This is a genomic window from Rhodococcus sp. NCIMB 12038 (assembly GCF_002165735.1).
In the GTDB taxonomy this organism is placed as follows: domain Bacteria; phylum Actinomycetota; class Actinomycetes; order Mycobacteriales; family Mycobacteriaceae; genus Rhodococcus_F.
In genome coordinates this window covers 57,672-173,014 of sequence record NZ_NHML01000002.1, presented here as the reverse complement: position 1 = coordinate 173,014, position 115,343 = coordinate 57,672, and the positions used below count along the sequence as shown (strand labels likewise).

The window sequence follows — 115,343 nt, the reverse complement described above, 5'->3', positions numbered from 1 at the left end:
GCTTCCACTCCTTGTCTGCCATCACAGGACCCACGACGGGGACGCGCGCCCTTCGGGCCTGCGACTCGATCTCCGGTTGCCGAGCTTCGGCTACAGCCTGCTGATGTGCGACCTCATCGTCGATACGTTGCTGCTGTTCGAGCGTGCGCACCTGGTTTCGGACGTCGTCGGCGACACCGAAGTCACGGAGCCGCTCGATAAGGGGGACAACGAACTCTGGATCGTGCTTGCCTCCCAGGGTGCCGAATTTCAGTGTCTCGCCGCCTCGGGTCGTGATGCGGAGATCACGCTTCTGCATCCCGGTCAGCGTGCACTCGCCGATATCATCGGCGCTGACCTCGACTTTGAACACCTTCTCCGGCTTGTCCGACACGAAATTAAAGGCGGCTACTCGGGCATTGGTCACCATGACGCCCTCCAATAGGGGGCGCATCGAGGTTGCTTTCGCGAGACCCCAGATCACCTCACCGTCTTTCAGGAGTGGCTCGAGCTTTCCGCGCCATTTCGTTTCGAGCTTCTCTGACACACTGGGCGCTGCGATGTTCATGTTCGCGCCTCCCTTCACCCGACGAATGGTGAAGCCGCGCCAGTCGCCGTGTTCACACGACTGCACGACCGGATACGGTCACCAGCGTTACACATAGCGCCGGATACTCGCCGCTAAAGGTCGCCGATCGCCGGCGGCGTGTCTCCGAGAGGCGCTGGCGCCGGTCCCGGGGATTCGCCGAGATGCGGGGCCGCGCGCGGCCCGAAGGGGGAATGTACGCACCCCACTGGCCGCGCGCGGCGGTGGCGGCCCTCGTCGGCCGAAGGGGTGCGGCCAGAGGGTCTGGCTGCCGCGGTCCAGCCGTCAAGTCCCGCAGGCAACGTGAGCAGCGAATACCCCGACGGGCACTGAATATGCAGCCTTGCCCTTCCCGGTCCGACAGGCAAACCCGCGGACGCCCCGACGGGCACCGTTGATGTCCCATGCCGGTCATCCCCCTCGAACTATCTGGGTGAGCGCCTTCCGGCCTTCCACAACACCCCAGGGTCGCCGAGGTACAGCGCGTCGAGGGTTCACGCGCGATACGCGCCCGCCCGACATGGTTGGGGAGGTGCGTGGCGGCCTGATTCTCTATGCGATCTGGGTTGAATCTGCCATCACTCGGCCTGCTCCCTACGGGCCCACTCGATTGGGCAGCTGTACCGATCCGCCTCCGGCGGTCGATACACAGCGCAGGAGGAGTGCGCTTGCATTCAACTGAGCCCGTGTCCGACCAAGGAGTCTGTCATGTTAGACCTGGGATTTTTCTCGGCTTTCCCTGAGTTCACTAATGCCCTCGTCGCACTGTCAATGTGGTGGGACTCGCTTCCGTTCAACTAGCCCCGGAGGTGATGACGGTGGTTCCGATCCCCCCGTACGGGTTGGGTGGCAGCTGGATGGTGTGGACACCCTGGTTGGTGCCCATCGTTCTCTGGTGGAACTCCTGGCACTGACCCAGTATCTATCGCCCGCCGCCGGCGACGCGCTGTCCTGAGCTTTCTCCCTGCGTAGCTCCCAGGTCACGGGCACAATCGGACGTATGCGGCTGATCGCGCCCATGCTGGCCACGGCTGGCGCCCTCCCGGACAACACGGATCGCCCGTGGAGTTTCGAGATGAAGTACGACGGGTGCCGAATGCTGGCCTCGGTGGGCGGCGGCCGCGAGCCGGTGCTGTGGACCCGCAACCTCAACGTGGTGACACCCTCGTATCCCGAGGTCGCCGAGGCATTGACAGCAGCGTTCGGCGGCCGCGGCCGCATCGTTCTCGACGGCGAGGTTGTCGTACTCGATCACGGAAAGCCCTCGTTCGGACTGCTTCAGCGCAGGATGGGGGTTGCGCATGTAGCGAAGCCGTTGCAGCGTCGAATTCCTGTGACATTCTTACCCTTTGACGTCCTGGCACTCGACGATGTGGACCTCATGGGCGCGTCGTATCTGGATCGGCGGGCCGAGCTGGCCGAGCTGGATTCGATCATCCAGGACGTCGGGGGCCTGCCCATCACAGTCCCGCCGTTCTGGGAGAATCAGAGCGGCAAGATAATGGTGAATGCCGCGAAAAGCGCTGGTATGGAAGGGGTTTTGGCGAAACGGTCGACGTCGATCTACCTTCCCGGACAACGGAGCAGAGCATGGGTCAAGTATGCCCTGCGAACGACGTCGAGCCTGTTGGTGATCGGGTTCGTGGGCTCAAGCCGGTCGGTCGCCACGCTGATCCTCGGAGCGTACGACGCCGAGAATCGATTAGTCCAGGTCGGTTCCGTTTCTTCCGGACTCACGGTGCCGATGCGCCGACAGCTCCGGGAGGACTTCCGGCCGCTGGAACGCCCTAGCAGCCCTCTCACGGACCCGTCAGCGGCCGCGGAGACCTTCCCTGGGGTTCAGTGGCTGACTCCTCGGCTGGTCGTGGACGTCGCCTACAGGGCCCACACGCCGGGTGGGCTCCGGCACACTTCATTGAAAGGCCGGCGCTTCGACGTCGATTTTCAATCGATTACTTGGGATTTGACGCAGTAGCTGCTGCACCGGCGCACACTGCCGGCACCTAATGGGAGTCGATCAGCGAGCCTCCGACAGGTAATTGCCCGTTCACGGCAGGCTGATCACTGAGCCGCCGGCCGGTGAGCACTGTTCGTGCCTGGAGGGATGGTTGACTCCTAGAGTTAGATCGTGCCCCGGCCGGTCGGTGAGGTCGCCTATAGCGCTGATGGGGTGTCGTGCCACCGAGCACTGATCCATTAGGTTGCCGCCGGGTGCCTCTGGGCTCAAACAGGTTTCAGCCAGAAAGAGGTTATCAAAGGAGGCGATCGATGATCTTCCTCGGCGATGATTGGGCCGAACAACATCACGATGTCCATTTGATGGACGAGGCCGGGCGGCGGCTGGCATCTCGGCGGCTGCCGGAAGGGCTGGCCGGCATCCGACAGCTGCACGAACTGGTAGCCGAGCACGCCGAAGAGCCCGGTCAGGTGGTGGTCGGCATCGAAACCGACCGCGGCCTGTGGGTGCAGGCGCTGACCGCAGCGGGGTACGAGTTGTACGCGGTCAACCCGCTCGCGGTCGCGCGCTACCGCGATCGCCACCACGTCTCCGGTGCGAAATCCGATGCCGGTGACGCCAAACTGCTCGCGGACCTGGTGCGCACCGATCGGCATAATCACCGACCGATCGCCGGAGACAGCCCGGACGTGGAGGCGATCAAGGTCCTCGCCCGCGGACACCAGAATCTGATCTGGGCTCGCACTCGGCAGACCAATGCGCTGCGCTCGGCGCTGCGTGAGTACTACCCGGCCGCGCTGGAGGTGTTCGACGACCTGCACGACCGCGACACGCTGGCGGTCCTCGGTCGCGCGCCGACTCCTGCTGAGGCCGCGCACCTGACCCTGCCGGCGATCCGATCCGTGCTCAAAAGGGCTGGTCGGCAACGTAATATCGACACCCGTGCCCGCGAAATCCAGGCCGGGCTGAGGGTCGAGCACCTGACCGCGCCGGCGCCGGTCGTCGCCGCGTTCGCCGCCACCACCCGTGCGGCGGTCGGCCTCATCGTCGAGTTGAACAGGCAGATCACCGAGCTCGAGACCACTCTCGCCGACCATTTTGAGTCACACCCGGACGCCGACATCTACCGCTCCCTGCCAGGACTTGGTGTCATCCTCGGCGCCCGGGTGCTCGGTGAGTTCGGGGACGACCCCGACCGTTACACCACCGCCAAGTCTCGCAGAAACTACGCCGGCACCTCGCCTCTGACGGTCGCGTCCGGCAAGAAACGCGCGGTGCTCGCCCGCCACGTCCGCAACCGGCGCCTCTACGACGCCATCGACCAATGGGCGTTCTGCGCGCTCTCGTCCAGCCCCGGTGCCCGCGCGTTCTACGACCAGCGGCGCGACGCCGGCGACCTGCACCACCAGGCACTACGCGCCCTCGGCAACCGCCTCGTCGGCATCCTCCACGGCTGCCTCCGCCACCACACCCACTACGACGAACACATCGCCTGGGACCACCGACGCACCGCCCAAGCTGCTTGACCACTTACGCCCCTGGGATGTCTAACTCGACCGACCACGCCAGGGAGCATCGCGAGGGTCCGCCGCAGGGCATGGACTCGGAGCGCACGTTCCGCTGCGATCTGTTCCGCGTCTCCCTACGTACATCCGCCGTCGCCAGCGCCGCTCCTCGAGTTCCTGACCCAGGCACGCACGCAGGGGGACTCCTGTTCGGACCAGTCCGGTCCTGTTCGTGAGTCATCCAGGACGTGTCGCGGACGGGGTGAACCGTCCGGGGTGGAACCCCGCCGCGAGTATGTCCTCTATCCCAATTGACCAGCCTGTTCGGTGTTCACCACGCCGAGGAGCCGTCCAGCGTCGAGGGTGCGGAGGACGGTGGTCCATCCGACCCCGCACCGCTTCGGACGCGGACCACCGCGGCCTTTCCTGGTCGGATGGGTGTTCTCACTGTCCGCTGGCATGTCTTGTGATCAGATCCGGTCGAGTCCGGACACGCCCGTCGACACGCTCGCAGACGTTCTGACCGAGGGTGGCGAGTTTCGCTTGCTCGGGAGGTCCGAATCGGTCACTGTTCACGTCGGGCTGGGAAACTCCCAGTTCAGAACAGGAGGACTAGAGTGTCTCGTCAGTGGTACAAGGCAATCATCCAGCTTGCGGAACGGTTCGACAGTCTCACCGAGGCCGACCTCGCCAACCGCATCGCCCAGCTGGAGGGATTCCATCCCGAGATCGGGTGGGGTGACCAGAACGCGACCGCGATCACGATCACCTTCAAAGAGGACTCCGTCGTGGGAGTGAACGATATCGCACAGAAGCTGATCAACCAGCGTGCGAACCCGAACCGGGTCGACATCGTGAAGGTCTCCGTGTTGACCACCATCGATTCCGAGGTGACTCGACCGACCGACTGACGACATCGCGGATTTCAAGTCCGGTTCTGACCAATATCGGCTGCAGCCGTGGGCTCTCGCCTGGGACCGATCACACCGCCGGATCGCAGCGTCGACGGCAGACCCGTCCCGCCGGGGTCGGCGGGGATAGACGACCGCGGTCAGGAATCCGCGGCCATCGAGTATCCGGTGCCGTCGGTCTTGGCCCGGTACATCGCCAGATCCGCCCGGTGGATCAGGGTCGCACGGTCCTCGTCCGGGACAGACAGAGCGATCCCGACACTGGCGGTGAACCGCAGATCCTCGGCATGCCCGACGTCTATGTCGGCGGCGGCGCCAGTGATCCGGGCGGCGATACCGGTCGCCTCCTCGGCACCGTGGATGGCCGGACAGACGATCAGGAATTCGTCGCCGCCGATCCGGGCGACGGTATCGCCGGGGCGGACCACCGCAGCCAGCAGTTCACCGACCCGCACCAGGGTCTGGTCGCCGCGGCGGTGGCCGAGGGTGTCGTTGACGTGCTTGAACCCGTCCAGGTCGATCAGCAGCACCGCCACAGTCCGGGCGGAGGCGTCGGTCAGGGCGTCGTCGAGTCGGGTGAATGCCAGGGTGCGGTTCGGCAGCCCAGTCAACCCGTCATGCAGGCTGGTGTGCCGCAACTGGTTCTCGGCGTCGATGCGGCGGATCGCGGCCGACAACACTGCGGTCACCGACCGCAGGAACATCACCTCCCGCTCCGGGTAGTCCCGCGGCCGGGAACTGTGGGCGGTGAGCACACCCCACACCGTGTCGGTGCCGATCGGCACGCAGATCCCGCTCCGCAAACCGCGGCGCGCCATCGAGTCGGTGGCGAACCGGGTCTCGGTGACCCTGTCCGGGCAGGTCACCACCGTGTTCACCGCCGCCGTGTATCCGGGCTGCGACCCGGCCCCTTCCGCGAACACCGCGGGCTCCGGCGGCGTCCCCCTGTAGGCCACCACCTGCAGGTCCCCGTCTGGGTCGGGCCGAGCCACCGACGCGCACTGCACCCCCATCAGCGCCGCCGCGGCCGCGGTCGCCGCCGCCAGGACCTCGTCGAGCCCGGCGGCGACGGCGAGCCGGCTCAACTCGGCCAGCGCACGCTGCTCGCGGGCCCGGTACGCGGCCGCCTCCAAGGCGGTGTGCAACCGCTGCTCTTGTTCCTGCGCCGTCCGCAGATCGTGGGCGATGCACGCGATCACCCCGGGACGGTCCCCAAGCGGCTCGACGACGAACGTCGACAACGACACCGGGATCGGTTCCCCCGTCACGAAGTGCCGGAACTCCGACCGGCCGCTCCACTGCCCCACCCCGGCCAGAGCCGCCTCCACCTCCGGTGCCTGCACCAACCCGACATCGGTGAAGAACTCCGCGGTGGTGCGCCCGGCCATGTCCCGCTCGTCGGTCAGCCCGATCAGGGCCATCCCCGCCGGATTCAGGTACAACATCCGCCCCGACGCGAAATCCGACAGCGACACCAGACCCGGGGCACGGTCGATCACCGCCAGCAGCACCGCCGAGTCGGTCAGGATTCCCACCGGCTTTCACCTCTCGATCCGCCAGCGGCATCCCGTCGACCCCGCTGCCTTCAGCGAAGCACATCCGGTCGGTTTTCGGTGGGCGCTCAACGGCGGGCAGGACGTGTTCGTGATTGCCGTCCGTGGTCTGTGTGGATGTGTCCGGGAAGGACTCCCACATCGCCGCTGCGACCGGCGCACCGGCCGGTGCTCTGCGGGAACCCGGGGTCACTCCGGTGGAGGACCTGCGGGCGAAAGAGGCTCCACAGCAATTATCTGACTGGTTCAGTCACGCGGCCTTGCTGGCCGTGCCTTCGTGGTCAATCTCTATGGGAGCGGCCCACCCAGTGTGGAGGCGGCCACGTCCAGTTCCTCCGGCGCAGCTGCTGGCCGTAGGTGAGGGCAGCTGCCGCGGCCTGACCGGCGGTCATCGAGAAGATCCGATCGCCACCGGCAGGCAAGGATTCTACGGCGTTTCCCATGTTCAGGACCGTGCGGACGCCGAGCCCGTCCATCATCAGTATTCCTGGGTGCAGCTCGCAGACCAGCCGCTCGGGACCGGACCCGATCGTGATGTGCGTTGCCTCCACCTTCATCTTTGCGCACTTCGCGTGACGTGACGGCCAGCGCGCCGGGGGCCAGACCTTGTACCGAGGGTCTACAAGTCGATCGAGGCGGGCGCGGGCGGCCTGGTTCATGAGCTTGTCGTACAGAAGTGATGCCTCGTCGACGACGTGATCGGGGATCCGGAACCTGAGGCCCGATCCCGAGCGTATCGGCTCGACCCGTCCGCCAAACGTATTCACCGAGGAGGCCCCGTGGCCGTAGATGACGAGGATGCCGGGGTACAGCTCGCAGACAAGCCGCCGATGGCGCTGGCTCTTGTGGTTGGTGATGTGAGTGGCCTCGACTTCGATCATCTGACCGACCGCCTAATGTCTCAGTTCTCGACGGGAATGTGATTGGAGTTCGCCCGCTTGAACTCCGCCCACTCGAAGTGGTGTGGGCCAAATATTCTGACATCCAGCCATCCGACGGGTGAGAACATGCGGGTTCTTATCGGTGCTCCAGACCTGATCGAGCCGCGACATAAGTGGCTAGATCATCGACAACGTGCTCGGCATCACGAGCCGATTCCATCAGGGAGTCCGCCCACCAGAACAGTTGCACAGCTGTGCACACCCTCGCTCCCGCCCTGATCTCACGGATCAACTCTTCGGCGCCGGTGCCCGGGTCGAGTTCGTCTAGACCATGGTCGAACTGGATGATCTCGTCGTCCGAGAGGCCGAACTCGCTGGCGATCCACTGTTGGAGTACTGCCACTACTTTGCGCACTCGTGTCGAGGCGTAGTCACCGTCGGATGCCTGCACTTCAGCGCACACTCCCCCAGTGAGGAGTGCGCGTTCCTCCAAGTGGCGTAGGTGTCGATTCGAGTGCTCGTCGAGACGGGCAGGTGTGACATGGGAGGTCCGGTTTACGAGACTCAAGTCCGCATCCTTCTTCTGCTGTTTGATGTCGGGAACGCGGTGAGTCACCAGCTTTGCTCCCGTGCGCTGGCGTTCATGCGCCCTTTGAATTCCTGATCGGCAGAATCCTAGGACCTAGAACCGACGTGTGCCGAGGTTCGTTAACAACGGTGCGTGTGATTCCCGGTGACGTACCTACCCTTTGCGTTCTTTACCGAAGCGGCGGATAACTCGTGCGAGCGCCTGACCTGGGCCGGGCTGGCGGAGCTGGATCGAGACTCCGACCGTGGGTGGCCTGCCGATCACTGTCCCACCGATCCGGGAGAACCAGAGCGGAAGGAAACGGTGCGTACAGGCCACTCTGCCACGCCCACGGCGCGAACCGCTGCGGTGGGATGTCCTGTTGCCGGCCACATCTTCGCAGTGATCGGCACCGGCGCCGTCGAGCGTGTCGTCGCCCGCCACGGACTTCGGTGGAGCTGACGCGTCGTGTTCCCGGCGTGCCTTTGTCGCGTTTGCCGAGGCAACGGTTAGCTTGAGTCGCATCATGACCGCATACAGTTTCGGCAATCGCTGGGTCGGCGTCGTGGGGCTTGGTACCCCACCGCCTCCGGAGCCGTTGCACAAGATGGCGCTGCGCCTTCGCGCGAAGCTGCTGTCCCGCACGGTGTCCCTCGATACGACCGTCGCAGTTCCTGTCGACACGTTTTTGCAGTCGCTGGCCCGACTGCGGGTGCGGATGACAGTCTCCGGTCAGGATGCGCGGTCGCAGGAATGTCTCGATTTGGAACGCAAGTTCCGCGCCGGACGTACTCCGCTACTGCGGCCGTGGCTGAAAAGCGCACTCCTTGAGGTACACGCACCGCCGCCATCGCTACCGCCGTCGGCGAGTGCATCCGCCCCTGGTGGGGCGATGTCGGTCTCGACGGAACGCATCCTCCCCACAGGGTGGGGACAGTCCTATCCGCAGGCACCGCTGTCCCCGTGGGTGCCGCCGGTGCCGCCGCGGCTTCTGCAGGATCTGCAGAAGATGGACCTCGTCATGGACGAGAACGCGTTGCTGTGGGTGCGGTGGGCGTGCCTGCACAGCAGCTACCTCTACGAATCGGTATCCGACAGCCCGATCAGCCCTGCGGTGCTGGATCTGCTGGCCACTCTCGGGCGGGGCTGGATGCGCCTGGCGATGCTCGACCGGGTCCGTGCCCAGCGCGGTGACCTGACCACGAATGCTGAGGTCAGCGGAGTCCTGGCTTCCGACCACCACGCCCGCGCCCTCCTCGCCGCCTGGATCGGCGACACCCAGGCGGCGTTCTACGGCAAGGGCGAAGCAGCCCAACTCGCGACCGGTCGGCGAACCTCCGCGCCCGAGGCTGTTGCGATGCAGATCCTCGGGGCCCTCTCGCTGGTCACCGCATCCCAGGCACCGGCAGATGCCCTCCTCGAGCGGGTGTCGTTTTCCCCGCGCTCGGAGCCGGACTGGGTGACGCTGCTGAGTTCGGCGCTGAAACGCGAACCGGAGATCGTGCGCTCCTTCTCGGGTCCGGACCACGACCGCACCTTCACTGTGACGGTGACGGCCAACGGGCTCTCGGTGTCGGCCAACGGCAGATCCGTCAAGGCTGCCCGCAAGGCCGCGTCCCGCTCGTACGTTCTGCAGCACCTGCCCCACGCGGCGTCAGGCGCGGCGTCCGGTCGTGCACAGACGCATCCGGCGCCGCGCCCGTACCGAGGCAACTTCCCGCAGCACGTGCGTGCAGTGCGATGGGCGCAACAGGCTTTCGAGGTCGCCGATGCCGCGTGGATGAGCCAGGCGCTGACCCATCGATCCTGGATCCTGGAAAACCGCGCGGTGGTAACCGACGCGAACCAGCGTGACTACGGGGCACTGGCCACCGAAGGCTCCGAAGTCCTGACCACCCTGGTACGTCATCACTATGCGCTGCAGACTCTAGGTGCCTCGTCCCGGCTCGCGACGACCGTGGCCACCTACGCGGCGGTGTCGCGCGAGGTGGTGCTCGCCCTGTTCGACGCGATGCCGGTGGAAGCCGGGGTGCTCCGGTCGAAGGGCATGCAAGCGCTGAGTCTCGACGTCAAAGAAGATGTCACACAGGCCATCGCGGCGGTGGCGTGGCGCGCCAACGGTGACCTGCTCATGGAGCGTCAACCGCTGACGGTGGCGAACTGGATCCGCGGTTTCGAGCCGCCCGTCGATTCGTCGACACAGCTGCAGGAATACTGTGCCCGGCTGAAGGTCGGCTACGACGTCGACTACGAGCGACGCGGACCCGACCACCAATCTCAGATGCGCGCGACGATCACCTTTGATGTGGAAGGCGGTCCGCGCTGCCGCGGCCCGTGGAGTGCCGGAAAGCGCCCCGCGAAACAGTCCGCGGCAGCGGCAGCCCTGGGCTGGGTGTTCGGCCACGACGAGGCCGGTGCGCCGCCGACCGGGGATCGCCTGGTGCTGTTGCGCGCCCTGTTTCTCGCCGAGCTTCGCACCGTCGACCCCATACGGCGGGTCCATGCCGGCACCGACATCGTGGCGGGCACGCTCGGTGTCGACCTCCTCGCCGCCGCCGACTACGGCGGGTATCTGCGTTGGGCTCGTACGCGAGCACCGTTGGTCCCAGGCTCGGGGACCGCGGTCGCCGCCCGCCTCGAAGCGTTCTACGAGGTGGTGTTGACCCAGCATCGCCGGGCGGCGGTGCGCCAGTGGAGTGTCCAGAACACACCGTTCCACGGCGCGGAGGCAGTGCCGCCGAGGCCCGACGAGCACGTTCGTGCCTGGCGCGCCGGACCGGCCGCCGGCAGGCTGGCGCTGCTCGAAGATCTGCTGACCGCGCTGCGCCGCACCGACCCGGTCATGGCCACCCTCGAGTACGTACAGCGGCAGGCGCAGACCGTCGCGGCCGCCGCGGGGGTCCCGCTCGACACCGAACACAGCAGCAGTGAGGACATCGGGCGGTCCGTGATCCTGCACCTTCCCGGCGCGCAGTGGTCGGACGCGTTCGAACCGGTCGTCGAGATCGTCGACAGCATCGTCGGAGGCGCGATCTGGGTCAGGGAGGACGAGGTCATCTCGGTCACGATCCCGACCGCACCGACTGTCGCCGAACCGATCTCGTGTGCCGGCCTCGACGCGGTGCAGCGAGTGTGGAACGACCCGTGGCTCGATCGGGTGCGTGATGCACTCGCCGACGTCCTGCTACTTGTCGAATACCTTCCCGAATCTGACGACGAACCCTCGTCCGCTCAGCTCAAGGAACTGGCCCGCGCCGAATACGTCCTCATGCTGTGTCTGCGTAGCAACGGCGATGCAGGCTGCGACACGGAAACACTAGTCGGCGAGCCGAAACTCCGCTGAGACAACGGGATAGCCATTGGTGCGGTTGACGTCGAGCACCCTCTAGGTGCGTCGTCGCCTTCGACCCTGGCGCCGCGCACCGGCGTCCGACGAATCGCGTCCAGACCGCCGGCGAGGGCGGCGCGGCGAGGATCTGTCACAGAGGAAAGCCGCCGGCACCTTCCCCGGTGTCAGCGGCTCCTCATCCCCTCCGGAGAACGCTGCGCACTGCAGGTCTTGCCCCGGTCAGGGGTGACAGTGACGCCATATCGCCTCTCGGCAAGTGGTCGCTCGCAGCGACTTTTCTGATGTGGTACCCGGGTATGCGCGCCACCGTCAGCTTCTTCAACATGATCGGACGTGGCGATATTCCGAGTCTCAACCGTGGAATGTGCTGGCCAGAGTAGCCGCCAGTCGGCGTTGGTAATCCGAAGATCCGTCTCGGATGGCTGGGTGTCCGCATGTGGTGCCAGCGAGTAACGGGGGTCGCACTGTCATCGATACTTCAGACAGGTCGGGAGGACCTGGAGTAGACGAGCATGACCAGAACACATGCCACCGCAGTAGTCGGAATCATGACGTTGATCATGTTTCTAGCCGCCGGGACAGCCGGTGCATCACCGCCGAGCCCGAGTGCTCCGCGGGTCGAACCTGAATGGTTGCAACCAATCGTGACCTTGTTGTGGGGATTCTGGTATCAGCTCCAAAATGGCATTCCGCTTCACTAGGAGAGGGCATGAACTGTAGCTATGGCCCTTGAACACAGCGTTGAAATCGGTATCAGATTGCTTATTGGATTGATCGGTGGTGAAGCATGATTGGGAACTTGCCTGATTTGCCGTACGTGATGTGGCTGGCACCGGGCATGGAACTGTGGCACAACTTCGTTGACTGGTTCAACAGGTTCTAAGGAGAACATCATGATCGGCATGTGGTTTGACCTACCGCTTTGGCCGGGGCTGGATGCGGATTTCTTCTTTCCCGGCTCTTGGTGGAATCCCTTCGTTCGCTGGTGGAATCAGTTCTAGGGACACAATGACGTGGACCGAGTTCATGCATCACGGATTCTGGTGACCCGGGTTCCGAGTGGGCACCACCTTGGCACCACCTGGAGTCCGCCTCCGGACCAAGGAGTTCGTCATGCTCAGCTTGTCTAACCGTCCCCTGGCAATGGGAGCGTTCGAGATGATGCCGGCAACTTCCTGAAGGGCGGGCGCTGGCTACTGACCGATCGCGGAATGGAGCTGAGGAAGATCCGCTGCGACGATGACAGAGAGCGGTTTTTCGTCGGGATTGCCGCTGTGAGTGAGGATCAACGCGGCAACTGTTAAGCTGTCGCCTCCGGATCGACCCAGCCGCTCTATGGCGTCGGGCACTGTGATGTCGCGCGGTAGATGCACGGCCCTGTCCTGCTGCTCCGCAAAGGCCAGGACCTTCTCCACCGGTTCGGACTCGGCCAGCTCTAGTTCCGTAAGCTGGTTGGCCAACCAACGTGCGATGCAGTTCGTCGTCAGCAGACCTTGGTACGTCTGATTCTGATAGATCGGAAACTGCGAGTAATCGCAGGTTCGGATTGCGCGGAGAACCTCACTGATCGGCGACGCGGGTTCGAACAGGAGGACCTCCCTCTTCGGCAAGGCGCTGTACGCCGATCGTGGGGCGACAAGTGCGGTGCGGATACTCGCGATCTCTTCAACGATGTCATCTCGGGGGTCGGCGATGGGATCCTCGTCCTCGTTGTATCGGCCGTGCGCGATCGCATTACGAAGAGCCGCGAAGACGCTCAGACGATGGCGGAGCTGGTGTGTGAGCCGAAACCGCCTGTCATAGTCGTCCAGAAGACGTTCGAACGGTACGTGATTCCCAGCTTTGAGCTTCAGTCGAAAGTGATCCTCGATGTCGTTAAAAGCCGCGAGGAATCGCGTCGCATTGCGTGCTTCGCCCATCTCTGTACCCCTTGTCCGGCTACAACAGGTGTAGCTTTCGCAAAGGCTCCCGCCAGGCATATGGCAAGTCCTAGTTCGGGCCACGTCCACGTTGGCTGGCCAGCGCCCACTAAGTCTCACGCTAGGCGAGAACGAGTCTCGGGGGATAGTGATCTGCGAGGTTTCCCCTACACCCACCTGCTGACAGGAAGAACCCTTGAGTACAGCTGAAAGGACCTTCCCGCCGAAGCGAAGGGCCTTTCACCGTCACTCCCTATTCGTAGGTTTGCCCTGTGCGTTTAGGCAATTCTTCGCCGCGGAGAACACTGATGATCGTTCTCGCCAACTCGACCCATGTCTGCGGTTCGGACAAGGTGTCTTCTTGGTCCTCACTTCCCGGCGCACCGCCGGGAATGTGCGCCCAACCGTCGACTTCAACGTCGGGCCATGTGTACGCCAGCAGTAGGTCGCCCCCGTTACGCCATGACGCCCAACCCCAGACGGGCGCGCTCGATGCGGGAGACAGATTGCTTTCGTGCTCAGAGATGTCCTGTAACCACGTTGCCGACAGCCCACCATCCCAGGTGAACGTGATGTCTTCCGCTTGGGGACTGTCACCGGCATCGACCATGAATGTGAATTTGATTTCACCCGGTTCAATGTGTTCAGGGAGGCCGATGGTGGCAGACAGTTCGTCGCCTGCTCTGGCAATCGCATCCTCAAGCGTCACTGTGCGCCCACTGGTGGCTCGTTTGGACATATTGCCCTCCGACATCTCGTTTTCCGTTTGTGGTCGTTTACCGATCTGTCCCGCCGTCACAGACTTCCCCGACGCTTGGCCATCAATCAACGTGCCGAGGAACGGCGTGTGGTCCGTCCCCTGCCACTTCGCAACCGTCCGCAGGCTCCTCACCGAACTGAACATCGACCTGCAACGTTGGCGGTAGCGCCGTCAGGCCGCCGTGATACTGCGGCCTGCCCACGGATTAACAGCGGGCGGCAATCGCACCGGTCCTCGTGTGCCCAGAAGATGTCGGCACGAAACGATCCCGATGACCGGTGGATTTGCCCTTGATCACGACCGATCCGACCGCCCCCGTCATCGAACCCACGACGCTTGGTCCCGAGCGGTCAGAACTCGATGATGGTGTCCATGTAGTTCTGTGAATCGGTGTGGAAGTAGAAAGATCCCTGCGGCTGTTGGGTTTTTGCAACAATCCATCCCCGTTGCGTTGATCCGTGGCGAATGGACTCAAGCTGGGGCTGATCTTCGGCCAGACAGTCGAAGGTTGTCACGTTTGAAGGCGACGTCGACTGCGTACCGTCCGGAAGGATTTCGGTCAGTTCCAGCGATCCTGCCGTCATGTAACTGGTGCCTGGATCAAGATCGACGGTGAACTCCACCGCTTGGTAGTGGGTTCCACCGGATCCACAACTTAGGTCGGTTTGCACTGATTGAAGAGTGACAGTCCCCCGCGTGCTGCCGAGGCTGATACCGGTACTGTCGCCTGGCTTCAGGGTGCGGGGTTCCTCGGGGACAGCGGCTGCGCTGTTCATTGAAGGCGCGACCTCGGCACTCTGGGTTGGTCCCGAATCATCACCGGACGAACAGGCCCCCAGGGTCACAGCGCTCATCAACACGGCGGCAACGCAGAAGGTCCTTCGCATTCGAGAACTATATGACAGTCGTGACTGCTCCATTACAGATGACATACCTCGTGTTCCATGCCTGCGAGGATCAATGAAGCGCGTCTGCCGCGGTCCGACGCCCGATGTGGATTTCTTCAAGGATGGAGTCTATTCTTCGCTGCCTGTGGGAGCGAACCCGTAGTAGTTGACCCCGTTCCAGTCTGTGTCGACGACCATCATCACCGCCCTTTCCGCATCTTCGCAGTGATCGGCACTGGCGACGGCGATCGCGCCGCCGCCCGCTACGGACTTCGGCGGGTCACGTCGTGCCGGAAAGGGGATCGCGCCGGCGACACTCCGTAAGAGCTGCGGCGACACGCCCGACCGTTTGCGATCTTGTTAGGCTCAGCGATGCCCGCTGGGGCATCGCTGCAGGTCAGGACCGCCTAGGTCCTCACGCTCGTACCGGAATCGGGTCTACCGTGCGTAGGCATGACGAACTTTCGCGTCTCACGCGGCAACGCCCTGGTCGGGTCCATCTCGTTCACGGGCGTGATCGGCCGGATGACCGTGAGCAACGAAGGCACTGTGCTCCTCGCCTGCCGGGGAACGTTCGTCCTCGGGTTCATGGCCTGGCTGGCGCACGCAGCCCGGGGCAAGCCGTGAGACGGGTACCGGTTGGCGCCGAGTGTTGATGCACCAAATAGTCAGTCTCGAGGGGGACGTATGCGTTTGAAAGACAAGCATCCAGAACTGTTCCGCCAGCTACATCCGACTCGCAATACCGGGGTCGATCTCGACTCCACCACGAACTCGTCCCACGAGATGCTGTGGTGGCGCTGCCCCGCCGGTCACGAGTGGCGGGAAACCCCGCTGCAACGGCGATCGCCCGCTGCGTGGAAGAACGGGGACCCGAACGCTTGCCTGTACTGCGTCGCCCCCGGCTGTCTTGTTTACAGTTGCGGCCATCGGCGGTTCCAGCCCTCCGAATCCACCTTCCGGGTGCTCCCCGACCCGTGCCGCAGGTGCGAGGTCACTGAACACGCCCGCCTGATCCTCGACAGGCACGAGGAGTCGGCGGCCGCCGCGGTCCGCCTCCTCGATACCAGTCCCCTCTATGCCCTGTTCTGCGCCACAGCCGCCGACACGGTCGAGTGGTGGGATCGGATTTTCCCGCTGGTGGAGGCGTACTTCGCGCGGATGGTCAGCGTGTACGTCGCCCTCGCGGCGGTCGAGCATCGACCCACGCTGAGCTGCCCGACCTCGGGCCTGCTGGGGGCGTGCATGCTGCGGATCCTCGACGCGCTACCACCCGACTGCCGGCAGGAGATGCACAGGGCTGTCCCGGACGATGCCGGCCACTTCCGGTCCACGTATCTTCCCGGCTGGCACGACAGCGAGATCGGGTGGGCGCTGAAGAAGCTCGGCTTCGACATCCGAGATACATCCCTGGACACCGATATCGAGCGGCTTCTGCAGTTCTGTGACCAACAGCGCTTCACTGCGACCGGTGAGTTGCCTTCGGTCCGCCTGGCAGGCCGGCAGTATCCTCCGTTCGCCCATCTGCCCCGGGACCGTGAGAGTGGGGCGTCGTCCGAGCTGCGCGGGTTCCGATCGATGCAGCCCACCCCGCGCATCACCGCGGTCCGGGTCCGGCTCGGCGACTCCGCACCCGCCGACCCCGGCGATCCACTGGGCCGCACACACGTCGGGTACGCACCAGATTTGACGCCGCAGGAGTTGTGGGAGCGCGGGCGCGGGGTGTGGAAGCTGCGGGCCGATCACGTCGCTGCCTCGACGATCGTGCTCGTCGTGTACGACAGGACCGTGGTGCTGGTCGCCTCGGTCGCTGGGCTGACCGTGCATCGCGGCGGTCTGGCGATTCTCGGCGAACCCGTTCCCGATCACTCTCTTCTCGGTAAGCCTGACCCGCTGCATACGCCGAATCCCTTGGCCCATAGCGTCATCCGGAGCGACATCGAACTGGACGGGAGAGAGTCGGAGCGCCGCATCCGGTCGTCGTGGTGTGGACCCGCGCCGATGCCGTTGCCTCGGACGGCGTCCTAGCGTCGATCTCGTTCAGTCGGTGGCTGGACGGGATCGGCCCGGCCCACACCGTGCGCATCATGGCCCGGCGTCTCGTGGTTTACAGCTCGGGATCGTTGTAGAACTGGCTGCGCGAGTAGAAGAGCCGGTATGTGGTGGCGTAACCGTCACGATCGAGGCTGGTCGGCTGGAGCCACTGGTCGGCTATCGCTGGCCAGCCATCGGCGCCGTGCCGGGTGTCGCAGAAGTCCGACACGATCGCGGCGAGCGTCTCGGCGACCTCGGTGTATCGTCGCGGGTCCGAGACCCACCGCTGGAAAATCTCGGCAAGCTGGTCGCGGTGGGGTGCGGAGACCCTGCGGTTCGGTCCGGCCGCCCGGTGCTCCTCGCTGTCGGGGGCGGCGGTAGTGAGGTTGAGGCCATTGCCGAAGTAGATGACGTCGAGCAGCACCGCCGATTCCCACGACCCCGATCGGCCAGCTGTCATGGTCGCTGCGCCGTAGTCGACGGACTCGACTGATGGGTCGAGCCAACCGTGCTCCCGGGCACGGTGGTGGACGACGTCGAGTGCCGCCGCCAGCGTGGTGATCGCCCGGCGCCCGGACGCGGCCAGGAGTTCGGTGATCCGCTCGACATCATCGGAGATGGCCGGTAGGACCGGGCGGAGGGGGCCGCGGGTGGCCAGGAGTGTCTCGTAGTCACACGTCGGCGAGCCCCACCTGGAGCTGTAGACCGTGTTCCCGCCGGCATCGGCCGTAGTGAACCAGCCCTGATTCTCGCGGTCGACGACCCGACCCGGGAGCGACGTGGGCGCGTGAGCGGTCATGACGTGTCTCCCTATCGCTACGGCGTCCGATTGTCGTAGCGTATCCGCACGCTACGACACGCCCGATGTTCCGCAGGACTCACTGTCCTCGGCTGATTGGCGTCAGCGTGCACAGATATCTGAGACTGCGAAATTGCCGTTCAACTCCCAGCGCTAAGGCGCTCCCTGTTTCAACCCATCGAAATGCCATGATCGCGAATGATGCCAGCCAAGCCCGATGGGTGCCCCTGGCCGATAGCCCGGAATTTCCACTCTGTGCCCTGCCGGTAGATCTCACCAAGCACGAGCGCAGTCTCGGTCGAAACATCGTGTTCCAGCTCGTAGCGGACGAGTTCGAAGCCTGTGGCTCGGTCGATAACTCGTATGCACACATCCTCGACTTGACCGAACGACTGGCCGTGCGCGTCCGCGTTGTCAATCGACAGTAGAAAGACAATCGCGTCAATGCTCACCGGGACAGATGCAAGATCGACATTAATTATCTCGTTGTCATTAATTTCGCTCTCACTGCCGTCGGTGAGATCTTCGCCGCAGTATTCGATCGCACCATCGGGAGACTTGCGGTTGCTGTAGTACATCAGGTGATACTCCGACGGCGCCTTCCGATCTGTACCCACAGCGAGTGCCATCGCATCTATGCAGACGTCCTCGTCGGTGTTGTGCGTAGTCCAGCTAAACCCGACAGTGACAGCAACCAGAGCTGAGGTCTCCGCACTCGGTGAGACCTTCTCGCGCTCGTGCGGACTCGCGCTGTGCACGCAGGTGACCTCGAACTTCACGCCGGAAACTGCGCGCAATGCATCCGAGATCAAACTCGCAGTGCGCGGTTCGGCGAGACGGCTGGCGAGGGCAGCTGCATCGTGTGCGAGCACGATGCGATTGCCGTCGACGCGGCATACGGTCGCGCCAGAAAGCATCACCTCGACGGTCTTGCTGTGCTCGCGGACCGTCGCAAGAATTTCCGACCATACCGCCTCCACCTCGTGGGCCGCCTGCTCGTACCAATGACGGGCACCATCGAGATCCGGCGGATCCATCCGGTCGGCGAGCAGGTTCCCGAGGTGGACCATCGCGCCGGTGTCGCCGCTGGCAGCAGCCTGCTCATACCAGCGGCGGGCATCGTCGAAATCCGGCGGATCCATCTTTTCAAGCAGATCGCCGAGCGCGACCATGGCAGCGGTGCCCCCGCGCAGGGCGGCGGGAAGGGCCAGAGCAAGTGCGGTGGCGGTGTGATATCGGTCCGCGGGGTCTTTGGCCATCCCGCGAGCGATGACCCCGTCGAGGACCGCGGGCAGGGACGGCACCAGCTCAGTGGGCCTCGGTGGTGGTTCGGTGAGGTGCGCGGCGATCTGCTGGACGATTCTGTCGCCTTCGAACACACGTCGGCCAGTAAGGCATTCGAACAGCACACACGTCAGGGCGTAGATGTCGACCTCAGGGCCGGCTTTCCCGTCGTAGCGCTCCGGTGCCATATAGGCATGCGTTCCAATCGCCCCGGTCCCGATCGTCAACCCGTCCTGCCCATCGGTATGGGCGATCCCAAAATCGATCAGATACACATGTCCGTCCGGCTGGACGAAGATGTTCGACGGTTTAATGTCCCGGTGCACCAGACGCGCCCGGTGTGCGGCATCGAGAGCCGCTGCGGCTTGGCCGATCACCTGCGCTGTCCGGGTGAGCGGTAAGGGCCCGTCCCGGCGAATCAAGGTGTCGAGGTCCTGCCCAACGAGCAGGGGCATGACGAGGTACAACCGGCCGTCGATGGTGCCATAATCGTGGGCATACACGACATTCTGGTGCTGCAGCTTGGTCACGGCACGGGCCTCCCGAAGGAATCGAGCCCGGTATTCCGGATCTGCGGCCAGTTCGGTGGCAAGTACCTTGACCGCTACCTGCCGGTCAAGGGCGGTGTCGTACGCCCGCCACACCTGCCCCATTCCGCCCTGCCCGATTTTGTCCTGCAGCTCGTACTGACCGAACTTCTCAACCACCTCACCACCCCCACCCACACCACAGACGAGACCAGAAGAAGCGTCACGATAAGCCGGGATCGTCCAGTTCCTGCGCACTGACTGGACGATTCGTGTGGGTTGTCGCGCAGAAAGGTGCCCTGATGCAAAGATCGGTGCCCGATTCCTGTCCAGCGCGTTCGCCTGGTAAAGCTGTTCGTAGCACGGTGGGCAGGGGTCGTATCGTCGCTTGACGACGGGGGTTGCGGGTCGGGTGGATCATCGAGATTGTTTGTGGCCGAGGTCGTCGCGCCGCCCGACTGTTCGGTGCCGAACTCGTCGACGTGTGCCGGTGCCGGACGCGAAATGCTGCTCGGGTGACGAGGACCCACCGTCAGTTCGTCATCCGGGTGCGGCCCCAGTGTGCCGGTTTTGGCGGGTGACGGATGCGCGGTGTTCCGCTCGTCTGCCTGTGCGGATTGGTCCGCTTGACTCCCGAGCTCGTAGGCAGCCCGTTGGATGATGATCGCAGTTGTGTTGTCGTTGCCGCCGGCAGCGTTGGCGGCAGCGATCAGCGCACGGCACGCGTCACGGGGGTGTGGGTGTTCGTTGAGGATGGTTTGTACGGTGGCGTCGTCCAGCAGCGTCGTCAGTCCGTCGGTGCATAACAGCAGCCGATCGGGGTCGTTGAACGAGAATGTCGCAACGTCGGGGCGGGGGCGATCGCGCATTCCGACGTAGCGGGTGAGGCGGCGCAGTCCGGAATGGCTGGCGGCTTGTTCGGGAGTGAGCTCACCGGATTCGATCAGTGCTTGGGCGAGGTTATGATCGTCGGTCAGTTGCTGTAGCTGTCCGTGGCGCATCCGGTAGGCGCGGCTGTCTCCGAGGTGACCCACCATCACCTCACGTGTTCCGATGATCGCGACAACGGCGGTGGTGCCCATGCCCGCTTGCCGCAGGGATCGTTCACTCCCCTTACGGATTTCGGTGGACAAGTCGGCGAGGGCTGCCTTGAGTTGGTTCTCCGTCGTCGTGGTGAATTCCACGGGCGGTGCGCCGGGGAAAACGTACCGACGCGTGTACTCGGGCAGCATGTCGACGACGGTCTGAGCTGCGACTTCACCGGCAGCCGCCCCACCCATGCCGTCGGCGACGAGGAACAACCCACGGTCGGCATCGGCATGGAACCGGTCCTCGTTCTGGTGGCGGATCCGGCCGATGTCACTCAGCCCAGCCCACAGCAGCGGGATCATCCCGTCACCACGCTTCCCGCAGGGCGTGAGCGAACTGCTCCGCAGTACACACCTCGTTCTCCGGTAGGTCCACGAGTGCGTTGTCGATAGCTTCGGCAAGCGGGGCAGGTATGTGCGGGTTACGTTCACGGATCGGGACAGGATCGTCCTGTAACACCGCGAGAACCGGTTCCTTGCCTGCCGGGAAATCCCGTGGGGGCATTTCGGTGAGCATCCAGTACAGAGATGCCGCAGTAGACCAGACATCGACGGCCGGCTGAGCATACTTGAAGTCCGTAAGCTGAGCTCGCGACATAAACGCGACCGTGCCCCCATAGTCACCTGTGAAGGTGTGCCCACTCAACCCTGCCAGGTCGAAGGCCTTGGCAAGGCCGAAGTCCGCCAAGCGGGCCGTCATCCCGCCAGAGTCGCTTCTCGTCAGCAGGATGTTTGCGGGTTTGATGTCGCGGTGCACAAGCCCACGTGAGTCAGGCTGTCCGGGTACCACCAGCGGGGCGGTATGGGCGTAATCGAGTCCCGCCAAGACTTGCAGAGTGAACGCAACTGCGTCCTCGACCGAAAGAGGGTGTCCGCGCTCCCGCACCAGATCCGCCACGCTGCCGCCATCGCAATAGTCACAGGTAAAGAAGAACTGTCCGCCGGATTCGCCAGCCTCACGGAAGGCCACGATGTTGGGGTGACGGAGCGAAGCCACGCTGGACATCTCTCGAAGGAACTGAGCCCGCGCATGTGGGGAGGCGGCGACCTGTGCCAGCAGAACTTTGACGGCAGTGAGTTCACCGGTCTGCTTGTGCCTAGCCAGGAAGACGATTCCCTGTCCGCCTCGACCGAGTTCTTGCACGAGGTCGTATCCGCGGATCGCGGCCAGTTCGGCTGCTCCATCGTCAGCCTTGCGGAGGAGATCGGCAACGCATGCACCCAGATCGGACTGGCATGATTCGCACACCAGTTTGCCGTCGCGATGGGCGGTCTCGCCGAGGACAGTGCTCCCACAGCGGGAGCAGCGGATCATCTCGAGTTTCTCATTGCCTAGTCCGAGTTCATTTGCTAGGTCGACCCGTAGAACGGTCGGCCCCATCTTGATCTGATCACCGTGACGTAGTGCGCGTTCGGGGAACGCCGTGGCTGCGCCTTCCTCCGGAGTTTGCCCATCTTTTCGGCGGCCGATCTCTTCACCGTTGACATGGGTGCCGTTGAGGCTGCCGAAATCGCGTACGCGAATGTCCGGGGGATTGATGTCGAGCAGGCAGTGGTGTCGCGACACCCAGTCGGCGTCGGGAGCGCCAGAGGGTATGCGGACTTGGCAATCATGGGAGCGCCCGACAAGGCATGTTGACCGCTCGGAGAAGACGTACTCTTGCTGATCGGCCGGTCCCTCGACGAGAGACAATGTCACCCGCACAGACATTAGACAACCCCCGAAATCTTTCCATTACCGACGGTTTCGGACGACATGGTCATGGTGGTTAGCAACGAGCTGACAGTGAGTTGGAAGCTCGCTTGCCCAGAACCTTCTCGACGGTGTAGCGATCTATCTGGTCCAGCGTGAGGCACGATTCAGGATGGGTCAGGCGAGCTATGCCCTCAACGGAAACAGCCGGCACCTCCAGCGCAACCCCTCGGGCTTCCTCGATATCCAAATTCTCGTAGGCCCATGAGTTCGCCTCATCCTCGCGCCAGTAGTCCTCGGTCAGGAACCAGTTGGCTAGAAATATCATGCGGTTCGGAACCAGCGACCACATCTTGTGACGGTCGATCGCAGCACGCGCACCTGGCCTGGTCACAGCAAGCCATTCCGAGCCGCCGCGAGTGACAGGGGTCACTCGCCAGTACTCCCAGCCGTCGTTTGCCATCAGGTTCTCCTTACGCTCGAATATCTACTACGCGAAACCGCTGAAGTCCGGGCACCACTCACGAAGTCTTCGCGGTGGGGAGATATTCCGACTGAGTCTCTTGGGAACCGCGTTTAGCCCATTCCATGACGTCTTCTGCGAGCCAACGATTGTGGTACTGCGAGTACACGCAATCACTCTCGGCCATAAGCTGCTCGGCCAGTGCCGCTGCTGCAGGTTGCCAGGGCAGACCTTCGGGGAACTCGATACTTCGTCCGAACACCTCCGTGGTCAGACTGATGGCGCGGCCCTTGAACTTGCGATGTCCAGCTTTCTCGAAGTACACGTCGTCCGCGTACTTCTGTTCCAGTGTGGAAAGAGAATGCCCTGTCTGGGCTTCCAACGTGCTTCGGTCGACGTACACGGTGATGAGGTAGCCGTCGAAGTCGGCGTCGTCGGGGATGGTCCACATGTACGCCCCTTCGACGGCTCCCACGTTGACGGTGAACAACCGTGCCCCTCGACCGGTGGAGGGCAGACAGCTGATGGACCAGCCCCTGCGGACAGTGGCCTTCGGATGAGCGATCGCGGCGTCGACGTAACTGCGCGCGATACCGGTGACAACGTCTAGGTCGTGCTGCTCCCCCAGCTTCAGATAGTTCTCTTGGGTCGCCGACGGAAACACACGAGCCACGGAGTGTTCACCTTTCGTGTCGTTGTGAGCCGATTTCGCACACTGCGAATCGGGGAATTCTAGCGAAATAGTCAGCGCTCGCATGTAATTCACGTGAATGACAGAGTGCGGTCTCATGCGAGAGCGCTGGCGGAATCAGTACCGTCACAGACCCTGCCGTGACGGCTACCAGTTTCGGTCGATCCGGTCACGGCTTCGGAGTGTTGACGGATAGTCGTTGGCGCTCGGCGGCGATGATGTCTCGTGCGAGATCGGCTTCGGATACGTCGAAGGCTTCGGGCGCGCTCTCGGCGGTGTCGCTGACGCGGGCGAACTCATCGAACAGCTCACGCTTGCGCTCGAGGATCGTGGTGATTCGCTGGTCGACACCCTCCTCGGACAGGAGCCGATGAACCTGAACGGACTCGAGTTGCCCCATACGGCGTGCTCGCGCGATGGCCTGCCATTCGGTGGTCGGTTTGAGTTGCGGCTCGCAGATCACCACGACCGACGCCGCCTGAATATTCAGGCCGACACCTCCGGCGACGATCTGAGACACCAGAACCGCGCCGTGACCTGCGGCAGAGAATTGATCGACCATCGTCTGGCGGGCGGCCGCCGGGACGGAGCCTGTCAAGGGCCCGAAGACCTGACCGGGCAGCGCACGGACCACTTCGTCGAGGACATCCCGGAAGTGGGAAAAGACGATCACCCGGCGACCGTTGTCCTCGGCTTCCTCGACGATCTCGACCAACCGCTGGATTTTCGCCGATCGCTGGCCGTGGAGCATGGCGACCTGACGCATCTTCATGAAGTTGCCGCTGGAGACGGCATCCCGGTAGGCGGCTGCGTCGTCGGTGGACATGGGGAGCCATTCCTCGACCTCGACAAGGTCCGGCAATTCGGTGAGGACGTCCTCGGTATTGCGGCGGAGATAGGCGGGCGCGACCTGCCTTCGGAACCGTCCGGCTGACAGTTCGTTGGCATCGATGACGAGGTCGGGCCGAAGATAGCCGACAAGGTTGCGGAACTCGTCGATGCGATTCTCCAGCGGTGTGCCGGTCAGCAGGATCGCGCGGTCCGCCGAGTCGAGCAGTCGGGTCGCGCGCTGGGTACGCAGCGCGTCGGGATTCTTGATGTAGTGAGCCTCATCCACCACGATGCAGCTCAGCTCCGAGACCGCCTCGGTGTGCTGCTCGAACCACGCCAGCGACTCGAAGGTGGTCACAGCGACGCCGCCATTTCGAATCCAGCTGCGCACAGCTGCGTCGCGGGCGGGGCCGTGGGCGCGGTGGGGGCGCAACTGGGACTTGGAGGACACCTCACGGACCCAGTTGGTCACCACCGCTGCGGGGCAGATCACCACCGTGTGGTGGGAACCTTTCGACCGGAGGTGTGCGAGGACCGCGATCGCCTCGACGGTCTTTCCGAGCCCCATCTCGTCCCCGATGATCACTTTGCGCTGGACGAGCGCGAATCGTGCCGCGAAGCTCTGGTAGCCGCGCAGGGACGCGGAGAGGTGCTCGGTGTCGAGTTCGAGGGCACGCACCGCGTCGATGATGTCTTCGGGCAGGTCGCCGTGTGTCTTCTGCTCGTCTTCGGTGATGAAGCCGAGTTCGGCGAGCATGGCGAAGTAGTCGGCGGGCCGGGCGAGGAAGTCGTCCCACGGATCGGCCGATCCAGTGGCACTGGTGGTGCCAGAAAGAAGGCGAGCACGTCGGACCACGGTCGCGACATCGTCGTGGAGAGACGACACTGGTTCGCTTCCGGCGACGATCACAAGGAGATGGTGGACGTTTCGGTCGATCGCACGTGCGAGTGCGGAGAGTTCCTCGGTTCGGGCGAGGTCGGTGGTTGCCCCCTTGATTTTCCTCGTGGCGTCCCATGCCGCGAGGCTGCGAAGTAGTTGGGTAGTGGGCTCGGTTCGGTTCTTGATGTCGATCCGCGCCGGCATCTCGTCGTAGGTCGTCTGCCACAGGGTGTGGGCGGCTCCGCGGATCCGGGTCGCGGTCGTTGCCCCGATTCGCGGCAGGTGTTCGAGGCCGGCACCGAGGTCCAGCACCTCTTGGACTGTTCGGATCCCGGCCTCGGTCAGTGGACCGATGAGTAGTCGGTCGCGGGTGGCTTCCTTGAGTCGCTCGACCGGCATCTCGACGACCAGCGCGCGGGTTTCGGCGGCGCGGACCTCGTTGCCGGCGTTCACGGCCCTGGACCGGGAATTGGCCTCGTCCCCGAGTGCCCGCTCGATGGTCGCGACCGCGTCGGGCAGGTCGGCGACGGCGGCCGCCGCAACGACTTCGGGGCTGTTACCGAGGTCGTTGAGGTGCGGGGCGAGCCCGACCCACTCGGCCAGCGCCTCGGACGTCGCGATCTCGGACGGCGATGCCGACTGGCCGCTCAGCTGGGTCAAGAGTGCAGGGACGCCGGCACCGGAGGCCCATTCCCAGAACGCCACCAGGAAATCCGCCGCGGCCCGTCCTGCATCGCGCTTCTTGCTGCCGCGGAAGAATCGGCGGACGCCGAGGGAGGAGCGCACGTCGTGCGTGGCGGCGGCCGCGTCGGTGACGAGCCGCTTGAGGACCTGCTGATCGTCCTCGGTCAGCGGGATGAGATGTGTGCGTCGAGCCACATCGCCGAGGCGGGTGCCATCGGTCCTTCGCAGCGGAATCACGCGCCAGGCCGGGGTCCCGTCGCGGTGGATCTCGACGACGGAATGGCGCAGTGCGTCGACCGCGCAGTTGGCGGTTTGCTCGATCTTCGCGCGGTGATCGGTGATGGTGGTGGCCTGGGCTACCCAGCCGGCGACCTCGTCGCTGATCTCGCGTAGTTGTTGTTGGTCGTGTCGTTCCATGTGCCTGCTCGGTTCATACGGTTTGCTGGGAAGACACTAGCTGGCCCCGGGGCTCTGACTTGTCCGATCCCTCCGCTAGCGTTAACCGACTGTCGATCAGGAGGTTCCAAAGTGCGGCTCGAGGACTTGAAGTCGGGGCTACGCATCGAGGGGCTGATCCCCACCGAGGTAGTGACCGCCATCGCAGTGCAGTGGCACGGTGCCGACGCGCTCGAGCTCACCTTCAAGAACGCCGCGGGCGGGCTTGGTCAGCAGGTCGTGTTCCGCAAGGACCAGGACAACCTGAGCATCGCGCAGAGCGGCAGCCGCGCGTTCGACGCCACGGCCTCCGACTTCAAGCTCGTCGCCGAGGCTCAGCGGATCTCGCTCGCCGGACTGTTCGACCCGATGCTCGCCGTCGCGACCAGTGACGTGCAACCGCTGCCGCATCAGATCCGCGCGGTGTACGGCGAGCTTCTGCCTCGCACACCCCTCCGGTTCCTCCTCGCCGACGACCCAGGCGCCGGCAAGACGATCATGGCAGGTCTCTACATCAAGGAGCTGTTGCTCCGCGACGACGTCAAGCAGTGCCTGATCATCGCTCCCGGCGGACTGGTCGAGCAGTGGCAGGACGAGCTGTTCTTCAAGTTCGGGCTCCGGTTCGACCTTCTGACCAACCAGCTCATCGATGCCCAGGCGAACTTCAACGTCTTCGAGACCAACCCGCTGCTGATCGCGCGGATGGACCAGCTCTCCCGCAACGAGCAACTCCAGGCCCAGCTGAAGGAAACCGAGTGGGACCTGATCATCGTCGACGAGGCCCACCGGATGGGGGCGCACTACTTCGGCGGCGAGCTGCGCAAGACCAAACGATTCCTGCTCGGCGAGATGCTCGGCCAGATCACCCGCCACCTACTGCTGATGACCGCGACCCCGCACTCGGGCAAGGAGGAGGACTTCCAGCTCTTCCTGACCCTGCTCGACCGCGACCGGTTCGAAGGCAAGCAGAAGAAGAGCGCCGACGTCAGCGGCATCATGCGCCGCATGGTCAAAGAAGACCTCCTGACCTTCGAGGGCAAGAAGCTCTTCCCGGAGCGCATCGCCGAAACGGTCCCGTACGAGCTGACGGCGCTCGAATACGAGCTCTATGAAGATGTGACTCACTACGTCCGGGAGGGGATGAACCGTGCCGAGCGCGTCGGCGGCAAACGCAAGAACACCGTCGGCTTCGCGCTCACCGTCCTCCAAAGGCGCCTCGCGTCCAGCCCGGAAGCGATCTACAAGAGCCTCGTCCGACGTTCCGAGCGCTTGGAACGCAAGAAGGTCGAGATCCAGAACGGCACCTACCGCGACAGCGAACCGACCCTCGACGTCAGCACTCTCGACGAGGACGAGTACAACGCCGAAGAGCTCGAGCAGATGGAGGAAGAACTCCTCGACGCGGCGACCGCCGCCCAGACCGTCACCGAGCTCAACGCCGAACTCGTCGAACTCGGCGACCTGATCAAGACCGCACAACGGGTCCGTGAGGCCGGCACCGACCGCAAGTGGACCGAGCTCTCGAACATCCTCCAGGACAACGCGCTCGTCACCGACAACAACGGTTGGCCGCGGAAGTTCATCATCTTCACCGAGCACCGCGACACCCTCGACTACCTCCAGGGCAAGATCAGCTCCCTCCTCGGCAAGCCCGACGCCGTGCGCGCCATCCATGGCGGCGTGCGCCGCGCCGAGCGCCGCCAGATCACCGAGGAGTTCACCAAGAACCGCGACTGCCAGATCCTCCTCGCCACCGACGCCGCCGGAGAAGGCCTCAACCTTCAGGCCGCGCACCTGATGGTCAACTACGACCTGCCGTGGAACCCGAACCGCATCGAGCAGCGCTTCGGTCGCGTCCACCGCATCGGCCAGGAGGAGGTCTGCCGCCTCTGGAACCTCGTCGCCTCGAACACACGGGAGGGCGAGGTCTTCACCCGCCTGCTGGAGAAGCTCGACCAGATGCGGCAGACATACGGCGGCAAGGTCTTCGACGTCCTCGGTGAGGCATTCACCGACACGCCGCTGCGCAACCTGCTGCTGGAGGCCATCCAGTACGGTGAGCGCGAGGATGTGAGAGCAAAGATGCACGAGGTCATCGACGCCTCAGTCGGGGACGGGCTCAAGGATCTGCTCGACGAGCGGGCGCTGGCCTCCGAGCACCTCGCCGACGCCGACCTCCACAAACTGCGGGCCGCGATGGACGACGCACGTGCGCGCCGGCTGCAGCCGCACTACATCGAGCTCGCGTTCAAGGCCGCGTTCACCAAACTCGGCGGCCGCATCGTCAGGCGCGAAAAGGGACGCTACGAGATCGCGAACGTCCCGCAACACATCCGCTCAGCGGGCACCGGGCCGATCGCGACCAAGTACGACAGGGCCACCTTCGATCTCAGCCAGGTCCAGCCCGGGAACCTGGCTCGCGCCGACCTCCTGGCGCCGGGTCACCCTCTGCACGACGCGGTCATGGGTGAGGCGATCCGCAACTTCGGTGGTGTCCTCAACCAGGGCACGATCCTTGTCTCCTCGACCCTCGAGGAGCCTCATCTCCTTGTCGGTGTCGTCGAGGAGGTCGCCGACGCCACCGGCGGGTCGGTCGCACGTCGCTTCGGCTACGCCTACGTCGACCAGTTCGGCACCGTCTGCCCGGCCGGTCCTGCGCCGTATCTCGATTGCGTGGCCGCACCTGCCGGTCCAGCCGTTGACAATGCCCAGAGCCTGGCCTGGCTCGGCGACGCCGAGGACAAGGCCATGAGCTGGATCATCGCCAACCAGCTACCCGAATACCTCGCCGAGGTCCAGCCGCGACGGCGTGCCGAACTCGAGAAGGCCCGCGACCTGGTGACCAAGCGGCTCAGTTCCGAGAGCGAGCGCCTCCTGCTGGACGCTGCGGTGGCATCGGAGAAGGAGCAGAACGGCGAGAAACCCAAGGAATCCTCCGACAGCCTCAACCGCAAGGCCGTCGAGCTCGATGTCCGCCTCCGCAAGCGCCTCGCTCTGCTTGATCAGCAGCAGCTGATGTCGACCAAGCCGCCGCGCATCGTGACAGCTGCATTGGTGCTTCCGATCAGAATGCTGGAAGGCGATATCCCGGCCACATCGCCCATACACGCCAAGGAGACCAAGGAAGTCGAGCGCCGCGGTGTCGACCTCGTCATGGCCCACGAGCGCGAGCTGGGCCGTAAACCGGTAGAGCAGGCCTTCACCAACAAGGGCTTCGACATCCTCTCGACCGACGCCAACGGCGACACCTACCGAATCGAGGTCAAGGCCCGGATTGATGGCGCCGAGGACTTCTTCGTCACCCACAACGAAGTCATGACCGGCAAGAACGCCGTCCCGCGTTACCGTCTCGCGCTGGTCAAAGTTGATCCGCGAGGTGCGCAGTTCGACGAGGTCCGGTACCGGGACGACCCGTTCGCCACCACCGACCTCGGCGACTTCGAGGCGACTGGCATCCGCGGCGACTGGGCCAAGACCTGGGCGAAAGGTACGTCTCCGTTCTGATGCTAGGCAACGGAGGAGGTGTCTCAGCAGATGCACTCAGGACAGGCGATGGGGGTGTAAAGCAGACCCCGCCCCCGTATCACCTCGGCCCGGGTCACGCTCGGCGAATGCCCGGTCGAATTCTGATGACCCGCTGGGTTGTACACAGGTCCGGTACACCCTAGGTCTGGCGCCGCAGGATCTGTGGGAGTGTGGAAGTCGCGTGCCGATCACGTCGCTGCCTCGACGATCGTCCTCGTCGTATTCGACAGGACCGTTGTGCTGGTCGCCTCGATTGCCGGGCTGACCGTACACCACGGCGGTCTGGCGATCCTCGGTGAACCCGTCCCCGATCACCGGCCCGTCGGCAAGCCCGATCCGCTGCAGATACCGAACCCCAACGCTCATTGCGTCATCGATGGTGACGTCATCGTGGCGGAAGGGAGTCGGAGCACCGCACCCGTTTGTCACCGCGCGCGACCTGCCCGATTCCACAACCACGTACGTCCCAGGTCCGCGACGTCAGGTCGCCGGGTGGGCGGGTCTGCCGCTTCTGGCGAACCATAACCACTTCGTCGTACCCTATGTGATGAAGTGCGCGCCCTCTACATTGTGGAAGGCGTTCCCGATATGTTGCTCCACCGAAGGCAGCGCCCAGAGGGTTGGCACGGATACGGTATGCGTTCGGGTACCATGCGCTCTATGAGTCTGCCTGCACCCAGCTTCAATAGTCCAGCAGGAGAACGAACTACCCTGCGGGTGACACCTGTGTCGCAGAGTTCGGAGCAACTAAGTATAAAAGATCAGCTTCGAATGGCCCGGTACCTGGATCACAGCGAGACCCTTTTAGCCCCCGCGTTGACGGCTGTGTCCGGCCCTATTGCACTTCACTTGGATGTAGGTCTCCCGGCAACCAAATCGTTGCTCCAGCAGCCGAGTTTGGAAAGATACGTTTTTCCCCTCGCCGAAAGACTGAAGAATGTTGTTGGACAGCAGTTAACAAGTGTGTGGTGCACGAAACAGCACTCGGATCTTTCCACGGTCACGGTTGGGCCGGCGGCGCCGGCGCCGGCCCCTGCTTTCGGGCAGACAGCCACACTGCTGACGCGCAGGTCATACGCAAAACCACGATTCAAAGAGGAGATTCAGGACGCTGTTGCTGGGTTGAAACCCGTCCCAGACGGGCCAGTTGCTCTACACATCGCTTTTGTGACTGGGCTACCCCGCACCTGGGCAAACCTGTGGAAACCAACCATCGACGGCCTGGGCGAGTTGCTCGGTTACCGCAACCCGCAGGGTCAGGGGGATGTTAACGCCGAGCGGATTACTCAACTGGCTTTTCATCACCGATCAGAAGGGGGCGCGCTGGGCCATAGCGTCCAAATCACGGTCACAATCGGGCCAAGTCTCCCGAATTTCACATGAATTTGTAGAACGTTCCCGCACGACTTGCGCCCTTGGATGTACGGTCTCGAGCATATGCTGCAGAATCCGACGCCTCCTCCATGACGACGGAACACTGCGTTTTCAAGTCCACAATCGGCTACGACCCTTCGACGGACTTTTTACCACGTCTCGATCAGGCACTCGATCAGCAGAACGGCGAAGCAGGCAGTGCCGTATCGAGGAATCCTGGTGGGCCACGGGGATGACCGCTCGTTAAGCTCCATCGAGACCGTCCTCGGTCGCCTTCTCAGTGCGCATCCGCGAAGGCTTTGCATCAGTCGGCTGCCGGGTTGTCAGATCATAAGAGCGGCGGCTGGACCGACGTACCCGCGTACAGACTCGTGAGGGCCTCGTTGTAGCGAGCTTGGGCTTCGCCGTAGAGCTGCCGGAAGCGGTCAACCGACCCGACGGCGGATGCCCCTTCGGCGCTGAGAAGCGTACTTGCTGCTCGCATGAACTGGTCGAGGGATTCCTGGAGCTGGTCGGCGTGGTCGTTGATGTGGTCGGGGGCATCTTCGAACGAGGCCTTGTACACCTCGAGGGCACGTTTGATGTCGTTGAGCGAGGCCCCCGTTGTGGCACTCACGGTGCCGCTGCCGGCGATCTGGTCGCCTAGGGCGCCCATGTCGGTGATGGCGTTCTTGGCGACGCGGGCGGCCGGGTCGATCGTATCGGCGAAGGTTTGAGCGTCCTTGGCGTTGTCGACGTCTTGCTGGCGTTTCCGCTCTTCATCGCGCTGTTGTTGTTCGGCCATCGAGCGGGCATCGGCTTCGTCGCGCTGCCGCAACTCGTCGCTGACGGGTGAGCCGGCCGGAATACGTTCCCTCACCCCATCGTCCTCCGGTTTGGCGATGTCGAGTCGGACGGTGGAATCGGGTTCTGTGCTGTTACCTGCGATGGGTTCTTGACCAAGAACGACCCAGTTGGAGTCCATCAGCGGTGTTCGGTCCTCGATGACGTCGACGTCCTCGAAATTCTCAAGGCCCGCGTCCTTGAGTGCGTTGTGGGCGTCGTCGAGTCGGTATCCGGTCACGTCGGGAACGGTCACCGGATCGTCGCCGCAGCCTACGAGCAGCAGGAACAGTGCCGAGGCGGTCACCACCGCGGGGCCGAATCTACGCATGGCGTGGAGCTTATCGCGTCCCCAGGCCGCGGCGTCTGACCGCTTAGGTCAATTTCGTTTCATGACACAACAACTCGACGCACGGTTTGTCGGGATTTTCGAAGTGTGGCTGCCAGGGAAACTGGCGGTTGTCGGATAACGTGCGGATGGTGAGCGACGATGCTGAAGTGATGGATCGGATCACGGCCGGGGTTCGGGATCTTGATCCGCAGCCACGGCAACGACGCTGGGTGAGCTTGACGTTCTGCATCCTCGACGCCGTCTTTAGCATCGGTGCGCGGTACGACACCGTTGTCGTCCCTCTCGTGCGGCGGGTAGCCGCCGATTTCGATGTCGCTGAGCCTTCGGTGCCTCATGAGGTCGAGGACGGACCGGATCCTGTTCCGCTCGGAGAGTTCCTGAGCCGGTACCCAAACGAAGCGAACTTGGTGCAAGCCACCAATAAGCAGCGGACCTCGACCCGTGGCGGGATTCTGAAGGCGGAGGCTGTGCTGCGATACGCCCGCATCCTGAACGATCACGGTGTCCGGAGCTTGCAGGAGGCGCGGGAACTGTTGACCGACGCGGTCCATCTCGGCACGGTCGAGATGGAATTACGGCAGGTGCCCGGTGAAGGGACTGCCGGGGTGCGGCGCGGATACCTATGGATGCTCGTCGGCGACGAGGACACCGTTAAACCTAATCGCATGGTGGTGCGCTGGCTCTCTGCCCACGGTGTAGACGGCACCACCCCTGAACAAGCACGAACGCTGCTGAGCAAGGTCTCTAAGCGCATCAGTTCCGATCTGGGTAGACGGGTGACGGCCTGGGAGGTTGACCACGCCATCTGGCTGGCGGCGCGATCCTTGGGATAGCTACCAATACCGCAGACTGGCTGGATTCTGCTGTACTCGGTTACCGCACACTGCCAGCCCGGCGGGAACCTCAGAGGGGTATGCGCAACATAGGTGATCGTGAAACGACACAGGCGAGTGGCCAGATGCGCGTGCGGGTGAGCTTGAGCGGCTGCACGGTGGGCTTGTGGCGCATATCGAAATGCGATCTCGCCCCGCTCGGCGGCCAGAGCCACCGGGCCGGCGCCGGTGCTGCCGGTTCGACGCCCTTCCGGCGCGGCTCCGGTCGTGGTCATCGTTAAGCCGCGGAGACCGTCGACTCCGTCCCACGGCGACGAGGCCCTCTCGACCATTCATCACGGCGGAGGTCTGCGGACTCACGTCCGTAGACGTCCACCGTCACTCCACCTCCCGGATGTACGTCACGCCGAATGCCCTGACCTGGCGGAACTCCTGGCGCGTACTGCCGAAATCGAACCAGCCGCCTTCTTGCTTCTGGAAGATGTCGAGGCCGCGGCCGAGGTTGATTCGCCATCCGCTGTCCGTGCGGATCCAGCGATCGTGACCGCCAGGGTCCTTCCCCACCTCGACTTTGATGCCCTGCTGAGCCGCGCCTTGGACGATCTGATTGAGCATCTGCAACTGCTTAATCTGATAGCCCGGGTCGACCTCAAGCCCGGTGAACAGTTTGAAGGTCACCTCGTCAGCGGGGTCTTTGGCAGACGCAATCAGGGCGAGCAGCTCAACCAAATTGCGCCCCTGGTGGCTCATCCGGATGTAAGGATCGTGCAACTCGATCTCAGTCGCGCCTCGCAGGTACGGCATGAAGAGGGTGTCGAACGAGATGCCGCGCTGATTCTCAACGAAATCCCGGTGCCCCTGGAACAGCTCCTCCTTCACCGGGGCCGAGACAACAGGCGCTTCCGACCCGACCGCACCCGTAGTGGGGCCAACCAGATCGACTGGCTCCTGGTCGTCGCTCGCGGCGCCGGGGCGGCCGCGGTGATAATGCCTGGGGTACTCGTCCTCCTCCAATGTGGTGACAGCCGTCCACTCGCCACCGAGCGACTGGTACCCGAACTTCACCGCAGCCATGGTGTCGTCCAAGCGCAGGATCTGGTCCTTGACGCGCTTGCGGCCTTCGATCGCGAAGCGCAGGATCTCCTCGATCTCCTCAGCGGTGGCCTGCTCGTGCGGGTAGAGCAGCTTCATCAGGCCGGAGAAGGTCTTGTGGATGCCGTCGCGGTCGCGGGTGGAGATGTCCGAGCCGAGCGTGAAGTACCGCTGGTAACGGTCGGAGTAGTCGAGATTTCGCATCGACTTGAGGACTTCGGCGATGTAGTCGACGACGAAACCGTACCCGCTGGAGAACATTTCACCGCGGATTGTGTCGACCTCCCAGCCGGGAATGTAGAAGTGCAGCCGGTCGAGGTAGGCTGGGTCGTGGTAGCTCTCTGGGAGCTCGTCGAATAGGTCTGAGTGCTTGAGCATGTACGGCACGGTGTGTGAGGTGTTGCCGACGAATACCATCGATGCCTCAGCACTTTCCGGTCTGACACCGCGGGAGAACGATTTGTTCGCCATATAGTTCTTCATGATGTCGACCAGTGCCTTGTCGGTGCGCTTCTTCTTGCCCGCGAACTCGTCGAACGCGACGACGTCCCAGTAGCCGACGAGACCGATCTTGCCGTTGGCGTTGTTTACGAACAGTTTCGGTACGGTGATCTCGCCGCCGGAGATCAGCATGCCGTGGGGTGAGAACTCCGAGTAGATGTGCGATTTGCCGGTGCCCTTCGGACCGAGCTCGACGAGGTTGTAGTTGCGTTCCACGAATGGGACCAGCCGGGTCAACTGGAGCAGCTTGGCCCGTCGCCCGAACATCTCGGGGTTGAAGCCGATCGACTGGATCAGCAGGTCGATCCACTCATCGGTGGTGAAGGCTTGGCGCGCGTCGAGGTAGCCGTGATAGTCGAAGTTCGACATCTGGATCGGCTTCAGACTCCCGAGGATCCATGGCACGGTGCGCGGGTCGTCACTGTGGAAGTACTCGATGTCGCACAGGCACCACACTTCGCTGACCAGCAACTTCGGGTTGCTGGTTGCCGTCCCTGGATCAATCACCACACCTCTGATCCCAAGGTTGGCGAAGGAGGCCTCGTAGAGGTCGTCTTTCGCGTTCAGCGCCACGCTGACCCGGTCGATGACCCGGAAACGGCCCTTCTCGCGGATCTTCGACTTCACCAGCTCCGACTCATTGCGGTGAACGTAGTGTTCGGCGAGGATTCGGCGCACCTTCTCGATGCCCTCCTGGATCGTCGCCTCGTCGTCGGTCGCGGCGAACTGCCCGAGCAAGTACTCCAGCACGTAGGACGGCACGATGGCGTTGCCTTTGACGGCCTTGACGAGATCCTTGCGCACCACCGCTCCCGGGAAGCGCGCGTTGATCTTGCGGTCCAACATAGTCGGCTCAGCCACGGCATCCGCGGGGCCCTCGTCGGGTGTCTGCTCGATGAGGGCCGCCTCGGTCAGGTCGATGTGGTCGCTCATCAGAAATCCCATCCGTCGTCGCTGGCGAAGGCACGTTTGATCGTGTACGGCGCGCTCTTGTACTTCTTCCACTGGTCGGTACCCTCGATCGGCTCTGAGAGTCGGAACTCGACGCTGTGGTTGTTGGCGTCGTCCGCATCCTTACTGAGAAGCAGTGTCACGCTTTGGAATCGGTCGCGCCCCGCGTCGCTGCTCGAGTCGAAGGTCATCTCCTGCTCGTTGGAGATCAGCGTGTCGCCGAAGTAGAGGCCGGCACGAAGTCGCCGCGCGGGCTTGTGTGGCTCCACCTTGACCGATTGGTACAACTTGACCACGATCTGCCCGGTCGTGATCCGATCCGACTCGGGGTGGATGTCGACGTTCACCGGCTCCACCGTGTCGCTGCGGCTCTTGTTGATCTGGATCACCGGCACCACGATCTCCTGTAACGAGGCGCCGCCGTGCACGAACTGGTACCCGGCTCCGGGCTGCACGATTCGCTGGATCGAGTTCGGGATCTGCACTTCCAGGTCGCTCGACAGTCCCACTTGGTCGGGCTTGAATGTCGTGAACGCTGCGTCCTTCTTCAATCCTCGCCCCAGCACGTAGCGGCGCTTTGACTTCACGATCTGCTCGCCCTGCGGTTTCACCGTCAGGTTGAACTGCTCGGCCAGTTTGGACCGCTGATAGAGGAACCCGTGATCGGCGGTGACGATGATGTTCGTCGCGTTCGCGCTCGCAAGCTTCTTGATAATATCCATCAACTCCCGGACTGCGTCCGCTGCCGCCGTGAACGTCCGGTGCTCGGAGGCGGCTTTGTCGCCGGTCGCGTCAATCGTGTCGTGGTAGACGTACAGCACCTGATTCGACGAGTACAGGTCACGACGATCGGCTGGCTTCATCTCGATGAAGTCCGTCGCCTGGATCGCTGTGCCGCCGACTGCGCTGAGGATCTTGCTGCGGTTCATGGTGCCGTCGGACTTCTGGCCGTCGACCAGCACCGGATCGCCTCCTGACGAATGCGCCAGCGTGGTGTGCGGAAGCAGTGCCGCCATCCCGAGTTGTGTGTAGGACGGCAGCGCGCCGAGCATGACGTCGATGGAGGCAGAGAACTTGTTCTCACCGCGGATCTTGGTGCTGAGCTCGTCGGCGACCTCGTAGCGGAGTGCGTCGGAGACGATCACGACGGCCTTTTTGCGGCCTGTGAGGGTCGGGGCGACGTAGTGGTCGTAGAACGAAGTTTGCGAGGTTATGCCGACGGTGCCCCATTGCGTGACCGTATTGACCTGCTGCTGCCACGCCACTCCGAGCGGGGCGAGGAAACTGGTCACATAGGCCTTCTCGACCAGGTCTGCCAGTGCCTCGATCGGCTGCTTGAACTCCGCCGTCAGATACGCCTGGGTGAACTGTCGATAGCGCTGGTCGATGCGGAACCACTCATCGCGATACCGCGTCAGCCCCTCGTCGAAGCTGCTGATGTGAAGTGCGGTGTTCCTGATCGCCGGAAGCAGCTCGGCCGCGGCGCTCAGCCCCTCATACAGGGTCGCGTAGTCGTCGAACCAGAAGCTGTCGCGACGCCTGGCGCTGATTGCATCGGCGATGTCGCGATACGGCATCGTCTGCGCACTGATCCCTTCGACCAGACGCCGTATCACCTCTCGCTCACCGGCGTCGAAGACGTCGGTCTCCTTGAGCGTTTCCCACGCGATCTCGTCGACGTGATCCGAGTAGTCGAGGTTGCCCTCGACGGTGCGGGCCAGCGATTTCATCGCCGCGCTGCTGCGTTTGGAGTCGCGGAAGCCGCGGAAGTCGAGCGCCAGGTTCCGTGCCTTGTTCGACTCAGTGACGTCGAACCCGTCGACGGCGCGCTGGAAGATCCACAGCACAAACCCCGCCACCGTCGGCGCCTGCGACGTGAAGCCGTAGATGCCGGAGGCGCCGGCCCAGTAGAAGTCTGCGAGGCCGTGGGAGGCGAGCGAATCGAATCCGGTGGTTTCGCCGCCTGCGTGCTGCATCAGCAGTGCGCGGGTGAGTTCAGAGAAGCTGTGCTCCTTCTGGTTCAGAAGCACAGCGCACATCTGTGCCTGTATAACCGTCAGGTCGTCGCCGATCAGCGGTAGCGCTTTGAGCCTTGTCACCAGCTTCGGGTCGTCGAAGAACGACGGATACCGGGCGATCAACTCTTCGGAGCCTGGCGCGCTCAGCCCAAGGTCGGCCCGCATAAGTTCGCGACGGTCGGCGGTGAACACCGGGCCGTAGGCCAGCTCTATGTCGAGCAGCCAGTTTCCGACGCCCTCGGGCACACTGCCGGATCGGTAGATTAAGAACTTCGCCGCCCGTTCTTCGCGCAACACCCGATGTTTGATCGCGAACTCGTTGTTGGCGACGTGCAGTACCGTCACGTCGGCCGGTACCTGCCCGTCGATCTCGGTCGCGTAACCGGCGTCGGGGTCGTGCCAAACGACGATGCGCTTGGAGTCGAAGCGATCCGCGAGGTGGCCGGCGATCGTGGGGGGCTTACTCATTCGTCGTCCTCGTCCTCGTCGTCGCGTGCCGGGCCGAGTGCGCGGCGCGCGACTCGTTCTTTCGCAGCGCGGTAGATTTGCGTGATTCGCTGCTGCAGATCTTCTTTGGGCGGCAGGGTCGTCCAGTACTCGGCTACGACGATGCCGTCCTTGTGCATCTCCAGTAGTTCGATCTGTTCCCGGCTCGTCTCGGTGCACAGGATCAGACCCAGCGGTGCTTCCTCTTCGCTACGGCGCTCGTAGCGGTCGAGCCACTTCAGGTAGAGCTTCATCTGCCCTTCGTGTGCGGCCTTGAACTTGCCGATCTTGAGTTCCACCGCGATCAGGCGGTGCAGTGCGCGCGAGTAGAACAGCAGGTCGAGGAAGAAGTCGTCGTTGTCGATCGTCATCCGCTTCTGACGGGCGACGAAGGTCCATCCGTTGCCGACTTCGAGGAGGAACGCCTCCATTTCGCGGAGGAGTGCGTCTTCGAGGTCGCGTTCGGCGTAGGTGTCCTTGAGCCCGAGGAATTCGAGGAAGTAGGGATCACTGAAGGTATCCTGCGGAACCGCTGATCCACCCGGGGTCTGCGCGTTGGCGATCTCGCGACGCTCGAACCCCTGCCGCCCAATCAGCTCGCGCAGTGCCCGGACGCTGAGCCGGGCACTGCTCGCCTGCTGGATGTAGAAGGTCCTTGCCTCGTCCGAGTGCACGGGCAGTAGCACCTTGAAGTGGCTCCAACTCAATTGTTGCGCCATTGTGGCCACAATCTCGCGGTCGGGGAAGGTCTGCGAGAACCGGACCATCCGGTAGAGGCTTGACTTGTCGAAGCCTCGTCCGTAGCGCTTCGTCAATTGTGGCGACAGCGTGGCCACAATCTCCTCTGCGTATCCAGCACGCTGCTTCCCGAGTACTTCGGAATCGATGAGGTGCCCGATCTTCCAGTTCATCAGCGTCAGTGCCGCATTCACCTGCGCGGCGACGACAGCGCGCGTCTCCTCGATCAGCGCCGACACCCGTCCGAGCAGGTCGCGTGTGTCGTCTGGGCGCTGCAACTCACTCATGCGGCCGCCCGTGCATCCAACGCCACACCGGCCAGACACTGTCGGCGTGAACTGTCAACTCAAAGTTCATGGTTGCGTCAGATATATCACCGTCATTCATCGCTGGCCTCCAGGCCGGCTATCTTCTTCACCGCCGGGTAGAACTTCGGGTAGTTCACCTTCACGCCGTCGTCGAGGTCGATCTCGACCTGCTGAGTGGCGAGCGGATAGAGCACGTCGTGCTCGTAGTCGCGCAGTTCGGCAAGCACTTTGCGCAGCCGGTCGGCCTCTTTCTCGTCCTTCGCCGAAGATCCGCCGGCGGCCGCCACCTCTGCCCGTTCAAGGGCCTTCTGCAGTTTGTTCTCGTACTCCCGCAGGTACTCGTTGAGCACGATCGAGATCGTGGACGGCGTGTAGCGGTGCAAGTAGATCAGCGCGTTGAACGAGCCTTTGGGGCTGGAGAACATCCAGTAGATGGGGCGCTTCTTGTAGCGCTTTACGTGATCGTCGTAGAACTTCGACCTACCCGACTTCGTAATGAAGTAGTCGCGCAACGTCTTGACGCCCAGCGATTCCTCCACGAACCGCCGATTCTCCTCGAAATGTTCCACGCCGAACGCGGCTTTCAGGAACTGGCGGAAGCGTTCGACGATGTCGTCCTCGAACCAGCCGTCGTCGACGAACGGGATCACATTATCGGCGTCGGGCATGAACGTGACGTCTCTGGCTGAGCCCGTCGACACCACCTTTGCGAGGTAGTCCCGGAGCGTTGCCCCCTGATCGGCCAGGATCAGGCCCGGCTCATCGAGGCTGTAGCGACCAAACATGCAGCCGACAGCGTAGGAGATCAACTCCTCCGCGAGATCCTCCCGCTCCAGCTCCTCGTACTCAGTCGCAGACTTGTTCGGTCCGTACCGGAACTCGATGTTTCGCGTCAGCGACACTCGGTTGAGCGCTACATCGGCAGTCACAATATGTGAGACATTGTACGCCGCTGCAACGACAACATTGTTTTCCGATTCCAGTTCACGCATCAATTCCGCGGCCTGTGCCGACTCATGCGAAACCTGTGCGTAGCGGTCTGCGAGTAGGCGGCCCTCTGCTCTCAAGAGTGCAGGGTTACCGAAATCCCATGAGGTTTCGAACTCGTTCCAGTCACATCGGCTCAGCTCAACTGCACGACGAGCAAGACCGCTGGCCCCCGTGCCTCGCAACGGCACGACGGGGAGTTGCGCGATCTGACCTACCTCGTAGTTTAGGGTGGGGGCGATTGCCTTCAGCATTTCGAGCGCTACGGACGAATTCGCGAATGCGGCCAACTCGTCCCTGCGCTCAGTGTCAGTCGTAAATATCGACGTGCCCGCAACGTCATAAACGAACCCAGCCGGGTATAGCCGGAAAGCAGGGTCGCCCGAACTCACCTTAGACCACGACAGCGACGGCAGGAAGTACGTCTGAGGACTTCGGACGACCGACTTTGGACGCAGCGCGAACAACTCCGCTCCGTCACTTTCCCAGTTCACGACGTGTTCGTGGTTACCCCACCACTTCCGGAAATCGCCACCCTTGTTGTAAGGGAACCAACGAGCGCCAGATGTTCTCGCTGCTTCGCGATCCGTGCACCCGAACGCAGTTCGGTTTGCGCCGACCTCCCACCATGAACGCAGGAAGCGGTTGTTGTCCGCCGTCGCGAGCCCTTGCCGCGGCTCAGCGATTTCCTTCAGTGGACGCCCCCTCGCGAAGGCAGCACGCATGGCGTCAGAGAGCCAGTACGCGATGGGCGTGCCGGGTACCTTGGCGAAGTCCTCGGAGGATGCCATGTACCTCCACTCACAGTCGGGATTATTAATGGCCTTAACGAGGCGAGTTCTCTTCTCCCCCTCGTTCAGTGGCGTCAGCCGAATAAACGGCACTCGCCTCCCTGGGGCGTTTGTCATCGCGAGGACAAACGCAGCATTAGCCCCAAATATGTCCGGGTGGTTAGAGACGTCTCGCAGATGCACAAAACTATCGAATGAATGGCCAGCGACGATATCTTCCCTAAAATTTTTGAAGCTTAAGATCGACATCCATGTGTCCCCAATGATATCCGCGACGAATCCTCCAGAGACGGACAACGTCATCGAACGCAGCACGAAGCAGCCGTAGAGATCTTGCTTTCCGTCGGGGAACTTTCTCTTAACGAACTCGGTGAGCCGCGCATCCATGTTTTTACTGCCCATATACGGCGGATTTGCCGTGACCACCGAGTACTGTCGACTCAGCATGTCTGCCTGCGAGACAGCCTGGCGTGCACGGTTTAGCGTGTCGTAGTAGAAAGTCTCCTCCATGTCCTTCAACCCCTCCAATACCGCAGCCGCTTGTTTGGTCGCGTCTGGGTCCGGCTGGATCAGCGAACCTAAGGTGTCTGCATCGCGGAACTGGTTCCAGAACGCTTCTTCGGCATCGCGGTCCCCGTCCTTCGTGATGAGCAAGTCGAGCCCATCGGGGGTGAAGGAGATCGGCTCGATCACACAGACCCTCGGCTGAACGCCAGAACGGATGAAGAAGCGGCGGTCCTTCGCGCGGGCCTTCATGGTGAGAGCGAACGCCGCAAGCGCCCCGGCGCGTGGGTCGATCTCGGTGCCGTAGAGATTGTGGCTAAGAATCAGGCTCGGAATCTCCGACGGCGCGTAGCCCTCCTCCTCATAGATTGCGTAGAGGAGGTCGAAGGCGTAGGTGAGCATGTGGCCTGATCCGCAGGCCGGGTCGATCACCGTCAGTTCCTCCGGTCCCGAAACCTTTAGAAAATCCGCCTCCTCGTCGAGCGGCGCGATGTAGTAGTCCATCTCGTCGACAACTCGCGAGAACGGACGATTGAGCATCCAGAGTCGTCCAAGCGAGTTCTCAAGGAGGTAGCGGACAATCCAATGCGGGGTGAATAGCTGGGTGGCTGCGGGGATCTCATCGGCCCCGGCCTTCTTGTTCTTCTTGAACCCGGCGAAGACCTCGTCTTTCCGCTCGGAGATGTAGAACTGGTAGAGCCAGCCGATTACTTCGACGTCTTCGCAAACGTCCTCGGTGAGAACCTCTCGAGCGCGGGACAGGAGGGATCCATCGGCGAGCAGTCCGGCGGGCACAAGCAACTCGGTGTAGGCGCCTTCCGCCTCAAACATGTATGGCATCGTCTTGTGCCACTGCCGGCAGTACTCGGTGAGCAACAGCGCGTAAGCCTCGCCCTCGGCATCAGTGCTGCGACGGGTGCCGTCCAGCAGACCGAGGATCGAACCGTGAGTGCCTGTATTAATGACGACGTCCGAGTCGAGGACGCCGCGTTTCGCATCGGCCAGGATCTCCGGCTGACCGTGAGCCTGGCCCGATGCCGGTGAGACGATGCCAGCGTCCGTGTAACCGCGAGCATCCATGAACCGCAGCGCGATGAGACGGTTGAACCAGGTGTAGGCGACCCGTTCGATCACGTGCTCGCGGCCGTGTTCAGCGATCTCGGACTCAAGGAGGCGCACAGTCTCGGCGCGCTCGCTACGTGCGACGGACCCGGCGGCGAGCACCGCAGATACCCGCGCCTCGACGGCGACGATCAGTTCGCGTCGGGCAGCCTTCGCGAAGCTCTCCAGTGGTTTGGTGTCCATGCTGCGTCCTTAAACCTGTGTCTTTGAAGAGGTCCGGGCCTGTTAGAGAGTGATGCGCTTGTTGTCGTTGATCGTCGCAAGCAATGTCGCGCGAAGCTGATCTAGGTAGGCGTCAACCTCTGCTTCGGTCTCAAGGACCCCACCAGCCCCGGGTAGCGCTAGTTTCTTGATCGAGATGCTCTGTTTCACCGGAGGCGTCGGCTTGACCGGAACCTGCGTTTCATCATCGTCGGCGTCCACCGGCTCCGTAACCGGCGTGGGTTTCGCGGCTTCGAGTTCGTCGAGGATCGCGGGATAGATTGTGTCGCCGAACTGCGCAGCGAGGTGACGGATCGTAGGGATCTGCGTCTCCTGCTGGACGCGCGCCAGCATCTGTTCGGTCTGGAGGGTAACCGACTGACGTGCCGCCTCTGTCGCGGCCACATACGCCGCGCCGACTGGAACCTGCTTCCAGTAGTTGTCGATCTTTGCCGTCGCTGCGTCCCGCTCTGCAGTAACCACGCCGTTGAGTTGTTCCCTCACAGCCGTGACCGCACTGCCGAGCTGCGTGGTCCTATTGCCGCGGAAGATCTGGGCGTCTTCGAGCGCGGTCTCGATCCCGTCGGCGACTCCGGCGGGCAGGTAGATGATGTTGGTGTTGTTCGCTTGCATGAACGAGCGGGCGTCGTCGTAGATGCTGCGCTGGTTGCCGTTGAGGAACGCCTTGATCGGGTCGATAACGTTATCCTTGGCATCGAGCAGATCGTCGGCCCCGACGAAATGCTCGACGAACCAGGCCGCCGGATTGCTGCTCAGTTCTGCGAGTAGCCTGATCGGTTCATCGAGTTGGTCGATGAACGGGTAGGCGGCGGCGCCCGAGCGCAGTGCCTTCAGCTCGGCGAGTTTGGCTTCGAGATGTTCCTTGCCAACGCGGCCGAGTTCGGCGGCATCCTTCGTGATGGCGCCCTCGTCGGTGAACTCGATGACGAACTTACGGAACAGGTTCACGATCTTCTGGTCGTAGATGCGCTGCGGGGCGACGATCAGATGTGGGTAGCGCTGGGTGTTGCGCAGCGCTCCGGCGATCTCCGTCCGGGCGAGAGTCTTGCCATCGACCTGGATCTCGATCTTCGTCTGCCCTACGAGGTAGGCAACCACGGCAGCGATGGACCACTGGTCCCAACCGTACGGCTTGGTGGTGTAACGCTCGATGAGTTGCTTCATCGTAACCATCTCGTGCCGCTTGCCGCGCATCTCCAGATGCCCGAGCAGGTCCCCTGCGGGAACTTCGAGGATGCTGCCGGCCTCGGGAAAGATGCCGTCGGTTGGGTTCACCAGTCCGCTTAGGCTCTGCTCGCCGAAAGTCTTGCCGCCGAGCATGCTGAGATTGGTATAGGTGGCGGAGATTACCTTGCCGAAGCCGTCGTTGATGCGAGTCTGCGCATCCGTAGCGGTCACGTCGAGGACCCCGGCGTTGTGGATCAGAGTCGACGCCCCGACAACTGTCCGAAGACGTTCGACGATCTCCTTCTCCCGCTCGGCGTTCTGGGATCCCTTCTCGCTGACGATCCGGGTCTCGACCGCGGTGCGACTGGACCCCTGAGCACGCTTGACGTACTTCTCTGTCTTCAGGAGCAGGCGCAGGTCGGCGAGGATTCGGTTGGCTTCCACCGGGAGCGCCACTCGGAGTTCGTCGAACCCGGTGCTCTGCATCTTGATCTGCTCCAGACTGAAATCCGTCTCGGGACTGATGAAGTGCAGCGACAGTTCGTACTGTTTGCCATATGGGACACCGTCGAGTTTGTACCCGAACGGGAAGTTCTGGCCGTTCCTGGCAGTGGCCTTCGTGGTCTTCACGACCGACTCCGCGAGCAGCTTGTTGAGTTTGGCGGAGGCCTCGGAGCTGTCGATGTCGACGTCCTTGATCTCCTGCTCGATCTTCTGCTCTTCGTTGGTCAGATAGTCGTACAGGTCACCATTGCGCTGAATGTAGGTCTGCGCCTCCAGTGTGTTCAGCGCCTCGATGACATCTTTGCCGAGCTGGGTCAGATCGGTGCCGAAGCGGTCGTAGACCAGCACAGTGAGGTTGCGGGGCGTGGCTTTGAAGCTATCGACGTACTTCACCAGGAACAGCGCCTTCAGCAGTCGCACCGCGAGTGGACTGAGCTTGCCGCTGCTGCGGGCGTTCTCGGCGCCCAGGATCGCGCGCTGATTCGCGGACTTCAGCGATGCCCGGATGCCCTCAAACATCTGATCGAAGGACGCGAGGGCGCCGAGCGGCTGGTCGGCGAGGCCGGTGGCGACTTCTTGGACGACGCCGAGCATGGAGCGTTCACCGACCGAGCTGTTGCGGCCCTCAAAGATGTTGTGGTCGCTGATCGACTCGATCGCGGCCTGGAACAGTGGGAACTGGTAGCTCACGAATGGGTACGTGCCGACGAAGTGCCGCTCGTCGCGGTAGTTCGGGTAGTGGCGGCCTTCGACGAAATCGAACAGGGTCTTGAAGTTCGCATGCTCCGCGTTGTAGATCGCCCTGACGTCGGTGCTCGCACCATCGGTCTTTGCCAGGAGACGCTTGCGGATGACCTCCTCGACGTCCTGACTAGTAAGTTTCAGCCGGTTCTTGAAGCGCGCCTGGATCTTGGAGAAGTCGTTGGCCTGCTGTTTGGTGCGGTCCCCGCCGACCTTCTCCATGTCCTCCTGGGAGGTCACGAAGATCCACGCCCGCCCCTGGCACTTGGTGGCAAGCGATTCGGCGATAGTCTGGAGGTTGAGCATGAGTTGGGTGTTAGTGCCGATGAACTGGCCGACCTCGTCGACGAAGAAGTTCAACCGGGAGTCGTCAGGCTGTCGACCGAGCCAGGCCGCCACTTCGTCGGCGAAATCTTCGATCGAGACCGAGTAGTTCGCGCTGTACTGGCGGATGATGCCGGGACTCTCGGAGCCGTTGACCTCGGCGAAGGCCTTGTCGATGTTGACTGCTTCGAGGGCAGCTTGTTCACGTCCCTGTGTCCAGGGGATTCCCGCAATCTGTTCGAAGGATTCTTGGAAGGACACGTACTGGTCACGGGAGTCGAGGTCGCGCTCGAAGCGGGCGATGTGTCCCTGGTTGCCGTAGTAGCCGCGGGACTCGTCGAAGATCTTCACGAACACCTTCAGCAGGGCGTCGTTCTGGTCCTTCGAGATCAGGGTGGCCTTCTGGTCGATGTTGAACAGCAGGCTCTTAGCTTCTATTCTCTCGGCCTTGTCGATCAACGCCGGCAAGAACGCGTCGTCGGTCTTCGTCCGGAATCGAGTGCAGACCTGGGCGCGCGGGTAGTCGTGGCCGTCGATGTCGCCGAGCAGGTGGGCGAGCATCTTCAACAGGTGTGACTTACCGGAGCCGAAGAAGCCAGAGATCCACACGCCGTTGGCGTTCGTGTAGTTCGTGTACGCCTCCAGCACCTGCTCGACGCCCTTGGCGGCCTCGTTGGTGAGGACATACTCCTCTACCTCGGTCGCGAGTTGGGAGGTGTCGTCGGCCTTGATGACACCCTCGATCGAGCGGTCGATCGGTTTGGCGAAGATCTCATTGATCGCGCTCATGCTCATGCCTCCTGCTCCAGAATGTCCTTGGCCCGGTAATAGCTGTCGCTCGCGACAAGGTTGAGGGCGCGGAGCTGGTGTCCGGCCGCCTGGGTGAATTCGTACGTACCCGGGAACCACGCCAACATCGGGCGACCCACCACCACACTCTGTAAGTTCTCCAGCACTGTATGCGTGCGGATGAACGGGAATACCTCACCGATGCCGGTGAGGAAGGCCACGGTTGTGTTGGGTTCAGTTCTCTGCTCGGCGTCTAGCCGGGTGCGGATCGCCGGGGCCAGGTGATCGTGCGGATCGAGCATGCCCTGGAGCATCTCGCGGAAGTCGGCTTTGTCCATCGCCGGCTCCGCTTGGAGAACGCGGTCCCAGACGCCTCGCTCGGCGAGGAGCTCGACAGCGAGATCGTAGAGGTCGATCTCGATCACGCTGATGCCGTCATCGCTCTGGAGCTTCGTGGTGACTCGGTCGCGTATGCCGTCGACGTCGAGGGCCCAGGCAGGCGGGAAGTGATAGATGAAGAAGGGAACTTCCTTGGAGAGGCCCTCCATCCTCAAGAATCGGTCGCTACGCAACACCTCATACAGGTGTCTCTCGTCGTGAGTGAGGTTTCGCTGGGTTGTTCTCATGGGTGCACCTGGTTGCCTGAGGATGTGAAGCGTGTGACTATCGGGAAGAATCGGAGATCGCTGGGTGTGCGGCGGTCCAGCACCTTGATGACGCGTCCGGAGATCACGGCAGGGATGATGTGGCCGGCGTCGGTACACAGACCTGCCTCGCGGAGCATACGGAACAATGTCTGTCGAAGCTTCTGTCTCGTCGACGGCTTCAGATCGTCGAGCTCAGGGTGCCACAGACTCTTACCGGTGATGAACCGATTGAAGTCGTCGGCGTCGAGCGTCGGCGTCATCACGAGGAATCGCTCCCGCAGCACCTCTTCAGCGAAGTCGCCGATCAGCGCGTAGCGACGGCAGGCCGCGGCCCACATAAGGTGGTGCTGCTCCGACGGACTGCCCTCGACAAGCAGTTCGATCTCGTCATTGCCGAGCGCAGCGAGTCGCTGAACGGTTTCACGGGAGACCCTGAGGAGTGATGAGGTAGTGCGGGCCTGTAACAGGTTATCGTCGATAACTCGGACACGGGTCGCCTGCCAGTCGCGAGACTCGAGGTATATGGCTGCGACGGACTCACCCTCGCGGGCGAGGAGGCCGCCACTGGTGAACGACAATGCATAGTGCGATTGCGCTTCGTCAGTCACGTGGCGCAAGGCCTCCCTTCCTGTCCTCAGAACAGCACCACGACTATCGGGAGCCTGCGACAATCTTGGCACTCGGCCCGCAGGCTGAGATTCGCAGCCCCCGCTGCGCGTCCAGGCGTCGACGTCGCTGACGCGATGGTCCCTTGACAGTCCCGGGATCCGGATGCCCACACCGTGGCGAAGGGCATGCCCAGGACGAGTCCACCTCACGTAGGTCACCCGTAGATCGCGGTCACGATGAAGCCAGATATGGATGCGCAACATCGGACGAGATGAGTGAGAAGAACTGATCGGTCTTACTCGTGATCCCGATCCGATCGAGCCGCGAGGTACGTAGCAAGATCATCGACTATGCACTCGGCATCACGAGCTGACTCCATCGGTGAGTTCGCCCACCAGAACAGTTGCACTGCGTGGCACACCCCTCGCTCCCGCCCTGATCGCACGGATGACCCCATTGACGTCGGTATCCGGGTCGAATTTCCTCCAGACCGTGGTCGAATCGGATCCTGTCGCTTTCCGGTACCCCGAACTGGTCGGCAATCCACTGTTGGAATACGGTGATCCCATTTCGCACCCGCATCGAGGTGTAGTCACCATCGGATGCCTGCACCTCAGCGCACACACCACCGGTGAGGAGTGCGCGCTCCTCCAAGTGGCGCAGGTGTCGATTCGAGTGCTCATCGAGGCGTGCAGGTGTGACATGGGAGGTCCGGTTTACGAGTCCTAGGGGGCATCCGGCTTCCGGTGATTCGGGTCGTGAGTCATTGGGGTTCCTCCGACTGTGATTTGGTTGCTCAAGCAACCACCAGGTGAGGGGCGCCTCAAGCTATGGGTGGCTTTCGGGGCAAGATGAAAGTTAGCCGATTCCACACTCTGCGACTCAAGGAATTCTAGCGAGATAGTCAGTTCTCGCATGTAATTCACGTGAATGACAGAGTCCGAGTGCGCCGAGAAAGTCGGTACATTCAGGCGCACTATCGCTCAGTGACGATGGAGAAAGCTGAGGTTTTCACGAGATGATAAGAGACAGCGTTCCCGACTTTGAGGACCTCACGGCTACTACGGCACAGACGATTCTCAGGTCATTCGACCGGCTACTGGGCAACGGCAACACGCTGGACCATCCTGGGTTCGATCCATTGGCCGAACTGGAAACTTTGTGCCCAAACCTGAGCGAAGAGCAGCTCGTTGCTGCCTCCACCTTCTTCCGTGACCACATTATTCGCTTCGCTTTCGACTCTGTGGGAGTGAAGGTGATCGAACAAGCATCAGACATCGAACAAACCCTCTACCTCCAAATACTAGATTCTAATGACTACGAGACCGTACGGGACTTCCTCGAAAATATTGCACCCGGCTTCCAGGACGTTCCCGCACTGCTCTGGACGAAGATGCGGTACGCCGCAGTCGTCGCACTGATTACCGAGTACGAAAAACAGTTCGTGGGGACTGGTCCCGACGAGACCGAAGTGCTTGAGACTGCGGCGGAAGCATTTTTGACCGCCGGGTTCGCGGAAGAGGCAGAACGAGCAGCCGCCGACCTCGCAGACTGCGGTGCTTCCGAGCTGGCACGAGATGTGTTCGAGGTGCTCGGTATCGCCGAACGCGCGGCGGAATGCTCTTATCAACTGGGCGAAGTAGCATTGTACGAGAGTGATTTCACGGTGGCCGTCGCCGAGTTCGCCCGAGCTCGCGACTCCTATCTCGGAGCCAACCGTCCGGCCGAGTCCGCCGACTGCACGTACCGCCTTGCGCGGGCACTTATGGACGCCAACAAGTTGGAAGACGCCGAACTCGAACTCATCGATGCAATGGCAGCCTTCGTTGACACCGAGCAGCCGGAAGGATTTACCCTCTGTCTCAACTACCTGGGAATCATCTACTACCGCACCGGACGGTACGACGAGGCCGAGGAAACACTGCTACGCGTACGAAACGACCTGGGCAACGACCTTAGCCGTGCTGACTGCGAGCACACCCTAGGCTGTATCTACCGCAGAACAGCGCGATACCGTCAAGCAGAAGAGTCGTTCGAACACGCGCTGGATCTATACCAGCGACATGGCCGCGAGTCCTCCATCCCCGATACATTGCTGGAAGTGGGTATCGTCTACACCCGCACCGGTCGGTATGACGACGCCGAACGCGTCTTCGACCAGGCCCGTGACCTCCACTATGGCCGCATGTTGGACCTCGGTATCGATCCGAACATCGCCGACTGCGACCACCACCTCGCCATCGTGTACACCGAAACCGGTCGATACGACCAGGCAGAATCCGCCTTCGAACACGCCCGAGACGTGTATCAGCGGTTGCGCCTTGACATCAAGATCGCAGAGCACCACCGCGAGATTGCCAGCCTCTACCTTCACACCGACCGCACAGACAACGCAAAGAAATCTTACGTGCAGGCATGGGAGACATACGACGCACTCGGTATGGACGAGGAAGCTGCAGACTGCATCCGCCGACTCGGTCTCGTTTACCAGCCGCCCAAACCCTAATCGCGCTGCAGCCTGACGTCCAGACGACGAACTCTCGACCTTAAGGCACAGGCTCCAAATTTGCTTACTCGGCACAGTCCAGGCAGATCTGTTGTGTAGGGCACAGAATGACACAGGCAAGGAGCGGGAGAAATGATCAATACCTGTGGATCGGGGAGGGCGCACCTTCCCGGATGATGATCTACGAGAAACCCGGTATTCGATCAAGACCAGCGCGGCAACGCTGGTTGGGAAGGTACGCCCGTGCTCACGGTAGTACACGACAACGACCAGTCCAACGACGACAGCGGGCGATCGTTGCTCGACGAGATCGTCCGCGATGGTGCCCGGCAGATGCTCGCAGCCGCCCTGCAGGCAGAGGTCGCCGCCTATATCGAACAGTTCGCTGATCAAGTCGACGAGAACGGTCGCCGCCTGGTGGTGCGCAACGGCTACCACCACGAACGCGACGTCCTGACCGCCGCTGGTGCGGTCAACGTGAAGGCCCCGCGGGTCAACGACAAGCGTATCGACCCGGACACCGGCGAGCGACAGCGCTTTTCGTCCGCGATCCTGCCGGCCTGGGTGCGCAAGTCCCCGCAGATGAACGAGGTCCTACCCTTGCTTTACCTGCACGGGCTCTCCACCAGCGACTTCGGTCCGGCACTCGAGCAGTTCCTCGGATCGGGTGCCGGGCTCTCGGCGGCCTCGATCACCCGGTTGGCGACCCAGTGGCAGGACGAGGCCAAGACCTTCCAGGATCGGGACCTCTCCGGCACCGACTTCGTCTATCTGTGGGTCGACGGCATCCACCTCAAGGTCAGGCTCGAGCAGGAAAAACTGTGCCTGCTAGTGATGATCGGTGTCCGCGCGGACGGACGCAAGGAGCTCGTCGCGCTCACCGACGGGTACCGCGAGTCCACCGAGTCGTGGGCGGACCTGCTGCGGGACTGCCGACGCCGCGGCATGACCGCCCCGGTCCTCGCGGTCGGTGACGGTGCCCTGGGGTTCTGGAAGGCGCTGCGGGAGGTGTTCCCCGAAACCCGAGAGCAGCGGTGCTGGTTCCACAAGCAGGCCAACATTCTTGCTGCGCTACCGAAGTCGGCACATCCCGGGGCGCTCGCGGCGATGAAGGAAATCTACAACGCCGAGGACATTGACAAGGCGCAAGTGGCGATCAAGGCCTTCGGACTCGACTACGGCGCGAAGTATCCGAAGGCGGTGAAGAAGATCACCGACGACATGGATGTGCTGCTCGAGTTCTACAAGTATCCGGCCGAGCACTGGGTGCATCTACGGACGACGAATCCCATCGAATCTACCTTCGCCACGGTGCGGCTCCGGACCAAGGTCACCAAGGGCCCCGGATCCCGTGCGGCGGGACTTGCCATGGCCTACAAGCTGATCGACGCCGCCCAGGCTCGCTGGCGGGCGGTCAACGCACCACATCTGGTCGCGCTCGTCCGAGCCGGCGCCGTGTTCCACAAGGGGAGACTGCTCGAGCGACCCACCGACATCACCCCCGCCACCTCACCTGCCGAGCCCACCAACTCCGGATCGGAGGTCGCCTGAAACTCACTCATCCACAGGTATTGACAATATCTCAAGGAGCGGCTGGCGTCATTCGTGCAGGCGACACCATGAACAAGTCGTAGGACTGTCGAAGTGAAGCGCTCGGACCGCCTGGTTCTCGGCTACTTTCCGCCATTCAAGGATAGGTGACAGAGTTCGTCGACCGAGGTGAGGATCAAGAGTTCCGCTTCTGTGGGTGTGATCGGCAGGGATTGCGTGAGCAGTTCTGCGATGCGGGACGGAGTTACGTTCCGGCCTAGTGCGTCGCACGTCGCCTCCCCGACCTCAACTGCCGAGACCTGAGTTTCGAACCGCAGGCCTAATGAGTCCAGAGCAGCGGTGAAGCGTTGGTGTGACGCGGAGGTCGTCGCGGGCGTTGCCACCGCGGTGGGAGGGTCTGGCTGTTCGACGTCGGGTAGTCCAGTGCTCGCTGCGGCGCACAGCGCCAGGGCCGCACACAGGGACAGGGTGATACGGGCCATCGGTACTCACATTCGAAATGTCGTCTCGCCCGAAATCGGGGCTGCATTGGCGACAGCCGGCCGACGTTAGGCCATGGCACTGACACAGGTGAGCCGAGGAAGCCTCCGATGCTCAACGAACTTCGTCGTGAAGTTCGATCGCGTTGGCGTCATGACCACCGCTGGCGGAACTTGTCGGTGCCTTCTGTCATTCTGTGCGGCTCCTCATTGGGGCGACGAACGGGCCTTCCGGGCTCGCAGTCTCGACAAAGCGCTGAGGATGAACGATGAATGACATGAACCTGCCGAATCCGGAGCAGGATTCGACCACGTCACCGGCAACGCCGAAGAGGTGGCGGTGGATTACCGCGGTGGTGGTGGCGTTGGTTGCCGGCGCCGCGATCGGTACCGCGGTGGCCAAGGCCACCGAGCGTGATGTCCTTGCCGAGCGGACGGCGGCACTCGAGCAGCGCGAGGCCGAGGTGGCCCAGCGCGACACGGCCGCCGCGCAAAGGGAGGATGCCCTGTCGTCGCGCTCCGGGGGGCTCGATACCCGGCAGGCCGAACTCGACAAAATCTCGGCCGATCTGGGACGTCGTGAGCAGGCTCTGCTGCCGAAGGAGCAGGTAGCGGCACGGTCGAAGATCACCAGGGACGGGATCTACCTGGTGGGGAAGGACATCGAGCCGGGCACGTATCAGACGTCGGGTGGTAGCGGTTGCTATTGGCAGCGCTCGAGCGGCACGTCCGGGGACTTCGCGGACATTCTCGCGAACGGCAACGAGAGCGGTCAGGCGATCGTGACGATCGCTGCCTCCGATGTCGCGTTCACCACCAAACGCTGCGGCACCTGGCAGCGGATGAGCTGACCAGGATCCGAGTGTCGGACCCTTATGTCATTCTGTCCGGCTCGGGTGCGAGCGCGGACTTTCCGGACGGGAAGACCCGTCAACACTTGAATTTCCAGGAGTAATGAATGCGGAAGATCATGAACACCACTTTTGCGGCGCTCGCTGTCGGCGGCCTTCTCCTTACCGGGGCGAATGCTGCGTGGGCAGGTCCGGCCACCGTGATCGACGGGGACGGCGTCTACCGGGTCGGCATCGACATCGAGCCGGGGACCTATTACACCGGCGGGGGTGGGGACTACTGCTATTGGGAGCGGCAGTCCGGCCTCAGCGGCGATTTCGACGAACTCATCGCGAATGACTTCATCGAGGGCGGACCGGCCGCAGTGACGATTAAGTCCAGTGACGTCGGATTCAGCACCGACGGGTGCGGCACCTGGGTGCGGCAGTCCACTCCGCCGGCTCCCGCACCGGCTCCGGCGTCTGCGCCCAGGTCACCGTTCGGCTCGTAGCCACCACCCCGCCCCGGCATTCTGATGTCGGGGCGGGGTCCGTCCTTTCCTCCAGAGAAGAGAGCATCATGGGGAACATGCACTTCGGCCCGAACCACGGGCAGATCAACATCATTCAGAACAACTTCCAGGGATACAGGCGGCCGCCGCACCGCAACAGCCATCCGATCCTGACCGGCATCGGCATCCTGTTCGCGATCGGATTGCTGATCAAGTTCTGGTGGGTGGTACTGACAGTGCTCGCTATCTGGATCGGAATGAAGGCGTACCGGAACTGGCAGCACCGACAAGCGCTGGCCGAGCAGGAACGCGCACGGATCGCGGCCCGCGCCGACGCGCAGAACCAGGCATTCCTCGCCGGTGACCCCTACGGAATCTACGGCCATCCGCAGAACCCGCAGGGCCAGTGACCGTTGCAATCGACTGGAGAAGACCACCGGCAAACGCGACTCCACGAGCGGGGTATCGCTGAGACCAGCGGCCGTGCCGTCCGTGCCAGGAGATTTCGACCGCACGCAGGAGCCCACTCCCCCGCCAGCGCGCGGAACGCTCACCCAAGCCGCCAAGACCCCTGCACCTGTTACCAGTGCATGGGGCCTCGACGGGGCTGCCGGCGACACACGTCGAAGGGAGCACCATGTACGAAGACGACGACTATTGGGAACGGCTCATCTTCGAAGCCGAGAAGTTTCAGCGGGACCTCGAAGTTCACACCTTGAACCTGAAGCTGTATCACTCCCAGAGCGAGCACTGGCGAGCGAAGGCCTGGACGGTCCTGTGGTGGTACCTGCTGTTCGTGACCCTCACCGGCATCTTCATGAGTCTTGCGCTGCTCGAACTCTTCAACGGGCATCAATCGAGCTGGTGGTTGGCGGGAGGTTACCCCTGCTCGCTCATCTCCTTCGTCCTCGTATACATACACCACCGCCACCTCAAGAGATCGAAGGCCGCGAGCGAAAAATTCCGGTCCCTCGAGCCACCTGCGAGCCTTCGCCCACTCATGGCCTCGATCGACGCCGAGATCGAAGCGGAAGAGCGGGCCGCGGCCACCGCCAAGAAGCGAAGGCGGTGGCTGGGACGTCGACCATCTCAGCATGACGCACGTCGTCGGCCGGGAAGACTCGGGCACAGCTGACGTCCGGCTTGCCGGAAAGGTGCGGCAAGAACCAACCCTTATGCGAACTCGGAGGCATTCTTGTTAGATCAGCTGAATGTCATTCGGACGAATGACATTCAGCTTGCTATGGCCTTACGGGATGACACTTGACTGCTCGGTCATGGGATCATTGCCACCTACGAGCAGCATCCGTAGCGCCGAGACAGCCCTCGCCGAGGGTCGCATCTACATCGGGGCTCAAGCTCAGCGAGAGAACACCGCCCATGTCATTCACGTGATCGACATGTGTTGACGAGCACTCGGTTTCGCATAAGGTCAGCTGGTGAACAGAAGGAATCTTCTCGCCAGCACTGTCATTCTCGTCGCGGTAGGCACGTTGGTGGGGTGCGGGTCATCAGCTGATGATCAGCCTGTGGAGCAAGTTCAATCTTCCAGCGCGAACGCATCGTCCCGTGATACCCAGCCGAAAGGCGAGGTCGCTGCGGTTGAAGCTTGCCAAGAACGTGTGGCCAAGGATCAGGGCTACGGCGAGGACGGCATCTTCTGGAATGGCTATGGTGCGGGCGGCGCGGGAAGGGGCGTCCCCGGAATGTTCAGCGTGTCCGGAATGACCCAACGCACCCCGGATATGCCGGAGTTCTCGTTTTCCTGCACCGTTGAGCTCGTGAACGGACGGCTGGAGGTCACAAAGACGGACGTCACTCTTCATGAAACGTCCAGTAGTTCTGCGGCCGCGACGCCCAGCGTGGCACCGACGACTATCACTCTTGGTCCACTCACAAAGGCGGACGTCATCGAGTACCAGGGAACGTTGAGGGATCAAATACAGCCTTGTCTCACAGAACCTAGCAGCTCGTTTTCCGCGTATTGCACAGAGGCGATCTACGCACTAGTGACCACCCTTGAGGAGTTCGATTCGCGACTGACACCCTCGAACCGGGAAACACGCGCGAGCATTGCGGAAACCATCTCGGATCTCGAGTATTGGCGTGACGAGTGTATGAAGACGACAGCGAACTCGCCAGAACGCCGCGCGTGTGTTGGGTATTACATGCTCTACGAGGCGAGGGTTCAAAAGCCGATTGTAAAGTGGGCAGACGAGAACAGATAGCTGCGCCGCTCCTGAAGGCGCGACGACGCTGATACGGTGGATCAGATCACGGCTGCGGTTCGGAACCTTGATCCCGGCAGCCACGACAGCGGCGATGGGTGAGCTCGACGTTCTGCATTCTCGACGCCGTCTCTCGCATCGGGCACGGTGCGACACCGTCGTCGTCCCTTTGTCCGGAGAGTAGCCGCTGATTTCGATATCACCGAGCCTTCGGTGCCCATGATGGCGACGATGGACCGGATCCTGTTTCGCTCGGGGCGTTCCTCGGCTGGTACCACGACGAAGCGGACTTTGGTGCGAGTCACCAACAAACAGCGAGCCTCGACCCGGGGTGGGATTTTGAGGCGAATGCAGTGCTGCACTACGCCCGCACATTGAAGACGAATATTGCACGGGCCCTGGTCATATCTTGACTCCTGGTCTCCCCGACCATGCCCTCGGTATCGCTTGTCTGCGGTCTGCGCGTTACTAACGTTGTGTTCGCTCGTCTGCGTACGCCCCCGGCCGAATGGAACCCGAGTCGGCGTCGAACCCGCCGCCACCACACCGAACTCCACGGACCCGCGCAGCTAAACAACTCCGGCCAACGAACTCACCCGGCGTCCTTTACCACTATTCAGGTTCGACCGTTAGAGTCTTTTGGATGCAAAACCCAACGCGCCTACATCGAGCACGCCAAGTCGGGAAGCTTTCGCGTGGACGCTGACAGCCCAGACCCCCACTCCGGTCCCGTCCATATGGAAGATCTCCTCACCCGAGCGGTGATCGAGGCTCTCAAGGCAGGCAGGTCGTGGGCGCACATCGCTACCCAACTCGGGGTTCCGCCTCCAGCCACCCGCGATCACCTCACTGTGACCGACTGGGACTGGCAGGAGGCGATTGTCGCGCACGAGAATGCGCGGGCAGCGCGGCTTGATGACCAGACCTGGCCTCGGCGATCGTCGACGAGCCAGTAGGAGACAGACTCTCCGGCCCATCACCGGAGGCCGGTTGAGCCCTACCACTGCACCCAAGTGTCAGAGCTCGTCGAGAGAAACCAACCCGTCCTGCAATGCCCGAACCAACAACCCGGACTTGTCGGCAACGGGGCGCCCGACGGCGGCGTACTTCGCCCGGATCCGGGTCAGGTGGGTTTGGATCGTGCCCAATCTGATTCCCAGCTCGGATGCGGCAACGGCCCTCGATTCGCTGCGCAGCCACAGACGAAGAATTTCCAGCTCGCGCGGCGACAGCGCGGGCCGTCGCTGCGATCCCGCGACGGGGTCAGGCACAGGCCCAGGACCGGAACTCATAGCTATCTCACCTTCTCGAAGCCGTAACAACTACCGGGCACACACCGCTCGTGCGGCGCAGCGCGTCACCTGCCGGGGCAATACGATCGGCCCGCAACAACCACGTCGTTTACCGCGGAAAGCAAACCGTACCCGAGGCCGGTTTCATGCCGTGTCGTCGCGGACGCGCCACCACCATCCATCGACCACGCCATCTGGCTGGCGGTACATTCCCTGGGATGGCCGCCGGTACCGCGGAGGGCGAAGTTCTGCGTCCCTCGATTACCGCACTGCCGGCCCGGCGAGAACCTGTCAGAGGGTAGGTGCACGATACGTGATCGTGAAATGGACACAGGACGCCCTGATCGACGCGGGCTTTCCGGGATTCGTTCGGTTCAGCGAGTTGCCGACGTCGCAGGTTCCCACTGACCCCGGTGTGCACGTAGTGCTCCGAGTGTCCGAAACGGATCCGGAGTTCCGGCAGGTGAGTCCGGCCGGCTGGTTCAAAAGGAAAGACCCGTCGGTTCCCGTCGCCACGCTGGAAGACTCCTGGGTTCCGGGCTCGCCCGTGGTGTACCTCGGCAAAGCCAATGGAGGCGCTACCGGCCGCCGAGGCCTCCGTATGAGGCTCGATGAGTACCGACGGCACGGGACCGGAGAGCCGATCGGACACTGGGGTGGACGGTATATCTGGCAGCTCGCCGACAGCGACGAACTGGTAGTGGGGTGGAAGCCCACCGCGGACACAAACGCTCGCGCCCTCAAGCGCCACTTGATCGCCGAGTTCTCCTCGGACCATGCCAAGCGCCCATTCGCCAACCTCACCGGATAGCGATACCGCTCCAACGTCATTCGTGTCGATCGAACGAATGACGTTGCAGCGGCTGGACACCGCCTATTTGTCGCGGAACAGCCCAACGTGTTCGGCGATGGAGAGAACTATGCACACTGCGGCCACGCCGAGGACGACCAGGACGATGATTCCCGTCGTGCGGATTGCGCCGCTCGTGGCTCCCAAGGCGGTGAGCGCAGCGATCATGAGGAGGACGACGAGCAAGGCCGACAACGTCCATCCCAGGATTCTGCTGGCCCCCATTCCTTTCAGGATGCGGCGACCCGGATGAACGAGGCGCTCAGCTCGGCCACCCAGTCGCGGCGACCTCCGTTGTGCCACCATCTCGGGGGTCCTCCGGTGCACGACCACGGCCCGCTTGTTCATCGGTGTGATGGTGCGGTCCGACGCGATGTGAAAGACCGGCCACCATGGGAGATCTCGCCGCCTGATGGAAACGTCAGCGGTGCTGAACACCATCACAGCCTTCCCGCTCCGGTTGTCGTCGGTGTGCGTCCGCACGATTGGATGCAGCTGCTCCTTGGTCAGGTGGGAATCGGACCGGACGATTCTGCCCCGGACCTTGTCGGTACTGAAATCGAGGTGCCCGGGCGTTTCCGTTTTGTGGGTACGCCCACGGCCCTGCGGTTCGATCGATCCGAGATAGGCAAACACCGCCGCGGCGGCATCCTTGTCACTGAGCGTCTCCGACACGTCACTCCTTGTTCGGATGGATGTGCGTCAAGCGTAAACGCCGCCCAACGCCGAGAGATTTCCATCGGATCGCGCACTGATCTGAGCACCTACCGGCTGAGTCGCGACCAGGGAGCCCCGACGAGAACATCCCGGGGGCGATGTCACGCGGATCTCATCGGCTCGGGCCCCGTTGGCAGCGGTTGATGACGAGGTGGTCTTCTACAGTTCGAACCACTCGAGAGGGGGTCGTAATTGACCGCCGTTATACCCGGCGGCGATGTCCTGCTGGATCTGCTCTGCTAGGTCGGAGAGTTCCTCTTTCACACTGGTCTCTGTCTCATCCCAGATGACATGGTCGCTTGCATCAATCTCACCAGTGGCGACAATCCGGCCACGTGCTCTGTCCTCGATATGGAACTGTCTGGTCACGAGCGTCATAGTGCCATACGACCGCGTAGAGCTCGGACTTCGTGGCATCTACAGGCGAAGCTCCTAACCACCCAGGTGGCCACCCGCGATCGAGGATGAACCGAGGCCACCGAAGTTCCATGCTCGCCACCTTCTTTGAGTTCGAAGTCGCCGCGGCGACTCAACGATCTGGCGAACAACTGGTGCAGACGATGCGATCTCGCCAGGGCCACTGAGCCAAAACAGGTGTCTTACTGCAACCCCGCCCGTCATAAATCGGCATACCAGTGCAGACCGGATGGCGGTACTTGTAGTGTCAGACACTCTGCACGTTAGGCGGTGTGCTATCAATTAGCTCCGCGCAACTCTTGCGCGCGAGGGTTGAGAGGTTCGCATGTCGCTCAGGCACTTCATTGGCACGGTTAGCTCCGTTGTACTGTTCGCTGGCTTCCTCACCCTGTTCTGGACAATCAACGCCGGCGAGGACGAGATCTCCGATCGAAAGATCATGTGCGGGCACGCGATCGGTTTCGATCTCGATACAGCAGAGCAGGCGGACAACCTGATTGCGATTCGCAATACGATGACCTCATACGACTCCGACGAGCATTTCGTCGCGGACTGCGAGTCGACTCGGGCCTTCCGGCAGGCCTTGGGCTGGCCCCTTGCCGCCGTCGGCCTCGTCGGATTGCTGGGTTCCATTCTGGTCCGTCAGCCGAAGAACAATGAACAGTTGAGCGATCCGACCTTCATGCAGGGAACCCCCTCGCCAGGCGAGCCGCCCAATCCGACCGTTGAGCCGATCGAAAAGTAACTCCGACTGCTCGCGCCACGCGGACGAGCGACAGTTCCTCGGGAAGCAAAGGCCGCCGCACTACTCGCCGATCTGAAACAGCCTTCTCTCGATAACGTCATCAGCCGTTCCAAGCTCGGACGCCCAGCTGGCCGCGTAGTCGAGGTATCGGCCGTAGTGTTCCGAAGATGCTTGCCACGGCTCGTCTGTCACGATATTGAGTGCAGCGATTACGTTGTCATCCATGATCAACGGCTGCGGCATGTGTCTTTTTGCCCCATAACCGCCGAAGTAGAGAAACTTTGTGAAGTACGACGGACCCAAGCCATTTATCCACAACCTACTGCGATAGCTAAGGGCCTTGTACGCACTCTCAGGTCCTTCACCACGCACGACCTGGAGGGCCTCTGCGAACCGTTTTGGTGCGGCGTCCTGCGCAAGCGGGCGTAGCGCCCGCACCATAGGTCGCCCGGGCGGAGCTCCCCAGATTGCGATAGCTGCATACAACTGGGCAGCAGCCCAGGCATCGGCGGTGTCCTGCCCAGCGCGTTCCGCGATCCTAAATAGGGATCGTCGATCGATGCGCCGCCGGCTGCCGTCCTCCGATCCTTCATCCAATTCTGCAGGCCACATACGAGCGTCTGGCACCAACCGCCTGCAAGCGATCATGTCGCGCGAGAATCCCTGACCAAGTACGTATTCGCCACGGGGAGGCGGACCGTCGTCGGCGAAGAGAATTGGTACGTCGCTGTTCGGCAGTGTTCACTCCTCAGTACTAGTTGGCGCAACCGCGATGGCATCGACGTGACAGCGGCCGAAGTAGAGCGCTTCGTCCCGAGGTGCGCTCGGACACACCGTGTTGCGCATGAGGACGGCTCGCAATCCCCCATTCGCCTCACTGTTGCGGGTCGTTTCCTCCGTCGACGAGGTGACCGAAACCGCTGCGGTGGAGGCTGCGGACGAGGCCGGCCGATGGCGTGTGATCGCAGAGCCACTCGGCGATACCCGCGGATTGTGTCGCTCGGTCTGCGTTGCTCAGTTTCAGTTGAAACAGCACAACACCAGCGGTGGCTGGGGGTGGCATGGGCGTTCCAATCGGCAGAAAGTTGCTGTCGTCGTAGAGCCGCTCATTTATCGCCATGCGGGCACGTCCGTTCACGTCAGATCTTCCTCCGGGCCACACCAGGATATCGAATGGGCTGAGCTCGGCCTGGCACTCAGAGCATGTCGTTGAGGATTCCGTCCAGCTCGGCCAGCGGGTTGTCGGCGCGGTCTTCGATTTCGTCGAGGAGGTCGGTGACGTCGGTCAACTCGTGGTGGGCGCTGCGGCGGGCCGCGGTGCCCCGTTCGTAGAAGTACGGATCGAGGACACGGCCGTCGTCGATCGGATAGCTGTCGGGCGGCTCGGCCGCGGGCGTGGCTTCGGCGGCGGAAGGATGTGCGGGCGCGGTTCCGGACAGGTGGGCGTGGACGGTCGCGGCGTCGGCACCTGACTGCGGCACCAGCGCTCGAACCGCCGCTATGCCGAGGCGTAGGTGCGGCGGGTGCCCTCGGACCAGCGCTCGGTCATCGACCGGCCGCGCCGCCACCCCGTCCGACAGGACCGGGAACACCGCCACGCCGCCTGTAACAGCAGCTGCGGGCAGCTCTCGAGGCCTGAGACTCTGGTCGATCGTCATGCGAGTACGCTGCCGAACCTCTCCGACAGCGCCAGGATTGTGGAAGCTCCGCAGCAGCAACACCACAAACCACGGTGTGCGTTCTCGGCAACGCCTTCACGCGCCCAGCCTGCTCACTCCACGCTCAAGCGTTCGTCACCCCAGCGACGCTGCGGTGTGCCATCCTCGGAGAATGGTGCACGTCAGATGGGCGGAGGCAATCGTTGCCGCGCTGTCGTGACGCCTTGCCCCGCACCTGAAGACCGTCGCAGCGGAGGAGGACACGGTGAGCCAACCAGAACAGACATTGCATGTGGCGACATGGAACCTCAACAATGCGGTGGACGACCGATCGCACCGACAAGCAGCACTTGCCCGACGCCTGGATCTGGACCTGCTCCTGGTCCAGGAGGCCAACCCCCGATCGCTCGGCACGTTCACCGAACAGGCAGGTTTCGATTGGGCCGTCAGCACAGACGATCTCGCGATCATGATGCCGCGCGAGGGCCGCAGATGGCCCCTGCCTGTCGCGGTGCTCGGACGAGGTTCGCGGCCCCTTACGGCGAGGCTCATCATCGACGCTCCCCTGCCGGAACGAATCATCGTGGTCACTCTCGACACCGACATCGGGCCTCTCACCGCGGTGTCCTATCACGCCCCGCCCGGTGTGAACTGGAAACTGAAGAAAGTCGAGCAGGCACAGTTACTGTCGCGATGGCTGGCCACCGTCGACGGGCCGATCGTCGTGGGTGCGGACATGAACACTCCCGACATCGATCACCCCAACCGTGAGGCCGTCCGAACGCACTGGCACACCGGTATGGCCAAGCTGAACGGAGAGCCCGGCGACGACATAGTGTTCGGCGGCACACCGACACATCCTCTCGACGACGCGTTCCGTTGCTGGCTCGACGATCACCCAGCCGAACTCGAAAGCATTCGAAAACAACGCCCCGAAGGCCCTCTGGCGATCTCACACCACACTGGACGTACAAGCACCTCGCCGGGCACACCCCGGCGCTACGACACGATTTGGATCAGCGCTCATCTGCGCGTTCTGTTGATGAACTACGACTACGACGACGCCCTTGCGGCCGGCAGCGATCATGCTCTCGTCCACGGCATCTTCTCCGCGACCCTGCCCTGATCCAGACCCCACGAGCACGAATGAGACCCCGGCCAAGGGGGCTACCGTCCCATCTCCTGGATGCGGTAGCCAGCGAGACCTCCACACCTGAAGAACGGCTACCGTTTTGAAACGAGGGTGAGCTGAAGCTCGACACCAGTCGATGCTTTTTTCGTCTCGTCATCACCGGATCGCCAAACGCTGAACCCATCACAGGCCATTGTCGTCCAGAACCCGCAGCACCAGCTCGGCGATCGGCGCGGTCATGCTGTACACCTGGCCATTTTTCGTGTACGGCTTGTCGCGGACACCGCGGGTGTTGTTGACCGCGTACCCGAATGAGGACATCGACCCCGCGAATGCGGAGGGCTCGAGTCCCGTGGTCGACTGAATGGACTCAACCGTCGTTTCCGGAGCGCCTTCCGCGATCGCTCGAAGCACCTTCCGCGCGGTGGGTTTCAGTGCTAGGGCGAACTTCTTCATCTTCGTGGCTGTCCACCCGTCCAGGCCACCCGAGTCGCCGTTCCCGTCACCGTCGTCCCCATCCTCGGAGGGAAGTAGATCTTCGACGGACTGATACCCGTATGCCCAGGCCACTCGCTCAGCGACATCTTCTGCGTAGTCCACTTCTGGGTCGAAACTCACGGTGATCTGCATGCCGCACCTCCGAGGGATCGTGTTGATTGCTAGCGATCTCTAGAGAATACATGCAGATTGGCATGACATCTAGAGATCTCAAATAGTCTCTCTGAAATCACTAGAGATTCTACCCAACCGCATACAGCCGCATGATGTCGTGGTTCGGTGGCATGCTCAGGGACATGAGCGCACACATCCGGAAACCGCGGGTCCACCTGTGCCGAGTCTCGCCACGGCGGGACGCAATCGACAGCTATCTCGCGCCCGACGACATCGCCTTCGCCACCGAACCCATCTGGGAGTTACCACCGGACTACGACGCCGGTGACACGCTCATCGTCGTCGTACCTGCACGGGAGCCGGGGGTCCTGAATATCGAAACGCTCACCTCCAGCTCGGCGGACGACCGATGGGAGACCGAGGACAGCGCCGGCGCCGAGATGGTATCGATCCCCGGGATTGAGCAGCGCATGGGTGAACCCACGCCGGCCGCCCCCGTCACCCTCGACCCCGACTTCGCTGATAGATGGATGGACGCCTACGAGGCCGAACGCACCCATTTTACGCCCTGGCACCTGCGAGACACCACCGGTTGCGCAGAGGGTCTGCGCACTGGCTTTGCAGGCCGATACCTCGACATCATCAGCACCGGTCTGCCGTCCTGCGTGTGCTGCGGCACGGAGGTCTTCGACAACCTCGGGCGAGGCGGGACGGAGAAGCTGCAGCAACACATGTGCAACGCCGAGGACGCCAAAGACATGGGATACACGCATCATCCGGATCTAGATCTGGCGGTGGAGGTCTGCGAGTCCTGCCACGCTGACTTACACGACCCGTTCGGCCCGACGGTGATGGATGTGATGTTTCGCTCACGGCCGCCGTGCCCGGAATGCGAACGCCATCACACCATCCGAATCCAGTGGGGGATGCCGCCGGGACCGCCGCCACCGGGCACGATCGCGGCCGGCTGCGTCATCCCTGTCGACGACTCCGGAGCCTGGCCACCAGAATTTCGGTGCGGCCATTGCGGGCACGAGTGGTCCACTCCAGGCCAGGAGTCGGCCGACGACGTCAGCGATCCCTCCGGGTTGTCGTGGGACGAGACCACCGATTGGCTGGTTGAATCCCTTGCCGACAAGCCCATCGGGTTCATTCTCGAAGTCGGCCCCCGGAACTACGTCACCGGCGAAGAGAACGATGAGGACGAAGACGTCGTGTGCGCCCAGATCCAGGTGCTCGCCGGCGGCGTGTTGATGCTGCGACGTTCGCGGACCGAACTCGGGCATCTACTCCTGGTCGACTACTCGACCGACGATCTGGTACTCGAGCAGTGGTATTTCGATGACCACTTCGAGGACTGCACGGACGGCTACCTGTTCAGCCGCGATGTCACCCTGCTCGCGCACACCTGCGTGACCTGGATCCAAGAGAACGAAGGTAACGGTTCCACCAACGACATCGGCTGCAACTACCGCTTCCCCGATACGCTGCTTCCACCACCGGATCCAACTTCCTAGCTGCGTCAGGATCGTCACGGTACGAACCTGGGTTAGCGGCCACCCAGTCTGGCGTGGGCGGTAGCCTGACACGTTCAGCGGAAGGTGACCGTCGTGACGATCTATAACACAATTGCCCACGTGCGCGGCGAGTTGCTCAGCAACACAACGCAGAAGAATATTGTCGAGCGACGCGAGCGGCGGTACGTCGGTTCTGTCGGCGAACTCAACCGGTGGGTTGACCAGTTGCGAGAGCGAACGGGCGAGTCGATCCCGTACTTCGATCCTGATGCCGCAGCCGAGGGGGCACGGGTGTTGATGCTTCTTCAGGATCCATCGAATGCTGCCGACGGTGAATCAGGATTCATCAGCCTCCACAACAACGACCGTACTGCCCGCAACGTCTACCAATCGTGCCTGGATTCCGGACTGTCCTACCGCCACTACCTGCCGTGGAATGTGGTGCCATGGCGAGTCGGTGATGGTCGTGACCTTGAGAGTGAAGCACGTCGTGCCCGCCCCTACCTGCTGGAGTTCCTCGAACTACTCGACCCGGCGCCCGAGGTCGTGATCTTGATGGGAAATCAAGCGCTGAACGCTTGGCGCGCAGCGGAGGTCGGAAAATCCAACAGCTCGTTCGCACACCTCGAACCTCCGCTGTGGTGTCCACACCCTTCGCCGAAGGTGTACAACAAGACGAATCTGCGCACGGGCCGTCTGACACGCGACTTGGTGACTGAAACCTTCGCCGAGGCGGCAGCACGAATCACGCAGGAGGGTGGCCCCGCGACAGTTCTCGCTGGTGCGAGCCACCACCCTGACACCACAGACGGATCAGGGGCAAACTCGCGAAGCGCAGAATCTGGCGATCCGGCGCCCAGTCACCGACACATGCCCCACCAGTCGCCCACCGCCGAACAATTCCACATTCACGACCTCTTCTGGACCGGCCGGGATCTCCGCATCCGCGCAGGTGCAGGCACCGGCAAGACCACCACGCTCCTACAACTCGCCGACATCCTTAGCGAGCAGGGCCGCCTCGGCCTCTACATCGCCTTCAACAAAAGCATTGCCGTCGAAGCCCAGCGCAGGTTCCCCCGACTCGTCACCTGTTCCACCGCCCATGCCCTCGCCAACCGCGGGATCCGTAACACTCGGCACGCGCGTCTCCTCGACAAAATGCGCACCGTCAAGCGCGTTCCCTTCTACCTCACTCAGGAGAGCCTCGGCATCCGGAACGCCAATGTAACCGGCTACGACGGCCGCCCCCGTCAGCTCAGCGCGTATCAGCTCACTCGTCATGCCCTACGGACCATTGACGACTTCTGCAAGACAGCCGACGACACCATAGGCCCCCAGCATGTTCCAATCATGGCTGGCGTCGGCGCAACCGGCCATCAGCAACTCATCGACATCGTCCTTCCCCATGCCCATAGAGGCTGGGCAGACCTCACCAATCCGCACGGCAATGCCCTGACCTTCGGCCACGGCCATTACCTCAAACTCTGGGCGCTCGAGCATCCTCGCATAGCGCACAACGGCGACGCCCTGTTCCTCGACGAAGCACAGGACACCAGCCCGGTCCTCGCCGGAATCATCGCCGAGCAGGATCACCTCCAACGTGTCGTCGTCGGCGACTCCGCGCAGGCGATCTACCGTTTCACCGGAGCGACCTCGTTCATGACCGACGACGCGATCCCCGGATCCGTCGAGGGACGCCTGACCCAATCTTGGAGATTCGGGCAGGCGATCGCCGACGAGGCGAACCAACTACTCGCCCGCCTCGGCGACGACATGCGACTGACCGGAAACCCGGCAATGGACTCCCGCGTCGACCGCACGCTCACGACGTCCGACGCGATCCTCACCCGCACAAACGGTCGCGCCCTCGAACACGTCATGGCCGGTCAACGGGCCGGCCGCAAAGTGCATCTCATGGGCGACCAGCGATACGCCATCGCATTCTGCGCTGACGCCGAACGATTGCAGAACGGGAAGGACGCCAGCACAGGGGACCTCGCGATGTTCGCCACCTGGCAGCAGGTCGTGCAGTACACGAAGGACTCGCCCGACGCCACGGACTGGAAAGTACTGGTGAAGCTGATCGAGGAGCATGGAGTGCCCGCGCTGCGTCGCGCCCTCGAACGGACCGTGGATGAAGATCAAGCCGATCTGGTCGTCGCGACAGTTCATAAGGCGAAGGGTCGAGAATGGGGGCACGTCGTCCTCGATGAGGACCTGGCGGCTGCGGTCGACAGCGCTGCCGCAGGCGACGATCCCGCGATCCTGCGGGACGAGCTGATGCTTGCCTACGTGGCCGTCACCCGAGCCCAGGAGGCGCTCAACCCAGGAAGGCTCACAGGGCAGACACCCCACGTCGGGAGGCTTTCCGCTTCGGCACCCATTCCCGGTGAGTTCGTCGGGGCAGATCGGTTCCTGGACGCGCTCGATCGGATGGAAGGGCTCGGCACACTCGACGAGATCATCGAGAATGTCATCGAGCGGGAGAAGATCCCCGATAGTGATGAGATTCGGAAGCAACTCGCCGCCGAAATTGATGCACTCGACGGCGACCCACGCTTTACCTGGGAGTGGTTCGACGAACAATGGGTGGCTGCGGGCGGACGCTACCCGGTAGAAGAGACGCGACGAAGAGCGCAACTCAACGCGTTGGCGACACTGACCGTGACGTTGCCGTGCAATGTCGAGGCCCAGGACCTTGCCCATGCGATCGTGGGTACCGCATTGAGCCATGTCTCGACCCGGCGGCTCGCTCAGCTGCGGCAGGAGATTGCCACAGAACAGCCGAACCCGCCGACATTCCAGGACGACGCCCCTGCTGGTACCAGCAGCCCACAGACGGCGGGGCCCGAACCGGAACGCGTCCTCGCCGAGACGATCACCGGACACCGGCCCGAACACGACTCGCCAAAGCAACTTACGCCCGAGCAGGAAGCCTGGGCTGCCTTGTTCCCCTACCCCCCTCCAGAACCTGATAGTGAAGAGGAAGAGGTCAATTCGTTCGCACAGCGCGATACGCTGTTCCAGTCTGATCCCGAACTCGAACGGGTCAACCAACGAGAGAACGATCCCGCGGACCGCCCCTTACCTGTGGACGAAGAAATACACAGCCAACGTCGTGGGCGGCTTGCCAAACACCTGGCCAGGACCGGATCTGCAATCGCCCGACACGCGCCGGACTCCATTCGAGCCAAATGGCGGAAACGGCGCCGTTTGTCGGACGACCCCAGCAGCCGTAGCGACAACGGCGGCCCCGCATAGGAACGAGGAGAACTTCCGTCTGCAGTTCGCCCGGTGACGCGGCGCGGCCACAGCCTTCAGTCCCCTCACTGGCGGTGCGGGCACGTGCCGCTCGATTCGATGCCCGGCACACCACCCGAATGGGTCGACACGCGGGCCGCGCGAAAATTATCCGGATGTGCGTCGGCGATGAGGACAGCATCACACGGATCCGATAGTGCTGCGCCATCGCCACCCCGAGCGCCGATGGCGCCACCCCTGAACAAACACGAGTGCTGCCGAACAAGGTCGCCGATCGCGTCAGTCCGAGCTGGGTCGACGTGTGACAGCCTGAGGAACCCATGCAGGCGGCGGCACGTTCCCTGAGAGCCCTGTACCGCGAAGGACGAAGTTCTGCACTCGCTCACCGGGATCCACCCTGATTCGTCTCCGTCATCCCTCGATCTCGCGCCCGCGCATGATTGTGCCCCGGGGGATGGACCCTATGGGAGAAATGCGTCCAGAGCAGCATGGCAAAGCTGAGATCGGCTCTCCGCGAGGATCTCATCGCTTGTTGCCAGCTCGTCGAGCGCAGACACATTTGCCCTTCGTGTGCGGAAGGAGATCGTAGTACGGTCCTCGATCTTTCGCGGTGTTGTCCTTACAAAGATCCCGTCCGACTCTTCGTCTGGACGGAGTCGCGAGACAAGGAGGGCGAGCTGATCACGGTTGGACACGATCGCATCCATGACGACGCTCGCGTACGGTGCTTCGTGGGCTTTGGCATATCGCTTGAGGCGCTGTACCAGGGTCACAGGTAGCGAAAGCGTGACCGGTACGGTCATATTCGCGGTCTGGTCCTCGGCTCGTTTAGGTTGCCGCTCAGACTTTGGTGGCTGACGCTGGACCTTGGGAGGCTCTAGAGGCGCACTGCGGACCTCGGTTGAGGACGGCCGTGCGTCGCTCTGGTCAGATCTGGTGCGGCGCGGTGGCGGCGCGGGCAGCGAACTAGTGCGGGCGAGGCCTGGAACTGCGGCCAACGGTGTCCGTTCAGTCACACTGCTTCCTCTCCCACGCCGGTGGACTCAAGGTGCGCGATTCGTTGCAATATCTCCTGGCAGAGGAGTACGTAGTCTTCTGCAAGTGCCGGGGCGCTGCCTGCCACACGGGTGGGCTTACGCCCCTCCTTGAGTGCCTTCCAATAGGGTTCGGCGTCTTCCACCTGCTCGGCGAGCTCGTGAATCAGCTTTCCCTCTTCGCGTGACTGTACTGCGCAAGTCTCGGTGTGACGGATCACTGACTCGAACAGAGGAGCTGCGCCGCCGAGCGCATTCGTGATGTCTGCAACGGCGTTGCGCCGTACGGCCTTAGCAGATGTAGACACGTCAAACAGGACTGCGCCTAGAACGTCAATACCGGAATGAAACTCGCGAACATGATTCAGTTGCGTCGCGAGTGCGCCCAGGCCAAGAATGCTGGCCCGGTCCGGCTTCGTCGGCACGACGATCCACCGCGTTGCGCCCAGCGCAACCTGCAGCAGGCTGGGTCGTGTGGGAGGCGTGTCCAAGATGATCAGGTCGTAGTCGCCGGCGATTGGAGCTAGCGCCTCGGCCAGCGTCAAGTGGACCTTCTTAGCCCGCTGTGCACGCCCGATGAGTATGGACTCGAGGTCATCGAGTGCATCACCGCCGGGGATGACGTCGAGGTTCGGACGTACGTCGCGGATGACAGGCTGAAGTTTTTGGCCGGTTCCCAATGAGTCGAGCAAGCGCTGCCCGTTATCCGTAAGACCTTTTTGGTTGTAGCCGAGATCTTCCCCAGCGTTGCCCTGGGGGTCAAGGTCGATAAGTAGCGTGCGCCATCCAGCTGCCGCTGCGAGGCCGGCGCAGTTCACTGATGTCGATGTCTTGCCTGCGCCCCCCTTCCCGTTGGCGAACGCGACTACACGCTGTAGCTCGTGCGCTAGTTGCTGTGTTACTTCATACATAACTTCCCGCTTTCCGTTGGGGTATTGCCTGAGCGCTATGGCGAGTCGTAGCACTCAGCACAGTGCGAGGTATGTGCGACAGCGTAGTGCCTGCCATGCGGCATTGCGCATAGCGACACGCAGTGAGTCATCTAGTGTGCGGACTGTGTAGGTCGCTAAGTCATGGTGTACGTCGCGGTGTGCGTTGTCCTCTGCGGCAGAACGTAGAAGGCGCACTGATTGGCATGTCACGGCCACCACTAATGCAGACCGTGTGTTGGGAGCTGCGGCTGAACGTGTGAAGGGTACTAATGCGAAGCATGTTTCAACATGTGTGGTGCTACGCACGGGCAACCGTAAGTGCAACGACAGTTGTGGCAGTAATTCGGGTCGTGTGGTGTGGAGCATCGGATCAAGTACGACATGCATTAGACCGTGCATTAATGTGCGCAGTAACCATATCTGAACTGGTTAAATGCAGCGTAGTGAGGCTGATCGACACCCCAGTGAAGAAGGTCAGATAGCAGTCTGTCCCCAAGCGATCTAGCAATGAATCCGACGTGTCATAACAGGCGTAGTTGGGAGTGTGAACGGGGCCCCGTGGATGATGGATGGAGACCGGAACGAAAGCGGTCCGTGAAGTGTCGGCGGTCGTGTTGGGTAGTACTCAAGACAGTCTGATGTTTGGCCAACGGGACAAATTCTGTCTGCGTCGGGAAGAGAACCAGGCCGATGATCGTGACAGCAACGCCTAGGGTCGCCAGTAGGTGTGGTGGCGGCGAATGGGCGAATCTGGACGCCACACGCGGCCAGAGCGTTCAAGCCCCGTGTCGGTATATCCGTTTCGCCGTGGCCTCGCCGGCGGACTGGGCTGGCTGGACTAGCCTCGCATTCGTTGCTCACGGTCGCTGCAGCCGCCCTACGGTGAGCCTTAATGCACGCATTAAGTGCCGCATTACTGCATGCATTAAACCTTAAGCCGGTTGTAGTTGCCCGTGACCCTACCGGGGAACTGCTACAGCCTCGGCCGCCTCGCGGAGGTTCTCCATCGCTGCCACCGATCTGGGGTGGTGTGACTCGGCGCGCGCAGTTTCCACGCTCGCAGGTCGTCATCGAGGGGTACCGGGTCGGTGATGGTAGATCGCCTGGGCTCCGCGCCGGAACAGCAGCCTGAACGGGCTGAGCCGTGACCTGGACTGGCTTCGCTCTGGTGGTCGAGTTCGACCAGAGGCAGGCGAGTTCGAGGGCGGACTCGTTTAGGGGTCGTGCGAAATTGTCAGCCGATGAGCCCGAATGGAAGTGTCATCCACCCTTGCGAAAGGTTGGTGGCACGCCGGCAATCATCGGCGGGTCTCCAGTGAACAGACAAAAACGTCACGTGACGTTTCTGTGGTGGCTTGCGGTCGGCACTTCTCCAGCTCGACGACCGGCCCGCACCAGATGCTGCTGACATCTGATGCGGTCCACTGCTGACATCGCGTGCTCGTTTCCGCGCCCAGCGAGAGCCGGTCGGGACCTCGGGCAACCGGCGGCCCTCCGGTCACATGTGCGCGGCGGCAACGACTCTCCGCGCTGGTCGCGGCCGCAGAGCAGGCGTTGGAGAAGACTCTAGGCACGTGGAAGTCTCACATCCCGGATCAGGCTCGAACCGGACCTCGCTGACATCGAACGGGAAAACCCACTGACACGGATGGGAAAACGCCAGTTCGCAGCACTGACATACCGATGGGAAGTCTCAACAACCCGCGTGTCACTTCACAATGGCGCAGGACAACATCCGTCACCTTCACCGTCAGAACAGGCTCCCCCCTCGTCACTCGACATTTGTGCGCGATCACCGACGAGAATTTCCTTTCCCGCAGCGTCTCCCGGAAAACCGCACCTCAGCGCGTTTCCGCGTCTGTCCATGTGTCCTCGCTCGCTCAGTGTTTCTGTCGAAATTCCACTGAAGTTGCTGCATTGCCCGCGACACGCTCACAAAGTTGTCGGACTTCGGAGCTCTGCGCTTCTACTCTGTGAGAATGCCGGGCCCTACCGCGGTGTCACGTCACCGGGGCGGCGGTAAGACGATCACCTATCTCCCCGCCGTCGGGGACACCACGCTCTCGGTGACGACGGATGAGCTGTGGACAATCTGAGTTCAGCTGTCGACCGTCACGTAGTTCCCCCGAAGATTCCTGGCTCTGTTCCCGGACGACGATCGTGGGCGGGGCTACCTGACTTGGGGCGGTGTTACTCGGCAACCCGCTTCTCGCGCGGCTCGAATCGACCAACTTATCAATCGATCTGCGGAGCACTTTGGGTGATTCACTCGACGGTGGCCTTGATGCTGACCAATCGTCACGACAGCGCCATGCAGCCGTCAATTCGGCGGCAAACCAGCTGACATCTGCAACGACGAATCGAACTGCGTGTCGGCGGTCATCTAATTCCCCAGGTTGAGGGGTTTGTCCGTCACGTAATTCCCCACCCGGCCGTCACGTAATTCCCCACCCTGGGGCGTGTCGGCCGGGGTTGGGGTGCTGCTACAGGTTCGCTCCTGACTGGGCCACCGACACGGGGCCCGGGAAGGGGCCTGACGGTGGCAAGGAGAACGTGGACGATGATCGATCTGATGGAGTTGTTCCGGCATTGGCATGCCGGAAGGTCTCAGGTGCAGATCTCGACGGCCCTGGGGATCGACCGCAAAACCATCCGGAAATACCTAGCACCCGCGTTGGCGGCCGGGCTGGCGCCGGGCGAGGGTGGGAAGTTCGACGAGGCGCTCTGGCGGGAGCTGATCACGGGGTGGTTCCCGGAGGTCGGCGACCCGGCAGCGCGGGCGGTGACGTGGCCAGCGATCGCCGCGCATCACGACTGGATCGACGGGCAGTTGAAGGGGTCAGTGACGGTCGCGACCATCGCGCAACGCCTGCGTGACGACCACGGTGTTACGGTGTCCGAGTCGACGGTACGACGTTATGTGGCAGCGCAATTCGCCGATCAGGTGGCGGAGTCGAAGGTGACGGTGCTCCGGGGTGCGGTCCCTCCCGGCGACGAGGCTCAAGTGGATTACGGCAAGCTCGGGATGTGGCGGGATCCGGCCACCGACCGGCGGGTGGCGGTGTGGGCGTTCGCGATGATCCTGGCCTGTTCGCGGATGCTGTTCGTGCAGCCGGTGCTGCGGATGGACCAGTCCTCGTGGTGCGCCTCGCACGTGGCGGCGTTCGAGTTCTTCGGTGGCGTCCCCGCCCGGATGGTGTGCGACAACCTCAAGACCGGGGTGGACCGGCCCGATCTGTACGACCCGAAGATCAACCGCGCCTACGCCGAGCTGGCCGCGTTCTACGGGCTGCTGATCGACCCCGCCCGCGCAGGAAAACCTAAGGATAAACCTAGGATCGAGCGCCCGATGCCTTATATCCGGGACTCGTACTTCAAGGGCCGCGAGTTCACCTCGCTGGCGCAGATGCAGGACGCCGCCCTGGCCTGGTGCACCGACGTCTACGGCCGGCACCAGCACCGCGGCCTCGACGGAGCACAACCCGCGGCGGTGTTCGACGCCATCGAAAAGCACAAACTCACACCACTTCCACCCAGACCATTCGAATCGGTCCGCTATCAGGTCGGGAAGGTCGCCCCGGACTGCCATGTCAAGGCCGGCAAGGCCCTGTATTCGGTGCCCTGGCGGCTGATCGGCCAGCAGGTACTGGTGCGCACCTGCGGGGACCTCGTGCAGATCTTTCACACCGAGCAGGTGGTCGCCACCCACGTGCTGCACCTGTCGGGGCGGTCGACGAACCCCGAGCACTACCCGCCGCACAAGATCGCCTACATGTTGCAGACCGTGGTCTGGTGCCGGGCGCAGGCCGAGCAGATCGGTCCCGGCGCCGTCGCGGTCGTCGCCGAGTTGTCGCAGGTCAACGCGCTGCACCGGCTGCGGGCGATCCAGGGCATCGTCCGGCTGCGGGACCGCTACGACGACGCCCGTCTGGACGCGGCCTGCGCCCGCGCCCTCGAAGTCGGTGACCCCAGCTACCGCACCGTCAAGGGCATCCTCGCCGCCGGCACCGAACACGACGGACAGCCCGCACCGGCCCCCGCGCCGGCGCCGGCGTTCCTGCGCGGACCCGATGCCTTCGATACCGAACGCACCGCCTGAAGTGTTGAACACTGCATCGACACCTGCTGCACACCAATCATTTTCATCACATCCTAGGAATCGTCATGACCATTCACGATCCCAGCCTGCGGGCTGCGCTGAAGACGTTGAAGCTGACCGGGATGCTCGACACCCTCGACGCCCGGCTCGCTCAGACCCGGGACGGGCAGCTCGGGCACCTCGACTTTCTGCAGGTGCTGTGTGAGGACGAGATCGCCCGCCGCGAGACCGCGGCGCTGGCCCGCCGGTTGCGGCGGGCCAGGTTCGAACAACAGGCCACGTTCGAGGACTTCGATTTCACCGCCAATCCGAAACTCCCGGCGGCGATGCTGCGGGACCTGGCCGCGCTGCGCTGGCTCGACGCGGGCGAGTCGGTCATCCTCTACGGTCCCGTTGGGGTAGGCAAAACCCATGTGGCACAAGCACTTGGGCATCATGTCGCACGCCGCGGCGGGGACGTGCGGTTCGTCAAGTGCTCGCGCATGCTTGCCGATCTCGCCGGTGGCCATGCCGACCGCACCATCGGTCAGCGGATGCGCGAATACACCCGGCCGCTGGTGTTGATTATCGATGATTTCGCGATGCGCGAGCACACCACCACCCAGTCCGACGATCTTTACGATCTGGTCTCGGACAGGGCGATCGCCGGCAAACCCCTCATCTTGACGAGCAACCGCGCCCCGAAGGACTGGTATCCGCTGTTCCCGAACCCGGTCGTCGCCGAGTCCCTCCTCGACCGGCTGATCAACACCAGCCATCAAACTCTGATGGACGGACCGTCCTATCGACCCCGCAAACGACCCGGACACCGCACCGCCGGCGCAACCTGACCCGCACCCCCGCCACGCCGGGTTACCCTCGACTCAGCACGCCCGAGCATGGGGAATTACGTGACGGACACCCCTGGGGAATTACGTGACGGTCGACACTGCGGGATAGGCGTCACGTTCTCACGAACTGCCGCGAGAAGTTTGGGGGGACTCTGCCCGATTTGGGTGCCGAGGTCGCGTTCGAGCGGATGACGGCGCCGACTGTCGGACAAAAGCCGCACGCAGTCACCATCGACGATGCGGCTAGCGCGCGAAACCCCTACGTATACAGCAATTGGTTCGGGTGCGGCTCTGGAGTGACGCGCCCAATTGTATTCTCGCCGTATATCACTTGTCGGTCGCTTGAAACGCGACCTGGCCTGGGACTCAGTTCAGTTTCTCAGCCCGAATCTCATGTCCCTTGGATGTCTTACACCGGCCCGATTCGAGGTCCCATTGCCAACCGTGCAGGTTGCAGGTCAATGTGGCGCCTTCGACGATGCCGAACTTCGTCAGGTCTGCCTTGAGGTGGGGGCAACGCCGCTGAACTTCGTAGCCACCAATGGTGATCGAGGCTGAGTCATCGTGCGCTTCAGCGAACCAGCCGTCCGCGTAGGCAATACGTTCATCGGTCAGGCACTTGAAGAAGGTGTACAGGAACTCGTTGTATCCGCCGACTCGCCATGCGGTGAATCGCGTCGACAGGAAGATGGAGTTCACCCAATCGGGTTCGTCGTCGCGCAGGACAGTGCGTACGAGTTCCGGGGCGATTCGAAAGCCGTAGCGATACTTGCCTTCCCCGGCGATTGGCTCTCGCACGATGCGCTTGGGGAAGTCGAGCACCACCGTCTCGTCGCCCATTACCAGGCCTACGGGGTATCCGATCCCGTCACAGATTAGATCGGACTGCGCCATGATCGGCTCGAACTTCGCTTTCAGAGGCCCGAGCAGTGGCTCTCCTTCAGTCGGTGCCCAGGTCGCTTTCTGTGCGTCGATGACCGGCGCCAGACGCTGCGCCATCTCCTCGATGTAGGCGGCCTTGTGGGTGAAGATGCGTTCGACATCCGCCTCGGGGATCGGATGGGTGAGCGTCATAGTGTCGCTGCCTGTCACATCGAGCACCGAGCCCGGGATCATGAGCAGTCCACCGTCGTTGCCGTGAACGCGCATTTGTTCGAGGAAGACGAGCTGGTCAGGGAAGATGTTCCCTTCGTCGCCGTGATCGTCGTTGAGATCGCGCAGTGCCGGGTCCAGAAAGACCGGCGGCCCGGCCGAAGGCACCACCCATGTGGCCCCGACCTGCTCGATGTAGCTTCGTGCACGATCCATGCCGCGCTGACGCTTCTGCTTACCGAAGTTGGATTTGGTCCGTGTCGGGATGTCGTACACCATCGGATACCAGATGGCGCCCGAGTACTGCAGCATGCACACATCGATATTCCCGAACGCGTTATGGATCGGATCCATGTCGACTGGCCGAGCGTCGTTCATGTTGAACACGGTCGTCTGCCCGTCGGAAACGATCAGGCCGGAATCGCCCAGCGGGCCGTCTGCGGGCGCGCGCAACGCCACGATGAGAACGTCCAGGTCGCCTTTGGGGCCGCTGACCGTGTGTTTCACGGAGTCCTGAGTTTCGTAGAACTTGGAGAAACCGACCTTCTCGAGTTCATGCCGCAGATCCGGAACCGGGTAATCCGGCAGAAGGACCGTGGCGTCCTTGCGCACGTGTTTCGCTAGATTCTCCGGGTCGAAATGATCCTTGTGCAGATGCGAAACGTACAAGTAGTCGACGTCGCCGAGCGCGTCCCAGTCGAGCTGCGAGTTGTCCGGAAACGGAACCCACGAGCCGAAGTAGGTGGGGTTGACCCAGGGATCGCACAGGATCGAGCCCGCCTGAGTCTGGATATGGAATCCGGCGTGTCCGACGCTGGTGATCTGCACTCGTCTGCCTCCTGTATCGATCGGCCCCATGATATAGGGCTCGGTGCAAACGAATGGCTACTCGATCGGTTCTGTAAGCACAAACACGCTGGGTTCGCTCGGTAAGACCCGTCACGGTAGGCATCGTTGATGCTGGTAGCTGTGCGAATTTGGTCGACGCACCGGGTCAACGCCAATGCCTCGCCGTGTAGTGTGACCCGTCGTGAGTACGGGAACGCGGTTGGCCGAAGTGACGACGATGCGGCTGGGCGGGCCCGCGGCGCACTACGTTGTCGCGGACGATACGGCGAGTGTTCTCGACCTGGTCCGGGGCGCCGACGCCGAGACGAGGCCGGTGCTCGTCATGGGTGGTGGTTCGAATCTCGTCGTCGGGGACGAAGGCTTCGACGGTCTCGTGGTGAAGGTGGCGAGCACCGGTCTGCGGATCGAGGATGAGCTGGTCACCACCGATGCGGGGGTCGACTGGGACACGGTCGTGACCGCTGCACTCGATGCCGGCTTGTCAGGGCTGGAGGCATTGTCTGGCATCCCGGGTGCGGCCGGCGGTACGCCTATTCAGAATGTGGGCGCATACGGGACGTTGACGTCCGAGTTGCTCGACCGGGTGACTGTGTACGACCGGGATCGCGGGGTGGTAGCGCAATGGGACCAAGCTGAATGCGGTTTTGGTAGCCATCGGCAATCCGCCTTCAAACATACCGATCGGTATGTAGTGTTGGATGTGACGTTCCGCTTGCCGCGGAGCACGCAATCGCGGCCGATCAGGTATGCCGGTCTCGCTGACAGGCTGGGCGTCCGGGTGGGTGAGACTGCGCCGGCCAAAGAAGTTCGTCGTGCTGTCCTCGAGTTGCGCGGCGAACGTGCCATGGTTCTCGATCCCGCTGATCACGACACATGGAGCGTGGGGTCGTTCTTCATCAACCCGGTGTTGCAGACCGTCCCAGACAAGGCGAGCGAGTGCCCCCGCTACCCCGATCCGGCGGGCATCAAACTGCCCGCCGCCTGGCTCATCGAACAGGCAGGATTCGGTCGTGGCTACGGTCATCAATGGGGCAGCGGTGCGGTCGCCCTGTCGTCGAAGCACACCCTCGCGGTGACCAATCGTGGCGGCGCGACCACTGCCGAGGTCATGCAGTTCGCCGCCCACATCCGCGACGGGGTCGAACGTAAGTTCGATATCCGGCTCGGGCCCGAGTGCAAGCTGGTGAACTGCGCGTTCTAACACAGACTTGTCGGGTCCGCATCGGTCGGTCGAGCGACGGTTCCCGAGAGTCCCGGAACACGAGTCGGGACCGCATAAGATCGTGGCTGCGAGCGACCACTTGTTGAGAGGCGAAAGGCGTCAGACTACGGAGTGTCGGCGCCGTCCTTCAGTCTTGGCAGGGCGCGGTTCTGCGCCGACTGCACGATTTCAGAGCGGTCGTCGGCGGAGATGTCGGGTCTCTTCTCAAGTCCAGTGATGATCGCCTGCGCCCACCCGCCGGTGGACGGCGGCTTGTTGTAGACCTCGAAGAACAGCTCGACGTCCCATTCATCGGAGACACGCGCCAGGTAATCCTGGCCCACCCAGAGCAAAGCTCGACCGAGCTCCCGGTCGGCGGCGGCGAGATGAGCGTCAGTGGCCGGCAACTCCGCCAGTGTGAGTAGAGACTGGACAGGATCCACATTCACCTCCGGATACGACGACCGGTTCGAATCCGATCCAGGCAAACATCGAGGATGCCCGCGGACACTGTACCGTGCGAATCATTCGGTCGGCTCCGACTGGCATACTGCGTTTTGCAGATCTAGGGCCGGAGCCGTGCCAGGACGTCCGATTCTCGAACGAGGAGATAGCACTTGCCGTCAACCTCAATGTCGATCGCGGTGCCCTCCTTGTACACGATCTCGTCACCGACATCGATGGCCTTGATCTCGGGACCGATTGCCTGCACGACCGCGATAGACGGCCGCTTCACTGTGTCAGGCAACACCAATCCAGAGCTGGACTCGGACGCACTATCGACCGCCACCAGATAGGGGCCCAAGGGCTCAAGCCGAGCGCGGGCACCCTCTGTGCCCGGTAGTGCCGTCATCGGAGTTCCTCTCTTGCGAGCATATGCACCGAAAAGCATTATGCTACATGCGAGCTCACGCTCACGGATCAGGGAAGGGGGCGGCGCGATGTTGAGCCAGTTCGAGGCTGGAGATGCCTTCAAGAACTATCGTGAATCCGTCCCCGAACTTCTGTCGCCCCATCGAGTTTCGGGGCACTACCGTGACCTTACCCATCAGGCCTATGAAGCGCGTTCCGCATCAATGGCTCGGCGTGTGGGATTTGCTCACATGCTCGCGATGCGACTTCAGGGCGAGGGCCGCGCCTACGACCAGGCCAGGGTCTTCGAGGCAGAGGCCTTGCACATCGTGTCCGTACCGCTGGCATCGGAGATTCCTCCAGTGGAGTTGATGGCGCTACTTCTTCCTTGTGTGGAGCGAATCAAGAATTTTCGGCGGGAGAACCCCGAACTCGGCCGCTACTGCGGACTGATCGAACGCACGGTGTCCATGGCGGCAAGCAAGCTCGACCGCTACACCGGCGCCTTCAGCTACATCAACCGAGCTCATGCCGCCCTCCGTGACGCCCCCCAGGACCGGCAAGCACTGACCAAGGAAGAAGCACTACAGCAACTCTATCTGCAGGAATGCGGTCAACTCGCCCGCAATGTCGAAGCCGCGCTCGTCGAGCAAGATGTCGAACGACGGATACTGCTCCGCGCTGGAACTCCTCCGACCAGGAGCTTGCAACAGGGATCCGATCTGCAATCTATCCGCATCGTTGCACGGGCAAGCGCCGAAGCAGGCACCCGTGCGTGCCGTCTCCTGGACAAAATCGCGGCGGAAGCCGGGCTGCCGGTTCTTCCCGATCCCGAGGAGCGTCGACTGGCCACCTCGTCGTGGTTTCTCACCTCTAACATCATGTTCGTCCGCGCGCTGCTGCTCGCTGCCACCGTGGAGTTGAGCGCGGGAATGGTTGATTCTGACTATCTACGGTCGGTTCCCGACCTGTACGCCCGAATTGTTGAGCGGCCGTATCCGTCGCAGCCCGGTTCAAGTGCCTCTCCATCAAGGAACCATCTGCTGGACTTGACCCGCATCGCACTGCACTGGTCCTTCCTCAACCAGGGCACCCACCCCTACATCAAACGCAGCATCACCCTCGGATTACGAAAGGGAATTCCGGCGCACCTGACCGACAGCGTCGCTGGCGTGCTGGATGCGGCCGCGTGTTCGCAATATCTGACTCAGTATGGCCATGACGCGGGAATCCTGGACAATCTCGCCCATGCCGAGACCTACCTGCTGTTCACCAACCATGGCGGAACGGGGCCACACAGCTATCAGCGGTGGCTGGCGGATAGCCGGGCCAGACACGTCGTCGATGACGATCAGACCGCCGCGGAGGAGTTCGTTCGCCGAACCGAACAGCCTACGTATGGATTGATGTCCCGTTCGGCGCGGATGGTGGTCCGCTCGAATCGATACAGTGAGGTCCTCGCAGGTGTCTGACGATCAGCAGCCCACATTAAACGAGGACCTCCTCGACGCGGCCTACGCGGCCTCGAACGACGCAGACCATTACAGCGACGCCGGCGAGCATGCCAAGGCCGCGGAGAAATACCGGTATGCGCACCAGCTGTTCGAGACGTGTGGGCACATGCGCGGTCAAGCCAACAGCGGACTCGGGCGGGGACAATCGCTGATCGCACTGCAGCGGCCCAACGAGGCGATCGAAATTCTCAACGCCGCCCGAAACCAGTTCCTCACGCATGAGGGCTACCCCATTTTTCGCGGCGCCGCCGATTGCGATCAAAACCTGGCGTCCATATACCGACAACTCGGTCGCCTCGATGAGGCGATCGAGGCGTATCGCCGTGCGCTCGACACCTATCCGCAGAACTGCGAGAAGGAACGCGTCTCCAGCGCGAGCGGCCTCGCGATCGTGCTCGCCGCAACCGGAGCATACGGTGAGGCGCTCGACGTCCTCCGAGACGCCGAGGATCGTTGTCACGATCGCATCCATGGCATCGAGATTTCCGTCAATATCGGAGTCTTCTACGCGGATTCGGGTAGATACGACGCTGCCTATCTGCAGCTCGAACGCGCTCGAACGAGCGCGGCGGCCGAGGGGGCTGACGAGTTGGCCGCCAGTTGCGACACCAACCTGGGATACGTACACCTTCGCGCGGGGCGAGCAGATCAGGCCGCAACGGCGTACACGCGAGCAAAAGAGCGTTACGAGGAGCTGTGCGCGGCGGCCACCACGGAAGAGTCCTGTCTCGAACTGAGGAAGAAGGTCGCCAACTGCTCGATGAACTTGGGAACCGCCTACGGCTACGCCGGGGATCCCGAGAGGGCGCTCGCCGCCTATGGCGACGCCATGATCGCCTTCAACGAACTCGGCCAGCTAGACCGCATCGCCGACTGCCGAATGAACATGGGGGTCGAACACGCGGCACGCGATGAGATCGTCGCAACGAAGCTTTATCAGCTCGCCCGCGAGCACTATCAGAAGGCTCCCGGAAAGGCCCGCCAGGCGGCCGGGTGCATCATGAACCTCGCACGACTCGACGACGCATCCGGCCGGCACCAGGACGCCCAGCAATCTCATCGCCGCGCTGCCGCAGAATTCCGGGCGCTCGGCTTGTACGAATGGGAGGCACGGTGTGCCGTGAACCTGGCCTCGAGCGTCGCAGCCTCAGGTGAGCGCACCGACGCCCGAGCCGCGCTCGATGTACTCCTGCCGGCATTGCTGCACCTGGATGCTGTGAAGTTTCAATTCCCCACGGCGGCAGCCAGACTGTCCTGGAGACGTACCGTCGCGTCCGCCAATCGGCTGGCATTCGAGTTGGCGTCAGAGACCGGTGATGCCGAGCTCCTCGCCGAACTGGTAGAGACCACCATCAACAGCGGGACTCACACGTCCACCCACATTGCCACCGACATCACCATGGGGATCGATACCGCGGCCGAGACGATCGACTCGGTCACCGATGACGAGCGGATGCGGCCGAGCGATTTTGGCCTTGCCATGCTGGGTGATCGGATCGCCGGCCCCATTCGCTTGATCGCAGGCGTCGGCCTCCCGATGGCTCCGCCACCTCGATTGCGGATGCCAAGTGGGCGGATCGCGCTGGAGAAATTCCACGGCGCAGTGCGCCACTACACACCAACGACTGGTCAGGATTGTCCTGATGAACCACGGACACCGGTCGTCGACGTGACATGAACCTGAGTCACCTGAGTCACTCGAATATCAGGCTCTCCGAATATCCAGGCCAGGGTGGGCCTCGAGCAGCGACTCGTACATGTTCCGCATCGACCAGATCGCCGACCGCACTTCCTGCAGCCATTCGGCGGTGGTCCAATCGCCGCGTACTTCCGATTCACCGCTGGTACCGATGTGTGCACCGACAGAGGTGATCGTCGCAGCGCAGGCGACGCCCAATTCGGCGATAGCCTGCGCATGCTGGAAGGGCGCATGAATCGCGGAGGTGACGATCAGAAGATGGTCGCCTTCTTCGATCGCTGCGGTTTCGCGGAAGAAGCGGTAGGTATCACTGGTCGTGGCCCGTGGCTTGCCGGGCCCGGGCGACGCAGCCAGGCCGATCACCGGTAGGGGCTCAAATGCGATGTGGCGGACCTCGCTCGGGGCCTGTCGCGCTTTGTCTTCGACGCCGAGATCAGGAAGCTGCATCATGTACCGGAGAGCGGCCGCCATCGCATCGAGTTCATCGTCGATCGTGCCGAGACCGAGTCTGTCCGCCACCGCATGTTCGTCGTTGGTTACTTCTCGCCGACTTCCTAACCCCCACACCGTGTTCACGGTCATGTGGTCAGCGACCAGCTTCGACAGCAGTTCTGCTCGCAGGATGCAGCTGTTGAGCCGACCACCCAAGACGAGCGCATGGTCGACCGGATCCACCCCGGCGGAGGGCTGCTCGGTTGGTTCTCGGAACAGCCGAGCGATGAGGGAGTCGACGACTTCAGTGACGTGGGGGTCGAACCGACTTTGGCGTGCTTCCCACCGTTCGCCCCCTTGTCGGAAGTCGAAGATTTCCCGCGAGATTCTTTCGGCCTCGTGGAGGCGGTTCCGCAGTCCTGAGGACTCGATGCGGTGCCCGAAGAGTTCGAAGAGCTCGGTCATCTCGGCCGAGTTCAACCACTGCTCGACCCATCCGGCGATTCCCGCCGGGTCACGCGTATCGGCATCGAAATCGATGATGGAGTATTCGACGGCGGAGCCGGGGGTGCTGGTGGAGCGGCTGAGGATCGACACGGGGGACAGTATGCCCGAGTATGTCGCCATCGGGAGTACGTCTGAGTCGGCCCGCTCGGGGTCAGGGGTTGTGGTCGTCATCGGGTTCCTGTTCTCTTCGTGCGGGGGCGTAGGTGTGGGTCAAAGACGCCCACAGCAGTGGCGAATACTGGATGCCGCCGGTCTCGCGCCACAGCTGGAGTTGGCCGCGCTGCCACTCGGTCAGGTATGCGATGGGGTCGTCGAGGGTGTGGGCATGGTCGACCGCCAATGCGACCTCCACGGTGGGATGGACGTCACGGGAAAGGTGCGGATAGCGTTGGCGAATACCCCCGTCAGTGGGGAGCGTCCAGCGGGTGGTTGTTACTAGTTCTGCACCGGCATCGAGCGTGGCCATCACCAGCCCGAACGTTTCGGACGAACGATAGTCGACGCCGCCCTCGCAGGCGATGATCGCTACCCGTGGCGGCATGGGCCAGATCTCGGACCCGGCTTGGGCGGTATCCGCACCGTAGTATTTCCAGACATTCCGGTCCGTGGTCATCGTGGTTCCGAGCATCAGATCCAGCGCCGACAAGGGCCGGTGATCATCGGATGTGGCCGGTACCGGCATGCCTTCGGGCCCGAGCCTGCTTCGGCGCATGGGTTCGGCCATCCCCCACGTTGCGGCGGTGTCGCTCAGATGGAGTGAGGCCGTGCCGGGTTCGTCCGGAGTTGCCGAGACATGACCGAAGTAGAACAACCGAGATCGAGTCGTCCGAAGGCGCGTGGACAGCGCGCCTCGCGTCATCATTGTGCCGGGCATGGTGCGGTTGGTGCGGCCATCGGCGCCGTCAGTGTTCTCGTACTTTCGGATGCGGTCACGCATCACCCGCCAATCTCCGACGGGGAGAGTCGGCTTGAGCCCATGCTCGGTAACCCGGCCCGGAATCTTGGGGTCGATGATGAACAACGGCGGATACGTGCGGAGCTCGCCCCATGGCCGGACCTGTGCGTTGCGGGCGGAGTGAACGGTGGCCGGCGGGTCGTGGATGATGTCGACCACATCGACCAGGCGCTGGTCGCCGGAGATGGCCAGTGTCTCCCAGGGGATCCGCGCCAACTGCGGGCTGGGTGTCAACCGAAGCCGGATTCGCAGACCCGAGTTGGTCCGGGCGAGTAATTGTTCCACCAGCGGACCCGGGAGCACCGCCGCGGCCAGTTCCTCGGCAAGCGCCCGCTCCGAGGCACGGTTGGCGAATGCTCCGTCTGTCAATCCCCGGCTGACTGCCGTCTCGGCGTCTTCTCCATCCATCGGCGTGATCAGCGCGTGGGCGAGCTGATCGAGACCGGCGGTCAGAGCGGTGGCCGAGAGCCGGGCAGCGTAAGGGGTCGCCGCGTCGTCGAGCCACCTCCAGGTCACATACGTGTCACCGGCGTCGGCGGTCCGTACTAACAGGTCCACAGCCGGAGCCGAACGTCCCTGGCCGCCGGATGTACCGGCGGCCAGGGAGTCGATGCTCAATTGTCGTCCTCGTCCCACGGATCGGCGGGGATCATTTCCGCGAGCAGCGACGGCACATCCCCTGCCTCACTGGTGAACGCAGTATCGAGGTCGGCGAGGTAACCCAGGATGACCTCATGGCGGGCTTGCAGCGCCGTGACAATTTCTTCGGACGAATCAGGGTGCTGCGCCAGATATTCGGTGATCGTCGCCGCTGCTGTATCCGCCGCCGTAATGGCGCGCTCGATGTGATCGTCGCGTACCTGTGCGGCCGTATCGAGCAGTGTCTCGTCGGCGTCTGCCGGGACCGTGTGGACCGCAGCCAGGGCGGTGCGGTGATGATTCCACGCGTCCAGCATCCACCGATCCACCGTCATCTGCAGCTGTCCCACCTCGTTCAGACGAAGCGAATCGAGGTCGGTGTCCGCGCAGTAGACCCCGAAATGCAGGACGTCAGGATGGAATCCGCGACATGGTAACTGCGCGATCACAGATCGGCCCTGAACTTGAAGTGGAACCGACGCGACCATACGGCCAGTGTCTTTCTCGGCGCAGTATGCGAGTAGTTGCTGGGTCTCGAGGCACAGCGGGTCGACATCGGCTGCAAGTGCCACGCTCACCGTCGCCTGATCGGCGTCTACATCATACTCGACCAGCATTTCGCGATCGCCTGCGCCCGACCACGCGAGCACCCGCGGCGGGACGGTCGCCGGGTCGATCGCGGCCGCGTCGACACTGAGCTGATCGGTCTGCGGACCGAGTGTGTCAGCACCCAGATGAGACGCGCCGACAATGTCAGCGAGCTCCCACTGGCTCAGCGCCTCCGCCAACACGAGATCGTCGAGGACGGAGCCAGCCTGCAGCGCCGCCGCCAACTCGAGGATGTCGGAGCCCCAGCCGGCGTCGGTGACGGCCTGACTGGCGTCCCGGGTGATCTCGCGCAACTCCTCGGCGGGGCCGCCGACGAGGTCACCGTCGAGGCACTGCCGTCCCAAGGCCATCAAGGTGGGGGAAGCGAGTGCGAACAGCCGTGCGGCAGCCGGGGTGTTACCCGTGCGGTACTGGCTGGACGCCTCATCGAGGATCAGGGCGCTCTCGTCTACTGGACGCACAGCCCAACGCTGGACCGCTGCAACCAGCGCCCGCCGGATCCACGGCCCAGTCAGGTGCGGCGCCGGAGCCATCGTCACGGTTACTCCGTTCGAGATCGCGTGCTCGATCAGCTCGGTAAGACCGGTATCGCAGAATGCAGTTGCGAGTGCGTCGATGTCACCACCGGGAGCCAACACCCAGCTCAGTACCCTGCCCGGGTACGCGGCGTCGACCTCGATGGTTGCGCCGCGACCAACGGTGATTTCGACGGGTGCCACAGCGGGCGGCTGCGGTGACCACCAGGACACCGCGCCATCGGATGTGCTCGTCTGAACACCGTCGGGCACCATCTCATGTGCCGTCATTATTTCTTCTCCATTCCCGCGTCATCGCGGCTTTTTTCCAAGAGTGAGTTGACCTCGGCAGTGCGCGCACGCCAGGTCTCGGTTCGTTTCCGTGTCCCGACCAGGCTCAGGTCGTCGGCATGCTCAACCACCGACGAGAAAGCGATCCGCAGCATCGTCTCGATATCCTTTGCCGCCTGGGCCGCAGTATTGCTCCGAGCTGTGGTGGGCTTACCCTTCCGCCAAACCTGCATCACCAGAGGATGCAACTGGGTGAAGTCGACCCGATCTGCGACCGCGGCACCGTTGTCTAGGATGGCGCGGGCATACTGTTTTTCCCAGCAGTCGATCGGCACGTCATTGGCGATGACGGCGGCGGGATAACCGTTGAGAGCTGTCCGCATCTGGTCCAGTAGATTCCGGAATTCGACGCGGTCGAAAGTCTCCGTATCACTGTCCCCGCCCCATGCAGTCACCGCACCGTGATCGTCAAGGCCGGTGGTGAGGGATTCGTCCGACCTGATCCGCTTTTCGTATTGAATCTGTCTGCGCATATGAGTGGCGTGCACCGCCTTGACCCGCTTGAACAAGATAAAGGCGTCGGTGACCTCTTGGCCGTCGATCATCCAGTTCGTCAGGGTTGTGTGAGTGCTCGCCCACGCCTCACCGAGCACGTCGGTGTGCTGTTTGAGCAACTCGGGACGGTCGCTGAGCAACTGGGTCAGAAGGGCAGTGGCGCGGGCCTTCTCTCGCTCGGTTGCCTCACGGCGAACACCGGTGGGCTCACCAAAGTCGGCGAGCGTATCGATGCAGTCGTTCAGTGCGATCTGCACGTCGACATCGGGTGGTACATCGGTCGGCGTCGAGGCGAGCCTGTCCCGGTAGGTGATCAGGGCACCCGCGTAGCCGCGCATGGCCGCCGACAGCACCTCATCGTGGCTGATTTGTGGATCTTCGAGGAATCGATCGACATCGGCTTGGGTGGTGATCACCGACATGTCGTTGCGCACACCCAGCAACTCTCCTCGTGCGGCAACACAAGCGTCATTGCGCTCGAATTCGCGGACCGCGTCAGAGACCCGTTTAGGAAGCCCCTCCGGTCGCCGGGATTTGGCCTCCACTCGGAATCCTCCGCTGTAGCGAGCCAAGGGGTCACCGTAACGGGCGTAGAGCAGTGACACCTGCCACCAGCCGTCGGCGTCGCCAGTTTCAGATTTCACCGACTGATGGTGCGCCAGCCCCGCCGCCGTGGCGCCGAACACGTCCTTCACCCAAGGGCGGATCCCAAGTGCGCTCGACCACGCTGACAGCTCAGGAGTGAACACCTTCTTCTCCGGTTTTGGTGACGGTGCTGCGACGACCCACTTGTCGATCAACCGAGTTCGGGAGATCGCAACGTCATGGCCTTCTGCCCACCATCGCGGTGTCAGCCAATCCGGGTACTTCGACTCGTCCTGCATTCTCCAACCTCCGGTTTTGAACACACAAGCGCGGTGATCATGGTGTATGAGTACATACCACTGTCTGGCCTGGCGGGGCGGTCTATTACAGACCGCCCCGCCAGCGCCGCGAGACTGTCTATCGAGTGGGGACCGGGGACAACCCCTTGTGGAAGCGACGCTGCAGGTCGGTCAGGTAGTACTGACTCGGGCAGGCCCGGTACAACTCCGCAGAGGTCCACCCCCCGCCGATTGCCTGCACGACCAGCATCCCTGCCGTGGTCAGATTCTCGGCGAGGGAGGTGAAGAAGTGATCGCCCGAGGCGATCACCACCTGCTGGAACCGGGCCTGCGCCCACCCGAGAGGAACCGCGTCGACTAGCGCATGGTCGGCGCCGTCGGGGCGATTGTGGCCGACGACCTTCTGGACCGTACCGGGCAGTGCGAGGAATGCAGTCAGCGCGTTCTTCTCCGACACAGCGACCAGGACGTGATCGTCCCAGCGGACATCGAGGCAGCGTCGGTATTCTTCCCACGCCGCCGTGCACGTCTGCGTGGTGACCTGCCCGTCGACGAGGTTTTCCAGGTCGATCAGGTGCAGGGTGCGGGGACGGACGCTGCGATGCCTGCCCGTACGCGGAATGCGACGGTGAACAGCAGAAATGGGGGCGGTGGTCATCGGACTCTCCTCTGGTTGTGACCGGTGGGCGGTAACGGCGTTCACTGGGTTCACCGTTCCCCCACCGGCCGGCGGGATCAGAACCGTTGTTATTGATGCTTTTCCAGGGTTTGCCCGGTCACCGTGGCGAGGACACGCCCGAAAACCAGGCCGGTTTCCTGCGGATCGGTGCCGTCAAACCGCATCGGTCCCGCGTAGGGGTACGTCTGGGCCCACTCGGGGGCCACATCGATGTCATCGCCGGGGACAAGCAGGAACAGGTCGCTGATCCCGGCTGCTCGCACCTGGGCTCGGCCCGCGTCGGGATCGCCGGTCAGATCTGACATCAACCCGTCCGACAAGAGCACGACTGCGGTGCGGCAGGGGGTGGGAGGAAGGTGTGCGGCCGCTGAGATCACCGGCGCGAACAAGGTATCCCCACCGTCGATGTTCAACGATCCGATGGTCGGCCGCGAGGTCACTGAGACCGGTTCCAGCACGGTCTGGACGTGGTCTGCGAAGGCGAAGACGGCGAGCTCGTCGTCGGGCCGGAGATTGTCCGGGGCCCAGTTCACGAACTGTGCCAAGGCCTGTTCGCGCGGGAGAGCGAAGGCGCTCATCGATCCGGACTGGTCATTGGCGACGACCACCCGCACACATCCGGGGCCGCGGTCACCGACCAAGGCGACGTCGTCCAGGGATGCCGGTGCGGTCATCGCCTTCCACAAGGGAACTGCACAGACCACCGCGAGCAGCGCCACCAGAAGCAGCCACGGCCAACGCCGCAGGTTCTCCGATGCGGCGGTACGGAGGACTCCGGTCCGCCGGAGCGAACCCGGTGCCCGTAACGATGAGGAACTCATAGTGTTTCCCTTTCCGGTGATTGGAGTTCGAGGACCAGAGCGATGGGAACGGCCGGGGCTGTCCCAGATAGCGCAGGATGCTGCCCAACCCATCGGGTCAATCGGAACCGGGGGAGGACAGACGCAGTATCCGAGCGATGAGCGTGCCGGGGAACGGATACCGGTCGGGGGGAAAGAGGCCGGCCAGTGTCGCCATGAGTACGCCGTCGCCGAGGAGAAGCTCGAGCAGTGCGGTCTCGGTGACGGCTACCCGCCGGGCATGGGCTTCCTCGGTTCCGTCGGAGCTGTTCGGTTCGCTCGCTGCCAGCGCTTCGAGAAGGAGCGGAAACGCCGCGGCCCTCGCCATGTTCTCGGGAATCGACTCGAGAACGGTGTACAAGGTATCGGCGAACTGCTGGCACGGGCGGCCGGGAAAGTAGTCGTCTCGGCCGCGGATGAGTTCAGTGACGTTGGCGTAGGTCGCCACCGTGCTCAGGGCACCGCGATCGTAGGTGATGAGGGTCCTGTGTAGCTGGTGGGTGAAGCGTTCGTGATCCATGTCGGTCTCCTGACGCCGGTGTGTTCTGCCACCTACACCGATTCCCCACCCGAGCGGTCGTAGCGGAATAGGTTCCCCTTGCCGGGTGGCTGGCCGAGGCGCCAGCCACCCGGCAAGGGAGGTTCAGCTCACGCGACGTGCGTGTCGGTGTCCTCATCGAACGGGTCGATCGGCTTGTGATGGCCCGTCTCGTGGCGGTGAGACAGTAATGACACGGGCGCGACGGGCGCGCCGTGCATCGGTGGGGTATTTGCCTGCAGCTGCGCGAACGCGGCATCGAGAATTCGGAGCGGAATGTCGATGTGCGGCAGATCCAAGCGCGGGGCAATCCGAATCCCGCCACGGCCGCCACTGGGTGCCGGATTGATCATCGTGATGTTCGCATCACCAGTGGCCCCGGCACGGGCAGCAAGCACGTGAGTGTCTGCGGCGGACAGTGCGCTCTCCATGTCGTCCATGAGCGTGTGCAGTGTGGTCTGCAGTGCATCCCATGCGGTGATCCAGTTGGTGAGAGCCTTGGTCTGCGCGTCGACCAATCGGGCGTGCTGACGCCGATCGGATCGGATTCGCCGGGCCAGCGCGGCATCCGAGGGTGCGGCGAAGGGGGCAGCGAAGGCACGCAGACCCGCGTCGAGCAGCAGCGCCGTGACGAAAACCGTCGCCATGACCTGCGCCGGTGGGTGCGCTACCACCAGACCCGGAATCTGTCCCTGTCCGTCGTAGCGCCAGACGACGAGCTTGAAGGTAGCGACACCCACGACCGCCAGGAGAGCCGTCGCGCAGAGCAATGCTACGTACGCGAGAGCGCCGCGGCCGCCGATTGCACCGGAATGCACACCGCGGACCGTGCACACCGACGCCGCGAACCAACGGGCGGCGGCGATGCCGGCGATCGGAACCAACATCGACAACACCACGACCATCGTCCGCTCCAGCAAGCTGGCGTCGGCCTGTAGGTCAGCGGAGAACATGTAGTAATAGAAGGCGAGCTCGGCGACCAGCACGATCGACTCGAGCAGAATCAAGAACGGCCCGCTGATGAGTGGGATCGCGGAGTTGACGCGGTGCGCCAGGTCCGCGGTGCGATGTTCGTGGTGGGTCCGTTCCCGCAAATCCCGCTCCGCCGCCTGAGCATTGGCGGTGAACCGTTCGTGAGCGGCGGCGCGTCGGTGATAGGCACCGACCGCCCGGGTGAGTCGGTTGCGTCTGCGCTGGACCTTCCGGTGAGCGGACCGCTCGATACCCACCCCCGTCGTGCGGGCAAGGACATCGGCGATCCACTCGGCCGGTGACCGGGTGTCGGTGGTGCCGGGCGTGTGGGCTTTGAGCGTCGAGGACAGGGCCGCGCTTACGCGACCTCCCCCGGCGATCGAGGACGCTCGACGGCGGCCGAAGACTGGAAACATGACATCCCTTTCGACGAACTGGATGGCCCCATTGAGTGGCCGTGACATCGACGACACCGTTCCCCCACCCGACGTGTCATCGGATATCCGCACGGAAGACTTTCGCCGAGATGGGGGATGTGGGTTCTAGCGGAAGGCGAATCGTCCCAACCACCAGCTGACCGATAAGAACACCGCCGCCTGCAGCGGCCGTGTGAGGACGAGATCGACCATCGATGCTGCGCTGTCGAGGGCGGCCACCACCAGGGCAGGAAGCAGACCATCGATGGTGTGAAAGGTCCAGAGGTAGACGACCACGAAATACAGAACCGGAAGGAGCAGGGCGGCCGCGACACCGAGTCGGCACAGCCCCACCCACCGGGCGCGTTCGGTGAACCGGTCGAGGCCGCCATCGCGGCGTTTGAGACGAATCTTGCCCAGCGGGGCGTCCACCTCACGCAGGTCCCCGAACCCTGTATCGAAGCGCACTGTCACCGACTGATGCAGCCACCCGTGAGGGCCGTCGACGACAACCCCGCGCGTGCCTGGCTGGATCCCGGAACCCGGGAACAAATGCTCGGTCAGAGACATCGGGATGGTGTCGGTAGCGGTCACCCAGTCCCCACGCCGTGGAGGAGGCCTAAACAAACTCATGGCAACCGAATCCGGAGACGGGGGAGCCGCTCACCAGGGCGGAGGGTCTCCCGGTTCTCCATATCGAGTCCATCGATCCCGGACTCGCGCATCCGATCTTTGCTGGCCTCGTCCGCATCGGAGAGATCCCCGATCTGTTGCTCGACACGGGTGCGGTTGCGCTCGTCCTCGGTGGGCTGATCCGGGCCGAGGGCGCCGAGGGCGCCGAATACGAGTCCGGCGGTCCCGACGACGACGGCGGCATTGGTCTTCCAACCAGGCATGACGATGTCCTATCTTCGAGAAGGCTTGCCTACGGCGTTGAGGTGGGTGGAGTGAAACCACCCGGTGGGAGGGCGCCGGGTCCCGAATCCCGAGTGGACCCGGCGCCGCAAGCCCGTGGGCTCCTAGCCCCCGGTGGGTGCGGTGGTGCCGGTGCGGGTGTGGAGATGAAGATCCGCACCGAGGAGAGCCGTCCAGAAGCCGGTGACGGCTGTGCGGTCAGTTTCCGGGAGCGGCGGAGAGGTTTCGGCGAGATGGAACCAGTGCACCGGCACCCCCGCCGGCAACGTCCAGGTTCCGCCACGACGGACCTGGTCCGCGGTGGCAACCGGATCAACCGGAGCGGTGAACAGGTTCAACTCCGCAGTGGTGTTGATGCCGTCGGAAATCACCACTATCTGGCTCGGGGCTTGCCGTGCGGCCCCGGACATCGCGGCCAGAAGGTCCGTGTTGTCACCCACCGGCAGGGTGTCCGGGGTGTGCAACCAATCTCGGACGCAGCCGAGGGCCGCCTGCCGGTGCTGGTCGGCCGTGCGACTGGTTTTGCCGGGTGCCGGATCCAAGGAGATCGGCTTCCCCACGGTGGGCGGGACACCGCTTCCGTTGACGCCGATGGTCTGCATCACCGCACCTGTGCTTTGGATCTGCGCCAAGACCGGAGCCAAATCCGGAGACAGTTCCAGATCCCGTACGGAACCGGTGCGGTCGACGATGACGGTCGCAAGCGGGGCGTCCGCGGCGATCGGTTGCGCCGCGAAGTGTGCGCAGGTAGCAGGGTCGGTACCCGACAATCCGGAAATCGTGGTAGCCGGCGTGGATCCGGGTTGTCCGGTCGACTCGGAACTGCAGCCGGAGAGCAGCACGGCAGCAGCGGCGGCGGCACACGCGAGGGCGTGTACGGGGCGGGCGGTGATCATGAGGAGCCTTTCGTTGGCGGGGCGGGTTGTGCGGGCACCACGGCGGATGGTGGTCGTTTACTGCTGTCTGCAGTACCGAACCCCCACCCAGGACGACGAGGGATTCGGTGCGAGTTCGGCTTGATCGTGAGTCATCTGCCCTCGATCAGGGCGACGGTTTCGGTAAGGTTTCGGCGTAATCACCAGCGTCGAGCAGGATCTCGAAGTCACGAGGCTGGCGATTGGTCAATCCCACAGCAGGACGCTGCCCGACTCAGTACTCGTTTCCGCGGACACCGTGACAGCGAGGTCGAAGTGCGGAGTGGGTCAGTTTGGGCAATCTCACGGACAAGGTGCGCAGATCATTGATCACCGGGGAGCCCCTGAAAGTGCTGAACCGTCCCTTCTTGGGCGGCGATACCGGGTCTTCCGTCGGCGAGCGGCATGGTGGGTTTTCCTCGGCGAGTGCAGTTCACGAATCGGACCGCATCGGCATCGCGGTTCCGACTGGACAACCGTTCCCCCACCCGCGGACGTGGTTGTATCGGTTGTCCGGTCGGCCGGGATTGCTCCCCGGGCGGGGAGCGCTACGAGATCGCCGGTTGTGATCGGGCAGGGTTGGTCTGCTCTTGGTGCCGGTCTGCCTCACGCCCGGGGACACCCATTCGTCGAGAAACGAGGTGTTCCCGTCGCGGCGCTCAAGAGTCGGCCCATCGTCGCCGCCCATGTGATGCGGATGAAGGCTGCTGACCTTGCTGTGTCCCGTGAGGGGCGAGGGCGGTGGCGGCCTGGTGTAATTCGACCTACTCACTATGGGTCTAGAGCGTGTCTGCTATTTGCGGACACGGTGATGAATTACAAGCGCACCGAGGAGTACGCCACCGAGGAAGGTGGTGGCGTACTTGTCGTAGCGCGTGGCGATGCCGCGCCACTGCTTGAGGCGCCCGAAACCACGCTCGACGGTGTTGCGCTCGCGGTAGAGGTCTTCGTCGAATGCCGGCGGTCGACCCCCATCCGGCCCCTTGGCCTTGCGGCGTCGGATCTGGTCCTTCCGCTCGGGGATGGTGTGCGAAATTCTGCGTTCCCGCAGATGCTTTCGGGTGCTCGGGTGCGAGTACGCCTTGTCCGCCAGCAGCCGGAACGCTTCGGCGTCCTGGGCGCGGTGCGCGTCGAGCAGCGGCGCCAGGTAGGGGTTGTCGCCTGCCTGTCCCGGCGAGAGCAGCAGCGTCAGCGGACAGCAGAACGTGTCGGTCAGGGCGTGGATCTTGGTGCTCAGCCCACCGCGGGAGCGGCCGAGTGCGTGGTCTGCGGGTTCGTTGGCCAGATTCTTGTCATTCGACCGAGCCCCCTGTGTGGGCATCGGTCAGGGCGCCGGCGGAGTGCTGGTGGGCACGGACAACGGTCGAATCGATCGACAGCAGGCGTTGGAGCTGTTCCTCTCGTTCGGGGGCCGCCGCCCGGACGGCCGCGAACATCCGCACGTAGGTGCCGTCGTCTGACCAGCGGCGATGGCGTTCCCAGATCGACTGCCACGGACCGAAGTGGTCGGGCAGATCGCGCCACGGTGATCCGGTGCGAAATCGCCAGACGATTCCTTCCAAGGTCAATCGATGGTCGTTCCACGGACGTCCGCGCCGGCCCGCCGATGCGGGTAGGACGGGCTCGATCACGGTCCACAGGTCATCGGAGATCTCATTGGCGCGCAACACCTACCCAGCATCACGCATCAATCCCCAATTAAGCAGACACGCTCTAGTCGTTCACGGTGCGGATCGCGTCCCTTTCTGCACCGTTGCGCGCCGCGACCCCACGGGTGTGAATTCAGCCCAGTTTCCCGGGAAAGGGAGGCGGCGGGTGGAATGCCGCGCGTGAATCGCTGCAGCCGAGTTTGGTGCGTACCCAGGTGTGGCGAAATCCATCGAGGGCATTGTCATTAGCCTGTGCATGTCGAGCGCGGCATCGGAGTGTGCAGGCGGGTGGGAAGGTAATACTGGCGTGGGCACGCCCGATACAGCGCTGTAGAGCTGGTACCGATGCCGATCACCTGAGCGACGTTCACCCCGCGGAGCCGCAGCGCGGCAGCAAGCGGGGCGAAGATATGGTCACAAGATCCGATTAACACCCGCGTGGATTCTGGGTCGACCGTGTCGATGTCAAGGGCAGCCAGCAATGCCCGATCGGCGCCGTCCGGTCCGTTGTCGCCGAGAACGATCTCGACCGCCGACGGCAGTGTGCTACTTATCGTGTGACGATGGCGGCAGGCTACGGCGACTACTACTCGGTCGGTGGCGCTGATCCCTACCGTCTGCTGGTATTCGTTCCAGGCCCGGGCGATAGTGGCCGGTGTGAGGTACCCGCCGACAAGGTTCTCCAGGTCCAACAAGTGCACCGCGGTCGTATCGCAAGGGCTCGCTATGTCGCCGGGGTGATCGATCCGGGACGGCAGGGCGATCTGTCTTTTGAGGCGGAGAGCGCACACCACGCCGCAGAATTTGATGAGTAGACGGACGGAGGTAGCGACGAAAGTTGGCATGAGAGCCTCTCGATGGGCAGATGCAGGGGACACCCTCGGTACCGAATCCCCACCACCGGGTGCCGGGCTCGATACGACGCAAAGTTCCGTCCGCGGCACTGGCGAAGCGTGGCCGATGCGCGCAAGGTGTGGCAGCGGAGATACTGATCGCAGTCAAAGCCCGGCAGTTCGTCGTCGTCTCGGTCATCGAGCGCGACGACGTCGACACGTTCGCCGAGAACCTACGAGTGGGAATTTCGATTTGCGGGCCCGGCGGTGAGGCTGCCCGCGGTCAGTCTTCGTCAGGGCACCGCGACCGAAGGTCGATTTGTATTTCTCGGTTGTCGGCCACAGCGATTGCTCTGTAAAAGGCCCGGGTCACGTGCGCGACTGCAGTATTCCCCGTCCGGAGTCCTCAAAACGCTGATCCGTGCCCGCCGTTGCAGAAGCGAGCCCGGGCCGGACAGCGGTGGTTCCGCCGACTGTGGTGGAACCACCGACTCTCCAGCGCCTACGGCAGCAGGATGTAGGACATGCCGGGGATGTCCTTGACGGTGCGAGTGTTCCACTGCCCCACGCGACCGCCGTAATTCATCTCCGTGATCGTCACGTACACACCGTCGCCGCGACGTTCGACCCGGTCCACCCACCCGACGTGCCCGAAGTTCTGATCGGCGTAGTGCACCCCAGGCTGGAACACTACGATCGAGCGGGTCTGGGCATCGGCGACCACTGACCAGCCGGCGGCCCGGGCAGAGGTGGCCCAGTCCCTCGCATTGCCGGACAGAGCCGGGTAATACCGACGCCCGGACGCTTCGAACCACTTCTGATACGCACCCCACGTGCACTGCCCCGAGACCCCGGTGTTGCTATTGCGAGTCTGGCCCATCGCCCGTCCCGAGGCCGGCGCGGAGTTGCACGGGGGGACGACAGGGTTGTTCGACCCGGTCTCGAGCATCGCGTCGGTGATGTATCCGCCGTTGTCGAGTCGGTTCCAGATGTTGGTGCTTACCCGGTAGGGCCCACCGGTGAATACCTGTCCCCGGACGTGGCAGACGATGGTGACCCGGGCACCGTCCGGGAGGGTGCGCAGGATTCGGGTATTGGTCCCGGTCCCCTCGCGCACGTTGACGGTGGAGGTCGGACCAGATCCGGTGACAATGGTGACCACACGCGGATTCGCGTGGGCGGTCCGCGCCGAGAGCACGGCGCCGACCAGCAGTACCGCCGCGGCAGCTGCCGCGGCGGTCACGGTGCGCAGCGGAGACACGCGCAGGGAGGGGGCGGTCATAAGAGAGGCCTTTCGGTCCACGGATCCACCGCCGGGCGGTGGCTGACATCCCAAACACCGATTCCCCACCCACCGTGTGACTCGCCGTCTCAGGCCATAGTTCAATGCTCGCCTGCCAATCGACGCCCAGCGCTCATCGGCGGCACAGGAAGAAGCCGCGCATGGCTCAGGAAGCCTGTGTTGGCCAGGTCGGGAGGCTTGAGCTATTACCCAAGCTGACCTTCCCCTTCCCGCACCGTCTCCCCGGAAACCACACCTCAGCGCGTTTCTTGCGTCAAATCAGTGTCAGGGGGTGTCGATAACATGCTCGGCATAACGATCGACCAGGGCCTCCGTCCCCGCGAGCTGCCCGCGGCTGCTGTTACCGGCAACGCTGCGGCGGTGTTTTCCGGACCTGTCGGAGGCGGTGGCGGCGCGGATCGGGCGGTCAATGGGCGAGTCCTGGTCCGAGGGCACCTGCCGCACCTACGCCTCGGCGTGGCGGCGGTTCACGAACTGGTGCGCCGCCCACGGTCATGGTCCGTTGCCGGCACACGAGGCCACGGTGGCCGCCTACCTGGTCGACGCCGCCGACACCATCGGACTGGACGGGATCCGGGTCTACGCGCCGGGCATGAGTCGCCGACCGGGCACGAGATCGTGCGCGCCGCCCTGTCCGGGATCCGCCGCGACCACGCCGCCGTCGGCGACCGGCCGCAATCCCCGGGCAGGGCTGCTGGCCGCGCCGGGACCGCAGAAAGGCTCCGCGATCACAGCCAACGGCAGGCCTCGTCCGGGAGCCTCCGCCGTCGTCGGCTTCTGCACGTTCACCGGAATTGTCATCCCAACATCCATAGCGAAAGTGGCCGGAGCGGAATCACCAGCTACAGGTTCGCCATGGAGCGCCGTTCTCGGGTGTGCCGGCACGGCCCCGAGGGTTAACGAACCTCGGAAGCTGAGAACGGGTACAGCCGGTTTTTGCTGGATGGAGCCTGCTGACTTAGCGCGGTGACACACTAATTGGTGACCGACGATGCAACTGCCAGCTCTGAACGGCGGAGGAGTCAGCGATGCTGGAGGTAATCGAACGGGGTACTCGAAACGGGAGTGGTCCATCATTTGTCGCTTGCCAGGGTGATGGGACCACCTCGTTGCCACGAGCATGGGACCACCCGAAGGTGTCATCGAGCATCGACCTCGCCTTCTGAACTGTCAACCGCGCCATGCCCCGGACGGGTGCGTTGCCGGTAGGACGGGCCCTCGATGACGAGGGTGTGCGCCGCGGAGGTGAGCCGGTCGATCGCCGACTGCGCCAGCAGGGCATCGGTGGTCATCGACAGCCACTCATCAGGGGACCTATTCGAGGAGACGATCGTCGCCTTGCGGCGATGCCGCTCCACGACCAACTCGTAGAAGTCGTTGGTCTCGGTCGCGTCCAGGGGCCGAAGCGCAAAATCGTCGAGGACCAGGAGATCGACGGTGGCGATGCGCCGCATCTCCGCCTCGACCGAGTTGTCCAGCCGGGCGGCGCGCAGCCGGGCGAACAGCTTGTCCGCCCGCGCGCAGAGCACCGTCATCCGGCGCCGGATCGCGACGTGCCCGAGGGCGGTCGCCAGGTGCGTTTTTCCGACCCCCACCGGACCCAGAACCAGGACCGAGTGGCCGGCCTCGGCGAACCGCAACGACACCAGATCCGAGAGCAGGGATCGGTCGTAACGGAGGTCGTCGAGAGCGTTCCAGGTGTCGATCCGCATCGACTGATCCAGACCGGCCTTCGCCGACCGCAAAGTGGCCGAACGTGATTCCCGCCGGGACACCTCATCGGCGAGGAGCAGTTCCAGGAACGCGACGTGGCTGAGTTGGTGCTGGCGGGCCAGCGCCAGTCGCTCGGGCAGGGTGTCCTTGAGGGCGCCGAGCTTGAGGGCCTTGAGAAGGGCGATCAGGTCGGCGCCGATCGGATCGACCGGCCCCGCGGGTGTGTGTGGGGTGGTCATCGTGTCTCCTTCGTGTCGGTGTTGCCCCCGGCGATCACCGTCAGATGCCCGGTCCTCTCGGTGGCGACGCCGGTCCCGGCAGTGGCGACGGTGGTCCTCTCGGTGGCAACACCGGTCCCGGCAGTGGCAACACCGGTCCCAGAGGTGGCGGGGGTGGTCCTCTCGGTGGCAACACCGGTCCCGGCAGTGGCAACACCGGTCCCAGAGGTGGCGGGGGTGGTCCTGTCGGTGGCGAACTCGGCGGGGTCGCGGGTGAACCGGGACGGTGCCGCCGACCCGGCGGCCGGCAGCAGCGGTGNGGTGGTCTCGGTGGCGCGTTCGAGCATCGAGGCGATCTTGCTCACCGACACCACATCCAGNTCCAGCGCCGTGCTGCACGCCGCTTCGACNGGGCCGGGCCCGTAGCGNCGGACCANCCCGAGCAGCCGGTAGACCGCCCGCATCCGGATCCAGGGCAACGGATCGTCGAGCAGTCTTTCGGCGTAGATCCCAACGCAGCGGCCGTGCCCGGCGCAGGTCGTGATCAGCCGGTCCAGATCTCGCATCGCGTATCCGATCTTCTCGGTGGGCAGATCCTCCGGGTCGGTGCTGCGCCCACCGGCAGGCTGGCGCGGGTGCACCTTCACCAGGTTTCCGCGGGCGTAGAACTTCACCAGCGCACTGTCCGCCCGCACCTCGAGGATCGAACCGATCCACTGTCCCGGGATCGAATACAACGCCCTGGCGACCTCGGCATGAAAGTCGCGGTGCACCTTCACCTGTTTGAAGATCGGCACGTCGTAAACCGGCGGAACGGCCAGCAGCATCGGTGCCTCGTCCTCGTCGAACACCTCGAGCGGGCGGGCGGCGGTGGTGCCGTGCGTCCGCATCCCCGCGGTGTCACGGCACCACGCCTCGGCACGCTGTTGCGCCTCGGCTAGATCAGCGAATTCCTCACCAGCCCAGTAGTTTCCACGTACATATTGAACTGCTCTTTCGACCCTAGGTTTGTCTTTCGGCGATCGGATCCGGGCCGGATCCGTGACGAACCCGGTGTGCTGGGCGTAGTCCAGCCACCCCTGCGACAGCCGCGGATTGACCGCGTCCGCGTCGGCCACCACCGGTCTCAGGTTGTCGGGGATCAGGACCTTGAACACACCACCGAAGAAGGTCCACGCCGCTTCGCAGCCGGCGATCACCGCCGCCAGGGTCTGCGAGTACGTCAGCCACACGAACATGTGCCGCGAGTACACGGCGGTGAAGATCAGCGCGTGCACCTTGCGGCTCCGCCCGGTGTCCGGGTCGGTCAGATAGCCCAGGTAGCCGAAGTCGATCTGGCATTCGCTGCCGGGATCGCCGTCGACGATGCGGACGGTGGTGTCCTTGCGGCCGAAACCGCACCGCTCGGTGGCGAATCGGTGCAACGTCCGATACGGCACCACACAGCCCTGACGGGCCAGCAGTGTTTCGATCTTGGTGATCGTCAGCGGTGGATGCGGCCCGTCGCCCGCGACCCACGCCCGAATCTGGTCCTCGAACCCCAGCAGCTGGTCCCAGGCGGCGCCGTGTCCGCTCGGGCGGGCCGGGCGCACCGCCTCGATCACCGCGCCGATCAGCCCATCGTCGAGGGCGTCGACACAGTCGCCGCGCTGCAGCCCCGCGGCCTGGGCGGCCTCGATGTACCGCCGGGCCGTTTTGCGGTCCACCCCGCAGTGCGCCGCAATCGTGCGCAATCCCGGCGGCCGGGACCCGGGCACCCCGAGCCAGATCCGGAGCACTTCCTTGACTTCGTTCACATTGACCTCCCGAAACGCCATGCCCGTCCGCCTTCGTGACCGGGGATACCGACACGACGATCAAACGAGCGATCCGACGGGACTTCGGCGCGACGCGCCGGGTGGTCCCATGACTGGCAATCCGAGTGGTCCCATGAGGGTGGCAGAAATCAGGTCAAGACGGTCCCATGCTCATGGCAGGCGACATCATTGCTCTTCGTGCACGGCACCTGGCACGCGGCATGGTGTTGGAATGAGCACTTCCTCGACTTCTTCGCGAGCAAAGGTCACCACGCGCTCGCGGTGAGCCTGCGCGGCCACGGCGGAAGTCCCAGTCCGAAGCCACTTCGCTGGGTTTCGATCGCGGATTACGTCGATGACGTGGCCGCGGTCGCCGATAAGCTTTCGTCGAGACCGGTTGTCATCGGCCACTCCATGGGCGGGTTCGTCGTGCAGAAGTACTTGGAAGCACACAGTGCTCCGGCCGGTGTACTGCTTGGGTCCGCTCCTTCGGGTGGGATCTGGCGTTCGACGCTGAGGACGCTGCGGCGGCACCCACGCGCATTACTCGCGGAAACGCTGACCCTCAGCCCATATCGTCTCGTCGGAACCCTGGAACTGGCTCGTGACCATATGTTTTCAGCACAGATGCCCGAAGCCGACGTGGAGCGATACTTTGCACTACTGCAGGAGGACAGTCACCGGGCAATGCTCGACATGCTGGCCCTCAATCTGCCGAAACCGAAGCGGGTAACAGCACCGATGCTCGTGCTCGGCGCCGATCAGGACCATGCCTTCTCGCTCAAGGAGGTGCGAGCAACAGCCCGCGCCTACGGCACCGAGGCTGAGATCTTTCCGAACATGGCCCACCACATGCTTCTCGAGCCGGGATGGGAGAAGGTCGCTGAGCGTATCGATGGTTGGCTCCGGCAGTTGCAGTCTGGGGCCCCGAACCAGTCCGAGTGAATCTCTCGAGATTGCCGAGGCCGGTTTAGCGATGGCCAAACGGACCCCGGTGGGCCGCAGAACGGCTCTCAGGCGGTTTCGCATCATCGGTTGGCAGGTCACGGTGGCCTTGAGCTCCATGACTAGGGCGGCCGTGGTAGAGCGCGTTGGCTCGCTCGACTTCACGTCGATCCGCCTTGGCGTCGAGGATCCCAATGCCTTGCGGCCGAACCAACTCGACGGCGGCCGACGATTCACCGGGCAGTTCGAGGAACAACACGAGACGCTGACCGGCATCGGAAATTGAAAGATGGCGTGATGTAACTATGTTGAGACCGGTTGTAACAGATGCGCTCCGAACACCGACCTCGGGGGATGAGACTCTCGCGACTTGCCCGGCGCACCTTGTCGGTGGCAGCCTTGTGTTGCGCCGCTGCGATGTGGTCCACACCGTCGGCCGCGGCCGACGTCACCGATGTCACGGTGCTTCCGGGATTGAGCAACAATCCCAACAATTCCTACGGAGCCGGCTGCACGTATCTCGTAGTGGCCACGACGGCCACCCCGACAGAAAGAAGCGTGTCGATCGTGGACTACAACCGTGACTCGACCCTCTTCCCCCAGGAACTGATCTGGGACACCATCGACCCGTACTACAACTCACCGGTCATCCTCGGCCACGCGTTTTCCCTCTGGACCCCCACCGCGCCCGGCGAACACACCCTCATGGCGTACCAGACATCTGCCGGCGGACCTGTCGAGACCGTCACCGTGACCCCAGACACCCCGATCGGACCTGTCTGCATCGTCGCACCATGAACCCGGATCGACACTGACCGATCGTCAACGCCCGACTGCACTCGCGTAGACACGATCAAACGAGTAACGGTCTCCGTTTGTCCATGGTCAAAACGAACCCTGATTTACCTCAGAACGGCGCTCAGCCGCTCAAGTGATGCTGAACCACCAAAAAGCGATCTGCGCGAGCCCGTTGGCAATCGCATAGATGCCGGGCTGCGCCCAATCCGGCACTCCCCAAAAGTCCAGTTCGCTCATGGCGTCCTCCACACGTTGAAGTTAGCCCCGACAACCGAACGTATCGGAGCGAAGTGCCGTCGCGTTGCGGGCCGGTCGACGTCAACCATGTCGACGATTCCGGCGCCTGGATGGCCAAACGGATCCTGGTTGCCGCTGAACGCGATCAGCCCGGTTTGCCTCCTCGGCCGAGTTCGGCAACAGCGGACCGGAGCCGATGAAGCTGTCCGGGCAAGCGCCGCGGGGCGCGTTCTGCCTCATGCCGATAATATTTTCCTAGAACTGATTGAACCAGCTGGCGAAGTTGTTCCACGGCCCGGTGAGTGGACTAAGCCAAATCATGTAGAACAAGTCGGGCAAGTTCCCGGTCATAGTGGATTCCACCAGTTAGCGATTCGAACCAGTATGGGAAACCAAAAGGCAGACTCTCCTTCTGAGAACCATACCGGCAGGTCAGGCAGATTTCCGATCATGGCAACCACTCATTCCGCTCAGTCGAGTTGCCGCTCATGATCCACCGCCGAAGAAAGGCGCTATCAGAGTGCCGATCCAGTTGAAAAAGTTGTACGGGAAAATGTCCCAAGGTGAAGTTGGCATTATGACTCCTTAAGAGTGGCCGTAGCCAGTCATCCAGCCGGTAATAACCCACATGAACTGACTGAACGCATCGCCCATTTCCCTGGTCGGGAACCAGGAATACCAAATCGGGTCAGGGCTAGGCGGGCTTGCTGACGCAGTGCCAGCCACCAGGAACATCATCAAGGCCGTTGTTCCCAAAACGGTAATGGTGCGAATCGAACGCATTCATCAACTCCAGGTCCTCCCCGACCATGCCCCGTGTATCGCTGACGACATGACGCCCGTTACCTGGCTCACGGTGCATTCGACATCCGAAACTGGCAGCAGATTACCGTGGCGCACCGTGCGGTAGCTGTTGGGGTTGAGCTGGGCGAGTTCGGCGTCGATATCGACTCAATGGCGCCGAGGAGTCGGCTTCCCGCAGCGTCTCGGGCAAAACGCCACCTCAGCGTGCATTTGGATGTCGGCAGGAGCCGATATGGTGGCCCCATGGCGTCCCAACGAGCGGTAGTCCCTGTCACCTGGGAAAACGGTGTGACCGCGGCCGCGGTGCCCGACCTGACCGACTCGATGGCGGCAAGGATCACGGAGTCGATGTCCGCCTCGCGTGCGGACGGCACCATGCGGGCCTATGCCTCGGCGTGGCGCCGGTTCGAGGGCTGGTGTCAGGCGAACGGGCACGTCGCTCTACCCGCTCACCCGGCCACTGTGGCCGCGTATCTCGTCGATGCCGCCGACACCTTCACACCCGATGGCGAGCGGGCGTTCGCGCCGGCCACCCTCGCCAAATGGGTGGCCGGGATCTCGCACACCCACCGTCGCAGTGGCCACATCAGCCCGACCGATCACGAAACCGTCCGAGCCACCCTCTCCGGGATTCGCCGTACCTACGCCTCTGCCGGCGATCGGCCCCGCAAACAAATGGCACCTCTGCTGGTTACCGACATCGTCACGATGGTGACTGTCGCCCGGGAGGCTGTTACCGGATGGGCCAGCGAGGTGCTCGAGCGCCGTGACAGTGCTCTGCTGTTGATGGGTTTCGCCGGTGCATTCCGGCGCAGCGAACTCGTCGGCCTGCGGTGCGGCGATGTCGCGGTGCACCAACTCGATGGGCTGCACGTGCGTCTGCGCAAGTCCAAGATCGACCAGGACGGTCACGGCGTCGTCCGGGCGCTCCCGTTCACCGTCTCGCACACCAGCTGCCCACCGTGCGCGGCGCTGCGGTGGTGGGAGGTCGTCGCAGCCCACGAACGCGGTGGCAGGTCCGCGGTGATCCGATTGCTGCGCACCGCCCCCGATTTCGATGGTCACCTGTGCCGTGGTGCCGTACCGAGGATCTCCCCTCATACACCGTTGTTCCGATCCATCGCGAAGAACGGAAACGTGTCCACCACTGCACTGTCCGGTGCTGCGGTGCACGGTGCCGTGCGCCGCCGGGCTGGTGCGGCCGGATACGACGAGAACCTCGTCGCTGCGCTCGGTGGGCACTCTTTGCGCGCGGGGTTCGTCACCCAAGCCTTCCGCAACGGTGCCGACGCGCACGCGATCATGCGCCAGACCGGCCACAAGACGCCGGGGATGCTCGAGGTGTACGCCCGCGAGTACACCCCACTGATCGGCAACGCCGTCGCCGACATCGGGCTCTGATGCACGAATTGAGCGGAATTGCGTTCGATGCAACTGCGACCACTCTCGGAGCGAAGGATCGCTCCGTGTGGGCGCTGTTCGAGGACTGGTGTGCCGGCGCCGACCTGGCGGCCCTTCCCGCCGATCCGGTCGCGTTGGCGCAGTTCATCGCAGAGAATCCCGCTGCGCTGGCCACACAGCGGCGCCGCGTCGCGACCATCAACACCGTCCATCGCATCGCTGGGCACCCTGCTCCGGGTAGCGCAGACACGATCCGGAGGATGCTCAATCAGGCTCGCGCCGCACGGCTCTCGCACCTGGCGTCGACCGTTGCGAGAATCATCGACCGCCTCCCCACAGCCGGCTGGACGGCGGGGCTGTTCGGCCGCCGTGACGGCTTGGTCCTGCTCCTGGCTGCCTCAGGCCTGAGCTTCGAGCAGATCAGCGCCCTGCACCGCGGTGACCTGAGCGTCGACGGCGAGGCTCTGGTCATCGAGAGCGTTCACCCGATCCGCCTCGAACCGTTCGCTCACCCGGGTTCACTCTCGCCCGCGCAGGTGTATCGGCGGTGGCTTCAGGTCCTCGAATTCCAGGATCGCGCCCCGTCGACGGCCCTCCTTGCGGATCGTCTCGCCGCCGACACCTTGCCCACCAAGTTTCTGCCCCGTTCCGTGACAGAGGAGAGGGTGGCGCAGCGGATGACCGCTCCGCTGTTCACCCCGATCGACCGCTGGGGGCACACACCCTTCGACCGGTCCGCGTTGTCCGCGCAGTCGATCGCGAGCATTCTCGCCGCGCACGTGTCCGGCCAGTCTCCGGTACATCGCCCGCACCACCGCAAGCAGCGACTCGACGAGGTTCCCAAGGACTACCAGCCCGAGGTGTACCCCGAGGTCGTCCTCGACGATCTGTACTACGAGCGCGGCATCGAAGCTCGCCACGCGACACAGGAGGTCCTGTCCGACGTCGCCGACATTCTCGACGACGTCGAAGCCCGGGCCGACGCGACCCTCAAGCAGCTGCTGGCCGTCCTCGACGGCGAATTCTGAACAGCACCTCGGTTTCGTGAGTGGGCGGCACCGCTACACTGTGTCCGCCGTGGAAGGCATAGCACGTTCCACCGTCCTGGTGGCGGTGGATCGGAGGCGCGACGCCAATGATCATACGAACTTGTGCTGCGCTGGATGGGGCCAAGGCGCGGCGGCCCTTATGGGTGTTCTCGGTAGTGCCCGAGTTTGAGCGCCGTCTCCCTGTGCGGCAGGACCGCATGGTCGTCGTACAGGGGGACATGCCGCAGTCAGAACGGCGATTTATCAGGTGCAGCGCTGATTGCGTTGTTGACTCTCAAGCCGTCGGCGCGCAGCTCAGCCACGAATTTGCGCAGCTCCTCGCGAGTGGCGTGACTGTTTCGCTTGCTGAGCGTGTGCGCGGCGTTCTTTCGGTTCGGCGGCACGAGCCGCAGCGTCGTCGCGCTGTTCGTCTTGACCGTCCAGCCCTGCGCCACAGCGTTCGCGCACAATAGGTCGAGCTCCTGCTCGAGACGTCGGGCATCGTCATCCGCCTCGGCGGATGCGCGTACAGGTGACCTGCCGCCCGCTCGACGACCATGCCGCTCAACTTGGCCGGCGATCTGTAGCGCAGCATCGTTGACCGCGGCGCGCACGTTCCCGTCCGACCGTGCCGCGTAGGGCAACCGCGTCACACCCAGGATGTCCGTCGGCAACCTCATGTCCCTGGTGGTAGCCAAAAGATAGGTTCGACTTCGCCCGAGGGCCCCCAGGAACAGGCCGTACTCAAAGACGATGTTGTCTCGCATCGCGACGGCCGTATCGCCCCGGCTCACAGTTACGTCGTCCGGGGTCGCCACCAGAACGGCGTAATCCGAACGCCCCGCGGCCTCCAGCAACGAGTCGAGTGCGCTTCCCCCTGGTTCGAAGATGCCCTGATCCCACACGTCAACCTCGCACACCTTGCGACCCTCCAACACCGCTTGCAGGTGGTGCGCGACGGTGCTGCCTTCGGAGGAGGAACCGATGAAGAGCCGGGGAAGATCCATGACGAGCGACATTACATCCCGATGCGATGATGCCGCGCTCGATCCTCTTGACTATCGAGCTGGGCTGATACTCGCCCCGACCCCGTGGCGACGGACGCCGGCACCATCCGGTGCATCGTTGACGACCTCGCGAGCCGGTCGTTCTCGTGGCCGGACACATACGAGCCTGGGCGACGCCCAGGCCGGAAGCACGCGCAGACCCACAGGGGAATGCGTGGCTTCTGGTGCCTGACAGCCCTTTCGAGAAGTCCGCAGTGACCCTGTCCTCGCAGAACACACCCAAGGAGACAGCGATGGACCTCATGACGCGCACCCTGGCCGGCTTGGTTGCCGAGCGAACGATCCCCGCGTTCGGCCCGTACTCGTGCAATGCGGTGTCGCTCGACTCCGCTCTCGATCGCCTCGTCTCGTCGACCGCCCCGATCGCCCAGGCCGCCGACGGCCACGGTGATCCGCGCTCGGTCGCAATGCTGATCTCCGACCGTGTCGGTGTCGGGTTCGGAGCGACCACTGGAACTCTGTTCGTCTTCCATCGCGAGCAGATGACAGCTGTCGCCGGTGTCATCGTCGGCGTCGACGACTCCGTCGTGCAGTTCGCCGACCAGCACAGGAAGCTGCGCACCTGGCCCCTCACCGCGGTCTTCGCCCTGATCGCGGACTGACGGCTGCGAACTCACGTCGCACGTGGCCCCTGGGGGCACCACGCAGCACCCCGGGGCCCGCTCCTACTCCCCCACTTCCGGTCCGCGGTGACCTCTCGGACGAATGCCCCGCCGGGAACCGGCGTCGGGGCTGGCGCGAACACCCGATGCCCTCAGCGCAACCTCGAAATAGGAAGAACACGTACACGCCATGCTGCACATCACGCTCGATCTCCATGCCGCGACCGATCTGGTCGACAGCTCCGAGGAGTGGTCCGACCTGGACAAACGATTCCAAGAGCTGGACCCGCACGACCCCGACAACCGAACCGACCTGATCCACATGGTTCGGGAACTGATCGAGGACCGCGCCGGCCCAGTTCGCCGCGATCTGTTTCGCCTCGTCGACGACAGCGACACATCCGTCCACATCTTCGCCGACTTCCACTGCGACCAGTACGGCGAGATCACCAACGACCATCACCTCTCGTTGTCGGTGATGGTGGGCGCTGCCCCGCTGATCATGGACCCCGGCATCAAGAACCTTCTCGAACTGCCGGTTCTCGAAGAGGGCGACGACGACGAGCTCGGTGCCGTCTCCGTCCTCGCCGGGGTGGTCGACTATGCCAACAGCTTGATCCGGCGTGCCGCCGAGACCTTCGCTCGCCCACTGCCGGCCGCGGCACCGGTGCAGCTCCCCCCGCCGCTCGAACTGCGGGTGGTGACGGTGGACGGTGTGCGCGATCAGGCGGACCCTGCCTACAGTTCCGAACTCAGCGCCGCAGATCGTGAACGATTGCTCGCCGCCAGCGACACCGACATCAGCGAAGCCATCGCAGCATCGTGGCCGGTCGTCGCAGATCGCTTCCACCGCATCCACGACGAGCTGCAGACCGCAGCTCTCGAGAGGCTCCTGAGCTGAGTCGTGGCCGGGGGAAGCCCTTCCCCGCAGTCCCCGGATCACTCGAAAGGCAGATGCCATGACCGTGCCGAATCAGCAGCCGCTCGCCGCCCGGATGCGGCCCCGCACCCTGGCCGAACTGGTCGGCCAGGGGCACGCACTCTACCCGGGGTCGCCCCTTCATCAACTGGTCTCGGGTGCGATCGGTGTGCCCTCGGTGTTGCTGTGGGCGCCGCCGGCGACCGGCAAGACCAGCACCGCTCGCATCATCGCCGAGACGACCGCGAAACGGTTCGTCGAACTCTCGGCCACCAGCGCGGGAGTCAAAGACGTGCGCGCGGCGGTCGGCGACGCCGAGAAAGCTCTTGCTCAGACCCCGGCGGTGGGCACCGTGCTGTTCATCGACGAGATCCACCGCTTCTCCAAGGCACAGCAGGACATCCTGCTCCCAGCCGTGGAATCGGGGACGGTCTCCCTGATCGGCGCCACCACCGAGAACCCCAGTTTCTCGGTGAACCCGGCGCTGCGCAGCCGGGCGGTCCTGGTGCGCCTGGAGCCGCTGTCGCGCGAGAGTGTCGCGGCGATCCTCGACAACGCCGTCACCAGCCCGCGCGGTCTCGACAATGCCGTGGAGCTGCCTCGGGAAAGCGCGCTCGTCATCGCCGACACTGCCTCGGGTGACGCGCGGCAAGCGCTCACTGTTCTCGAGCTCGTCGCAGGTGTCGCACTCGCCGACGGACGCCGGCAGGTGCTGCTCTGCGACGTGGAGGCCGTGGCGCCGACCGCGTTGCTGCGCTACGACCGTGACGGCGACCAGCACTACGACATCGTCTCGGCGTTCGTCAAAGCCATGCGTGGCTCGGACCCCGACGCGGCATTGCACTGGCTGGCCCGGCTCATCGCCTCCGGTGAGGATCCCCGGTTCATCGCTCGCCGCATCCTGGTCCATGCCTCCGAGGACGTCGGCATGGCCGATCCCACCGCGATGCTGGTCGCCCACGCAGCCAGCTACGCGGTGGCCACGATCGGTCTGCCCGAAGCCCGGATCAACCTGGCCCAGGCGGTGATCCACATCTGCACCGCACGCAAATCGAACTCCGTGCTCGCCGCGATCGATGCCGCGATGGCCGACGTCGCCGCCAGCCGTACCGGCCCGGTGCCCCCGCACCTACGCGATGCGCACTACCCGGGCGCCGCTGCTCTCGGCCACGGGCGCGGCTACCTCTACCCGCACGATCACCCGTACGGGGTGGGCCCTGCCCAGCAGTACGGGCCCGACGGCATCGACCTGAACTACTACGTCCCGACCGGTCACGGATCCGAAGCTGCTGCGGCACACACGCTCGCGGTCATCGAATCGCTGCGCGCGGGACACCACACGACAACACCCTCACCAGGAGAACACCCAGCATGAGTGACGCTTTCACCCTCACCATCCTCGGCGCCGACGCCCACGATCAACCCCCCTCGCACGAATCCAGCCATACCAACGTATCCGCAGCCTTCTCCAAACTCGAGTCGATCCTGCGTGAGGCCGACACGGGTGACCTCGCCGTGCCGGACCCGGAGAACTGGTCCGATCAGCGCCCGGCTTTCGACCTGATCGACGTACACGGCGAACACGTAGGTACCGCGGTCATCGAACGCGACTGAACCGCCGCACGGTGAGCACACACCGACCACATCGCCACGGCGACTGACCTCGTTTCGGGTCGTTTGCCCATCCCGCCCTCCCCGAAACAGACAGGACCCCCTCATGTCGACCTTCGCTACCCGCGACATCCCTGTCGCGCGCACCGAAACCCACCTTCTGGCACTGTGCTCGGCCTACATCGCGTTGTCCGCCTACACCGACGGCGAATGCGACGACGACACGGTCAACGACACCGACATTCTGAACTGGGTCGCCGACCTGGTCGCCGATCTTCGGCATCTGGTCGACGTGCTCGGCGCCGAGTGGAACACGGTGATCCGCCTGTCCGACAAGTACCACCGTGACGAAGCGACGAAGGCGGCGGGAGCGGGCGACTATCGACACGACGCGCGGACGGTCCGCGTCAGCGAGATCGTCTCTGACTGCTGGATCGCACAACTGCAGACCCCCGCCGACCACGATCTCGATCACGTGGCCGTGTTCCCCAGCGAAGCCGCGGCGCGCGCCCAGGTCGCCAACTGGTGCCGAGAGGATGCTCTGGCCTACAGCGCCGAGCTACCCACCGACGCCCCGACGATTGACGACGATCTGGACGACGCCACCGTGATCACGCGGTGGACCGACCATCTCGGCGGCGTCAGGTATCGCGTCGTCCAGATCGCTCCGGCTGTCGACTCGGCCACCCAGCCCGCCGCCGACCAGAGTTCACCAGAAACGGAGTCCACGCCATGACAGCATCCGCCGTCTTCACACCGGACCAGATGCGCCGCGTCGACCATCACCTCCGCGACCTGTGCCGCGAAATCGAGGAGCGCTGCGCCGCGCACCGCGACATCATCGGCCACGCGCTCGCCGTGATCGCGCGGGCCGCCCACCCCGAGACCGAATCGGTGGTCGTGTCGGCGGTCGATACCGACGGAACCTTCGGATCCCTCCTGTGCGCCGGCGGTGGCCGCATCGAGCAGCTCCCCCACGACGTCGTCAGCCCCGAGCTCACCAACGAGCTCGTCTGCATGTTCCGCCGCCTCCCCCATGGCAAATTCGGCGTCTGGAAGCGGGATCCGACCACGGCGACCCTCGACGTTCACGCCGCTCTCACCCACGGCCATCGGTACCCATTCCTACCGGTACAGGACCAGCTGGTGGCACACATCGAGAGCAAGACCGGTCGCAGTGTTCGCCGCATCGAGATCGTCTCGGAGCTGTTCGACAACGGGTACTTCTTCTGCGACACCGCGCAGGTCGACTACAGCGACGGCGACAGCGATGACGTCTACGTCGAGGACATGGCCGACTTCGCCGCCGACCTCGAGCAGGCGATCGGAAATCCGGGACCGCACACGGTCGTGACCATCGCATGTACCAGCGCCGGGATCACCATCGACTGACCCTCGCGACAGCGTTGGAACACCGACCTCGCGACGCACTGAGCCCGAAGCAACCCAGGGCTCCTGGCTGACCACACCTGGCGGGGCGGTCGCCCACGGCATCGAGAACTCCGGATACCGCGGCAACGTCGTTCTCGTTTCAACGGTGGTGAGATCGTCGGCGCCAGCACGACAGACGGCATGCTGCAGAACCGATTCCATGTCGTACCCATCGACGACGATCTCTGCCAGAGAACCTCCGGTCACCGCGACGCGGCGGCCGCGCAATCACACACCGACACAACGGGGGCACCACACCATGTCCGTCCCAGGATTCGTATTCGTCGACCTCGAAACGACCGGCGTCGACGCTCCCACTGAGGAGATTCTCGAGATCGGGTTCGCGTTGTACTCCATCGACTTCGAACCGATTGACCGCTTCGAGATTTTGCCGGTCACAACCGGCACCGCCGCGTTGATCGACCGGCTCCGGACCGATCCCAAGTATGCGTTCGTGGCGCAGATGCACACCGACAATGGACTCTTCACCGACCTCGAGCGTGCGCTCGCCGCCGGTTCGCCGCCGGCGGACCTGTCGGGATACCAGGCTGACATCGTGGACACCCTCACGCGATGGGGCGTCGATTCCAACACCGAACTGGCTGGCAGTTCGCATCGCATGGATCGCGCGTTCCTGAAGCGCTGGATGCCCGAGGTCGACGCGATGTTCTCCTACCGGATCGTCGATGCCTCGTCGTTTCGGGCAGTGCGAATGCAGCGAGATCCCGCGCGCACCCAGCTCTTGCTCGACCGGGTCGCCGAATGTGGCGGCACAACTCACCGCGTCGCCGGTGACATCCACTATTCGGCGAATCTGCTGCGTGTGTTCGAGGTGGAAACTGATCCCATCCCATTCGTCGAGATCGATCGGCCAGCGCGATCCGCGGTCTGACCGGATGTCCACGTACTGCGCCACCAACAGGCCCCGTCCCTGCTCACGCGAGCAGGGACGGGGCCTGTTGCTTTCTCGGCGCGGCCACGTAGCTCCAGGGAGAAGGTCTCGCGTCGCCATCCTGTCGTCGCCTGCGGCCGCCGACTGTGCTGAGCTCGCGGCCGTGTTCCTGGCACCACCAGTACTGTCATGTGATCCGAACCGAAGACCTCGAGGAGTGAAATCTGTGGCACGCAAGGTCGTAGTAGAGATCGTCGACGACATCGACGGCACCGCCATCGGGGACGACGGCGAGAGCATCCACTATGCCGTCGACGGAGTCGAGTACGAGATCGATCTGAAGGACGAGCACGCCAAGGAGTTCCGCGAGACCCTTCAGTACTACATCGAGCACTCCACTCGGGTCGGCGGCCGCAAGCACCGCGCGGACCGGTCGGCCAACCCCACTACCGCGAAGCGGCGGCGGGACGAAACGAAGAAGATCCGGACCTGGGCGATCGAGCAGGGCTACGAGCTCTCCGTGCGCGGGCGTATCCCCACCGAGGTCGAGCAGGCCTTCCGCGACGCGCACTGACCACGAGTCGGGACTCCTGCAGGTCGTCGGACACACCTCGGCGCCGGAACACTCCCGAACGGCTGACGGTGGCGCGCATACCCCGGGTACCACATCAGAAAAGTCGCTTCGAGCGACCACTTGCCGAGAGGCGATATGGCGTCACTGTCACCCCCGGACCGGGGTAAGACCTGCGGTGCGCAGCGTTCTCCGGAGGGGATGAGGGCCGCTGACATCGGGGAAGGTGTCGGCGGCTTTCCTGTGACTCCTCCACATCGTAAAGGGGTGAAGTCCACGTCAGATGTGATCGGGACACCGCAGCGCCGGGGTCGTGGCCCACCCGGCGACGCTTAACCAGCGCAGCACCGAATCCGGAGTGCCGCCGGTGGATGCGCTGTCGGCGAGGAAGCCGGTGAGGATGGGACCGTCGCCGCAGAGGCGACGTCAAAAGCCGAATCTGTGGGTTCGCAGTGCCGACAGTGGTCTCGGCCGATCGGTGTGCCCTGACCATCTGGATCGGGATGGAGCCAGTCCACAGCGAGGTTGCGCTGGTGCGCGACCTTTGGCGCGGGTCGTTGGTTGGTGCCCACACGTCGGATAGGCGCGGGAAGACCGTGGGCCTATCCGCTCGAAGACGATCCGAACAGCCGCATGACTATGCAGAAGGCTCTTCGCATTGCAAACGACCAATGACATATCCCAAGGCTGAGGGGGAAACTAAACAGACCGGTCTTCTCCATGCATGCCTGATGAATGTGACTCGATATGTCAGCAGACCCCTCACGCGAAGATCAGTCGCCGCGATACACCCAGGATGGTGGACCGTCTTCGGACTCCAACATGCAATTGCCGATCGAAAACACCAGGCGGACGTGGCCGCGAATCCTGTTAGCCATACTACTGAGTGCCGGGACAGTCGCTGTGATGGTAGTGCTGGCCTTGGCGGTAGCAGACGCCAGACTGCGGATCCTCTTCTTCGCGTGCGCCTGCCTGATGGCTGCTGCGGTGGTGTTTGTCTTGCCTACACATTGGCGAACGCGATTAGGCCCACCTACCGCCGTGTTCATTGCCGCAGCCTCTGCACTCTCGGTCTTCCTTGTAAGTCCCCAGAAAGATGCGGGTGCGCCGCAAGTCGATACACGAGAAATGGCGATGTACGTCGCGGCCGGGCCCTTCGACCAGAAGCTCCCGGCATCCCTCCAGGCTGGAGAACCCCACGGGATCGGGATTAAAGATCCATCTGCGGTCCAAAAGCTCGCCGCCGTCCAGGTGCCAATAGAAGACCCCACCGGGAAAATTTCGTCTGTATACGCATCCGTTGAGGTATACCCCTCCGTTGGAGCCGCTAGTGCTAGAGGAAACGCTCAACTAGACCGCTGGGAAACTGCGTATGGAGAGCACGATCCCCAGGGCCAGACAGTGGATGGGTTCTGCTTCGAAGCAGTGGTACCGCAGAATCTCTTCATCTGCGGCGCGTCCCGCGGGCACGCGTACGTTGAGACCTGGCTGAGGCCCACCCCGAGTCCTTACCGGGGTGTTACGCAAGCAATAACCTCATCTCTGGGGGACTATGCGGCGAACAAAGAGAAACTCGCAACCGAGTAGACAGCACGCCCCGATCCAGTGCGGCATCCGTGTGCTCTGAAAGTGGACCTCTCCGCGAGTGCCTTGATGAATGTGTGACTCGATATGTCAGTAAGCCGAATAGTCGATCCGGTCGGTCGCGGAAAATGGGCAGTGCGCGATCGGCCCCAAGTTTTGCCGACTTCATTACACAACAGCTGTTCAGAGGCGATCGAGGTCGCACACCGAGAGGTCGCTACAGCGGGAGGCGGCGAAGTCGTCATCCGCGATCCCGGCGGGCAAGTGATGGACGTGCAGTTCGTCTCCCCGTCAGTACAGTCCCAAGAACGGTCACCCCGGCAATCACCCTCGCAAGCTGGATCCAGGCAACGGGAGACACCACCGCACAAATACGCGCAAGGCCCATTGTCGGGATACACGCAGGGTAGACCGTCGACCAGTACCGACATAAGGAACACCAGGCAGCCGTGGCTGCGAATCTTGCTGGCCCTTCTGCTGAGTGCTGGGACAGTCGCTGTGATGGTAGTGCTGGCCCTGGCGGTAGCAAACGACAAATTGCGAATCCTCTTCTTCGCGGGAGCATGTCTGATGGCCGCAGCCGTCGTATTCGTCGTGCCACCACATTGGCGTAAACGACTCGGTTCTCCGACAGCAGTGTTCATCGCTGCAGCCTCCGCGCTTTCAGTCTTTCTTGTGAATCCTCAGGCCGGCTCGTCGGACTCGAAGGTTGATACACGCGAGATGGCCAATGCTCTTCTCGTTGGTCCGTTCGACCAACGACTTCCAGGAACGCTCACAGCTGACGATCCGGAAGCGTACGGGACCCGGGACGCGAGCGCCGTAAGCAATATCGCAGTGGTGAAAATACCGATGGAGTGGCACGCCGGAACGAAGACCGGCAAATCGGAGACGACAGCCCAGGTCGAGGTGTATCCCACTCCAGAAGCCGCGGCCGCGAGAGGGAGAGTTCAGTACGGCATCTTCAGCGGAGAGACCGGCCGTCGCGAAAGGGGTGAAACTTCACCAACCCGGGCTAGTACACAGACCCCCGAATCGTGGTGTTTCTACTTCAACGACGGTTGGAAGTGCGGTGGCTATCGCGGGCACGCGTACGCCGAGACTTACTATGCATCCGGAGGAAACGTCAGCTATCCAGATGCCCAAATGGTCCAGTCTTCGTTGCTGGCATACGCAGAAAGCAAAGAGAAACTCGCGACCG

91 protein-coding genes and 2 pseudogenes (2 of these 93 cut by a window edge) are annotated in these 115,343 nt (G+C 63.3%); 41 read left to right on the top strand and 52 right to left on the bottom strand.

What is annotated here, in order from left to right:
• Positions 1–547, bottom strand: partial view of an SHOCT domain-containing protein gene (locus tag CA951_RS03055; protein ID WP_143542991.1) — the start only. 572 nt of this gene lie to the left of the window's left edge; the window shows 547 of its 1,119 coding nt (coding positions 1–547); it begins with the start codon at positions 545–547; its stop codon lies beyond the left edge, outside the window.
• A 1,018-nt stretch (positions 548–1,565) separates the two neighbouring features.
• Between CA951_RS03055 and CA951_RS03050 the strand changes: the two genes are divergently transcribed.
• From CA951_RS03050 to CA951_RS03040, 3 genes are all read left to right on the top strand, one after another.
• The gene (locus tag CA951_RS03050) at positions 1,566–2,540 is read left to right on the top strand and encodes a DNA ligase (RefSeq protein ID WP_087555463.1); all 975 of its coding nucleotides are present in this window, start codon (positions 1,566–1,568) and stop codon (positions 2,538–2,540) included.
• 293 nt (positions 2,541–2,833) lie between these two features.
• Entirely contained in the window at positions 2,834–4,048 is a 1,215-nt protein-coding gene (locus CA951_RS03045; protein ID WP_087555462.1) for an IS110 family transposase, read from the top strand.
• A 596-nt stretch (positions 4,049–4,644) separates the two neighbouring features.
• Entirely contained in the window at positions 4,645–4,938 is a 294-nt protein-coding gene (locus tag CA951_RS03040) for a hypothetical protein (protein ID WP_087555461.1), read from the top strand.
• Positions 4,939–5,078: 140 nt separating this feature from the next.
• Here the strand turns inward: CA951_RS03040 and CA951_RS03035 are convergent, their stop codons facing one another.
• The 3 genes from CA951_RS03035 to CA951_RS42650 form a co-directional block, all read right to left on the bottom strand.
• Complete coding sequence (locus CA951_RS03035; protein WP_256973259.1) at positions 5,079–6,473, bottom strand: diguanylate cyclase domain-containing protein; 1,395 nt, start codon at positions 6,471–6,473, stop codon at positions 5,079–5,081.
• A gap of 299 nt (positions 6,474–6,772) precedes the next feature.
• Complete coding sequence (locus CA951_RS03030; protein WP_087555460.1) at positions 6,773–7,372, bottom strand: hypothetical protein; 600 nt, start codon at positions 7,370–7,372, stop codon at positions 6,773–6,775.
• A 136-nt stretch (positions 7,373–7,508) separates the two neighbouring features.
• Positions 7,509–7,988, bottom strand: coding sequence for a hypothetical protein (locus CA951_RS42650; RefSeq protein ID WP_143542990.1), 480 nt, complete (start codon positions 7,986–7,988; stop codon positions 7,509–7,511).
• Positions 7,989–8,832: 844 nt separating this feature from the next.
• Here CA951_RS42650 and CA951_RS03020 point away from each other — a divergent pair.
• Entirely contained in the window at positions 8,833–11,283 is a 2,451-nt protein-coding gene (locus tag CA951_RS03020; RefSeq protein ID WP_179220094.1) for a putative dsRNA-binding protein, read from the top strand.
• Positions 11,284–12,482: 1,199 nt separating this feature from the next.
• On the opposite strand, the gene CA951_RS03015 is transcribed toward CA951_RS03020, so the two are convergent.
• From CA951_RS03015 to CA951_RS42645, 3 genes are all read right to left on the bottom strand, one after another.
• Positions 12,483–13,208 carry a hypothetical protein gene (locus CA951_RS03015; protein ID WP_087555457.1) on the bottom strand — a complete coding sequence of 242 codons (726 nt, stop codon included), beginning with the start codon at positions 13,206–13,208 and terminating at the stop codon, positions 12,483–12,485.
• Between the two features lie 253 nt (positions 13,209–13,461).
• Positions 13,462–14,112, bottom strand: coding sequence for a hypothetical protein (locus CA951_RS03010; protein ID WP_087555456.1), 651 nt, complete (start codon positions 14,110–14,112; stop codon positions 13,462–13,464).
• A gap of 206 nt (positions 14,113–14,318) precedes the next feature.
• Positions 14,319–14,855, bottom strand: coding sequence for a hypothetical protein (locus tag CA951_RS42645; RefSeq protein WP_143542989.1), 537 nt, complete (start codon positions 14,853–14,855; stop codon positions 14,319–14,321).
• A gap of 453 nt (positions 14,856–15,308) precedes the next feature.
• Between CA951_RS42645 and CA951_RS43280 the strand changes: the two genes are divergently transcribed.
• Positions 15,309–15,482: a hypothetical protein gene (locus CA951_RS43280; RefSeq protein WP_179220093.1), complete on the top strand. Its 174-nt coding sequence runs from the start codon at positions 15,309–15,311 to the stop codon at positions 15,480–15,482.
• Between the two features lie 60 nt (positions 15,483–15,542).
• The gene (locus CA951_RS02995) at positions 15,543–16,883 is read left to right on the top strand and encodes a zinc-ribbon domain-containing protein (RefSeq protein WP_087555453.1); all 1,341 of its coding nucleotides are present in this window, start codon (positions 15,543–15,545) and stop codon (positions 16,881–16,883) included.
• A 79-nt stretch (positions 16,884–16,962) separates the two neighbouring features.
• On the opposite strand, the gene CA951_RS02990 is transcribed toward CA951_RS02995, so the two are convergent.
• From CA951_RS02990 to CA951_RS02960, 7 genes are all read right to left on the bottom strand, one after another.
• On the bottom strand, positions 16,963–17,688 hold the full coding sequence (locus tag CA951_RS02990) for a hypothetical protein (protein ID WP_087555452.1): 726 nt from the start codon (positions 17,686–17,688) through the stop codon (positions 16,963–16,965).
• Positions 17,689–17,858: 170 nt separating this feature from the next.
• Entirely contained in the window at positions 17,859–19,679 is a 1,821-nt protein-coding gene (locus tag CA951_RS02985) for a TerD family protein (RefSeq protein ID WP_143542988.1), read from the bottom strand.
• Positions 19,577–20,890 (bottom strand): PP2C family serine/threonine-protein phosphatase, encoded by a 1,314-nt coding sequence (locus CA951_RS02980; RefSeq protein WP_087555450.1) that lies wholly within the window; start codon positions 20,888–20,890, stop codon positions 19,577–19,579. The genes CA951_RS02985 and CA951_RS02980 overlap by 103 nt, the downstream gene beginning before the upstream one ends.
• Before the next feature lie 4 nt (positions 20,891–20,894).
• Positions 20,895–22,286, bottom strand: a complete 1,392-nt coding sequence (locus CA951_RS02975) for a protein kinase (protein ID WP_218780478.1) — start codon at positions 22,284–22,286, stop codon at positions 20,895–20,897.
• A 70-nt stretch (positions 22,287–22,356) separates the two neighbouring features.
• On the bottom strand, positions 22,357–22,743 hold the full coding sequence (locus tag CA951_RS02970) for a hypothetical protein (protein WP_087555448.1): 387 nt from the start codon (positions 22,741–22,743) through the stop codon (positions 22,357–22,359).
• A 58-nt stretch (positions 22,744–22,801) separates the two neighbouring features.
• Positions 22,802–23,500, bottom strand: a complete 699-nt coding sequence (locus CA951_RS02965; protein ID WP_143542987.1) for a hypothetical protein — start codon at positions 23,498–23,500, stop codon at positions 22,802–22,804.
• 103 nt (positions 23,501–23,603) lie between these two features.
• Entirely contained in the window at positions 23,604–26,246 is a 2,643-nt protein-coding gene (locus CA951_RS02960; RefSeq protein ID WP_087555446.1) for a DEAD/DEAH box helicase, read from the bottom strand.
• A 111-nt stretch (positions 26,247–26,357) separates the two neighbouring features.
• Here CA951_RS02960 and CA951_RS02955 point away from each other — a divergent pair, with 111 nt between their 5' ends.
• Positions 26,358–29,768, top strand: coding sequence for a helicase-related protein (locus CA951_RS02955; protein WP_087555445.1), 3,411 nt, complete (start codon positions 26,358–26,360; stop codon positions 29,766–29,768).
• A gap of 1,723 nt (positions 29,769–31,491) precedes the next feature.
• Here the strand turns inward: CA951_RS02955 and CA951_RS02950 are convergent.
• Positions 31,492–32,316 carry a PASTA domain-containing protein gene (locus CA951_RS02950; RefSeq protein WP_087555444.1) on the bottom strand — a complete coding sequence of 275 codons (825 nt, stop codon included), beginning with the start codon at positions 32,314–32,316 and terminating at the stop codon, positions 31,492–31,494.
• Between the two features lie 146 nt (positions 32,317–32,462).
• On the opposite strand from CA951_RS02950, the gene CA951_RS02945 reads away from it, so the two are divergent.
• A complete protein-coding gene (locus CA951_RS02945) occupies positions 32,463–33,170 on the top strand; it encodes a hypothetical protein (RefSeq protein ID WP_087555443.1) in 708 nt (235 codons plus the stop codon).
• 378 nt (positions 33,171–33,548) lie between these two features.
• Here CA951_RS02945 and brxL read toward each other — a convergent pair whose 3' ends face one another.
• The 7 genes from brxL to CA951_RS02910 form a co-directional block, all read right to left on the bottom strand.
• Positions 33,549–35,696, bottom strand: a complete 2,148-nt coding sequence (gene brxL, locus CA951_RS02940; RefSeq protein ID WP_087555442.1) for a BREX system Lon protease-like protein BrxL — start codon at positions 35,694–35,696, stop codon at positions 33,549–33,551.
• A complete protein-coding gene (gene pglZ / locus CA951_RS02935) occupies positions 35,696–38,200 on the bottom strand; it encodes a BREX-1 system phosphatase PglZ type A (RefSeq protein ID WP_087555441.1) in 2,505 nt (834 codons plus the stop codon). Before pglZ ends, brxL begins: the two co-directional genes overlap by 1 nt.
• On the bottom strand, positions 38,197–39,243 hold the full coding sequence (locus CA951_RS02930; protein WP_087555440.1) for a YhcG family protein: 1,047 nt from the start codon (positions 39,241–39,243) through the stop codon (positions 38,197–38,199). Before CA951_RS02930 ends, pglZ begins: the two co-directional genes overlap by 4 nt.
• A 92-nt stretch (positions 39,244–39,335) precedes the next feature.
• Positions 39,336–42,851 carry a BREX-1 system adenine-specific DNA-methyltransferase PglX gene (gene pglX, locus CA951_RS02925; RefSeq protein WP_087555439.1) on the bottom strand — a complete coding sequence of 1,172 codons (3,516 nt, stop codon included), beginning with the start codon at positions 42,849–42,851 and terminating at the stop codon, positions 39,336–39,338.
• Between the two features lie 42 nt (positions 42,852–42,893).
• On the bottom strand, positions 42,894–46,535 hold the full coding sequence (gene brxC / locus CA951_RS02920) for a BREX system P-loop protein BrxC (protein ID WP_256973250.1): 3,642 nt from the start codon (positions 46,533–46,535) through the stop codon (positions 42,894–42,896).
• Positions 46,418–46,963 (bottom strand): DUF1788 domain-containing protein, encoded by a 546-nt coding sequence (locus CA951_RS02915; protein WP_256973288.1) that lies wholly within the window; start codon positions 46,961–46,963, stop codon positions 46,418–46,420. The genes brxC and CA951_RS02915 overlap by 118 nt, the downstream gene beginning before the upstream one ends.
• Positions 46,964–47,037: 74 nt before the next feature.
• On the bottom strand, positions 47,038–47,670 hold the full coding sequence (locus CA951_RS02910; RefSeq protein ID WP_256973248.1) for a DUF1819 family protein: 633 nt from the start codon (positions 47,668–47,670) through the stop codon (positions 47,038–47,040).
• Positions 47,671–48,689: 1,019 nt separating this feature from the next.
• On the opposite strand from CA951_RS02910, the gene CA951_RS02900 reads away from it, so the two are divergent.
• Both CA951_RS02900 and CA951_RS02895 read left to right on the top strand, forming a co-directional pair.
• Positions 48,690–50,177 carry a tetratricopeptide repeat protein gene (locus CA951_RS02900; protein ID WP_087555434.1) on the top strand — a complete coding sequence of 496 codons (1,488 nt, stop codon included), beginning with the start codon at positions 48,690–48,692 and terminating at the stop codon, positions 50,175–50,177.
• A gap of 243 nt (positions 50,178–50,420) precedes the next feature.
• Positions 50,421–51,728 (top strand): IS256 family transposase, encoded by a 1,308-nt coding sequence (locus tag CA951_RS02895; protein ID WP_087555433.1) that lies wholly within the window; start codon positions 50,421–50,423, stop codon positions 51,726–51,728.
• 122 nt (positions 51,729–51,850) lie between these two features.
• Here CA951_RS02895 and CA951_RS45030 read toward each other — a convergent pair whose 3' ends face one another.
• The gene (locus CA951_RS45030) at positions 51,851–52,210 is read right to left on the bottom strand and encodes a DUF732 domain-containing protein (RefSeq protein ID WP_087555432.1); all 360 of its coding nucleotides are present in this window, start codon (positions 52,208–52,210) and stop codon (positions 51,851–51,853) included.
• A 266-nt stretch (positions 52,211–52,476) separates the two neighbouring features.
• On the opposite strand from CA951_RS45030, the gene CA951_RS02885 reads away from it, so the two are divergent.
• From CA951_RS02885 to CA951_RS02865, 5 genes are all read left to right on the top strand, one after another.
• Positions 52,477–53,058: a hypothetical protein gene (locus CA951_RS02885; RefSeq protein WP_087555431.1), complete on the top strand. Its 582-nt coding sequence runs from the start codon at positions 52,477–52,479 to the stop codon at positions 53,056–53,058.
• 119 nt (positions 53,059–53,177) lie between these two features.
• On the top strand, positions 53,178–53,549 hold the full coding sequence (locus CA951_RS02880; protein ID WP_179220092.1) for a hypothetical protein: 372 nt from the start codon (positions 53,178–53,180) through the stop codon (positions 53,547–53,549).
• 68 nt (positions 53,550–53,617) lie between these two features.
• The gene (locus CA951_RS02875) at positions 53,618–53,959 is read left to right on the top strand and encodes a hypothetical protein (RefSeq protein WP_087555429.1); all 342 of its coding nucleotides are present in this window, start codon (positions 53,618–53,620) and stop codon (positions 53,957–53,959) included.
• Between the two features lie 227 nt (positions 53,960–54,186).
• Positions 54,187–54,684 (top strand): hypothetical protein, encoded by a 498-nt coding sequence (locus CA951_RS02870; protein ID WP_087555428.1) that lies wholly within the window; start codon positions 54,187–54,189, stop codon positions 54,682–54,684.
• A 304-nt stretch (positions 54,685–54,988) separates the two neighbouring features.
• Complete coding sequence (locus CA951_RS02865) at positions 54,989–55,777, top strand: hypothetical protein (RefSeq protein ID WP_143542986.1); 789 nt, start codon at positions 54,989–54,991, stop codon at positions 55,775–55,777.
• Positions 55,778–56,793: 1,016 nt separating this feature from the next.
• Here the strand turns inward: CA951_RS02865 and CA951_RS02855 are convergent.
• Positions 56,794–57,069 (bottom strand): response regulator transcription factor, encoded by a 276-nt coding sequence (locus CA951_RS02855; RefSeq protein ID WP_087555426.1) that lies wholly within the window; start codon positions 57,067–57,069, stop codon positions 56,794–56,796.
• 319 nt (positions 57,070–57,388) lie between these two features.
• Here CA951_RS02855 and CA951_RS02850 point away from each other — a divergent pair, with 319 nt between their 5' ends.
• Positions 57,389–57,880, top strand: coding sequence for a hypothetical protein (locus tag CA951_RS02850; protein ID WP_256973246.1), 492 nt, complete (start codon positions 57,389–57,391; stop codon positions 57,878–57,880).
• Between the two features lie 63 nt (positions 57,881–57,943).
• Here the strand turns inward: CA951_RS02850 and CA951_RS02845 are convergent, their stop codons facing one another.
• Positions 57,944–58,594, bottom strand: a complete 651-nt coding sequence (locus CA951_RS02845; RefSeq protein WP_087555425.1) for a hypothetical protein — start codon at positions 58,592–58,594, stop codon at positions 57,944–57,946.
• Positions 58,595–58,795: 201 nt separating this feature from the next.
• Positions 58,796–59,005 carry a hypothetical protein gene (locus CA951_RS02840; protein WP_143542985.1) on the bottom strand — a complete coding sequence of 70 codons (210 nt, stop codon included), beginning with the start codon at positions 59,003–59,005 and terminating at the stop codon, positions 58,796–58,798.
• 373 nt (positions 59,006–59,378) lie between these two features.
• Between CA951_RS02840 and CA951_RS02835 the strand changes: the two genes are divergently transcribed.
• Complete coding sequence (locus CA951_RS02835) at positions 59,379–59,798, top strand: hypothetical protein (protein ID WP_087555423.1); 420 nt, start codon at positions 59,379–59,381, stop codon at positions 59,796–59,798.
• 60 nt (positions 59,799–59,858) lie between these two features.
• On the opposite strand, the gene CA951_RS45025 is transcribed toward CA951_RS02835, so the two are convergent.
• The 3 genes from CA951_RS45025 to CA951_RS02825 form a co-directional block, all read right to left on the bottom strand.
• The gene (locus tag CA951_RS45025) at positions 59,859–60,515 is read right to left on the bottom strand and encodes a hypothetical protein (protein ID WP_373413433.1); all 657 of its coding nucleotides are present in this window, start codon (positions 60,513–60,515) and stop codon (positions 59,859–59,861) included.
• Between the two features lie 157 nt (positions 60,516–60,672).
• Positions 60,673–60,936 carry a hypothetical protein gene (locus CA951_RS42640; RefSeq protein WP_143542984.1) on the bottom strand — a complete coding sequence of 88 codons (264 nt, stop codon included), beginning with the start codon at positions 60,934–60,936 and terminating at the stop codon, positions 60,673–60,675.
• 58 nt (positions 60,937–60,994) lie between these two features.
• The gene (locus tag CA951_RS02825) at positions 60,995–61,456 is read right to left on the bottom strand and encodes a hypothetical protein (RefSeq protein ID WP_143542983.1); all 462 of its coding nucleotides are present in this window, start codon (positions 61,454–61,456) and stop codon (positions 60,995–60,997) included.
• Between the two features lie 265 nt (positions 61,457–61,721).
• On the opposite strand from CA951_RS02825, the gene CA951_RS02820 reads away from it, so the two are divergent.
• Complete coding sequence (locus CA951_RS02820; RefSeq protein WP_143542982.1) at positions 61,722–62,582, top strand: endonuclease/exonuclease/phosphatase family protein; 861 nt, start codon at positions 61,722–61,724, stop codon at positions 62,580–62,582.
• Positions 62,583–62,771: 189 nt separating this feature from the next.
• Here CA951_RS02820 and CA951_RS02815 read toward each other — a convergent pair whose 3' ends face one another.
• Entirely contained in the window at positions 62,772–63,218 is a 447-nt protein-coding gene (locus CA951_RS02815) for a hypothetical protein (protein WP_087555419.1), read from the bottom strand.
• 164 nt (positions 63,219–63,382) lie between these two features.
• Here CA951_RS02815 and CA951_RS45020 point away from each other — a divergent pair, with 164 nt between their 5' ends.
• Complete coding sequence (locus CA951_RS45020) at positions 63,383–64,717, top strand: hypothetical protein (RefSeq protein ID WP_373413412.1); 1,335 nt, start codon at positions 63,383–63,385, stop codon at positions 64,715–64,717.
• A 93-nt stretch (positions 64,718–64,810) separates the two neighbouring features.
• Positions 64,811–67,978: a UvrD-helicase domain-containing protein gene (locus CA951_RS02805; RefSeq protein ID WP_143542981.1), complete on the top strand. Its 3,168-nt coding sequence runs from the start codon at positions 64,811–64,813 to the stop codon at positions 67,976–67,978.
• Between the two features lie 1,012 nt (positions 67,979–68,990).
• Here CA951_RS02805 and CA951_RS02800 read toward each other — a convergent pair.
• Positions 68,991–69,923 carry a ParA family protein gene (locus tag CA951_RS02800; RefSeq protein WP_087555417.1) on the bottom strand — a complete coding sequence of 311 codons (933 nt, stop codon included), beginning with the start codon at positions 69,921–69,923 and terminating at the stop codon, positions 68,991–68,993.
• 2,581 nt (positions 69,924–72,504) lie between these two features.
• Between CA951_RS02800 and istA (CA951_RS02795) the strand changes: the two genes are divergently transcribed.
• Positions 72,505–74,043 (top strand): IS21 family transposase, encoded by a 1,539-nt coding sequence (gene istA / locus CA951_RS02795; protein ID WP_087555416.1) that lies wholly within the window; start codon positions 72,505–72,507, stop codon positions 74,041–74,043.
• Between the two features lie 65 nt (positions 74,044–74,108).
• Complete coding sequence (gene istB, locus CA951_RS02790) at positions 74,109–74,873, top strand: IS21-like element helper ATPase IstB (RefSeq protein WP_087555415.1); 765 nt, start codon at positions 74,109–74,111, stop codon at positions 74,871–74,873.
• Between the two features lie 366 nt (positions 74,874–75,239).
• On the opposite strand, the gene CA951_RS02785 is transcribed toward istB, so the two are convergent.
• Positions 75,240–76,793: an MBL fold metallo-hydrolase gene (locus tag CA951_RS02785; protein WP_087555414.1), complete on the bottom strand. Its 1,554-nt coding sequence runs from the start codon at positions 76,791–76,793 to the stop codon at positions 75,240–75,242.
• Between the two features lie 202 nt (positions 76,794–76,995).
• On the opposite strand from CA951_RS02785, the gene CA951_RS02780 reads away from it, so the two are divergent.
• Positions 76,996–78,015, top strand: coding sequence for a UDP-N-acetylmuramate dehydrogenase (locus tag CA951_RS02780; protein WP_256973244.1), 1,020 nt, complete (start codon positions 76,996–76,998; stop codon positions 78,013–78,015).
• Between the two features lie 125 nt (positions 78,016–78,140).
• Here CA951_RS02780 and CA951_RS02775 read toward each other — a convergent pair whose 3' ends face one another.
• The gene (locus CA951_RS02775; protein WP_143542980.1) at positions 78,141–78,458 is read right to left on the bottom strand and encodes a hypothetical protein; all 318 of its coding nucleotides are present in this window, start codon (positions 78,456–78,458) and stop codon (positions 78,141–78,143) included.
• A gap of 122 nt (positions 78,459–78,580) precedes the next feature.
• Positions 78,581–78,868: a co-chaperone GroES gene (locus CA951_RS02770; protein WP_179220091.1), complete on the bottom strand. Its 288-nt coding sequence runs from the start codon at positions 78,866–78,868 to the stop codon at positions 78,581–78,583.
• Between the two features lie 88 nt (positions 78,869–78,956).
• Between CA951_RS02770 and CA951_RS02765 the strand changes: the two genes are divergently transcribed.
• A complete protein-coding gene (locus CA951_RS02765; RefSeq protein ID WP_143542979.1) occupies positions 78,957–80,339 on the top strand; it encodes a hypothetical protein in 1,383 nt (460 codons plus the stop codon).
• Positions 80,332–82,059 carry a tetratricopeptide repeat protein gene (locus CA951_RS02760; protein WP_143542978.1) on the top strand — a complete coding sequence of 576 codons (1,728 nt, stop codon included), beginning with the start codon at positions 80,332–80,334 and terminating at the stop codon, positions 82,057–82,059. Before CA951_RS02765 ends, CA951_RS02760 begins: the two co-directional genes overlap by 8 nt.
• 27 nt (positions 82,060–82,086) lie before the next feature.
• On the opposite strand, the gene CA951_RS02755 is transcribed toward CA951_RS02760, so the two are convergent.
• The 17 genes and pseudogenes from CA951_RS02755 to istA (CA951_RS02670) form a co-directional block, all read right to left on the bottom strand.
• Positions 82,087–83,109, bottom strand: coding sequence for a hypothetical protein (locus tag CA951_RS02755; protein ID WP_143542977.1), 1,023 nt, complete (start codon positions 83,107–83,109; stop codon positions 82,087–82,089).
• Between the two features lie 61 nt (positions 83,110–83,170).
• Positions 83,171–84,592, bottom strand: coding sequence for a CHAT domain-containing protein (locus CA951_RS02750; protein ID WP_087555407.1), 1,422 nt, complete (start codon positions 84,590–84,592; stop codon positions 83,171–83,173).
• Positions 84,589–86,028 carry a hypothetical protein gene (locus CA951_RS02745; RefSeq protein WP_087555406.1) on the bottom strand — a complete coding sequence of 480 codons (1,440 nt, stop codon included), beginning with the start codon at positions 86,026–86,028 and terminating at the stop codon, positions 84,589–84,591. The genes CA951_RS02750 and CA951_RS02745 overlap by 4 nt, the downstream gene beginning before the upstream one ends.
• Complete coding sequence (locus CA951_RS02740) at positions 86,028–87,467, bottom strand: hypothetical protein (protein ID WP_143542976.1); 1,440 nt, start codon at positions 87,465–87,467, stop codon at positions 86,028–86,030. Before CA951_RS02740 ends, CA951_RS02745 begins: the two co-directional genes overlap by 1 nt.
• A 118-nt stretch (positions 87,468–87,585) precedes the next feature.
• Positions 87,586–88,125, bottom strand: a complete 540-nt coding sequence (locus tag CA951_RS02735; RefSeq protein WP_087555404.1) for an NYN domain-containing protein — start codon at positions 88,123–88,125, stop codon at positions 87,586–87,588.
• Positions 88,126–88,214: 89 nt separating this feature from the next.
• On the bottom strand, positions 88,215–88,967 hold the full coding sequence (locus CA951_RS02730; protein WP_143542975.1) for a hypothetical protein: 753 nt from the start codon (positions 88,965–88,967) through the stop codon (positions 88,215–88,217).
• Positions 88,968–89,064: 97 nt separating this feature from the next.
• Positions 89,065–89,505, bottom strand: coding sequence for a hypothetical protein (locus CA951_RS02725; protein WP_087555402.1), 441 nt, complete (start codon positions 89,503–89,505; stop codon positions 89,065–89,067).
• Positions 89,506–89,633: 128 nt separating this feature from the next.
• A complete protein-coding gene (locus CA951_RS02720) occupies positions 89,634–90,911 on the bottom strand; it encodes a hypothetical protein (RefSeq protein WP_087555401.1) in 1,278 nt (425 codons plus the stop codon).
• A 126-nt stretch (positions 90,912–91,037) separates the two neighbouring features.
• The gene (locus tag CA951_RS02715) at positions 91,038–91,385 is read right to left on the bottom strand and encodes a hypothetical protein (protein WP_179220090.1); all 348 of its coding nucleotides are present in this window, start codon (positions 91,383–91,385) and stop codon (positions 91,038–91,040) included.
• A 155-nt stretch (positions 91,386–91,540) separates the two neighbouring features.
• Entirely contained in the window at positions 91,541–91,807 is a 267-nt protein-coding gene (locus CA951_RS02710) for a hypothetical protein (protein WP_087555399.1), read from the bottom strand.
• Between the two features lie 123 nt (positions 91,808–91,930).
• A complete protein-coding gene (locus CA951_RS02705) occupies positions 91,931–92,722 on the bottom strand; it encodes a hypothetical protein (protein WP_087555398.1) in 792 nt (263 codons plus the stop codon).
• Positions 92,723–93,533: 811 nt separating this feature from the next.
• Positions 93,534–94,410 (bottom strand): annotated as a pseudogene (locus CA951_RS02700) (IS5 family transposase).
• 224 nt (positions 94,411–94,634) lie between these two features.
• Positions 94,635–95,234 carry an NYN domain-containing protein gene (locus tag CA951_RS02695; protein ID WP_087555397.1) on the bottom strand — a complete coding sequence of 200 codons (600 nt, stop codon included), beginning with the start codon at positions 95,232–95,234 and terminating at the stop codon, positions 94,635–94,637.
• Positions 95,235–95,724: 490 nt separating this feature from the next.
• Positions 95,725–96,504, bottom strand: coding sequence for a CHAP domain-containing protein (locus tag CA951_RS02685; protein WP_087555395.1), 780 nt, complete (start codon positions 96,502–96,504; stop codon positions 95,725–95,727).
• Between the two features lie 600 nt (positions 96,505–97,104).
• On the bottom strand, positions 97,105–97,326 hold the full coding sequence (locus tag CA951_RS44880) for a hypothetical protein (protein ID WP_179220089.1): 222 nt from the start codon (positions 97,324–97,326) through the stop codon (positions 97,105–97,107).
• A 338-nt stretch (positions 97,327–97,664) separates the two neighbouring features.
• On the bottom strand, positions 97,665–98,477 hold the full coding sequence (locus tag CA951_RS02675; RefSeq protein ID WP_087555394.1) for an ATP-binding protein: 813 nt from the start codon (positions 98,475–98,477) through the stop codon (positions 97,665–97,667).
• On the bottom strand, positions 98,474–100,273 hold the full coding sequence (istA, locus tag CA951_RS02670; RefSeq protein WP_087555393.1) for an IS21 family transposase: 1,800 nt from the start codon (positions 100,271–100,273) through the stop codon (positions 98,474–98,476). The genes CA951_RS02675 and istA (CA951_RS02670) overlap by 4 nt, the downstream gene beginning before the upstream one ends.
• A 177-nt stretch (positions 100,274–100,450) precedes the next feature.
• Here istA (CA951_RS02670) and CA951_RS02665 point away from each other — a divergent pair, with 177 nt between their 5' ends.
• From CA951_RS02665 to CA951_RS02640, 5 genes are all read left to right on the top strand, one after another.
• Complete coding sequence (locus CA951_RS02665; protein WP_306300841.1) at positions 100,451–101,197, top strand: alpha/beta hydrolase; 747 nt, start codon at positions 100,451–100,453, stop codon at positions 101,195–101,197.
• Positions 101,198–101,228: 31 nt separating this feature from the next.
• Positions 101,229–101,483, top strand: a complete 255-nt coding sequence (locus tag CA951_RS02660; protein WP_087555391.1) for a hypothetical protein — start codon at positions 101,229–101,231, stop codon at positions 101,481–101,483.
• A gap of 131 nt (positions 101,484–101,614) precedes the next feature.
• A complete protein-coding gene (locus CA951_RS02655; RefSeq protein WP_256973236.1) occupies positions 101,615–101,995 on the top strand; it encodes a hypothetical protein in 381 nt (126 codons plus the stop codon).
• Between the two features lie 1,284 nt (positions 101,996–103,279).
• A complete protein-coding gene (locus CA951_RS02645; RefSeq protein ID WP_087555388.1) occupies positions 103,280–104,437 on the top strand; it encodes a site-specific integrase in 1,158 nt (385 codons plus the stop codon).
• A complete protein-coding gene (locus CA951_RS02640) occupies positions 104,437–105,465 on the top strand; it encodes a recombinase (RefSeq protein ID WP_087555387.1) in 1,029 nt (342 codons plus the stop codon). The genes CA951_RS02645 and CA951_RS02640 overlap by 1 nt, the downstream gene beginning before the upstream one ends.
• Positions 105,466–105,713: 248 nt before the next feature.
• On the opposite strand, the gene CA951_RS02635 is transcribed toward CA951_RS02640, so the two are convergent.
• A complete protein-coding gene (locus CA951_RS02635; RefSeq protein ID WP_179220088.1) occupies positions 105,714–106,472 on the bottom strand; it encodes a TIR domain-containing protein in 759 nt (252 codons plus the stop codon).
• A gap of 293 nt (positions 106,473–106,765) precedes the next feature.
• Here CA951_RS02635 and CA951_RS02630 point away from each other — a divergent pair, with 293 nt between their 5' ends.
• From CA951_RS02630 to CA951_RS02590, 11 genes and pseudogenes are all read left to right on the top strand, one after another.
• On the top strand, positions 106,766–107,134 hold the full coding sequence (locus tag CA951_RS02630; RefSeq protein ID WP_143542974.1) for a hypothetical protein: 369 nt from the start codon (positions 106,766–106,768) through the stop codon (positions 107,132–107,134).
• Positions 107,135–107,324: 190 nt separating this feature from the next.
• Entirely contained in the window at positions 107,325–108,035 is a 711-nt protein-coding gene (locus CA951_RS02625) for a hypothetical protein (RefSeq protein WP_087555384.1), read from the top strand.
• A 58-nt stretch (positions 108,036–108,093) separates the two neighbouring features.
• Entirely contained in the window at positions 108,094–109,428 is a 1,335-nt protein-coding gene (locus CA951_RS02620; protein WP_087555383.1) for a replication-associated recombination protein A, read from the top strand.
• Positions 109,425–109,667 (top strand): hypothetical protein, encoded by a 243-nt coding sequence (locus CA951_RS02615; RefSeq protein WP_087555382.1) that lies wholly within the window; start codon positions 109,425–109,427, stop codon positions 109,665–109,667. Before CA951_RS02620 ends, CA951_RS02615 begins: the two co-directional genes overlap by 4 nt.
• A gap of 103 nt (positions 109,668–109,770) precedes the next feature.
• Complete coding sequence (locus CA951_RS02610) at positions 109,771–110,400, top strand: hypothetical protein (RefSeq protein ID WP_087555381.1); 630 nt, start codon at positions 109,771–109,773, stop codon at positions 110,398–110,400.
• Positions 110,397–111,056, top strand: a complete 660-nt coding sequence (locus CA951_RS02605; RefSeq protein ID WP_087555380.1) for a hypothetical protein — start codon at positions 110,397–110,399, stop codon at positions 111,054–111,056. The genes CA951_RS02610 and CA951_RS02605 overlap by 4 nt, the downstream gene beginning before the upstream one ends.
• Before the next feature lie 298 nt (positions 111,057–111,354).
• Positions 111,355–111,987 carry a hypothetical protein gene (locus tag CA951_RS02600; RefSeq protein ID WP_087555379.1) on the top strand — a complete coding sequence of 211 codons (633 nt, stop codon included), beginning with the start codon at positions 111,355–111,357 and terminating at the stop codon, positions 111,985–111,987.
• Positions 111,988–112,213: 226 nt separating this feature from the next.
• The gene (locus CA951_RS02595; protein ID WP_087555378.1) at positions 112,214–112,561 is read left to right on the top strand and encodes an Lsr2 family protein; all 348 of its coding nucleotides are present in this window, start codon (positions 112,214–112,216) and stop codon (positions 112,559–112,561) included.
• Between the two features lie 1,125 nt (positions 112,562–113,686).
• Positions 113,687–114,145, top strand: a complete 459-nt coding sequence (locus CA951_RS42635) for a hypothetical protein (RefSeq protein WP_143542973.1) — start codon at positions 113,687–113,689, stop codon at positions 114,143–114,145.
• 84 nt (positions 114,146–114,229) lie between these two features.
• A pseudogene (locus CA951_RS45015) lies at positions 114,230–114,403 on the top strand (DUF2188 domain-containing protein); the annotation flags it as partial.
• Between the two features lie 240 nt (positions 114,404–114,643).
• Positions 114,644–115,343: the 5' portion of a hypothetical protein gene (locus CA951_RS02590; RefSeq protein WP_256973233.1), read on the top strand. Its footprint extends 11 nt past the window's final position; only the first 700 of its 711 coding nucleotides appear in the window; its start codon is at positions 114,644–114,646; the stop codon falls past the right edge of the window.

Bases quoted from the DNA above. Each gene is read 5' to 3' on its own strand.
- CA951_RS45020 (WP_373413412.1), top strand. From the start codon at position 63,383: ATGAGCGCACACATCCGGAAACCGCGGGTCCACCTGTGCCGAGTCTCG.
- istB (WP_087555415.1), top strand. From the start codon at position 74,109: ATGACCATTCACGATCCCAGCCTGCGGGCTGCGCTGAAGACGTTGAAG.
- CA951_RS02660 (WP_087555391.1), top strand. From the start codon at position 101,229: ATGGCCAAACGGACCCCGGTGGGCCGCAGAACGGCTCTCAGGCGGTTT.
- CA951_RS43280 (WP_179220093.1), top strand. From the start codon at position 15,309: ATGACGAACTTTCGCGTCTCACGCGGCAACGCCCTGGTCGGGTCCATC.
- CA951_RS02640 (WP_087555387.1), top strand. From the start codon at position 104,437: ATGCACGAATTGAGCGGAATTGCGTTCGATGCAACTGCGACCACTCTC.
- CA951_RS02710 (WP_087555399.1), bottom strand. From the start codon at position 91,807: ATGCCTGGTTGGAAGACCAATGCCGCCGTCGTCGTCGGGACCGCCGGA.
- pglZ (WP_087555441.1), bottom strand. From the start codon at position 38,200: ATGAGTAAGCCCCCCACGATCGCCGGCCACCTCGCGGATCGCTTCGAC.
- CA951_RS02885 (WP_087555431.1), top strand. From the start codon at position 52,477: ATGAATGACATGAACCTGCCGAATCCGGAGCAGGATTCGACCACGTCA.
- CA951_RS03020 (WP_179220094.1), top strand. From the start codon at position 8,833: ATGTCGGTCTCGACGGAACGCATCCTCCCCACAGGGTGGGGACAGTCC.
- CA951_RS42635 (WP_143542973.1), top strand. From the start codon at position 113,687: ATGGCGATGTACGTCGCGGCCGGGCCCTTCGACCAGAAGCTCCCGGCA.
- CA951_RS02730 (WP_143542975.1), bottom strand. From the start codon at position 88,967: ATGAGTTCCTCATCGTTACGGGCACCGGGTTCGCTCCGGCGGACCGGA.
- CA951_RS02705 (WP_087555398.1), bottom strand. From the start codon at position 92,722: ATGATCACCGCCCGCCCCGTACACGCCCTCGCGTGTGCCGCCGCCGCT.
- CA951_RS45030 (WP_087555432.1), bottom strand. From the start codon at position 52,210: ATGGCCCGTATCACCCTGTCCCTGTGTGCGGCCCTGGCGCTGTGCGCC.
- CA951_RS02990 (WP_087555452.1), bottom strand. From the start codon at position 17,688: ATGACCGCTCACGCGCCCACGTCGCTCCCGGGTCGGGTCGTCGACCGC.
- CA951_RS02740 (WP_143542976.1), bottom strand. From the start codon at position 87,467: ATGCAGGACGAGTCGAAGTACCCGGATTGGCTGACACCGCGATGGTGG.
- CA951_RS02965 (WP_143542987.1), bottom strand. From the start codon at position 23,500: ATGCGAGCGCTGACTATTTCGCTAGAATTCCCCGATTCGCAGTGTGCG.
- CA951_RS02735 (WP_087555404.1), bottom strand. From the start codon at position 88,125: ATGACCACCGCCCCCATTTCTGCTGTTCACCGTCGCATTCCGCGTACG.
- CA951_RS02685 (WP_087555395.1), bottom strand. From the start codon at position 96,504: ATGACCGCCCCCTCCCTGCGCGTGTCTCCGCTGCGCACCGTGACCGCC.
- CA951_RS02620 (WP_087555383.1), top strand. From the start codon at position 108,094: ATGACCGTGCCGAATCAGCAGCCGCTCGCCGCCCGGATGCGGCCCCGC.
- CA951_RS02995 (WP_087555453.1), top strand. From the start codon at position 15,543: ATGCGTTTGAAAGACAAGCATCCAGAACTGTTCCGCCAGCTACATCCG.
- CA951_RS02645 (WP_087555388.1), top strand. From the start codon at position 103,280: ATGGCGTCCCAACGAGCGGTAGTCCCTGTCACCTGGGAAAACGGTGTG.
- CA951_RS02625 (WP_087555384.1), top strand. From the start codon at position 107,325: ATGCTGCACATCACGCTCGATCTCCATGCCGCGACCGATCTGGTCGAC.
- brxL (WP_087555442.1), bottom strand. From the start codon at position 35,696: ATGAGCGACCACATCGACCTGACCGAGGCGGCCCTCATCGAGCAGACA.
- CA951_RS03045 (WP_087555462.1), top strand. From the start codon at position 2,834: ATGATCTTCCTCGGCGATGATTGGGCCGAACAACATCACGATGTCCAT.
- CA951_RS02655 (WP_256973236.1), top strand. From the start codon at position 101,615: ATGTGGTCCACACCGTCGGCCGCGGCCGACGTCACCGATGTCACGGTG.
- CA951_RS02745 (WP_087555406.1), bottom strand. From the start codon at position 86,028: ATGACGGCACATGAGATGGTGCCCGACGGTGTTCAGACGAGCACATCC.
- CA951_RS44880 (WP_179220089.1), bottom strand. From the start codon at position 97,326: ATGACAATTCCGGTGAACGTGCAGAAGCCGACGACGGCGGAGGCTCCC.
- CA951_RS02800 (WP_087555417.1), bottom strand. From the start codon at position 69,923: ATGTATGAAGTAACACAGCAACTAGCGCACGAGCTACAGCGTGTAGTC.
- CA951_RS02815 (WP_087555419.1), bottom strand. From the start codon at position 63,218: ATGCAGATCACCGTGAGTTTCGACCCAGAAGTGGACTACGCAGAAGAT.
- CA951_RS42645 (WP_143542989.1), bottom strand. From the start codon at position 14,855: ATGCGAAGGACCTTCTGCGTTGCCGCCGTGTTGATGAGCGCTGTGACC.
- CA951_RS03050 (WP_087555463.1), top strand. From the start codon at position 1,566: ATGCGGCTGATCGCGCCCATGCTGGCCACGGCTGGCGCCCTCCCGGAC.
- CA951_RS02930 (WP_087555440.1), bottom strand. From the start codon at position 39,243: ATGAGTGAGTTGCAGCGCCCAGACGACACACGCGACCTGCTCGGACGG.
- CA951_RS02835 (WP_087555423.1), top strand. From the start codon at position 59,379: ATGTCGCTCAGGCACTTCATTGGCACGGTTAGCTCCGTTGTACTGTTC.
- CA951_RS02695 (WP_087555397.1), bottom strand. From the start codon at position 95,234: ATGCCAACTTTCGTCGCTACCTCCGTCCGTCTACTCATCAAATTCTGC.
- CA951_RS03015 (WP_087555457.1), bottom strand. From the start codon at position 13,208: ATGGGCGAAGCACGCAATGCGACGCGATTCCTCGCGGCTTTTAACGAC.
- CA951_RS02765 (WP_143542979.1), top strand. From the start codon at position 78,957: ATGTTGAGCCAGTTCGAGGCTGGAGATGCCTTCAAGAACTATCGTGAA.
- CA951_RS03030 (WP_087555460.1), bottom strand. From the start codon at position 7,372: ATGATCGAAGTCGAGGCCACTCACATCACCAACCACAAGAGCCAGCGC.
- CA951_RS02605 (WP_087555380.1), top strand. From the start codon at position 110,397: ATGACAGCATCCGCCGTCTTCACACCGGACCAGATGCGCCGCGTCGAC.
- CA951_RS02915 (WP_256973288.1), bottom strand. From the start codon at position 46,963: ATGGAGGGCCTCTCCAAGGAAGTTCCCTTCTTCATCTATCACTTCCCG.
- CA951_RS02880 (WP_179220092.1), top strand. From the start codon at position 53,178: ATGAACACCACTTTTGCGGCGCTCGCTGTCGGCGGCCTTCTCCTTACC.
- CA951_RS02770 (WP_179220091.1), bottom strand. From the start codon at position 78,868: ATGACGGCACTACCGGGCACAGAGGGTGCCCGCGCTCGGCTTGAGCCC.
- CA951_RS03010 (WP_087555456.1), bottom strand. From the start codon at position 14,112: ATGTTCAGTTCGGTGAGGAGCCTGCGGACGGTTGCGAAGTGGCAGGGG.
- CA951_RS02720 (WP_087555401.1), bottom strand. From the start codon at position 90,911: ATGTTTCCAGTCTTCGGCCGCCGTCGAGCGTCCTCGATCGCCGGGGGA.
- CA951_RS02960 (WP_087555446.1), bottom strand. From the start codon at position 26,246: ATGGAACGACACGACCAACAACAACTACGCGAGATCAGCGACGAGGTC.
- CA951_RS02870 (WP_087555428.1), top strand. From the start codon at position 54,187: ATGTACGAAGACGACGACTATTGGGAACGGCTCATCTTCGAAGCCGAG.
- CA951_RS02630 (WP_143542974.1), top strand. From the start codon at position 106,766: ATGGACCTCATGACGCGCACCCTGGCCGGCTTGGTTGCCGAGCGAACG.
- CA951_RS02600 (WP_087555379.1), top strand. From the start codon at position 111,355: ATGTCCGTCCCAGGATTCGTATTCGTCGACCTCGAAACGACCGGCGTC.
- CA951_RS02980 (WP_087555450.1), bottom strand. From the start codon at position 20,890: ATGATCCCGCTGCTGTGGGCTGGGCTGAGTGACATCGGCCGGATCCGC.
- CA951_RS02875 (WP_087555429.1), top strand. From the start codon at position 53,618: ATGGGGAACATGCACTTCGGCCCGAACCACGGGCAGATCAACATCATT.
- CA951_RS02675 (WP_087555394.1), bottom strand. From the start codon at position 98,477: ATGACCACCCCACACACACCCGCGGGGCCGGTCGATCCGATCGGCGCC.
- CA951_RS02970 (WP_087555448.1), bottom strand. From the start codon at position 22,743: ATGGCAAACGACGGCTGGGAGTACTGGCGAGTGACCCCTGTCACTCGC.
- CA951_RS02635 (WP_179220088.1), bottom strand. From the start codon at position 106,472: ATGGATCTTCCCCGGCTCTTCATCGGTTCCTCCTCCGAAGGCAGCACC.
- CA951_RS02855 (WP_087555426.1), bottom strand. From the start codon at position 57,069: ATGAGTTCCGGTCCTGGGCCTGTGCCTGACCCCGTCGCGGGATCGCAG.
- CA951_RS02615 (WP_087555382.1), top strand. From the start codon at position 109,425: ATGAGTGACGCTTTCACCCTCACCATCCTCGGCGCCGACGCCCACGAT.
- CA951_RS02825 (WP_143542983.1), bottom strand. From the start codon at position 61,456: ATGACGATCGACCAGAGTCTCAGGCCTCGAGAGCTGCCCGCAGCTGCT.
- CA951_RS02945 (WP_087555443.1), top strand. From the start codon at position 32,463: ATGGTGAGCGACGATGCTGAAGTGATGGATCGGATCACGGCCGGGGTT.
- CA951_RS02900 (WP_087555434.1), top strand. From the start codon at position 48,690: ATGATAAGAGACAGCGTTCCCGACTTTGAGGACCTCACGGCTACTACG.
- istA (WP_087555416.1), top strand. From the start codon at position 72,505: ATGATCGATCTGATGGAGTTGTTCCGGCATTGGCATGCCGGAAGGTCT.
- CA951_RS02725 (WP_087555402.1), bottom strand. From the start codon at position 89,505: ATGGATCACGAACGCTTCACCCACCAGCTACACAGGACCCTCATCACC.
- pglX (WP_087555439.1), bottom strand. From the start codon at position 42,851: ATGGACACCAAACCACTGGAGAGCTTCGCGAAGGCTGCCCGACGCGAA.
- CA951_RS02610 (WP_087555381.1), top strand. From the start codon at position 109,771: ATGTCGACCTTCGCTACCCGCGACATCCCTGTCGCGCGCACCGAAACC.
- CA951_RS02950 (WP_087555444.1), bottom strand. From the start codon at position 32,316: ATGCGTAGATTCGGCCCCGCGGTGGTGACCGCCTCGGCACTGTTCCTG.